The organism is Thiohalomonas denitrificans (genome assembly GCF_016841685.1).
Classification (GTDB): Bacteria; Pseudomonadota; Gammaproteobacteria; order Thiohalomonadales; family Thiohalomonadaceae; genus Thiohalomonas; species Thiohalomonas denitrificans_A.
In genome coordinates this window covers 1-90,374 of sequence record NZ_JAENYR010000003.1, presented here as the reverse complement: position 1 = coordinate 90,374, position 90,374 = coordinate 1, and the positions used below count along the sequence as shown (strand labels likewise).

At 59.3% G+C, this 90,374-nt stretch carries 82 protein-coding genes and 1 pseudogene; 39 read left to right on the top strand and 44 right to left on the bottom strand.

The genetic code is table 11. From position 1 onward, the window contains the following. Positions 1–532 precede the first annotated feature (532 nt). From Q7L05_RS01185 to Q7L05_RS01155, 7 genes are all read right to left on the bottom strand, one after another. The gene (locus tag Q7L05_RS01185) at positions 533–1,102 is read right to left on the bottom strand and encodes a tetratricopeptide repeat protein (protein WP_303900983.1); all 570 of its coding nucleotides are present in this window, start codon (positions 1,100–1,102) and stop codon (positions 533–535) included. Between the two features lie 12 nt (positions 1,103–1,114). After that, complete coding sequence (locus Q7L05_RS01180) at positions 1,115–2,017, bottom strand: RHS repeat domain-containing protein (RefSeq protein WP_303900982.1); 903 nt, start codon at positions 2,015–2,017, stop codon at positions 1,115–1,117. Continuing rightward, positions 2,018–2,383, bottom strand: coding sequence for a hypothetical protein (locus tag Q7L05_RS01175; protein WP_303900981.1), 366 nt, complete (start codon positions 2,381–2,383; stop codon positions 2,018–2,020). Between the two features lie 146 nt (positions 2,384–2,529). After that, on the bottom strand, positions 2,530–3,204 hold the full coding sequence (locus Q7L05_RS01170; protein WP_303900980.1) for an RHS repeat domain-containing protein: 675 nt from the start codon (positions 3,202–3,204) through the stop codon (positions 2,530–2,532). Positions 3,205–3,240: 36 nt separating this feature from the next. Further along, positions 3,241–3,957 carry a hypothetical protein gene (locus Q7L05_RS01165; RefSeq protein WP_303900979.1) on the bottom strand — a complete coding sequence of 239 codons (717 nt, stop codon included), beginning with the start codon at positions 3,955–3,957 and terminating at the stop codon, positions 3,241–3,243. Positions 3,958–4,332: 375 nt separating this feature from the next. Further along, positions 4,333–4,809, bottom strand: coding sequence for a hypothetical protein (locus Q7L05_RS01160; RefSeq protein ID WP_303900978.1), 477 nt, complete (start codon positions 4,807–4,809; stop codon positions 4,333–4,335). 23 nt (positions 4,810–4,832) lie between these two features. Continuing rightward, positions 4,833–12,416: an NHL domain-containing protein gene (locus Q7L05_RS01155; RefSeq protein WP_303900977.1), complete on the bottom strand. Its 7,584-nt coding sequence runs from the start codon at positions 12,414–12,416 to the stop codon at positions 4,833–4,835. Between the two features lie 357 nt (positions 12,417–12,773). On the opposite strand from Q7L05_RS01155, the gene Q7L05_RS01150 reads away from it, so the two are divergent. The 9 genes from Q7L05_RS01150 (at position 12,774) to Q7L05_RS01110 (ending at position 21,796) form a co-directional block, all read left to right on the top strand. Then, the gene (locus Q7L05_RS01150) at positions 12,774–14,492 is read left to right on the top strand and encodes a proline--tRNA ligase (RefSeq protein WP_303900976.1); all 1,719 of its coding nucleotides are present in this window, start codon (positions 12,774–12,776) and stop codon (positions 14,490–14,492) included. A 434-nt stretch (positions 14,493–14,926) separates the two neighbouring features. Next, positions 14,927–15,595, top strand: a complete 669-nt coding sequence (locus tag Q7L05_RS01145) for a thermostable hemolysin (RefSeq protein ID WP_303900975.1) — start codon at positions 14,927–14,929, stop codon at positions 15,593–15,595. Next, positions 15,592–17,049, top strand: a complete 1,458-nt coding sequence (locus tag Q7L05_RS01140) for an AMP-binding protein (RefSeq protein ID WP_303900974.1) — start codon at positions 15,592–15,594, stop codon at positions 17,047–17,049. Before Q7L05_RS01145 ends, Q7L05_RS01140 begins: the two co-directional genes overlap by 4 nt. Then, complete coding sequence (locus tag Q7L05_RS01135; protein ID WP_303900973.1) at positions 17,046–17,714, top strand: TenA family transcriptional regulator; 669 nt, start codon at positions 17,046–17,048, stop codon at positions 17,712–17,714. The genes Q7L05_RS01140 and Q7L05_RS01135 overlap by 4 nt, the downstream gene beginning before the upstream one ends. Then, entirely contained in the window at positions 17,711–18,511 is an 801-nt protein-coding gene (locus Q7L05_RS01130; RefSeq protein ID WP_303900972.1) for an SDR family oxidoreductase, read from the top strand. The genes Q7L05_RS01135 and Q7L05_RS01130 overlap by 4 nt, the downstream gene beginning before the upstream one ends. A gap of 4 nt (positions 18,512–18,515) precedes the next feature. Continuing rightward, positions 18,516–19,154: a tetratricopeptide repeat protein gene (locus Q7L05_RS01125; RefSeq protein WP_303900971.1), complete on the top strand. Its 639-nt coding sequence runs from the start codon at positions 18,516–18,518 to the stop codon at positions 19,152–19,154. A 107-nt stretch (positions 19,155–19,261) separates the two neighbouring features. Continuing rightward, positions 19,262–19,927 carry a response regulator gene (locus Q7L05_RS01120; protein ID WP_303900970.1) on the top strand — a complete coding sequence of 222 codons (666 nt, stop codon included), beginning with the start codon at positions 19,262–19,264 and terminating at the stop codon, positions 19,925–19,927. A gap of 26 nt (positions 19,928–19,953) precedes the next feature. Then, on the top strand, positions 19,954–21,300 hold the full coding sequence (locus Q7L05_RS01115; protein ID WP_303900969.1) for an ATP-binding protein: 1,347 nt from the start codon (positions 19,954–19,956) through the stop codon (positions 21,298–21,300). A gap of 217 nt (positions 21,301–21,517) precedes the next feature. Beyond that, positions 21,518–21,796, top strand: coding sequence for a hypothetical protein (locus Q7L05_RS01110; RefSeq protein ID WP_303900968.1), 279 nt, complete (start codon positions 21,518–21,520; stop codon positions 21,794–21,796). Positions 21,797–21,844: 48 nt separating this feature from the next. On the opposite strand, the gene Q7L05_RS01105 is transcribed toward Q7L05_RS01110, so the two are convergent. Then, positions 21,845–22,771, bottom strand: coding sequence for a DMT family transporter (locus Q7L05_RS01105; RefSeq protein ID WP_303900967.1), 927 nt, complete (start codon positions 22,769–22,771; stop codon positions 21,845–21,847). Between the two features lie 449 nt (positions 22,772–23,220). Here Q7L05_RS01105 and Q7L05_RS01100 point away from each other — a divergent pair, with 449 nt between their 5' ends. The 5 genes from Q7L05_RS01100 to Q7L05_RS01080 all read left to right on the top strand — a co-directional run bounded on the left by Q7L05_RS01100 (position 23,221) and on the right by Q7L05_RS01080 (position 28,932). Next, positions 23,221–24,012, top strand: a complete 792-nt coding sequence (locus Q7L05_RS01100; RefSeq protein ID WP_303900966.1) for an adenylyl-sulfate reductase — start codon at positions 23,221–23,223, stop codon at positions 24,010–24,012. A 109-nt stretch (positions 24,013–24,121) separates the two neighbouring features. Then, positions 24,122–24,592 carry an adenylyl-sulfate reductase subunit beta gene (gene aprB / locus Q7L05_RS01095; protein ID WP_303900965.1) on the top strand — a complete coding sequence of 157 codons (471 nt, stop codon included), beginning with the start codon at positions 24,122–24,124 and terminating at the stop codon, positions 24,590–24,592. Beyond that, positions 24,592–26,424 (top strand): adenylyl-sulfate reductase subunit alpha, encoded by a 1,833-nt coding sequence (aprA, locus tag Q7L05_RS01090; RefSeq protein WP_303900964.1) that lies wholly within the window; start codon positions 24,592–24,594, stop codon positions 26,422–26,424. The genes aprB and aprA overlap by 1 nt, the downstream gene beginning before the upstream one ends. Before the next feature lie 149 nt (positions 26,425–26,573). Continuing rightward, positions 26,574–28,145, top strand: coding sequence for a tetratricopeptide repeat protein (locus Q7L05_RS01085; RefSeq protein WP_303900963.1), 1,572 nt, complete (start codon positions 26,574–26,576; stop codon positions 28,143–28,145). A 199-nt stretch (positions 28,146–28,344) separates the two neighbouring features. Beyond that, positions 28,345–28,932, top strand: a complete 588-nt coding sequence (locus Q7L05_RS01080; protein WP_303900962.1) for a lytic transglycosylase domain-containing protein — start codon at positions 28,345–28,347, stop codon at positions 28,930–28,932. A gap of 199 nt (positions 28,933–29,131) precedes the next feature. Here the strand turns inward: Q7L05_RS01080 and Q7L05_RS01075 are convergent, their stop codons facing one another. The 7 genes from Q7L05_RS01075 to Q7L05_RS01045 form a co-directional block, all read right to left on the bottom strand. Next, positions 29,132–29,401, bottom strand: coding sequence for an acylphosphatase (locus Q7L05_RS01075; protein ID WP_303900961.1), 270 nt, complete (start codon positions 29,399–29,401; stop codon positions 29,132–29,134). Beyond that, on the bottom strand, positions 29,398–30,165 hold the full coding sequence (locus tag Q7L05_RS01070; protein WP_303900960.1) for an efflux RND transporter periplasmic adaptor subunit: 768 nt from the start codon (positions 30,163–30,165) through the stop codon (positions 29,398–29,400). The genes Q7L05_RS01075 and Q7L05_RS01070 overlap by 4 nt, the downstream gene beginning before the upstream one ends. Positions 30,166–30,178: 13 nt before the next feature. Continuing rightward, complete coding sequence (locus tag Q7L05_RS01065) at positions 30,179–31,486, bottom strand: TolC family protein (RefSeq protein ID WP_303900959.1); 1,308 nt, start codon at positions 31,484–31,486, stop codon at positions 30,179–30,181. Between the two features lie 5 nt (positions 31,487–31,491). Continuing rightward, complete coding sequence (locus Q7L05_RS01060; RefSeq protein ID WP_411293303.1) at positions 31,492–32,013, bottom strand: thioredoxin family protein; 522 nt, start codon at positions 32,011–32,013, stop codon at positions 31,492–31,494. An 88-nt stretch (positions 32,014–32,101) separates the two neighbouring features. Beyond that, complete coding sequence (locus Q7L05_RS01055; protein ID WP_303900958.1) at positions 32,102–32,575, bottom strand: TlpA family protein disulfide reductase; 474 nt, start codon at positions 32,573–32,575, stop codon at positions 32,102–32,104. Positions 32,576–32,752: 177 nt separating this feature from the next. Further along, positions 32,753–33,385 carry a LysM peptidoglycan-binding domain-containing protein gene (locus Q7L05_RS01050; RefSeq protein WP_303900957.1) on the bottom strand — a complete coding sequence of 211 codons (633 nt, stop codon included), beginning with the start codon at positions 33,383–33,385 and terminating at the stop codon, positions 32,753–32,755. Positions 33,386–33,539: 154 nt separating this feature from the next. Continuing rightward, positions 33,540–33,830, bottom strand: a complete 291-nt coding sequence (locus tag Q7L05_RS01045) for a DUF4398 domain-containing protein (protein WP_303900956.1) — start codon at positions 33,828–33,830, stop codon at positions 33,540–33,542. A 435-nt stretch (positions 33,831–34,265) separates the two neighbouring features. Between Q7L05_RS01045 and wrbA the strand changes: the two genes are divergently transcribed. Together wrbA and Q7L05_RS01035 are read left to right on the top strand one after the other, a co-directional pair. Then, on the top strand, positions 34,266–34,868 hold the full coding sequence (gene wrbA / locus Q7L05_RS01040) for an NAD(P)H:quinone oxidoreductase (RefSeq protein ID WP_303900955.1): 603 nt from the start codon (positions 34,266–34,268) through the stop codon (positions 34,866–34,868). After that, on the top strand, positions 34,865–35,224 hold the full coding sequence (locus Q7L05_RS01035; protein WP_303900954.1) for a DUF2069 domain-containing protein: 360 nt from the start codon (positions 34,865–34,867) through the stop codon (positions 35,222–35,224). The genes wrbA and Q7L05_RS01035 overlap by 4 nt, the downstream gene beginning before the upstream one ends. Here the strand turns inward: Q7L05_RS01035 and hda are convergent. From hda to Q7L05_RS01015, 4 genes are read right to left on the bottom strand one after another with little or no spacing between them, the layout of a single operon-like run. Continuing rightward, positions 35,211–35,903, bottom strand: a complete 693-nt coding sequence (hda, locus tag Q7L05_RS01030; protein WP_317623074.1) for a DnaA regulatory inactivator Hda — start codon at positions 35,901–35,903, stop codon at positions 35,211–35,213. The two genes, Q7L05_RS01035 and hda, sit on opposite strands and share 14 nt — an antisense overlap. Further along, entirely contained in the window at positions 35,897–36,964 is a 1,068-nt protein-coding gene (locus Q7L05_RS01025) for an AI-2E family transporter (protein ID WP_303900952.1), read from the bottom strand. Before Q7L05_RS01025 ends, hda begins: the two co-directional genes overlap by 7 nt. Beyond that, positions 36,961–37,530: a CDP-alcohol phosphatidyltransferase family protein gene (locus tag Q7L05_RS01020; RefSeq protein ID WP_303900951.1), complete on the bottom strand. Its 570-nt coding sequence runs from the start codon at positions 37,528–37,530 to the stop codon at positions 36,961–36,963. The genes Q7L05_RS01025 and Q7L05_RS01020 overlap by 4 nt, the downstream gene beginning before the upstream one ends. Further along, positions 37,527–38,684, bottom strand: coding sequence for a DUF2066 domain-containing protein (locus tag Q7L05_RS01015; RefSeq protein ID WP_303900950.1), 1,158 nt, complete (start codon positions 38,682–38,684; stop codon positions 37,527–37,529). The genes Q7L05_RS01020 and Q7L05_RS01015 overlap by 4 nt, the downstream gene beginning before the upstream one ends. A 121-nt stretch (positions 38,685–38,805) precedes the next feature. Here Q7L05_RS01015 and purM point away from each other — a divergent pair, with 121 nt between their 5' ends. The 3 genes from purM (at position 38,806) to Q7L05_RS01000 (ending at position 41,604) form a co-directional block, all read left to right on the top strand. Continuing rightward, positions 38,806–39,861 carry a phosphoribosylformylglycinamidine cyclo-ligase gene (gene purM, locus Q7L05_RS01010; protein WP_303900949.1) on the top strand — a complete coding sequence of 352 codons (1,056 nt, stop codon included), beginning with the start codon at positions 38,806–38,808 and terminating at the stop codon, positions 39,859–39,861. Further along, on the top strand, positions 39,858–40,490 hold the full coding sequence (gene purN, locus Q7L05_RS01005; protein ID WP_303900948.1) for a phosphoribosylglycinamide formyltransferase: 633 nt from the start codon (positions 39,858–39,860) through the stop codon (positions 40,488–40,490). Before purM ends, purN begins: the two co-directional genes overlap by 4 nt. 208 nt (positions 40,491–40,698) lie before the next feature. After that, complete coding sequence (locus tag Q7L05_RS01000; RefSeq protein WP_303900947.1) at positions 40,699–41,604, top strand: DUF3108 domain-containing protein; 906 nt, start codon at positions 40,699–40,701, stop codon at positions 41,602–41,604. A gap of 144 nt (positions 41,605–41,748) precedes the next feature. Here Q7L05_RS01000 and dcd read toward each other — a convergent pair whose 3' ends face one another. Together dcd and apbC are read right to left on the bottom strand one after the other, a co-directional pair. Then, positions 41,749–42,315, bottom strand: a complete 567-nt coding sequence (gene dcd, locus Q7L05_RS00995) for a dCTP deaminase (RefSeq protein ID WP_092997248.1) — start codon at positions 42,313–42,315, stop codon at positions 41,749–41,751. 218 nt (positions 42,316–42,533) lie between these two features. Then, a complete protein-coding gene (gene apbC / locus Q7L05_RS00990) occupies positions 42,534–43,628 on the bottom strand; it encodes an iron-sulfur cluster carrier protein ApbC (RefSeq protein ID WP_411293304.1) in 1,095 nt (364 codons plus the stop codon). A 623-nt stretch (positions 43,629–44,251) separates the two neighbouring features. Between apbC and metG the strand changes: the two genes are divergently transcribed. From metG to Q7L05_RS00950, 8 genes are all read left to right on the top strand, one after another. Continuing rightward, positions 44,252–46,297 carry a methionine--tRNA ligase gene (gene metG, locus Q7L05_RS00985; protein ID WP_303900945.1) on the top strand — a complete coding sequence of 682 codons (2,046 nt, stop codon included), beginning with the start codon at positions 44,252–44,254 and terminating at the stop codon, positions 46,295–46,297. A gap of 54 nt (positions 46,298–46,351) precedes the next feature. Continuing rightward, positions 46,352–46,933, top strand: coding sequence for an electron transport complex subunit RsxA (gene rsxA, locus Q7L05_RS00980; protein WP_092997239.1), 582 nt, complete (start codon positions 46,352–46,354; stop codon positions 46,931–46,933). A 173-nt stretch (positions 46,934–47,106) separates the two neighbouring features. After that, positions 47,107–47,655, top strand: coding sequence for an electron transport complex subunit RsxB (gene rsxB / locus Q7L05_RS00975; protein ID WP_317623073.1), 549 nt, complete (start codon positions 47,107–47,109; stop codon positions 47,653–47,655). After that, positions 47,652–49,313, top strand: a complete 1,662-nt coding sequence (rsxC, locus tag Q7L05_RS00970) for an electron transport complex subunit RsxC (RefSeq protein ID WP_303900944.1) — start codon at positions 47,652–47,654, stop codon at positions 49,311–49,313. Before rsxB ends, rsxC begins: the two co-directional genes overlap by 4 nt. 5 nt (positions 49,314–49,318) lie before the next feature. Then, the gene (gene rsxD / locus Q7L05_RS00965; RefSeq protein ID WP_303900943.1) at positions 49,319–50,359 is read left to right on the top strand and encodes an electron transport complex subunit RsxD; all 1,041 of its coding nucleotides are present in this window, start codon (positions 49,319–49,321) and stop codon (positions 50,357–50,359) included. A gap of 3 nt (positions 50,360–50,362) precedes the next feature. Then, positions 50,363–51,022, top strand: a complete 660-nt coding sequence (gene rsxG, locus Q7L05_RS00960) for an electron transport complex subunit RsxG (protein ID WP_303900942.1) — start codon at positions 50,363–50,365, stop codon at positions 51,020–51,022. Then, entirely contained in the window at positions 51,015–51,710 is a 696-nt protein-coding gene (locus Q7L05_RS00955; protein WP_303900941.1) for an electron transport complex subunit E, read from the top strand. The genes rsxG and Q7L05_RS00955 overlap by 8 nt, the downstream gene beginning before the upstream one ends. 52 nt (positions 51,711–51,762) lie before the next feature. Continuing rightward, positions 51,763–51,993: a hypothetical protein gene (locus Q7L05_RS00950; protein ID WP_303900940.1), complete on the top strand. Its 231-nt coding sequence runs from the start codon at positions 51,763–51,765 to the stop codon at positions 51,991–51,993. A 96-nt stretch (positions 51,994–52,089) separates the two neighbouring features. Here Q7L05_RS00950 and mgtE read toward each other — a convergent pair whose 3' ends face one another. Beyond that, a complete protein-coding gene (gene mgtE, locus Q7L05_RS00945; protein ID WP_303900939.1) occupies positions 52,090–53,370 on the bottom strand; it encodes a magnesium transporter in 1,281 nt (426 codons plus the stop codon). A 172-nt stretch (positions 53,371–53,542) separates the two neighbouring features. Here mgtE and Q7L05_RS00940 point away from each other — a divergent pair, with 172 nt between their 5' ends. The 4 genes and pseudogenes from Q7L05_RS00940 (at position 53,543) to Q7L05_RS00925 (ending at position 56,276) form a co-directional block, all read left to right on the top strand. Beyond that, the gene (locus Q7L05_RS00940; RefSeq protein ID WP_303900938.1) at positions 53,543–53,956 is read left to right on the top strand and encodes a hypothetical protein; all 414 of its coding nucleotides are present in this window, start codon (positions 53,543–53,545) and stop codon (positions 53,954–53,956) included. A gap of 18 nt (positions 53,957–53,974) precedes the next feature. Then, a pseudogene (locus Q7L05_RS00935) lies at positions 53,975–54,664 on the top strand (AI-2E family transporter); the annotation flags it as partial. A 95-nt stretch (positions 54,665–54,759) separates the two neighbouring features. Further along, positions 54,760–55,395, top strand: a complete 636-nt coding sequence (gene nth / locus Q7L05_RS00930) for an endonuclease III (protein WP_303900937.1) — start codon at positions 54,760–54,762, stop codon at positions 55,393–55,395. 446 nt (positions 55,396–55,841) lie between these two features. After that, positions 55,842–56,276 (top strand): DUF1841 family protein, encoded by a 435-nt coding sequence (locus tag Q7L05_RS00925; RefSeq protein ID WP_303900936.1) that lies wholly within the window; start codon positions 55,842–55,844, stop codon positions 56,274–56,276. 170 nt (positions 56,277–56,446) lie between these two features. Here Q7L05_RS00925 and gloA read toward each other — a convergent pair whose 3' ends face one another. Then, positions 56,447–56,830, bottom strand: a complete 384-nt coding sequence (gloA, locus tag Q7L05_RS00920; RefSeq protein ID WP_303900935.1) for a lactoylglutathione lyase — start codon at positions 56,828–56,830, stop codon at positions 56,447–56,449. A 205-nt stretch (positions 56,831–57,035) separates the two neighbouring features. Next, positions 57,036–58,247, bottom strand: a complete 1,212-nt coding sequence (locus tag Q7L05_RS00915; protein WP_303900934.1) for an argininosuccinate synthase — start codon at positions 58,245–58,247, stop codon at positions 57,036–57,038. Between the two features lie 196 nt (positions 58,248–58,443). On the opposite strand from Q7L05_RS00915, the gene Q7L05_RS00910 reads away from it, so the two are divergent. From Q7L05_RS00910 to Q7L05_RS00900, 3 genes are all read left to right on the top strand, one after another. Beyond that, positions 58,444–59,172: a cyclic nucleotide-binding domain-containing protein gene (locus Q7L05_RS00910; RefSeq protein ID WP_303900933.1), complete on the top strand. Its 729-nt coding sequence runs from the start codon at positions 58,444–58,446 to the stop codon at positions 59,170–59,172. 59 nt (positions 59,173–59,231) lie between these two features. Continuing rightward, positions 59,232–59,672 (top strand): cyanase, encoded by a 441-nt coding sequence (gene cynS, locus Q7L05_RS00905; protein ID WP_303900932.1) that lies wholly within the window; start codon positions 59,232–59,234, stop codon positions 59,670–59,672. 98 nt (positions 59,673–59,770) lie between these two features. Continuing rightward, complete coding sequence (locus tag Q7L05_RS00900; RefSeq protein WP_303900931.1) at positions 59,771–60,454, top strand: hypothetical protein; 684 nt, start codon at positions 59,771–59,773, stop codon at positions 60,452–60,454. Between the two features lie 22 nt (positions 60,455–60,476). Here the strand turns inward: Q7L05_RS00900 and Q7L05_RS00895 are convergent, their stop codons facing one another. The 8 genes from Q7L05_RS00895 to Q7L05_RS00860 all read right to left on the bottom strand — a co-directional run bounded on the left by Q7L05_RS00895 (position 60,477) and on the right by Q7L05_RS00860 (position 70,080). Further along, positions 60,477–60,878: a YbaN family protein gene (locus Q7L05_RS00895; protein WP_303900930.1), complete on the bottom strand. Its 402-nt coding sequence runs from the start codon at positions 60,876–60,878 to the stop codon at positions 60,477–60,479. A 120-nt stretch (positions 60,879–60,998) separates the two neighbouring features. After that, the gene (locus tag Q7L05_RS00890; RefSeq protein WP_303900929.1) at positions 60,999–64,070 is read right to left on the bottom strand and encodes a molybdopterin dinucleotide binding domain-containing protein; all 3,072 of its coding nucleotides are present in this window, start codon (positions 64,068–64,070) and stop codon (positions 60,999–61,001) included. A gap of 10 nt (positions 64,071–64,080) precedes the next feature. Continuing rightward, the gene (gene nrfD / locus Q7L05_RS00885; protein ID WP_303900928.1) at positions 64,081–65,136 is read right to left on the bottom strand and encodes an NrfD/PsrC family molybdoenzyme membrane anchor subunit; all 1,056 of its coding nucleotides are present in this window, start codon (positions 65,134–65,136) and stop codon (positions 64,081–64,083) included. Next, positions 65,133–65,852 (bottom strand): sulfate reduction electron transfer complex DsrMKJOP subunit DsrO, encoded by a 720-nt coding sequence (dsrO, locus tag Q7L05_RS00880; protein WP_303900927.1) that lies wholly within the window; start codon positions 65,850–65,852, stop codon positions 65,133–65,135. The genes nrfD and dsrO overlap by 4 nt, the downstream gene beginning before the upstream one ends. Positions 65,853–65,952: 100 nt before the next feature. Beyond that, positions 65,953–66,570: a response regulator transcription factor gene (locus Q7L05_RS00875; RefSeq protein WP_303900926.1), complete on the bottom strand. Its 618-nt coding sequence runs from the start codon at positions 66,568–66,570 to the stop codon at positions 65,953–65,955. Beyond that, entirely contained in the window at positions 66,557–68,371 is a 1,815-nt protein-coding gene (locus Q7L05_RS00870; RefSeq protein ID WP_303900925.1) for a sensor histidine kinase, read from the bottom strand. Before Q7L05_RS00870 ends, Q7L05_RS00875 begins: the two co-directional genes overlap by 14 nt. Positions 68,372–68,476: 105 nt before the next feature. Further along, positions 68,477–69,148 (bottom strand): DUF6064 family protein, encoded by a 672-nt coding sequence (locus Q7L05_RS00865; RefSeq protein WP_303900924.1) that lies wholly within the window; start codon positions 69,146–69,148, stop codon positions 68,477–68,479. Beyond that, on the bottom strand, positions 69,148–70,080 hold the full coding sequence (locus tag Q7L05_RS00860; RefSeq protein WP_303900923.1) for an aldo/keto reductase: 933 nt from the start codon (positions 70,078–70,080) through the stop codon (positions 69,148–69,150). Before Q7L05_RS00860 ends, Q7L05_RS00865 begins: the two co-directional genes overlap by 1 nt. A gap of 173 nt (positions 70,081–70,253) precedes the next feature. Here Q7L05_RS00860 and Q7L05_RS00855 point away from each other — a divergent pair, with 173 nt between their 5' ends. Then, positions 70,254–71,462 carry a TraB/GumN family protein gene (locus Q7L05_RS00855; RefSeq protein WP_303900922.1) on the top strand — a complete coding sequence of 403 codons (1,209 nt, stop codon included), beginning with the start codon at positions 70,254–70,256 and terminating at the stop codon, positions 71,460–71,462. 224 nt (positions 71,463–71,686) lie between these two features. Here Q7L05_RS00855 and Q7L05_RS00850 read toward each other — a convergent pair whose 3' ends face one another. Beyond that, the gene (locus Q7L05_RS00850; protein WP_303900921.1) at positions 71,687–72,901 is read right to left on the bottom strand and encodes a GGDEF domain-containing protein; all 1,215 of its coding nucleotides are present in this window, start codon (positions 72,899–72,901) and stop codon (positions 71,687–71,689) included. A 606-nt stretch (positions 72,902–73,507) separates the two neighbouring features. Here Q7L05_RS00850 and Q7L05_RS00845 point away from each other — a divergent pair. After that, a complete protein-coding gene (locus Q7L05_RS00845; protein WP_303900920.1) occupies positions 73,508–74,032 on the top strand; it encodes a phosphate-starvation-inducible PsiE family protein in 525 nt (174 codons plus the stop codon). 47 nt (positions 74,033–74,079) lie between these two features. On the opposite strand, the gene Q7L05_RS00840 is transcribed toward Q7L05_RS00845, so the two are convergent. Together Q7L05_RS00840 and Q7L05_RS00835 are read right to left on the bottom strand one after the other, a co-directional pair. Next, positions 74,080–74,370 (bottom strand): hypothetical protein, encoded by a 291-nt coding sequence (locus Q7L05_RS00840; RefSeq protein ID WP_303900919.1) that lies wholly within the window; start codon positions 74,368–74,370, stop codon positions 74,080–74,082. 37 nt (positions 74,371–74,407) lie between these two features. Then, entirely contained in the window at positions 74,408–74,851 is a 444-nt protein-coding gene (locus Q7L05_RS00835) for a hypothetical protein (protein ID WP_303900918.1), read from the bottom strand. A 130-nt stretch (positions 74,852–74,981) separates the two neighbouring features. On the opposite strand from Q7L05_RS00835, the gene Q7L05_RS00830 reads away from it, so the two are divergent. Both Q7L05_RS00830 and Q7L05_RS00825 read left to right on the top strand, forming a co-directional pair. Continuing rightward, positions 74,982–76,217 carry a hypothetical protein gene (locus Q7L05_RS00830; protein WP_303900917.1) on the top strand — a complete coding sequence of 412 codons (1,236 nt, stop codon included), beginning with the start codon at positions 74,982–74,984 and terminating at the stop codon, positions 76,215–76,217. Positions 76,218–76,330: 113 nt separating this feature from the next. After that, positions 76,331–76,702, top strand: coding sequence for a nuclear transport factor 2 family protein (locus Q7L05_RS00825; protein ID WP_303900916.1), 372 nt, complete (start codon positions 76,331–76,333; stop codon positions 76,700–76,702). 419 nt (positions 76,703–77,121) lie between these two features. On the opposite strand, the gene Q7L05_RS00815 is transcribed toward Q7L05_RS00825, so the two are convergent. The 9 genes from Q7L05_RS00815 to nosR all read right to left on the bottom strand — a co-directional run bounded on the left by Q7L05_RS00815 (position 77,122) and on the right by nosR (position 88,865). Next, positions 77,122–77,388: a hypothetical protein gene (locus Q7L05_RS00815; protein ID WP_303900915.1), complete on the bottom strand. Its 267-nt coding sequence runs from the start codon at positions 77,386–77,388 to the stop codon at positions 77,122–77,124. Positions 77,389–77,934: 546 nt separating this feature from the next. After that, a complete protein-coding gene (gene nosZ, locus Q7L05_RS00810; RefSeq protein WP_303900914.1) occupies positions 77,935–79,818 on the bottom strand; it encodes a TAT-dependent nitrous-oxide reductase in 1,884 nt (627 codons plus the stop codon). Positions 79,819–79,912: 94 nt separating this feature from the next. Next, positions 79,913–80,299 (bottom strand): hypothetical protein, encoded by a 387-nt coding sequence (locus Q7L05_RS00805; protein WP_303900913.1) that lies wholly within the window; start codon positions 80,297–80,299, stop codon positions 79,913–79,915. Between the two features lie 813 nt (positions 80,300–81,112). Then, the gene (locus tag Q7L05_RS00800) at positions 81,113–81,625 is read right to left on the bottom strand and encodes a nitrous oxide reductase accessory protein NosL (RefSeq protein ID WP_303900912.1); all 513 of its coding nucleotides are present in this window, start codon (positions 81,623–81,625) and stop codon (positions 81,113–81,115) included. 9 nt (positions 81,626–81,634) lie between these two features. Then, positions 81,635–82,465: an ABC transporter permease gene (locus Q7L05_RS00795; RefSeq protein WP_303900911.1), complete on the bottom strand. Its 831-nt coding sequence runs from the start codon at positions 82,463–82,465 to the stop codon at positions 81,635–81,637. Next, entirely contained in the window at positions 82,462–83,391 is a 930-nt protein-coding gene (locus Q7L05_RS00790) for an ABC transporter ATP-binding protein (protein WP_303900910.1), read from the bottom strand. Before Q7L05_RS00790 ends, Q7L05_RS00795 begins: the two co-directional genes overlap by 4 nt. Further along, positions 83,388–84,689, bottom strand: a complete 1,302-nt coding sequence (locus Q7L05_RS00785) for a nitrous oxide reductase family maturation protein NosD (protein ID WP_303900909.1) — start codon at positions 84,687–84,689, stop codon at positions 83,388–83,390. The genes Q7L05_RS00790 and Q7L05_RS00785 overlap by 4 nt, the downstream gene beginning before the upstream one ends. A gap of 70 nt (positions 84,690–84,759) precedes the next feature. Continuing rightward, positions 84,760–86,637 carry a TAT-dependent nitrous-oxide reductase gene (gene nosZ, locus Q7L05_RS00780; RefSeq protein WP_303900908.1) on the bottom strand — a complete coding sequence of 626 codons (1,878 nt, stop codon included), beginning with the start codon at positions 86,635–86,637 and terminating at the stop codon, positions 84,760–84,762. Between the two features lie 29 nt (positions 86,638–86,666). Further along, the gene (gene nosR, locus Q7L05_RS00775) at positions 86,667–88,865 is read right to left on the bottom strand and encodes a transcriptional regulator NosR (RefSeq protein WP_303900907.1); all 2,199 of its coding nucleotides are present in this window, start codon (positions 88,863–88,865) and stop codon (positions 86,667–86,669) included. Between the two features lie 626 nt (positions 88,866–89,491). Between nosR and Q7L05_RS00770 the strand changes: the two genes are divergently transcribed. After that, a complete protein-coding gene (locus Q7L05_RS00770; protein WP_303900906.1) occupies positions 89,492–89,881 on the top strand; it encodes a DUF6746 family protein in 390 nt (129 codons plus the stop codon). Positions 89,882–90,374: the final 493 nt, after the last annotated feature.

Genomic DNA, 90,374 nt, shown 5'->3' with positions numbered 1-90,374 from the left:
TTAGCCGTCATTGCGAGCCGTACCCCCTGCTGCGCAGCCCGAATCGGTGACGAACCTTTAGCCGTCATTGCGAGCCGTACCCCCTGCTGCGCAGCCCGAATCGGTGACGAACGTTCAGCCGTCATTGCGAGGAGCCCCAGCGACGCGGCAATCTGGTACTTTACACTTCGAGATTGCTTTGTCGCTGGGGCTCCTCCTCAAGAAGTTAACGATTCCCCCCTTGAATTTCGAACCACGGGGAACACGGGGACCACGATGCGGGCCTGCGCAGCAGGGGAAAGAAAACAGCCTCGACCTTCCGTTACTCCTCCGCAAGTGCGTTGGCATACTTCAGCCGTGCCGGTTACCATTATGGCTGCTGGTTTGCTCTGCCATGCGGGTTCCGCACCCGCTGGGTCGCTAAAGAAGGTTTCCGCTTATGAGGTCGTTTCATTCGCTTCCTCCTTCTACAGGCTTGCTTGGCGCAACCCCCATTTGTTCTTGATCTTTTTATCCGACCATGGAGGCCACTTTATCTCAAACCAACGAATAGTCAGGCTAGCAAGCGCTCCGAGAAGCGGTCTCTGAGTGCCACAATTAAACCCAACAGGATGGAAAACAAAAACAAAAAAGGCCCACCCACTCGACCCAACAATCCACGCCCCCCCTTAAGGTCCTGTAAAGAAATTTCTCTCAACGCGAACACGTGGCCCTTCTTCGCAGCGGAATTCAAGTACTCGTAACCTTTTTCAAGGTTAACCGCTGTTCCCTTACCCCTGGTGAGAGAATAACCTACGCGAAATAAGCTAGGTATATCCTGTTGAGTTGCCGCGACCCTGTACCACGCCAAAGCGTCCTCGTGCATACCTTTGCTTGTGAGATATCGTCCATAGAAAAAAGCTCCACGGGCGGAGCCGAGCGATGCCCCCCGGCGGAACCAATACGATGCACGGTCAGGAGCTTTTGCTGTGCCTATGCCGTTCAAAAGCATCCATCCGATAAACACCTGACTTTCTGCATGATCCGCTTCGGCTAGAGATAAATAACGTTGGTACGCATTTCGATACTCGCCACGGGAGTAGCAGCTTTCGGCTTCCTTAAGCTCTTTCTCCAAGTTATTCACTGTATCCAACCATCAAGGTGCACGAGGAGCCGGCATCGCTGCGTCATCTAAGCCTTTTATGAGTGCGCCCACAACAGGATCGATCACCTTTTTAGTTGTGCACTTTAACAGGAAAGCGCCACCCCGGTAGATTGAGGCACCACCAACCACGGTAGCAGCACCCGCAGTAACTGCCGCCTTTGTTCCCATCAAGCCTGCTTGTGCAGCTTGGCGGGTAGTCATACCTCGGGACAATCCGTGCAGACCGGTAAAAAGCAACCCTTCTGGATCAATGAAATTTATGGGCTCGTTTACCACATAGGTGTAGATGTTCGGGTCACCCCCAGCAAACCGAATCGGATCCTTATCCGTCCACCGCCCCGATACGGCATCATAATCTCTAGCCCCAAACCGCACGAGTCCGGTGTGTTGGTCGTAGAGGCCGCCTGCAAACCCAAACGGCTGGAATCCGGGATTGGTGTTTTCAATAGCATTCCCGAACTCATCGTACGCCATCCGCTGCGCGACATCGCCCGTGGCGATGTCGATGACAAGCCGTAGGCTACCCAGGTGGTCGGAGATGATGCGGTAGGTGTTGCCGCCCTTCTCCATGTAGTCCGGAACGTTCGCCTTGCTGCCGTAGACGAACCGAGTCTTGATGTTCCCGTCGCCATCCAGCTCGGCTATCGGGTTGAGCTGGTCCTGGTAGAGGAAGCCCTGGACGAGTTGGCCGTTCACCTTCTTGCCGATGCGCCGGTTCTTGCCATCGATGACGTACTCGATAGTCATATCGCCCGGCAGGTTTACCTGAAGCAGGTTGCCGAGAGCATCGTAATGCAGCCGGTCGTAGCGCCGTTTCCTTTTTTGGCAATTTCCGCCTATGAAGTCATTTCGTCGGCTTCCTCCTTCTACAGGCTTGCTTGGCGCAAGTCCCATTTATTTATTCAGGCGCCACCCATGTCTTAGCTTCAGCAATAAAGACGCATAAAGACCAAAATTTAATACCCAAAAAGCCATCAGAAAAAGAGCATCCATTTTCACATTTTCGTTCTGCTCAGTAAGTATATCGTGCGTAATCGATTCCCTCTCATAAAACCCACTGATAATATCACTGATCACATCCCTTTGCTCAACATCTCCAAGAAGAATTGGAATCTTGTCCAATGTCGGGTCCCTTTCCGGACTCAAATTTTCAAAAATATCTCGCTCCCATTTCGCAAAAAAGTAAATTTGCCCAGTGTACAATACGCCGACAATACTTATTAATAATCCAAAAAACAGAACTGTAGATACTCTATTCATATTGGCTCAATAGGGTGGTATCGCCCACAATATTCCACAAACTCCACCAGCAGCCATCCCTTGGCCAATTGCTTTAAGAGATTCAGAACCTTTTATGCTTTGATTTTCCAGCATTGCTTCAGCCAAGTAAATCGATGTCTGGTCTCTCAGCTCAAGCAATTCACCAATCTTTTGGTATCACCATTCGGGCAATTCGATATCTCATCATCGATTCTATTCAATTGATCTCTTATCAAATCAGTTGATTCGGTTAAGCTCTTCATCGTTTCTCTGAACGAATAGGTCTGATAAGCCGCGTCTCCTGCCATACAGGCTCCACCGAGTACAGGACCAAAACCGTCGCTGTCGATGCGATTTAGAGGATCGCCATTCAGGTAGCCATATAGCACAGTATCTCCACCCTCAAAACGAATCAGGTCTTTAACTGTCCATCGGCCTGCCTTCAGATCGTAATCCCTAGCCCCAAACCGCACGAGCCCGGTGTGCTGATCGTAAATCCCCCCAGCAAACCCAAACGGCTGAAACCCAGGATTGGTGTCCTCGAGTACATTCCCAAACTCACCGTACGCCATCCGCTGCACAACTTCTCCGGTGGCGGTGTCGATGACAAGCCGTGGGCTGCCGAGGTGGTCAGAGACGATGCGGTAGGTGGTGCCGCCCTTCTCCATGTAGTCGGGCACATTGGCCTTACTGCCGTAGACGAAGCGGGCCTCGATGTTCCCGTCGCCGTCCAGCTCGGCTATCGGGTTGAGCTGGTCCTGGTAGAGGACCTTGGACGAGTTGGCCGTTGACCTTTTTGCCGATCCGGCGGTTTTTGCCATCGATGAGGTACTCGATAGTCATATCGCCCGGCAGGTTTACCTGGAGCAGGTTGCCGAGGGCGTCGTACGTGTAGCCGGTCGTAGCACCGTTTTCTGTTTTGGTTTTAAGTTCACCGTTTTCAGTGTATTCATAGCTGGCTCCGGCATACGAGACCATCCGGTCCTGGGCGTCATAGGTTCCTCCTCCATGCGGTTAGGGGTGGTCTTCCTGAGGCGGTTTCCGTTTTCGTCGTAGGTGTAGGTGGCGGTCGTGAGGCCGTTGGTTTTTACGGTTTCCAGACGGCCGGTGGTGTCGTAGCCGTAGGCGTAGGTCTTGGTCGTGCCGCCTGTGGTCTCCCGCTTTTCGGTGATGCGGCCGAGTTTGTCGCGGGTGTAGGTGGTTGTCAGGACTGGTTCACCGCCGACGATGACGGTCTCGGTTTCGAGTTCGCCGAAGGCATTGTGGGTCTGTTCGGTCTCCACCGGCCCGAGGGCGGTGCCGGGCAGCAGGCCGTTTGCGGCGTCGCGGCTCAGGCTGAGGCTACCGGCGCGGGTGAGCAGGCCGTCGTTGTCGTAACCGAACGTTACCGATGTGCCGTTAACGGACAGGCTGTTGAGCCAGAAGTTGTTGTCGTAGGGCCGGGCGATAGTCCCACTCACTTCGCCGGTCGCGGTTTCGATCAGCGGCGGGAAGCCGTCCCAGATGTAATTGAGGCGGCTGCGGTGATATTTTACTGCGACCCCTTTTTTAAACCCTCTTGCCTGTTTGGGCATGTTCCAGCGACTCCGGCAGACTTGTCCGTGGCTCACCGATACGTCACGCCAACGCGGCCCCCACCTGGGGTAAAGCAAAGGCGCTTGCGATGTGAATTTCGAAGTTCAATAGCACGTCTTTCAGGCTCGCTGTCTACGCTTCGCCGTGTGGGTTGCCCCGACCCGACGCAAGACTCGCTTATGGCTGCTGGTTAGGCTCTGCCATGCGGGATTCGCACCCGCTGGGCTAAAGAAGGTTTCCGCCTATGAAGTCATTTCGTCGACTTCCTCCTTCTACAGGCTTGCTTGGCGCAAACCCCATTTATTCTGGGTCCGGTCGGTCTCAACCGATTCAAGCAGGGTGCCGGTCAGCAGGTGTAGTTTTGGGCGTCACAGTCAAGGCCGTGAGTACCGGCCTTCAAGCTGACCGTGCAGTTTGTTTATTCTAGTCACAAATGAATGCTCGTCAATTTCTACTAAGCGAACAAAAACTGTATTAAAAAGTTCAAATCCACTGTTTTTTTTCTCGAACATGTACAATGCACCAGTTAGCAATCCTGGTTTAGTTTCGTGCTTAGGCCTGAAACCCGACAGCATCAGTATTGCTCTCATATCTCCTTGGTCAAATTTAATTTTGAAAATACCGTTTTCCTTACTTACTTGGCCTTTATTAAACTTATCTATATTCGGCTCACCGTTCCCTCTGACAGTCGCAAAAACTCCGCTTGAATCAGCATCCAGACGAAAGTATGTATATTTATTTTCCCACCCAGCTTCAAACTGCTCCCACTCACCGATCAAGTTAACGGATTCTTCAGCATGAACTGAAATAGCCACGATAGAGAGTAATAAAGGCCAAAAATATCTAAACATTTACAAAACCCTCAAGTCACGTCTCAATTCCCACACTTATCAACTTTTTCCTCTTCCAACTCAGGCGGCCAGATTGGCTGACTCGAGTCCCCGTCACACCTACGGGAATTCATTGTTGCGCAAATCATGTCCTTGGTTATTTCGTCCCGTAAATTCTTTAGCTTATCGAGCACTTTACCCTTGGCCTTTTTGTCTGACGACTCATCTTTTTTCGGTCTTTGATTGATAGGTTCATTGATTTTTTCAATGTATTTATCAAGCCTTTCACGACAGTCGCCCACTATTGCACAGTTAGAGGTTGGGGGTAGAGCTGCATTCTCACCCCGCGTTGGTTGGTAGAAATCAATCAAACCAAATGGATCAATTGAGTTAATTGCATCGTTTAGAACATATCCATACAGGTTACTACGGGATCCCCAAAAACCTAAAAGATCCTTGCTGGTCCACCTTCCAGCCTTCGAATCATAATCCCTCGCCCCAAATCGCACGAGCCCGGTATGCTGGTCGTAGATCCCCCCGGCAAACCCAAACGGCTGAAATCCGGGATTGGTGTCCTCGACAACATTCCCGAATTCATCGTACGCCATCCGCTGCGCAACGTCTCCAGAGGCGGTGTCGATGACAAGACGTGGGCTGCCGAGGTGGTCAGAAACGATGCGGTAGGTGGCGCCGTCCTTTTCCATATAGTCCGGGACATTCGACTTGCTGCCGTAGACGAAGCGGGCGTCGATGTTGCCGTCGCCATCCAGCTCGGCTATCGGGTTGAGCTGGTCCTGGTAGAGGAAGCCCTGGACGAGTTGGCCGTTGACCTTCTTGCCAATACGGCGGTTCTTGCCGTCGATGACGTAGCCTATTTGCTCGATCCCCTCACCCTGACCCTCTCCCGGGGGGAGAGGGGAATCGAAGGTGACGTTCAGCAGGTTGCCGAGAGCATCGTACGTGTAGCCGGTCGTAGCACCATTTTCGGTTTTGGCCTTGAGATCGCCATTTTCAGTGTACTCGTAGCTGGCCCCGGCATACGAGACCATCCTGTCCTGGGCGTCATAGGCGCCCTCTTCGGTGCCGTTCAGCGTGGCCTTGCTCAGGCGGTTGCCATTTTGGTCATAGGTGTAGGTGGCGGTGAGGATGCCGTTTTCCCTGACCGTCTCCAGGCGGCCGGCGGTGTCGTAGCTGTAGGCGTAAGTGGTGGTCGAGCCGTCTGTGGTCTCCCGCTTTTCGCTGATGCGGCCGAGCTTGTCGCGGGTGTACTCGACAGTCATGACCGGCTGGCCGTCGAGGGTGACGGTCTCGGTTTGGAGTTCGCTGAAGGTGTTCCAGGTCCGGCTGGTCTCGATCGAATCTATTGCGGTGGCGCTCAGCAGGCCGTTTTGGGCATTGCGGTTCAGGCTGAGCGTGCCGGCCCTGGTGAGCAGGCCGTCGTCGTCGTAGCCGTAGGTGACCTGGTTGCCGTCGACGGACAGGCCGGTGAGCCAGAAGTTGTTGTCCCAAGTGCGCCTGACGGTACCACTCACCTCGCCGGTGCTGGTCTCGGCCAGGGGCAGGAAGCCGTCCCAGGTGTAATCGAGCCTGCCGCCGTCGGCGCGGGTGATGGCGGAGAGCTGGCCGGTGCCCGGGTGATAGGTATAGTCGAGCCGCCCTTCCGGGTAGGTGAGGGAGGTTAATTTGCCGCCTGCGTTGTAGCCGAGCTGAACGGCGCTGCCATCGGGGCGGTCGATGCGGGTGAGGTCCTTGTCCTTGTTATATGCGTACCGGGTGACCGTTTCGACACCTTCAAGATCCGGCGGGGTGTACTGCTCCTCCAGGTCCACGGGCGTGTAGGCAAACACGTGGGCCTCGCGTCCGGGCGGCGTGAGGGCGGTGAGATTGCCGTTGGCGTCGTACTGGTAGCCAATCTCCCGGCCGTCCGGCAGGGTCTGTTTGGTTACACGCCCTGCGAGGTCGTACTCGAAACGGGAGGTCCGCTCAAGGGCGTCAGTGACTGTTTCAAGATTGCCGAGCGGGTCGTAGGTTAGGGCCACTGTGCGGGGGCCGTCGCCCCCGTCTTCAGTCAAGGTCCTCAGGCGACCGCGGCTATCGTATTCGTAGCTCACGGCGGCCAGGCCTTCCGTTTGGGCAAGCACCGGGCGGCCCTGCACGTTTACCTCCACAAGGCTCGTCCGGCCCTGTGCGCTGGTCTTGGTCCACACGCGATTTTCGGCATCGAATACAGTGGTTGCGTTGCGGCCGTTGACGGTGCTGCTCTCGGACCATTCGGTAAGGCTCAGGAGATTTTCAGGATCCGAGAGCGTCACCTCGCGGGTGGCCGAGATGGTCTGTTTCAGACCAGCCGGAGTGCTCACGGTCGCGGCGTCCAAGTAGGGGGCTCTCATTCCGACGCGCGGGTCCGGGGCCTTGCGCAGGGTGCTCACCGTGCCATCGGCCGATGTCGCCACTTCCGTGATTTCAGAAGCCGATGTGGTAATACTACGAGTGGATTTTGCCCCGTCCGTCCCCTGGGAAGCCCTCAGCAATTTCGTTTCGTTCAGGCGCTCTACACTGTATCTTGAAGTATGTCCCTCACCGCTGGTCATGCTCACTTCCAGGCTTTTTCCAGACTCTGTACGGACGAGCGACCAGCCGCCGTCGACCGGGTCCTCATCTCTTATTAGGCGTCCAACCTGATCGTAGTCATAGATGGATTGAGCTCCAGAGGGCTTTGTCATCGAGGTCAGCAAACCACCCGCAGTGTAGCTCATGCTATGCGATTCACCTGCCGGATCACTTACTGCGGCAAGGTAACCATGTTCATCGAGAGTCAGCTCGGTACGCTGACCGTTAGGGGCAACTATCGCCACCGGTTCACTGGAGCTGTCGTATTCTATTTCCGTGGTGTTCTCATTACTGTCTTTGATACCGATCAACCGACTTTTTTTGTTATAACTGAAAGTCTGAAGTACAGCACCGGTAATGCTATCTATTGTTTCATAGTGGCGGCCAAGGATATCGAGCAAGTAATATTCACTGCCAGCCTGGGAGGGCACAAGATAACGCCCACCCTCAATGGCTGTCGCCTCTGAACTGATTTTCAGGATACGGCCGTTACCTGACGCCGCGATATAGATCCCGCCGTCGGGACCAATCGCGACCCCCTTTGGTGAATCTAAAGAGACATCCACCGCAGTCTTGCCGTCGTCCTCAAAAGGCGTGTTTCTGCTTAGATTGAGATTGGTCAACGATATACCGTTACCGGCAATCGTATTGATTATGCCATCCGGTCCGACGCGCCGCACGCGGTTGCCGTAAACGCTCGCCTGCGCCCATAGATAGTCGTCGGTATATTCCGTGAAATAAACACTGCCGTCGGCATCGATGGTCAGGCCGCGCGGCACAAACAAAGGTGCCTCTGTCGCAGCTATGCCGTCGCCACTATAGCCTGTGTAACCTTCCTGACCATTACCGGCAACGGTGCTGATAGTGCCATCCACGCCCACCCGCCGGATACGATAATTTCCACTATCCGAAAAATAAATACTGCCACCGGGACCAACGGCAACATCAGTCGGCATGCTTAGCCACGCCTCCTTGGCGGCACCGCCATCGCCATTGTAGGTGGGCGCACCGTTATACGGGATGCTATAGCTGGTACCCGCCACGGTGGTGATAATGCCGTTAGGGGTTACCTTGCGGATACGGCGGTTGCCGGTATCGGCAATGTAGAGTGTGCCGTCAGCGCCAACAGCGACACCACGAGGGGAATGGAGACTGGACGATACAGCCGGTCCGCCATCACCACTGTAACCGCCAAAATTACCGCCTGCCACGGTGCTGATTCTCCCATCCTGCCCCACACGACGAATCCGGTGGTTTCTTAGGTCAGCGATATAGAGGCTACCGTCGGGGCCTAGCGCTACACCGGTGGGTGCGGCCAGGGGACCGGTAGTTACTGTGTGAATACGCCGATCAGGTGTTACGCGTCGGACAATATTGCTGGAAGTCTCGGAAAAGTAGATACTTCCGTCCGGCGCTACCGCGACGCCCCATGGAGCCTGTAGCCAGGCATCGGTAGCAGGGGCGGAAGAAGCAGGTGATTTGGGATCGCCACCACCCGCCACGGCTGCAATCCTAAGCTGCAAGCTCGGTGCGCCGGCACGTGTGCCGTCGCCGCGATAGAGCGTCCCGTCAGTAACTGAATGGGTATGGTGCGGACTCAACGACCAGAAACCCAGACCGTTCACACCGGCAATGCTGGAGGCTGCTGGAACGCTGAAATCTTGCGAGTAGACGAGTTCAATCTCACGGCTCTTTGGGTTAAGGACGCCTCCGCCCCCAGGCTCTCCAAAGACAAAAGTGCCGCCACCTCCAGCCAAGGCTGCTGCATACGAGGTTTTGTAGATATAACTCACCCGTATATTCATCTCTGCACCGCCCAAAACCTTACGCCCATAACCGTCCCTGCCATTCCATACTACGGTTGTTTGTTGATACGGCAACGGTTTGAAAACCTGATTAATCCGCTGTCCGGCAACCGTAATGAATACAGCAATGCGATCGAGAGAGTTGGGTACCGTTTCTCCGCTAAGCGGGATTTTGACGGTGCGCATGGCACGGTAGCCGGGTGTACGATCCGAACGGTAAGTCAGGGTATAAGGTGTGCCGTTAATCGGCAGTGATTCGCCCAACACCTGATTTTCAGCCTCGATAATACAACCGCAGCTGATGTTCGGATCGTCCAGTTTATTATCATCCTTCGTCTTAGGCGGTTCATTATCAGGGGGCACCGCATCATCGGGTACCCAGTAACCCCAGTTACAATCGTAGGGAGTGAAGTGTCTTATCGGTGAACGCCACAGGCTATGGCCCGGTGAATAGAGTTCAGCCAGGCGGGTTCGCTCTGCATTTGTGATGCCCAGCGCTGCCAAGCTGGCTGTGGTAGCAGGATCACCACTGCCCTCAATATCAATCTCGGCGAGACCGTTGTTAATGGAGAGGATTTTTATGACACGACCATTTTGTGAAGGGATCCAGGCGGCCTTGTCATAGTCATACCAACCCACCGGGACAATCTCTCCGGTGGGAAAATCAAGAAAGTTATCGACGTAGAATGGCACCACACGATCGAAGCGCACTTCCTTGGCGCCAGCCGCAACCGCCTCATCCACGCTCAGTTCCACAGCATAGGTGTAACCCGAGGTTGGAGGTAAGGCGCCGGGCATGGTTTTGGGCCCTTCAGTACCGACGGTGTACTCGGTGGCGCGCACATTCATGGTGGTGAGGGATTGGGTGGTGCCGTCTGGCAGCACCATCTGCGCCTGCACCCCCTGCGGAAACAGCAGGGTTGCCTGGCGGCTGCCGTCCTTGTCGGTGATCACATTGCCCTGGGCGATCTGGATCGGTGCGGGCGAGGTGAGATCGATGGTGGTGACCTTGGTGTCGAGCGGGATCATCACCACGTCCGGCAGCCAGGTGTAGTCCTCCCACGGGGTATCGATTTTGCGCTGGACCGGGAGGTAGCCCTCTTTTTTGTAATTGACGGTGAGGAGCCCGCCGCCGTTGACGACCAAGTCGAAGAGGCCATCGGCGCGGGTGCCGGTCCAGCCGAATTCGGGGTGGTCGTGCACCGTGATGGTGACGCCGGACAGGGGCTCGCCATTGCGGTCGGTCACCCGGCCGCGCAGCACGGCGGCGCGATAGTCCTGGATGGTGCCGGACTCGACGTCAAACTGAATGCGGTTATTGCCGGTGTAGAGGAATTCGGTGGCGGCGGCGAGGGACGTTGGGCCTGTGGGACTGAGGGGTGGCGCAGTCGTTGCTGGATCGGGAGGGACGAATCCTGGCCCGGGTTCCGGCTGGTCATTTCCGGTGTCCAGTCGCGTCTCGTCGCTGCTGTTTCCGGCCCGGTCCACCACACGGATCTCGAGAACATCTCCCGGCTCGGCAGCGATGGCCATGGTGAAGCTGCCGTCTTCTCCAACCGTGACGGTGACGCTTTCGCCGGTTCGGGTATTCGTTACGGTAACCGTTGTGCCAGGCTCCGCACTTCCTGCCAAGCCCGTTACGATAGCCTCATCCCCTTCGAACTCCACAGTGACGCTATTAACGGCCACTACTTGCGGGGGTTGGGTATCGAGAATCACATCCAGGCGCACTTCGCCCCGGTTACCTGCATAATCGATGGCAAGGATATCGAATGTGTTGGCGCCCTCCTCCAGCTCGGTGGTGAAGGAGAAACTGTGGTCGCTTTGCAGTGAAACAGGGTCGCCGTTTACGGTCAACTTCGCGGCTTCGCTCAACAGGCCCGACAGGCCAAGCTGCGGATCGTTGGTGTAGCTTCCGTTTTTGGGGGCGGATACCGTGATTTCCGGAGGGATGGTGTCGATGGTGATCGCCACCGGTTCGGAAATACCGGTATTTCCGGAGCGGTCATCCATCTTTGCGGCAAACGAAATCGGGCCCTCGCGAAGGGGCTCGACAATTTTGCAGGCCGCCGTCTCCAATTGAGCGTCACATTCAACCGCCACGGCAGAATCATCGACCTCGATTTGGAGTGTCTGCGGGTCGACCCCCACACCGACATCGCTGTACTCGATCGCAAGTGCCGGCGTGTTTTCGTTGAGGTAGGCTCCGGAGACGGGTGCGGTGATGGTCACTTCGGGGGCGATGGTATCGGCGTAGACTGCAAGGGCACGCATCTGCCGACCGCTGCTGATCGCATCCAGGGGGAGTTCACGCACGACGGCGCCATCGGGGGAGAGCTGGGCGATTCGGCTTTGTGAAGCGATCCACACCGTCTGGTCGGAACGGTCGGCATCCAGGGCGATCAGGGTGCCGGTGCGCCCCTGGAATGGTGCGGAGTCGGAGCGGATTAAGCCGGAGCGGTCCATGCGGTAAACGCGTTTTCGGTCCGCGACCCAAACGCCGTCTTCGCCATCCGCGGCGATATGGATGATGCCGTTCAGCTTCAGTTCGAAGGTCTTTCGCCCCTGGTCATCGAAACGATACAGCCGTCGTTGATCCGCGGCCCAGAGCTCGCCTTGCGAGGGAGCGAAGGCCAGGGCCTGGAGGGGCTGCTTACCTTTGTATATGCCGCTGCTTAGATTCGAGCTGATAGTCTCGTAAATAGAGAGTTCCGCGCGTGTGGCCACCCAAAGGCGGCCATCATTCTCGTCAAGCGCCAAGGCTGTAACTGGTTGACGAAAACTTTGAACCTGCTCCAATGCGCCAGAAGCGTCGATCCAATAGAGAACATCGTGCCTCGCCACCCAAAGCGCCTTTTGTCGGGAGTCGGGCGCCAGCAGCAGTTCCGATCTCTCACGTTTGCCCTGAGGGAGTAGGGTGGAATACAGCTTTTCGCCGTAGGGGGACCAGGCCGTTACACGTCCATGGGAGGCGGCCCAGAGCCTTCCGCTTTCACCATCGACTGCGACCGAATCGATACCGTCGGGGTTGGGAATTTCGAAGAGGAGTTCGCCATCGGCGCTGGCTATCTTGAGCGTTCCGCCGGTGTGCCCGATCCAGACAGCATCAACATGACTATCCGATGAAAACGAGCCCGAAATCGCACTGCTCAGGATCCCGAACGAGAGTAAAGCAAGCGTGGTAATCCACGGAAGAGTCCTTTTGCTGCCCATCAGGGCCTCCAATTCATCCTGCGGAGGCGCGGCAACGGTGGGATTCCATGCCTCCTGAAAGCGTGTGCCTACCGTTTCGTACGGCAGATTCCCTTATCCTTTTCGGTGTTTTTACATTTAAACCATGTTAGATGTCAACACCTTCGCAGCGAAGCAACTACAGGTTTTCTCTTCGCCTTTGCGAGCAGACCCGGCAGTTTTCGCGGCAAAAATCAGGATCAGCAGGCGTTCACCTTTTTTGCGCATATCGATTCGCGACTTCCCCTGCTCCTACGCAATTGCGACTGGCACACTTCTGCCGGGCCGGTTACCATTTTCCGTCTTACTCGTTCGAACGACTAAACCACCAGGATTTTCATGCGCGCCTCGAAATATCTGATTGCCACTCTCAAGGAGACCCCCGCCGACGCGGAGGTCGTCAGCCATCAGCTCATGCTGCGAGCGGGGCTAATCCGCAAACTGGCCTCCGGTCTGTATACCTGGCTGCCGATGGGCCTGCGGGTCCTGCAAAAGGTGGAAACCATTGTCCGCGAGGAGATGAACCGCTCCGGGGCGCAGGAGGTGCTGATGCCGGCGGTGCAGCCTGCGGAGCTGTGGCGGGAGTCGGGGCGCTGGGAGAACATGGGCGCCGAGATGCTGCGCATGAAGGATCGGCATGACCGGGAGTTCTGTTTCGGCCCCACCCATGAGGAGGTAATCACCGACCTCTGCCGCAACGAGCTGCGCTCCTACAAACAGCTGCCGGCCAATTTCTACCAGATCCAGACCAAGTTCCGCGATGAACGCCGGCCCCGCTTCGGAGTGATGCGTGCGCGCGAATTCCTGATGAAGGACGCCTACTCCTTCCATGTGGACCAGGCCTCTCTCGAAGAGACCTACCAGGTGATGCACGACACCTACTGCCGCATCTTCGATCGGCTGCAACTGGAGTACCGTCCGGTGCTGGCCGATCCCGGCGCCATCGGCGGCACCGGCTCCCAGGAATTCCACGTGCTGGCCGAATCCGGCGAAGATGCCATCGCCTTCTCCGATTCCAGCGACTACGCCGCCAACGTGGAGATGGCCGAGGCGCTGGCCCTGGGGGGCGAACGTCCGGCCCCCTCCCGGGAGATGGAGCTGGTCGACACCCCCAAAGCCAGGACCATCGCCGAACTGGTGGAGCAGTTCGACCAGCCCATGGAAAGGACGGTGAAGACGCTGGTGGTGCAGGCCTCCGATGAGGTGGACGCCGATCTGGTGGCCCTGCTGGTGCGTGGCGATCATGAGCTAAACGCCATCAAGGCGGAAAAGCGGGCGGAAGTCGCGGCACCCTTGCGCATGGCCGAAGAGGCGGAGATCCGTGCGGCCATCGGCGCCGGTCCCGGCTCACTGGGTCCGGTGGGGCTTTCCATACCGGTTATTGCGGACTGTACCGTGGCCAGGATGGCCGATTTCTCGGCCGGCGCCAACCAGGACGGCAAGCACTACTTCGGCATCAACTGGGGCCGTGATGCGGAGGAGCCTGAGGTGGCGGACCTGCGCAACGTGGAAGATGGCGACCCCAGCCCCGATGGCAAAGGCCATCTGCAGATCAAGCGCGGCATCGAGGTGGGCCACATCTTCCAGCTTGGAAAGAAATACTCGCAGGCGATGAATGCCACCGTGCTGGATGAAGCCGGCAAGGCCGTCACCATGACCATGGGCTGCTACGGTATCGGTGTCTCGCGCGTTGTCGCCGCCGCCATCGAGCAAAACCATGACGATGCCGGCATCATCTGGCCGGAACCCATCGCCCCCTACCAGCTTGCCCTCCTCCCGATGAACGCCAATAAATCCGAGCGGGTGCGAGAGACCGCGGAGAAGCTCTACCAGGAGCTGAGCGAACTGGGCATCGAGGTACTGTACGACGACCGCGGCGAACGCCCCGGCGTCATGTTCGCCAACATGGAACTCATCGGCATCCCGCACCGGCTGGTAATAGGCGACCGGGGCCTCGACAAAGGCAACCTCGAATACAAAGGCCGCCGCGACGAAAAGAGCGTGGACGCGCCGGTGGAGGGCGTCATCGAATTCCTCCGCGACAAGCTGGGGGTTTGATCGCCTCTATCCGAGAGTACACGGGTCGTATCTTTCCTCTTGCATAATATACGTACGAACGGGGCAATCTCACCCGAACCCTCGCCCGTTACAACGGAAGTATCGACAAGGGAATGACGATTTTGCCACCCTTGAGGGCCCCTGCGAACCGGAGCCCTCGCCCGTTACAATCGAAGTATCGGCAAGGTCTGGTATCCACAGCGAGTGTTCGCAAAGCTTCGGGGCCGCTGGTACCTCGAACCCTCGAACCCTCGAACCCTCGAACCCTCGAACCCGCGAACCCGCGAACCCGCGAACCCGCGAACCCGCGAACCCGCGAACCCGCGAACGGGTCACATTACTCGTCCCCGCGCAAGAAAGATCGTCAGCCATTCAGGAATCCTTAAGGTGACAGCCGCTACGGTATAGCCCAACGTGACCCAACGGGGGCTATCATGCAACGTACGCATTTTTCAAAGCCAGCCAGACCGCATTTCGTCGAACGAGGCGATCCATTGCGGGAGCGCATGGAACGCCATATCCACACCAGCTTTGCCCGCGTCTACGGGGCGGACGTCAACCATTTCCTGCCGACGCTAATCGGGTTGGAAGGAACGGAAGGTGAAATTCTCGGAGCCCTGGGACTAGCCCCGGGCACGAACCTTCATCCCTTTTTTCTGGAGCAATATCTCGACGCCGCGGTCGAGCAGCTACTCGAAAATTATCTTGACCACCCGGTGGCACGTCAGGACATCGTCGAAGTCGGGAATTTGGCAGCCGGCTCTCCTGGAGCGGCACGGCTCATGATCATCTGCCTGACGGCCTATCTTCGTGGCGCCGGCTTCGGATGGGTGGTTTTTACTGCCGTGCCTGCGCTGCGAAATGCCTTTCTGCGTCTCGGCATTCACCTGGAGGAGCTTGCCCCGGCCGATGGCAAGCGTCTGGGCCCCGACCTGAAGCGCTGGGGCAGCTATTACGAGCAGCAGCCAATGGTGGTCGCCACCGAAGTAGGACAGGCCTTCGACCAGCTGCGACGCTACCTGGAAATGGAACATGCACTGGCCATCCACGAACTCTGGCATCAGGCTTTTGCTCACGGCATGAAGGCGGGGGGTATGAAATGAGTATGGTGTTGCACGCCCTCAAATGCCACGCACTGGAACGTCCCGACAAGGAGGCTATCGTCGGGGACGGCATCCAACTGACCTACCGCGAACTCATTTCCGAAGTCAGGCAGGCGACCAACGTAATCACAGAGCGGCGCTGCAAGGTCTTAAGCTTGGCGCTGGACAACGGCCCCGCCTGGGCCATCTGGGATCTGGCCGCCCAACAGGCCGGGGTGACGTTGGTGCCGCTACCAGGCTTTTTTACGCCGGAACAGGCCCTTCATACGCTATCCGACGCCGGGGTGGAGGCGGTCATTCACCAAGACGGCGGCCCCGAAGATCCACACGTCGCCGGCCAAGCCTGCCAGTGGCGGACACTTGAGCCCAGGAGCAGCGGTCGAATTCCGCCCGGGACCGCGAAGATCACCTACACCTCCGGCACCACCGGCCGCCCCAAAGGCGTCTGCCTTTCTCAGCCCGCTATCGACCGGGTGGTGCGTTCCCTGGCCGAAGCCGTTCAGTCGTGCCCCGACGACCGTCACTTGGCCCTACTGCCGCTTTCGATACTGCTGGAGAACATCGGCGGTCTCTATATTCCGCTGTTCGCAGGCGCCACAGCGATACTGGAGCCGATGAGCCGGATGGGCGTCAGTGGCTCGTCACAGCTGGCTGCCGAAACAATGTTAGAAGCACTTAGGGATTACCGCGCCACCACTGCCATCATGGTTCCCGCCCAACTCGACGGGCTGGTAACCGCACTGGAATCCGGGCTGATATCACCTCCGGATTTACGATTCCTGGCAGTAGGTGGCGGTGCAGTTGCACCCCGGCTGCTGAAGCGGGCAGATGCCATCGGTCTGCCGGTATTTCAGGGCTATGGATTATCCGAATGCGCCTCTGTAGTTGCCGTCAATCGTCCCGGAGAAGAGGCCTTTACTGGCGTGGGGCGCCCACTATGCCATGCCGATGTAAAAATTGCGGAGGATGGCGAAGTTCAGGTTCATGCCCCCGGATTTCTCGGTTATCTCAATGGTGAACTCCCGACCGGCGAGTGGTGGCCCACCGGCGACCTGGGCTACCTTGATGCCCGAGGGGCCCTGCACCTTACGGGTCGCAAGAAGAGCATCTTCATAACGGCTTTCGGACGTAACGTTGCTCCCGAATGGGTGGAGGCAGAACTGACTGCTGAACCCGAAATTGTGCAGGCCGCCGTATTTGGCGAGGCACGCCCCTGGAACAGCGCCGTGGTGGTCAGCCCCGCCTCCGCTTCCTCTATCGCACAAGCGGTCTCTCGTGCCAATCAACGTCTTCCCGATTATGCAAGCATCCACCGCTGGCTAAGGGCGGATGCTCCCTTTTCCACCAACAACGGCATGGCGACAGCCAACGGCCATCCGCGGCGTGAAGCAATCTTCGCAGCCTATCGTTCACCTCTCGATTCACTCTACGAAAACCAGGAGGTTACCCCATGAGCTTCTATCAACGATTGCTGGTGGAAACCGAAGCGGAACGCAAAGCACTTCTATCGACGCCCCTCATTCAGTCCGGTGTAAAGGGCGATTTGAGCCATGCGGTCTACCTCGCGTTTTTGACTGAAGCCTACCACCATGTAAAACACACGGTTCCCCTGCTGATGGCTTGTGGTGCCCGTATCCCCGAGCGCCTGGAGTGGCTGCGGGAGGCTGTGGCCCACTATATCGAAGAGGAGACCGGCCATCAGGAATGGATTCTCAATGATATCCGCAACACCGGGGGTGATGCCGAGGCGGTTCGGGCCGGCAGGCCGGCCATGACCACCGATATCATGATCGCCTACGCTTACGATACCGTGTTGCGTCGCAATCCGGCGGGGCTGTTCGGCATGGTTCTGGTTCTAGAGGGGACCAGTGTGAACGTTGCCACCCGTGCCGCCGAAGCAATCCAGAAAAGCCTCGGGCTGAAAGATGACTGCTTCAGCTATCTCACCTCCCACGGCGCCCTGGATGTCAGCCACATGGCATTCTTCGAGGAACTGATGAATCAGCTGACCGATAGCGATGATCAGGAGGCCGTGATCTCCTGTGCCAAAGTCATCTATCGGCTTTATGGCGACATCTTCCGCGGTCTGGTGGCAAGGGTAGAGGGAGAGGCGGCATGAAGATCCACGGAGCACGTATTCTTCTAGTCGGGGCCAGCGGCGGAATTGGCGCGGCGACGGCCAGGGTGCTGGCAGAGCGAGGCGGCCGAATTGCACTGGGCGGCCGCCGTCCCGAGGCGCTGTCGGAACTCGCCCGGACACTTGACGGATCCGCCTTCCCTGTCGTGGGTGATATCACGACCGATGAGGGGCGGGGCGCATTGGTCACGGAGGCGTTGAGTGGCCTTGGCGGGCTCGATCTGTTGGTCAATGCAGCCGGGTTACTCGACTTTATACCGTTCGGCCACCACGACCCGAGTGCGGTAGAACGCATCTTCCGAGCCAACACCATCGGCCCGATGCTCCTGGCGCAGTCGCTGCTGCCCAGCCTGCAGGAAAGCGGTGGCCGGATTGTAAACGTCGGTTCAATATTTGGCTCGATCGCCTTTCCCTACTTCGCTGCCTATTCCGCAAGCAAGTTCGCCCTGCGGGGTTTCTCCGAGGCCCTGCGGCGCGAGTTGGCCGGGAGCGGCATAGGCGTGACCTACTTCGCGCCCCGCGCTGTCCGAACCACCATCAATTCCGATACCGTCGTACGTATGGGGGAGGCCACCGGCATGAAAATGGATGACCCGAAGGTGGTGGCCCACGCCCTCGTTCGTGCCGTGGAAAAAGATCGGGACGAGGCCTACTTTGGTTGGCCCGAATCGATTTTCGTTCGCATCAACGCGATTTTGCCGCGGCTGGTCGATCGTGCACTTCGCGGCCAGTCGCAAACGATGGCACGCTTCGCACGCCCCGCTCCCATCCGGAGATAACTCAATGAAACTGCTCTTCAGCATCCCCCTGTTATTCGCCGCCAGCTTGGCACAGGCAGCCAGTCTGGATGCCGAAGTCAAGCATCTTGCACAAGCCTGGGACGAGGTCAACTTCACGTTTAAAGGCAAAGAAAAGGAGAAGGCCCTGTCTGTCCTGGCTGAAGAGGCGAACGCACTGTCCTCCGATTGGCCAAATCGGGCCGAACCGCTGATATGGGAAGGCATCGTGCTTTCCAGCTGGGCCGGTGCCAAAGGCGGCTTGGGAGCGCTGAGTCTGGTCGACAAGGCCCGCGAACGCCTGCTGGAGGCCGAACGAATCGATCCTAAAGCTCTGAAAGGCTCCCTCTATACGTCACTCGGAAGTCTCTATTACCAGGTTCCGGGCTGGCCGCTCGGCTTCGGTGATGACGACAAGGCGCGCCGTTACCTGGAACAGGCCCTGGAACTCAACCCGGATGGGATCGACCCGAATTACTTCTATGGCGATTTCTTACGCGAGGAGGGCGAGTACCGCGATGCCGTAGAAGTATTGGAACGTGCACTCCGGGCTCCGCTTCGCCCGGGTCGCGAAATGGCAGACGAGGGGCGCCGTACCGAAATCCGCGACACCTTGAGAAAAGTGCGGGAGAACTTGGGGCGTTAACCCTGGTAAATTGCACGCTGCGGCCTCTTGGTTGCAGCAATTCCAGCCGCACCGCGGCAAGTCATTTTATAACTCCATGCTCGTGCTGTTCGGAGGGAAGAGTACCGATGCGTCTACTTCTCGTAGAAGATGACATGCTGTTAGGCGACGGGGTTCGTGCCGGTTTGAAACAGGAGGGCTACGCTGTCGATTGGCTGACGGATGGTGAGGCCGCCTGGGCGGCGTTTACCACCGATCAGTTCGACCTCATGGTGCTTGACCTCGGACTACCGGGCCTCCCCGGCTTGGAACTGCTCGAGCGATTACGGAAAAACGGCCATGATCTGCCGGTGCTCATACTCACTGCGCGGGATGCGATCGAGGACCGGGTCAAGGGCCTTGATGGCGGTGCTGATGACTACTTGACCAAACCCTTTGACCTGGAAGAGCTCTCCGCCCGATTGAGGGCTCTGAGCCGGCGCCGTGCTGGTCGTTCGGCACCGCTAATTCGAAATGGCGAACTGGAGCTGGACCCGGCGGCGCACACCGTCAGCTATGCGGTTCAACCCGTCGAACTCTCGAATCGGGAATTTGCCCTTTTGCATCTCCTTCTGGACCATGCTGGAGAGGTCATGACTCGCGCCCGATTGGAGGAAGCGCTCTATGGTTGGGATGTGGAGGTCGAGAGTAATACTTTGGAAGTCTACGTCCACCGGCTGCGCCGCAAGATCAAACCTTCCCTGATCCGAACCGTCCGGGGTGTAGGCTATTTGTTGGAGAAGGAGTCCGAATGAGCTCGATCCGCCTTCGGCTGCTACTGTTGTTTCTGGGACTGATCCTCTTCGCCTGGGCAATAACAGCCGGATCCACCTATTACCAGACTTCCTATGAAGTGGAAGAAATCTATGACGCGCACCTGGCCCAGGCCGCGAGTGAACTGATGGCGCTGGTTTACAACAGGTATGCAGATCATCCCCATGAGAGTTCACCTTCCTCTAAAAAACCCAGAAAGTTTACCCGTGATGTTCTCGAATTGAAAAGACACCTCAGGGGTACCGAATATGCGCCACAGCTTGCGTTTCGGATATGGGCGAACGGCAGATTACTTTTCTTCAGCCGGGATGCTCACTCAGACGACCCACCGGGCTCCGACGGCTTTGGCAACCGCAGTATCGAGGGGAACCACTGGCGAGTCTACACACTTCACGATAACAAGTATGGTTACACGGTCGAAGTCGCCGAGCAGTACGAGATTCGTCAAAAGATCGCCGGCGAAGTGGGCCTGGCATCAATCTATCCGGCCCTTATCTCTTTTCCGGTTATAGCGCTCCTGGCTTGGTTTGCCGTCGGTCACGGGTTACGCCCTCTTCATCTACTGGCAGGCCATGTACGCCGACGCTCTCCCGTTTCACTGCAACCCGTTGAAGTGGAAGTACCCCAAGAGGTCAAGTCGCTGGTTCAGGCGCTCAATGGATTACTCGAACGACTGGAACAGACGCTCGATAGAGAGAGACACTTTACCGCCGATGCATCACATGAACTCAGGACACCACTCGCCAGCCTTAGGGTTCAGGCCCAAGTTGCAGCACGAGCCGACAGCCCCGAACGCCGCAAGCGGGCTCTGGAGCAGATCATTGCCGGCGCCGACCGGGCAACCCATTTAATCGAACAACTCTTGACTGTCGCGCGTCTCGATCCCCAACTTGATGATGTGCGCAACGACAGGGTCATCCTGAATCGTGTCTGCGCCGACGCCATCGCGCAGGCTACACCATGGGCCTTCAAGAAGGACGTCGAACTCACCCTGACGGCTCCCCGCAGGGATATCGAAATCCCCGCGGACGCTTCGATGACAACCGTTCTTCTGCGCAATCTCATCGACAATGCGGTGCGCTATTCCCCACCGGGAGGACGCGTCGAGGTACGCGTGCGAGAAGCGGCGGGGGCGGTCTATCTCGAAGTTGCCGACTCCGGCCCCGGTATTGCACCAAACGAACGAAATCGGGTTCTCGATCGCTTTTACCGGGGCCTCGGGACCGGCGAACAGGGCTGCGGGTTAGGGCTTTCAATCGTGCAGCGAATTGCGGAACTGCACCGCGCGGTGTTGAATCTGGGGGAAAGCGATTTGGGCGGTCTGGCGGTGACGGTCGGCTTTAACCGCATTTAATGCATGGTAAGGCATACGCAACTAAAGGCTGGCATCAAGCGTCACCGGCAGCCGCGAATTTCACCGGACAGAAGCGAAAGCTGAATTGCGCAAGCTGCCGCTCCAAGCAGCGCAGATGGCTACTCTCACGATGTGCCTCACCCTTGTGCCTTCGTCGCAACGACCCCATTATCAATGGGTGCTCTCTTCCTGAGGGTCAACGAACGGAGTTCAACCGATGCGCAAACAACTTGCAACAACCCTTCTGGCAGTCGGCCTCTCCACCATGATCGGCGGCGCCGTTGCCGAAGAGACCAGCGCCTGGGACAAAACCAAGTCCGGCACCACCGAGGCGTGGGGCGGCGTCAAACAGGGCTCGAAAGAGGCATGGGAAGGCACCAAGGAGGGGTCGAAGGAGCTCGCCGGTGACGTGAAGGAGGGATCGAAGGAAGTCGCCGGAGGCGTGAAGGAGGGTTCAAAAAGCCTCTGGCAGTCGTTCAAGGGTCTGTTCAACTGATCGACACGCGGTCGGGCCACAATGCAAGAATGCAACAAGCCGACTGTACTACCTGGGAGGCAACATTCGGATAACGGGTCGGCGAAAGCCCAGCCGGTAGACCAGCATCACGCCCAGGCCGGCTACGGCTAAACCGAGCACGTCGGTCAGAATCAGCCGGTCGCCAAAGGCGGCCCAGGCCATCAGCATGGTCACCGGTGGGCTGAGGTAGAACAGGCTGGCCACACGAGTGGCATCGTGGCGTACCAGCAGTCGCCACATGCTCCAGTAGGCGCCCAGCGATACGACCAGGATCAGCCAGCTCAGGGTGGCAATGAAAGGCAGGGCCCAGTCGGTGGCAAAGCCCTCGATCAACCAGGCCGGTAGCAGCAGTGCCAGTCCTGTGGCCGCGCTTTGATAAAACAGAGCGGTATCATCGGGCAAACGGATCGCCGGACTGTGTTTCTGGCGGTGCCGCTGTAACAGGCTCGCCGCGGTAATTCCCACCACCGACCCGAAGGGAATCAGATACGCCCAAATCACAACCGTGGTGTCCTGTGATATCCGTGCGACCACCGCGATCAACACGCCGCAAAATCCGATAATCAATCCCAGCCATTGCCAGGCATCGGTGCGTTCGCCGAGTATCGGGCCTGACAGGGCGCCGGTCAAAAGCGGCTGCAGTGCCGTGATCAAGGCCACGATACCCGCCGGCAGACCCAGATGGATGGCGAGCAGTACGCAGCCGAGCCAGACACCATGGGCAAGAACGCCCACCAGGGCCGTGTGACCCACCGTCCTGCTGCCCGGCCAGAGCAGACGCCCTTGCAGGCCGAGCCAGACACCCAGCAAGGCGGTCAGAATCAGGTAACGCCAGAACAACAAGGTCCAGGGCGAGGCGAACGGCAAACCGTATTCGGCCGCAATGAAGCCCGAATTCCACAGCAGTACGAACAGCAGTTCGAGCCCGAACAGGCGAAGCACCATCTGTTTCATAAAGTGATTAACGAGTAATCGGGGTCATGCAGCTTGGCGGGCGTCTTGCGCAGTGAAGTAAAGAAAACCGCTGTTGCCGGGCGCCGGCGCGTCCGCTGCGATTGAAGCGAGCCCAGCCCCACTTTGCTCCGCCTGGCCGACCGGCGCTCTGCTTTCCACTCCCAGACACTGTTGATTCTCTTTGTTCCGGCTTTCTTGTGCCAATTGTAGTCACCTCGGCTATCCCTTCCCGGTGCCACCTCACGAACCGTCCGGTTTTCCGCCAGCAACAGCTTGCTCGTCTTGCGCTCTTCCGAATGGAGGGTCGTCTATTCTTGCCTATACTCACATTGAATACTCGGAAAAATCATCTTTTCCACGCTGGTGGTTGGGTCATACGAGCACGCTTTCAGATGCGAACAAACCCTTGCCCACCCCATGATTAGGGAACAACGGAGGAAGTGCAAAACATGCTGACCACCAACCCCTTCTCTGAGCTGTACACGCTGGTTCCACCGCCGGCCATGCAGAGCTATGTGATTGTCATGCTCCTGCTCGTCGTGGCTGGCACGGTGGTTGACGTCATGCACAAGAAAAGCGCCAAGTACTTCTTTCAGGCCGGCGTCAAGTCCCGGGAGGCGAGGACCCGTGAGGTCGGCGGTGGCGAAAAGGCGTCCATCGCGCTCAAAACCGCTGCGTATGATGTCCTGGCTTCCGGTGAATTCTGCAATCAGAGGCGAAGGATTGCCCACCTGCTGACCATGTACGGCTTTGTGCTGTTTCTCATCAGCACGTTCGTCATGGTCTTTACGGCTGCCGACGCGGCGACCTCTGCCATCTGGCCGCTACTCTGGTATCTCGGCGCCCTGATGGTTGCCGGCGGCGGGTACTGGTTCTGGTTCAATATCCGTGTGGATGTGGCTGCCGAGGGCAATCCCTGGTACCGCGTCTCCAGAGCGGACCTGTTCGTCCTCTCCCTGCTGGGGTCGACGACCTTCGCCATCCTCTGGGGTGCCGTGCAGGCGGGAGCCGGTGTCGGGTTCTGGTCCATGCTGTTCTTCGCGCTCTTCATCGTTGCCAGCACCGTACTGTTCGGCGGTGTGCCTTTCTCAAAATTTGCACACATGTTCTTCAAGCCGGCCGCAGCCTATCAGCGCCACGTCAGTGAAGCCGACGGCTCCCGGCAAAACCTGCCGCCACCCGCGGACAAACCGGAACAGTTCGGTCTTGGCATCAAGCGCGAAGCGCCTCGTCACTACTGAAAGGTTATTGACCGCAGAGACGCAGAGATAACAAAGAGAAATCCTCCGTGTTCTCTCTGTGCCTCTGCGGTGAACATTCAGTTTTAGGAAGAACTTATAGGAGTTGGACATGCCGACATTTGTTTACATGACCCAGTGCGACGGCTGCGGACACTGTGTGGATATCTGTCCCTCGGACATCATGCACATCGACAAGACCTACCGGCGGGCCTACAACATCGAGCCCAATTTCTGCTGGGAATGCTATTCCTGCGTGAAGGCATGCCCGATGAACGCCATCGATGTCAGGGGCTACGCCGATTTTGCGCCACTGGGGCACAGCGTTCGGGTCCTGCGCGAGGAGGAAAAGGGCACCATCTCCTGGCGTATCAAGTTCCGGGATGGCCGCATCAAAGACTTCGTCTCACCCATCACCACCCAACCCTGGGGCGAGAAGATCCCGAAGCTCGCGGAGTACGAGGTTCCCGATGAGAAGGAACTCGACTCTCCGCTGCTCTGCCACGAGCCCGATGGGCTCAAGGTCGACGGAGGCTTACCCACGATTGATAAATCCAAATTCAAACAGGGGGTATATTACTGATGGGCTTCAATACGGTTTTCGAAGAGTGCGACATTCTGGTGGTCGGTGGCGGCATGGGGGGTACCGGTGCCGCCTACGAGGCCCGCTACTGGGGACGCGACCTGAAAATCGTGGTGGCCGAGAAGGCCAACATCGATCGCAGTGGCGCCGTGGCCCAGGGGCTGTACGCCATCAACTGCTACATGGGCATGCGCTGGGGAGAGAATCAGCCCGAGGACCACGTACGCTATGCACGGAATGACCTGATGGGCATGGTGCGCGAGGACCTTGCCTATGACATGGCCCGGCACGTGGATTCCGCGGTTCACCAGTTCGAAGAGTGGGGGCTGCCCATCATGCGCGACCCGGAAACGGGCCGTTACCAGCGTGAGGGCAAGTGGCAGATCATGATCCACGGCGAAAGCTACAAGCCGATTGTCGCCGAGGCAGCGCGCAAGTCTGCCGACAAGATCGACAACCGCATCATGGTGACGCACCTGTTGATGGACGAGAGCAGACCGAACACGGTCGGCGGTGCCATCGGCTTTAATGTGCGCACGGGCGCTCTGCATGTGTACAAGGCGAAGACAGTCATCATCGGCGCCGGTGGTGCCTCGCACATCTTCAAGCCGCGCTCGGTGGGCGAGGGGATGGGACGGACCTGGTATGCGCCCTGGAGCAGTGCCTCGGCCTATGCGCTGCCGATTCAGGTCGGCGCCAAGATGACCCAGATGGAGAACCGCATCGTCCTGGCCCGTTTCAAGGACGGGTACGGTCCGGTTGGTGCCTACTTCCTGCATCTCAAGACCTATACACAGAACGCCTACGGCGAAGAGTATGAGTCCAAGTGGTATGACGAACTGAAGTCGATGGTGGGTCCCTATGTCGACCATCACCCGACTCCCACATGCCTGCGTAATCACGCCTTCGTACGGGAGGTGGCGGCCGGTCGTGGCCCCATCCACATGGTGACGAAGGAAGCGTTCCAGGATCCGCACAAGGAGACCGTGGGCTGGGAAAACTTTCTCGGCATGACTGTGGGCCAGGCGGTCGTGTGGGCATCCCAGGACATCGATCCGAAATACGTCAATCCCGAGCTGACCACCTCGGAGCCCTACGTGATGGGTTCCCACGCCACCTGTTCCGGGGCCTGGGCCAGCGGACCGGAGGATCTCTCTCCCGACGAGTATTTCTGGGGTTACAACCGGATGATGACCGTGGAAGGGCTGTTCGGTGCCGGCGACGCCCTGGGCGGCACGGCGCATGCGTTCTCCTCGGGTTCATTCACCGAGGGTCGGCTCGCTGCCAAGGCGGCAGTCAAATATATCAGGGACCACGCGAACGACAGGGTCGACGTTTCCGACAAGCAGATCGAGGAGTTGCGCGAGCAGATCTACAAGCCGCTCGAGAACTACGAGATCGGACGTAACGAGATCGTCGCGGGTACGGTTTCGCCCAGCTATATCCTGCCGATCCACGGTCTGCAGCGCCTCGAGAAGATCATGGACGAGTATGCCGGCGGCATCACGGTCAACTACATGACCAACGAGCCCCTGCTCAAGCGCGGGCTGGAGCATCTGCGGATCCTGCAAGAAGACCTGGAACACATCGGGGCCGAGGACCTGCATCAGTTGCAGCGTGCCTGGGAGCTCAAGCACCGGGCACTCGCTTCGGAGTGTGTCGTTCATCATACGCTGTTCCGCCAGGAGACGCGTTGGCCCGGTTACTACTACCGTGGCGACCACCCGCAACTGGACGACGACAACTGGCATGTCCTTACCGTCTCGCGGCGTGACCCGGAATCCGGCGAGTGGACCATGGAGAAGGCCCCGGTCTACCACATCGTGGACTAGCCCCTATTTCTCACCGCAAAGGCGCAAAGTACGCAAAGACTGACTTACAAGTCATTGGTTTCTTGGCGCTCTTGGCGGCTTTGCGGTTGGGCCGTGAGAAGTCCGGCTAATGCCCCGCCTAACCCCAAAACAGATCAACGTTGGTACCGATGACCATTGATACTGCTTCCCTATCGACGACCGAATCCAGCGAACCCGGTCGTGCAAACACCGGCTCGACAGAGCAACACGCGGATATCGAAGCCCTTGGGAAAGAGCAGGGGCTCGAGCCCCCCGAGCTGGCTTCTCTTGTTGCCTGTGCTCGCGCCAGTGGTGCAACCCGTCAGCAACTGCCCGGCGTGCTGCGACAGGCGTGTTCCCGACTCGACAACCTCCGTTCCCACGCCTTTCGCGATCTGGCAGGCGAACTCCCGGCCGGTGAAACCGCCGCTGCGGTAGCACGTGCCCGGCAGGCACTGCAGGCCGGTCCGTCCTTCTCGCTGGAAGCGGCCGAGCAGGCATTCGGCGAAGCCCTTGCGTACAGTCTGCAGGACAGTGCCGCAACGCCCGACAGGGTGGCGTCCATCGCCGCCGGGCAGGCAGAAGTGGCCGCGGCGGCGCAGCTCCACCGCAAGGCCGCTGAACTGTATGCCAAAGTGGCGGAGGTGCCGGGCCTCGACGCGGCGACACAGTGGCAGTTCGAATATGGGCGGGCCGCGGTGCTGGATGAGTTGGGCCGGGAATACGGCCAAGACGAGGCCCTGCGAGAAGCGGTCGAACTCTACGAGAGCCGCGTGCTGCCGCTGGCTCCCCGAACCGAACGACCGGCCGACTGGTCGGCGACGCAACATGCGCTCGGCAATGCGTTCGGCATCCTTGGCCAGCGCGGGCGAGGCACCCGTCTGTTGGAGCGGTCCGTGGAGGCGTTCGAGAATGCTTTGGGTGAACGCAGTCTGGAGCAGACACCGATGGGGTGGGCCGCAAGCCGGCACGGTCTCGCCAATGCACTCGGCCTCCTTGCCCAGCGCCAACAGGACCTCCACATGCTGGAGCGCGCGGTCTCGGAATTCGAGCGTGCGCTCGAGGCGCGCGACCGGGAACAAACCCCTCGGGACTGGGCAATGACCCAGTACCATCTGGGCACGGCCCTGTTGACCCTGGGCCAGCTCAAGCACGACAGCGCCTTCGTGGCGCGCTCTGTCGCCGCCTATCAGCAGGCGCTGGAGGAGTGGACCCGGGAACGGGCGCCGCTCGATTGGGCCCGGACCCAGAACAGCCTGGCGTCCGCGTTACGGGTGCGCGGCGAGCAGAACGCTGACCCGCAGGAACTGGAGCAAGCAGTCTCCGCCTACCGGAGCGCGCTGACGCTGTTGACCCGCGAACAGTGGCCTGCAGAGTGGACCCTGATCCAGAACAACCTGGGCGCCGCACTCCACAAGCTCGGCGAACACGAGAATGGCACCGGTTCCCTGGACGAGGCGGTCACCGCCTACGAAAACGCACTGCAGGAGTTGTCCCGCGAGGACAATCCCCTCGCCTGGGCCATGACCTGCGCAAACCTGGGCAGTGCGCGGCGGGGCTTGGCCGAGCGGACACGGGACGTCGAGATATCTCTCCAAGCGGTTGCCGATTTTGAGGCCGTTGCGGAGGTTTTCCATGAAGCCAGCCATCCCCGGTACTATCACCTTGCCAAGGAACAGCTATCCCATGCCCGCAAGCTGGCCGCGGAACTGGCGGAGTAGTCGCTCACAGTTCCAAGTCGTTGCTGACTCGACGCTCAGCCAATGCTTTTAGCGGGATAATCAGGGTCAGGGAATAATCAGGATCAGAGTTGGTCAGAACCAACTGCTTTACGAGTTTTCGTGCGACTTGTGGCTCCTTTCTTTAGCGGCTTTTTTCGGTGAAAACAGCCACCGTGCACAGAGAGAACTAACCGGTATAATGGGGTTTGATGCTCCACCCCTTGCTACCGGTATGCGCCCTTTCATCCTCCTACTCCTGCTGCTACTTCTTTCCGGGACCGGTTGGGGGGATACCGTCGACCCGCGACTCAGAAATCGGCTGGTGGACGCACTGGCGGAAGGATTTGATTACGGCGATCGGTGGGATGTAGAGGTCTGGGTCACCGATATGGCTACGCGACTGTCCAACCGCGTAACCGACAGGGAGGAGCGGCTCACCATTCTCAAGCACACTTACATCGAAGCCCACCAGGCGGGCCTCGACCCGGAACTGGTGCTGGCCGTCATCGACACCGAAAGCAACTTCGACCGCTTTGCCATCTCCGAGGCCGGGGCCCGCGGGCTGATGCAGGTCATGCCCTTCTGGCTGAAGGAGCTCGGCAGGCCGGATGACAACCTGTTCGATATCGCCACCAACCTGCGCTTCGGCTGCACCATCCTGAAGTACTACCTGGATCACGAGGACGGTGATCTCACCCCGGCTCTGGCCCGCTATAACGGGAGTCTCGGCAAGGTCTGGTACCCGCAGCGGGTTTATACCAAGCTTCGGGCGAGTTGGTATCGCTGACCGGACTCTTGGTGACGGCCTGAAGGGCGACCTGCGGGGCTGAACGGAGCTTTGACGACCCGAAGGCCGACCTTGTATCTCTCCACGGGGGCTCTGGCCAGATTCCTGTGGCGGGCTGACGGGCGATCTGCGGGGAGGGGCCGAGTTGGCCGGAGTCTGTGACGGCCCTGAAGGCGTACCTACTCGGGGAGGCGATGCTTTAGCGCGTTGAGAAATCCTGGGGTGGCGTCTCTTCTGCCGCTTGGCATTCCACGGACCTCACATCAGCGGCATCGGGTCCTTCCCACAGCCACGCCTTCAATTGCTCAAGGTCACTCGTTTCACCACAAGCCAGTACTTCCACCTGGCCGTCAGAGAGATTACGGGCGTAGCCCGTCACGCCCAAGGCCTGCGCCTGACGACGGGTGCCAGCCCGATACCAGACCCCTTGGACCCGGCCGCTCACGCGGCATCGCAGACACTGGCTCATGGAAAATCCATGTCCACCGGCTGACCGACTCTGAGAGGTCGCTCCGAGTCGGGTGAAAACACCACATCCACGGGGTAACGGTCGCTGCCGGCAGCAACCGGCTCCACGCCGATATGGTAAAGCTCCCCACGATACTGCCGGTCCCCCACCCGCACTCGGATCTCCTCCGCCGTCTCAATGCCGGCCAGCTGCTCCGCACGTGCCTCCATCCGGGCTAGCAGCTCTCCGGTCCCGGCCATCGTCACCAGCGGAACGCTCTGAAGCCGGGTAACGACGGTTTGTCCCGGCTCGGCATTACGGTTCAACACCACACCATCAAAGGGAGCCCGCACTGCGCTGTAACGCAGCCGCTCGCGAGCATCGACCAATTGTGCTTGTGCCCGCTGGTAAGCCGCTGTAGTTCGGGAAGAGTTGATCCTGGCCAGTTCCAGGTCGTGATCCGAAAGCAGTGTACGGTCGTAGAGTTCCTCGGTGCGCTCCAGCTCACGTCTAGCTTCTTGCAGGGCTGCAAGCTGAAATGCCCGCTCTGCCTCGGCCTGCTGGACCCCCGCGCGCAAGGCCCCCTGGTCCAGTTGCACGAGCAGATCGCCTTTCGTCACACGGTCCCCCGGTGCTACCGCAACCTGCTCCACCACACCGGAAACCAGCGTGCTCAGTTCCACACGCTGAAGCCAACGCACCTGGCCTTCGAACGACTCAGCGGCCGCCTGAGCAGCGGCCATTACCAGGCCGGCACCCAGGAACGTTACGGAAACCCTATTCATGCTCATTTCTCCCCTAACCTCCATCGCCGGATATGGGCGCGTTCGGCAATCCACCCGCCAGCGCTTTCAAGCGCTCCCAAGCCAAAGCACGGTTAAAGCGGTTCTTCGCGGCATCAAGTTGAGCCTCCGAAAGTCGCACCATGGCATCGCCGAGATCGGTCTTTACTTCCAATTCGTAAATCGCACGACTACGGTCGAGGTAGAGGTCACGGTAGTCCTGCAGCGCCAGTATCCGGTCCGCATCCACTCGCAGTGTCTCCAGGTCGAGATAATTATCCAGCAATGCCTGCCGAACCGCATCCTCTACCGCGGCAAGTGAGGCCCGGGTCCGGTTCAAATCCGCTTTCGCCCTGGCAATTTGGGCACCAACGGCGCCACCGCTGTACAAAGGCACGCTCAGTACCACACCGGCGCGCCAATCATCATACGAACCGGCTTCCCGGGCATAAGTAGACGCCTCGATCTCGCCGTCCAGATAGGGCCGACGGCCGGCACGCGCCCCTGCCACTCGACTTTCGGCTGCTTTCACTTCCGCCCGCAGCGCCCGGATAGCGACATTCTCCGCCAGTGTCTTCTTCAACAAGACCCCATATTCGGGTAACTCCTCTTCCAACTGCGGGAGATCGGGACGAACGAGTTCGGATGAGAGCTCTCCCGGGCGGCCCAAGGCAATAGCCAGATGGGAACGCGTCGACCGCTGTCGCGCCTGACTGGTAGCACGCCGCTTGCGTACCGCCTGGTACTCAGCCTCCATTTCCAACAGGTCGATGTCGGAAACCTGGCCCAGTTCGTGGCGGTCCTGCAATCGGTCGAAGTTGACATAGACGACGGCCATCTCCTCGTTGTCCCGCGCAAACTCCAGGTCTGCCAGCAGAACATCGAAATAGGCTTCCATGATGGCGATGCGCCGCTGCCGTACGATATCGGCATATTTCAGCCGGCTGGCCTTGCTAGTACCCTTGGCCGCCGCTTCCTCGGCGGCACTACGACCAAAATCGTAGAGGTTTTTGCGGACGAACAGACTGCCTCGGTGATCGTCATTGGACTGGTCGGCGGCAACTGCGGATGGTTCGATCCAGCGCAGGCGTCCCTCCAACCCAACGTTCACGCCGGTGCGCGATTGCGCCAATCTCTCTTCCGCCTGACTATAGGCCAAGTCGGCGCGGGCCTGCGCCACATCCGTCGGAACGCTCTCTGCCAGAGACAGGGCATGTTCGAGCGTGAGTGGCCGGGGAAGCGAACCAGTATCAGCCGTCGAGGCCCCGACCATCAACAACAGGGCCACCGCTGCGACGCAACGGTCCGGAACTCTCTTCTTCATAACCCTTACCGATGCTGGCGTTTGAACCGGGTGAAGGAGGTTTCCCGGTAATGGCCCTCTGCAACATAACGGCCCAGCAGCATGAACTCTTCGGCGTCACGCGTACGACCGGTGAACCGATGGATTCTCTCTCCGTCCAGATCAAAAAATGCAAAGACCGGAGTGGCACGTACGCGGTGCTTCTTGAAGGCGAAATCCTTCTGGGTCATGAGTTCGCCCGAGAATGCAGTTACCTCGATTTCACCTTCGATATCGACGGGAAAGCTGAGAAAGTGTTCCCGATAGAACGCCTGCACATCCGGCTGATTGAGAACGTGCTCTTTCATCCAGTGGCAAAACGGGCACTCATCCATCTCGAAAAAGAGAAGAATCCCCCGTTTGCCCTCATCGCGGGCAAGCTGTAACTCTTCAGTAAAGTCCCCGAAGGTCTCATTGAAAAAATATTCATAGGGATCACGCTCACCCACCGCGTAAGTTGGTCCGACCAATCCAAACAGCAATACGAATACGGGCATTAGGCGACGCATACTGACCTCCATCCTCGTTTAATTATTATAGGGTTCTCGGGATAAACAGCACTTTTTCCTGTCGCGAGTGCACTCCGAAAAATGCCGTTTAGCGACGGGCCTGCCGATCGAAGCCGTCAATAAATTCCTCGAGTCCTTCGCTGGTAATAGCCCCGACTTCCCGTGCAACCACTGTCCCGTTCGGGGAAACCAGATAGGTCGTCGGCAAGCCGGGAATCGGACCGAGCATCTGGGCATCGGAACTACGAACGCCAACCGGGTAGGTAATCAGATTCTCTTCGAGGAAGCGCCCCAGACGATCCACCTCCAAATCTTCCATGTTGATGCCGACCACGACGGCATCAACATCCTTGTGTTCGTCGTGAAAGTGGACCAGTTCGGGTAATTCTTCGAGACACGGCGGACACCAGGTGGCCCAGTAGTTCACCACTACCCATTTACCCCGGTAATCAGACAGATTGTGGGCCTGACCGCTACTGACATCCTCGAACGTAAGTTGGACGTCAGCCAGTGCGGTCAGACTGGAAGAAACGGCAAAAAGCAGGAAAAAAAGCTTGCGCAAGGAACTCGCCTCCGACGGATGTAGGGATACATTGCCAGCACTCGCACCGATGCGCAACGGACTTTTTAAGCGAAATACTCTACGTTTACAGCCAATCTCGCAGTTTCTGTGCGGCTAAGCCGGAAACGAAAAAAGCCCCGCCGAAGCGGGGCTTTTTTCCCAGGAAGTGCCGAGGTCTTAACGTGCCAGGTAGGCTCTGTCAGACTCTTCAACAACTCCCACCGACCAGGCACCGCGGGTGCGGGCATGGTTGACAGCGGCATCGATGTCACCATCGGACCAGTCATTCCGGATCGTGAAGTTCTGTCCCGGATGAATCAGGTCCGCATCATTGATCTTGTCACGGTTAGCTTTATAGATCAGCGGCCATTTGTAGGGGTTGTTGTAAACGCTGCTCTTGCCGGAGATGCTCCACAGGCTATCACCACGTTCAACCGTATATTCATCGGCGGCCTGCTGCCGCTCCTGCTCTGCCTGCTGCTGGGCCAGGCGTTCATCTTCGAGCTGCTTCTGCGCGAGGGCATTTTCGGCCTGACGGCGAGCACGATTGGCCAACTCCACGGCATTAGTGGTGTCACCATCTGCGAGAGCCGCTTCGGCTTCCTTAACCATATCGGCGCTATCCCGCCAGACTGCGCCCGCGGCTTGGGCTTCTTCAACCGCAGCGTGGGCCGCATCGATCGCAGCCTGTGCTTCGGCGACTGTAGGCGCCTCAGGCTCTTCCTGCTGTGGTGCGGTGGCGCAGCCCACCATAAATCCAAGGATGAGCGCCAATAGCGCCGAGTGCTTCATTACCGTCAAGATTTTCATCGTTCTTGTGCTCCGGGACGATTGATTTTTGTCGAAAAAAAATTCTAATTTTTGGACCGTTTGCTTCGAGGCCAAACTAGCACCGGCTACTGCCCACGTCAATGCGACCCAGTTCTCAAATTCCCTAACAAGAATCAGAGGTTAGGGACAACGGCTATTGTGCCGTGGCCAATGCATGGTCTCGCGCAACGACAGCAGCCGCCTTGGCAGCGGTAGCATTGCGGCGAGCTCGCTCGTATTCGCCATGCTCCAGATCACGGGCAGCCTGCTCCAGGAAGGTTTCCGCCTGGTCCAGGTATTCGGAGGCATGGCGTTCGGCATGGGCTTCCCGAGCTGCATGGATGGCTTGGCGAGCATCGCTCATTTCCTGTGCCGGAGGCATGCTGGCACAAGCCACCAGGACCATCACAAACAGAAGCGGCATCAATCGGATTGTCGTTTCCATCCACAAACGGGTGCCGTTCCGAGAGCCTTCCAAATTCCGCAGGTTCGGGTCGCAGTATCTTATACGCATAGTCATTCTGTTTCCCTAACATCTCGCGCGAAGATATCGTATTCGGGCACTGGATGATAGCTGCCCGATTGGGAACGGGAACGAACAGCAGGCTGAGGCCGGACGCTCCTTGCTCGAGAGCTCAAAATCACCGTACACTCTTGTTTCTGCTAGGATAAGTCCAAACTAACACCGAATTGAAAAAACTGTCAAGGTGAAAAGTATCACCCCGACTCCGGCTGAAACGCTACAATCGACCATCTCGACACGTAAAACAAGTCCGCTATTATAATCGGAGAAGGTATAGAAGTTGCTGGTGCCGGAGAAAGGCTTCGAACCTCAGAATGCCGAATACCCGCCGGAATACATCCTGGAGGTACTGTAGACGTGATGGAAGTGCTTGTCCTCTATTACAGTCGCCATGGCGCCACCGCCGCAATGGCCCGGCTGGTCGCACGGGGAGTGGAAGAAGTGCCTGGGATGCAGGCCCGCCTACGAACGATATCCGAGGTTTCGACCGTCACGGAGGCGGTGGCGGACGCGATTCCCGGGGAGGGTCCGCCCTACGCCTCCATCGAAGACCTGCGGGAATGCGTCGGACTCGCCCTCGGCAGTCCGACGCGATTCGGCAACATGGCGGCACCGCTAAAATATTTTATCGACACCACGAGCCCGTTATGGCTCTCCGGAGCGCTGATCGATAAGCCGGCGACGGTTTTCACCTCCACCTCGAGCATTCATGGAGGGCAGGAGACGACGCTGGTTTCGATGATGCTGCCGCTTTTGCACCATGGAATGGTGCTGCTGGGACTCCCCTACAGCGAGGCGGAGCTGTTCACGACAACCGGTGGGGGAACGCCCTATGGGTCCAGTCATGTTGCCGGTATGGACAACCGTAACCCGATCAGCGACTCCGAACGGAAGCTATGTATCGCCCAGGGGCGACGTTTGGCCGAGTTGGCATGGCGAATGAATCAGGAGAGAAAGTGAGTCAAACCCGCCTTGCCTACCGCATTGCCCTCACCGGCTATTTCGGACTGCTGATCCTGTTGACGGCATGGACAGCCTGGCTTTCACCCCCGGAAAGCTTGCCCATCTCACTGGTCCTGCTGATCGGAGTTGGTCCACTATTATTGCCTCTGAGAGGATTACTGCAGGGGCGTTCCTATACCTTCGCCTGGACCAGTTTTCTGACCCTGCTCTACCTGGTGCACGCAATACTGGAGATCTACAGCAGTCCGGCCGACCGGCTGCTCGCCACGGCGGAATTGCTGTTCGCTCTGATGCTCTATGGAGGAGCGGTAGCCTACGCCCGCTGGCGCGGACAGGAACTCAAGACCGGATAACCGCCAGCTGTTCGCGGACGAAAGGGATGGTGAGCCGCCGCTGGGCAGCGAGCGAGGCGCGGTCCAGGTGTTCAAGCATCGAAAACAGCGAATGCAGGTCCCGTGGGCTGCGTTGCAGAATATAGTTGGCCACCTCGTCCGAAAGCGCCATCCCCCTGCGGCGGGCGCGCAACTGCAGGGCGGTGCGCTTGTCGCCGTCGGCGAGCGGCAGCAGTTGATAGACCGGTCCCCAACCGAGGCGCGAACGCAGGTCGGGCAGCAAAATACCTAAGGCCCCCGGCGGGGCATCGGCCGCCACGATAATCCGGCAGCCACTCTCCCGGGCCCGGTTATAGAGGTGGAACAGGCCAAGCTCCCACTCGGTATCTCCCGCCACCTGCTGAAGGTCATCGACAGCCACCAGGGCCATGGTTTCCAGCCCCTCCAGCATCTCCGGCGCAAGTTCTACGTTGTCGGAAAGTGGCAGATAGACGGCACCGCCACCCCCGCCACTCATCCCTTGACAGGCTGCCTGCAGCAGATGGCTGCGGCCGCTGCTGCTGCTGCCCCAGAGAAACAGGAAAGGCTCATCCCCCCTCTCGAGCTGAACAACGACCTCCGTATTGGGGCCGGCAAAGAAATTATCGAAGGTCGCTCCGTCGCGCAATCCGATCCCGAGCGGCAGTTGAGCGCTCACGATCGATCCGTTGATTGATTGAACAGCTCGCTGTCCATGTAATGTTCATGGGCATAACGCAGGAGGACCATCACAATGGCGGCCACCGGCAATGCCAGCAGCACGCCGATAAATCCAAACAGCTGGGCTCCGGCCATGACCGCGAAGATCACCGCCACCGGATGCAGGCCGATGCGTTCACCGAGCAACAGCGGCTGCAGTACCATGCCCTCGATAGCCTGACCCACTCCGAATACGGCCACCACGTACAACAGGTGCACGGCATCCTGAAACTGCATTATGGCCGCGATGCCGGCCGCCATGATGCCGACGATAAAGCCCAGGTAGGGCACAAAACTGACGAGCCCGGCCAGCACACCGATCAGCAGGGCCAGCTCCAACCCCACCAGCGAAAGCCCCAGTGAATAGATAAATCCCAGCGCGAGCATCACGATCAGTTGCCCGCGGAAGAAGGCCCCCAGCACCTCGTCGGAGGCGCGGGCCAGGCGGACGACATCCGGCTCGAAACGGCGCGGCAGCAGCTCCCGTATTCGACCCACCATCACGTCCCAGTCACGTAACAGGTAAAAGGTCACCACCGGAATGAGGATGAGATTGGCCAGCCAGCCAAGCAGCGTAGCCCCGGAACGGGAGAGCGCGCTAACCACCCCGCGAGCCGAACTGGCGGCCTGTTGCCAGTAGTCACTGACCGCCGTTTTCAGTGCACCCAATTCGAGCCCGCCCAAGTCGATACCCAGCAGGGCTCCAAGCGCCGGCAGACCCTCCCTTTGCACCCAGTCGATGTAGGTGGGCAGCTTCGATATAAAGAGCACGATCTGCCGTTCGAGCAGTGGAATAAGCACCAGCATCAGCGCAAAAATAGCGGCCAGCAGCACTACGAATACCAGGACCACCGAGAGTAAACGTGACAGACCACGGCTCTCCAGACGATCGACGACCGGATCACCAATATAAGCCAATACCGCCCCTGCCACGAATGGCGTCAGGACCGGGGACAGCAGGTAAAGTAAATACCCACCCGCCGCCAGCGCAGCGAGCCGGTACCACTTTTGCGATTCCGTCATCGAACTCCCTTGCGTTCACTCGAGTAGAGGTAATGTGCACGCCTTCCCCAAATTCCGACGTATTTAAGCCCACTCCAGACGGTCGTAACGGCCACGGCCAGAACCATCCCGTCGATCATCGCTTCGGGCAGCGCCTGCATTGCGAGGGAAAAAAGTACCAATAATACCAGCAGCACCTGAAGCGCCGTATTGGCCTTGCTAATAAGGGTGGGTTCCATTTCCACCCGCCCTATCAAGAACTGGTAGGCCGTCGCCCCACTGACGATGACGATATCGCGGAGAATAACCAGGATCACCAGCCAGGCCGGAAGCATGCCGAGCAGGCCCATCGTGATATAAGAAGAGACCATCAAGAGTTTGTCGGCCAGCGGATCGAGTAGCGCTCCCAGCCGGCTCGACCACCCGAAGCGCCTTGCCAGAAAGCCGTCCAGCGCATCGGAAGCCCCGGCGACTGCGAACAGCCCCAGGACCATGCCGTATTGCCGATTAATGAGTAACCCGATCAGCGGAATGACGAGCAGTATTCGAAAAAGCGTGATGAGATTGGGTATAGCCTTCGGACTCACGGCACCAGACGGTAGAGCAAGGCCCTACGGCTTCCTTGTTCTGCGTCTGTTTCGAATCCTACCTGTTCCCGTTCGGGCTTCATTCTTGACTGCGGCGCTATTCCAGGCTGTGGCGCTATTCCAGGCTGTGGCGCTATTCTTACTTGTGGCGCTGTTCGTGCTTGTGGCGCTGCGACTGACGTCAACACGTCACCGAGAGAAAGCGTGTTCACCAGCCTCTCTGTGCCGCCATCCACTTGCAGACTAAAGCCCACCGTATCGGCCTCCACCCGGACCACATCGATATCGGCAATGATGTTGAGACCGGTCAGGTAACCCAGGGCCCGCTGTAATCCCTCCAAGTCGACTATCCCGGCCACATCCAGTTCCAGTCGGTCGCCCGGCATCCCTTCGTGTAAGCTGGAAAAGGCTGCAGACAACCGATCCGCTGCCCCTTCGATCCCCAGGGCCACCAATGACCGTTGATCTTCGCTCTCTCCGCTCCAGCGGAAAGTCGTGTCTCCCTGATACAGCGACCAGCGCACCGCCCAGCGGGAACCTCGCAGTGGATAGAGCCTGCCGACCAGCACTGCCTGGGGGTCGTAGCGTTCGGAGATTTCCACAATGGGCTGATGGAAGTCACCCCAGATATCCGCCGGTCTGACCCGTGACTGCTCGGCCAGATCCAGCAGCGGCAGGCGCACCGGCAACCCGCGGCGCTCTCCAGTAGTGGTCAGCATGTCGCGGGCGACGCCTTCGTCATTGGTGCCCACCAGTTCACGATTCCCACCGTGCTCTACCGCGAGCCAGACCAGCGTGACAGGACGGGCGGCGCCCCATACGGAAATGTCCTGATCCCGCAACAGGTCGTCGACTGCCCGAGCGTCAAAGCGGACCCACAGGACGAGTTCATCGGTCGAGGGTGATTGCCGATAACGATACTGCTGAACGTACTTGGCGACTTTGGCCGGAGTCCTGTTTTCGGCCTGACCGGAGCCACTCACCTTCACCAGGACCTGGGCCAGGGCACGGGCAGTGGCATCCTGTCGCGCAGCGCGGCTTTGATTAGCCACGGGCACCTCGGCCTCGTAGAAACCGAGGTGCTCCCCCGCCAGGACATCGATCCCGGGCAGAAAAAGTGATAGAGAAAAAAGAAATACACGTAACCGCATCATCCGGCGCAAACTATGCGAGTAACTGCAGCAAGTCAAGCAAATAGAGCCGATTCCAAGCCCACGGCGGGACTGGTAAAATAGACTCGCAGGCCCTCTTTCTCAACCGACTCAGGATTCCCCAGTGAGCAGCGACCCAAAAACCGGCCCACAAGGCCTCAGCTATCGTGATGCCGGCGTCGACATCGACGCTGGCAATACCCTGGTCGAACGCATCAAGCCGTTCGCCAAAAGTACCTTACGACCCGGCGTTCTGAGCGGCCTGGGCGGTTTCGGTGCCCTGTTCGAGGTTCCGCTCGATCGCTACCGCAATCCGGTGCTGGTGGCCGGTACCGATGGCGTGGGCACCAAGCTCAAGCTGGCAATGGAGTTGAACAAGCACGACACCATCGGCATCGATCTGGTGGCCATGTGCGTCAACGACCTTATCGTCCAGGGTGCCGAGCCGCTGTTTTTCCTGGATTACTACGCGACCGGCCGCCTCAACGTGGATGCCGCGGCTGACGTGGTGAAAGGGATCGCCGCCGGCTGCGCACAGGCCGGTGCCGCCCTGACCGGCGGCGAAACGGCGGAAATGCCCGGTATGTACCAGGGCGAAGACTACGATTTGGCCGGGTTCTGCGTCGGCGTGGTCGAAAAGAGCGAAATCATTGATGGCAGCAGGGTTGCAGAAGGAGATGCGATTATCGGACTTGCCTCCTCCGGTCCCCACTCCAACGGCTACTCGCTGATTCGCAAGGTGCTCGAGGTGAGCGGTACCGGGCTCGACGCCGATTTTGGTGGCCGACTCATCGGTGAGGTCCTGCTGGAGCCGACGCGGATTTACATCAAGCCGCTACTGAAGTTGTTTCAGGATGCGGATATTGAAGTCCACGCCCTGGCCCACATCACCGGAGGCGGCCTCACGGAGAACCTGCCCCGGGTGCTACCGGAAGAGACGCAGGCCATCATCGACGCCGCCAGCTGGACTCGCCCCGCCATATTCGATTGGCTCCAGAGTACGGGCAGTATCGGCGACGAAGAGATGTATCGCACCTTCAACTGCGGCATAGGCATGGCAATCTGCGTGCCCGGTGGACAGGCACAACTCGCTGCCGAACGGCTTCGCGAGGTGGGAGAAGAAGCCATGATCATCGGTCATATCGAGGCGGGCAGCGGAGAGCGGGTCGTGATTCGATGAGTGCAAAGCTGCCCATTGTGGTACTACTCTCTGGAGGTGGCACCAATCTGCAGTCCATCATCGACGCCGCCCGGGCCGATCTGCCCGTGGAAATCCGGGCCGTCATCAGCAATAGGGCCGATGCGTTCGGCCTGGAGCGGGCCCGCCGTGCGGATATTCCGACCGAAGTGGTCGAGCATCGGCAGTTTACCGATCGCGACAGTTACGATGCCGCACTGATGAAGTGCATCGACGGTTTTAATCCGGAACTGGTAGTGCTGGCCGGGTTTATGCGCATTCTCGGCGATGATTTCGTTCGCCACTACCAGGGCCGAATGCTCAATATCCACCCCTCACTGCTCCCCAGACACCGGGGACTCAATACCCATAGCCGTTGCCTCGAAGCGGGTGATGCCGAACATGGCGCCTCGGTACACTTCGTCACCCCGGAGCTGGACGCCGGGCCCATTATCCTTCAAGCCCGAGTCCCGGTATCGCCTGACGACAGCCCGGAGGACCTCGCATCGCGGGTCCTGGAACAGGAGCACCGGATCTATCCCCGGGCCATTCGCTGGTTCGCGGAGGGACGACTCAAGCTCGAGAACGGACATGCCCTGCTGGATGGACAGCCCGCACTTCAGCGTGATTAGCAGCGACCGGCAGGATAATCTACGGCCGAATCGGAACCATTCATGAACCCGTAGCCTAAATACCGGACGGGTTGTCGGAGATGTGATACAACCCAGGGCAACCTCATACTTTGAAGCGAGCGGTGTAAGTCCTTGATAGCAGGTCGTCGGCAGCACGCCGCCGGGAATGGGAATGGGAATGGCGGTGTTCGACAATGCAGGAGCACACTTGTCGAGGGATATTGCCGTCGAGCGTACACGGATGAAAGATGATCGCTCCTGCAAAATCTTCACTTCCTACATCCCTGTAGGTCGTATTCAGAGCGTACCGGCTATCAAGGACTTGGTTCGCTCGCCGGCATCAAAAGTGGGAGTATGCGGTTACCCTGTGATACAACCCGAGTTGGACCTCAAATGGGAGTTGACCCTGAACGTGGCATATTTTGCTTTGACGACGGCTCTGTTGGTGGCACTGCTGGCGAGTCCCGCCGGGGCCAAGCCCACTTATGCGCCCGAGCCCTACGAGGCCCTGTACACGGTTCATGCCAACGGACTCAAGGTTGGCGAAATGACCCGCAAACTCGAGAAGCGCCCCGACGATACCTGGTTGATGGAGTCATCGCTCTACACCACAGGGCTGGTTGCCCTTTTCAAGGATCACCGACTTACCGAAAGGAGCCTTTGGCGCTCTCAGAATAGCACCCTCATCCCCCTGGACTTTCAGGCGAAACACACGGGCGGCAATGACGACTCTGTCGAGCGCATGCGCTTCGACTGGAAGGAAGAGGTCGTCACCTATCTCCGCGAAGGTAAAGAGACGAAGGTGGCCGTGCGACCGGGGATTCTCGACAAGCTGCTATACCAGGTCGCACTTGAGCGCGACCTCTCGGAGGGGGAGAAGCACCTCGAGTACACCTTCGCCGATCGGGGAGAGATCAAGACCTATCGGTTCGATGTGATCGGGCAGGAGCAGTTGGAGACCCCTCTCGGTACCTATCAGACACTGAAGGTCCAAAGGGAGGATGTCACCCTCTGGGTTGCTCCGGCGCTCGACTACACGCTGGTACAGCTCGTCCAGGAAAAGAAGGATTACACGGCCACCAGTTATATCACCAAACTGGAACGCCAGGAATAATCCGCTCCCGCAGTCTACCGGGAACCTCTAAAAATTCATTTTTTGTCACTCCCGCGAAAGCGGGAGCCCAGTAAATCAATGGCTGGATTCCCGCTTTCGCGGGAATGACGAATTTATAGAAGTGCCCTAGCGTCGAAAGCCGCTTCAGGTGACGGGCAGCGTTACACCGCGCTGTCCCTGGTATTTGCCGCCTCGATCCAGGTAGGAGGTCTCGCATACTTCATCCGATTCGAGAAACAGCATCTGCGCAATGCCCTCGTTGGCGTAGATCTTGGCCGGCAGCGGCGTGGTATTGGAGAATTCCAGGGTCACATGCCCCTGCCACTCGGGTTCCAATGGCGTTACGTTGACGATGATGCCGCAGCGCGCATAGGTCGACTTACCGAGGCAAATGGTCAGTACGCTGCGTGGAATGCGGAAATACTCCACCGTGCGGGCCAGTGCGAAGGAGTTGGGCGGGATAATGCAGACGTCCGACTTCACGTCGACGAAGCTGGACTCGTCGAATCCTTTCGGATCGACAATCGCCGAGTTGATATTCGTGAAGATCTTGAATTCATCGGCACAGCGCACGTCATAGCCGTAACTGGAAGTTCCGTAGGAAACGATCCGGTTACCGTTCACCTCCCGGACCTGACCGGCCTCGAACGGCTCGATCATGCCCTGCTCTGCCGCCATGCGGCGGATCCACTTGTCGCACTTGATGCTCATGGGAAAATTTGAAACGCCCAAGGGAAAGGCATCAAAGATACAGGGAAAAGGGGAGCCCGGACAAGCCTGAGTTTTGACCCCGGGGAGCGAGCGAGGAGATGGTTCCCAAAAGGGATGAGCCACAGAGAACACAGAGTTCACGGAGGCCTTCACGCAACCAGGCCGTTCTCCGTGTCTCTGTGCCCTCTGTGGTTAAGGCCGTTAGCTTCAGATCGGTGTCAGTCGTTCTGGATGACGATCTTCGGGAAACGGGCGCTGTAATCCTTCGCCTGGCCGGCAAGCTTGGCACCCACCTTGCGAGCGATATCCCGGTAGATCTGGGAAATCCGGCCGTCGGGATGGGCCACTACGGTCGGCGTGCCGCTGTCGGTCTCCTCACGGATGGAGATGTCCAGCGGCAGGGCACCGAGGAAGTTCACGTTATACTCCTTCGCCATGGACTGGCCGCCGCCCTCGCCGAAGATGTGTTCCTCGTGGCCGCAATTGGAGCAGATGTGGATGGACATGTTCTCCACCACGCCCAGCACCGGCACCTCTACCTTCTCGAACATCTTGTAGGCCTTGCGGGCATCCAGCAGAGCGATATCCTGCGGGGTGGTGACGATCACCGAGCCCGAGACCGGGACCTTCTGCGCCAGGGTCAGCTGCGTATCACCGGTACCCGGTGGCAGATCAATTACCAGGTAATCGACTTCACGCCAATTGGTGTCGTTCAGCAGCTGCTCCAGGGCCTGCGTCACCATCGGGCCACGCCAGATCATCGGCGTATCTTCGTCGATCAGATAGCCGATGGACATGGACTGGATGTCGTGATTCACGATGGGTTCCAGGGTATGGCCGTCCGGCGAATCCGGCTTTTTGTCGTGAACGCCGAGCATGCGCGGCTGGCTGGGGCCGTAGATATCCGCATCCAGCAGACCCACGGTAGCGCCTTCGGCGGCGAGCGCCAGCGCCAGATTCACCGAAGTGGTGGACTTGCCGACGCCGCCCTTGCCGGAAGCGACGGCGATGATGTTCTTTACGCCCTTGATGTGCTTGACACCCTTCTGGGCAGCATGGGAGACGATGCGGGTATCGATCTCGATTTCGGCGCTATCAACGCCCTCCACCTGTTCGACAAGCCCCTTCAGCTTGCCGGAAACCTCGTCACGGTAGCCGTTCATCGGGAAACCGTACTCGACGACGATTTTCACCTTGCCGCCGTCGATCTGGATGTCTTTCACGGCCCTGGCGGAGACCACGTCCTTTTCAAGGTACGGATCGGAGTAGCCTTTGAGCGCCTCTTCAACCTGCGACTGCGACACCTGTGCCATCATTCTCTCCTGGGTTTTTTGCCGGCGCCATGCGCCCGGACATAATAACTGAGTAATTCAATCGGAAATTATCGCAGAGATTCATTAGTGTCGCAAACCACCGGCCGGTACGGAAGCCTTTGCCGCGATTATCGACAATAACGATATTCCTCAGGGCCGCGTAGTAGCGGCCTGAGGGGCGATTATCCCCAAGTCTGAGCCGTGATCGGTTCGCGGCTTCTGCCTCTTCCACGTCCTACGATCGAAGGCTAGAGGTTCACTCACCTTGCCTCATCAGGGCAACCGCATCCTTAAAAACGAGCGGTGTAAGTCCTTGATAGCAGGTCGTCGGCAGCACGCCGCCACGGACGGCGGTGTCAGACAATGCAGGAGCCCACTTGTCGAGGGATGCTGCCGTCGAGTGTACACGGATGAAAGATGATTGCTCCTGCATAATCTTCGCTTCCTGCATCCCTGTAGGTCGTATTCACAGCGTACCTGCTACAAGGACTCAGTTCGCTCGCCGGCATCAAAAAATGTGAGTATGCGTTTACCCTGCTTGTCTCACCCGCTCGCTGGCGGTCGTAACCCATAATTTGGTACTGTATCCCTCTTTTTCAAGCAACGGAAATCTCCCCACCCCGATGGCCGACAAACATCGCAAAATCCTGGTGACCAGCGCCCTTCCCTACGCCAATGGTCCGATCCACCTTGGCCACCTGGTGGAATACATCCAGACCGACATCTGGGCGAGATTTCAGCGCCAGCGGGGGCACCAGTGCCTCTACGTGTGTGCCGACGACGCCCACGGCACACCGATCATGCTGCGAGCCCAGAGGGAGGGAATTTCTCCGGAAGAGCTCGTGGCACGCATGAGCCGGGAGCATCAAGAGGATTTCGCCGGCTTCAATATCGGCTTTGACAACTATCACAGCACCCATTCCGACGAGAATCGGGAATGTGCCGAAATCATCTACACACGACTGCGTGACGCCGGGCATATCGAAACCCGCACCATCACCCAGGCATTCGATCCGGTAAAGGAGATGTTCCTGCCGGATCGCTTCATCACGGGGACCTGCCCGCGCTGCGCTGCGAAAGAGCAATACGGCGACTCCTGCGAGGTCTGCGGCGCCACCTATACGCCGACGGAGCTCAAAGATGCCGTTTCGGCCATCTCCGGCGCCAAGCCGATTGAAAAGAAATCGGAACACTTCTTTTTCAAGCTGGCGGATTTCGAAGGCATGCTCCGCTACTGGATCGGCAGCGGACACCTCCAGGAGGCTATCGCCCACAAGCTCGAGGAGTGGTTTGATGCCGGGCTGCAGGACTGGGATATCTCTCGGGACGCCCCCTATTTCGGCTTCGAGATCCCCGACGCGCCGGGCAAATTCTTCTATGTCTGGCTGGATGCGCCGATTGGCTACATGGGATCCTTCAAAAACCTCTGTAGCAAACGTGAGGACCTGGAGTTCGACGACTGGTGGGGTCCCCATGCCAACTGCGAGCTGTACCACTTCATCGGCAAGGATATCGCCTACTTTCACACGCTATTCTGGCCGGCGATGCTGCATGGCGCCGGATTCCGGTTACCAAACGCCGTCTGGTGTCACGGCTTTCTTACTGTAGACGGACAGAAGATGTCCAAATCGCGCGGCACCTTCATCATGGCTCGCAGCTATCTCGACCATCTGAATCCGGAATACCTGCGCTACTACTTCGCGGCCAAACTCAGTGACGGCATCGAGGACCTGGACCTCAGCCTCGAAGATTTCCAGCAGCGGGTCAACTCGGACCTGGTGGGCAAAGTGGTGAATATCGCCAGCCGGTGCGCCGGGTTCATTGCCAAGAGGTTCGATGGGAGACTCTCCGCACATCTGAGCGAGCCGGAACTCTACCGGGATTTCGTCACCGCCGGCGAGTCGATCGCCGCCCACTACGAAGCCCGCGAGTTCAGTCACGCCATGCGTACCATCATGCAGCTAGCGGACCGCGCCAATGAGTACATCGACGACAAAAAGCCGTGGGTGGTGGCCAAGGAGGCGGGACGCGAGCAGGAACTACACGATATCTGCTCTGTCGGCATCAACCTGTTCCGGGTACTGATGAACTACCTCAAGCCGGTGCTACCGGAAACGGCCGGGAAGGCGGAAGCCTTCCTGCACATCAGCCCGCTGACCTGGAACAACTTCGAGACACCACTAGTGAACCACGCCATCGGGAAATTCAAGCCATTGATGACACGGGTGGAAAAGGACAAGGTGGACGCCCTCATCGCGGCTTCGAGAGAGGATCTGGCTGCTGCCCAGCCGACCGAAAAGCCCCGGCCGGCGTCGGGACCTTTGGCCAAGGACCCCATCGCGGAGACGATCACTTTCGACGAATTCGCCAAGGTGGACCTGCGTATCGCGCGGATCGCCAAGGCTGAACCTGTGGAGGGCGCGGACAAACTGCTCCGCCTTACGCTTGACCTGGGAGGCGAGACCCGCAACGTCTTCGCGGGCATCAAGTCCGCCTATCAGCCGGAGGAGCTGGTGGGTTGCCTGACCGTGATGGTGGCCAATCTGGCCCCGCGCAAGATGCGTTTTGGCGTCTCCGAAGGGATGGTGCTGGCCGCGGGGCCGGGCGGTAAAGATCTATTCATCCTGCAACCGGACGACGGCGCCGAACCGGGTATGCGGGTAAAATAGGGAACTCTTGCCCATGCTTGCTTTACTAAACTAGTCAGGTATTGTCATTCCCATATGACTGAATACGCTCTCATCCTGGTCAGCACGGTGCTGGTCAACAACTTCGTCCTGGTGAAATTCCTGGGGCTGTGCCCTTTCATGGGCGTATCCCGGAAGCTCGAAACGGCCACGGGCATGGGGCTCGCCACCACCTTTGTGCTGACCCTCTCCTCCGTGTGCAGCTATTTGGTGAACGAATATTTGCTGGCACCGCTGGGATTGGAGTACCTGCGCACCATCAGCTTCATTCTGGTGATTGCGGTGGTTGTGCAGTTTACCGAGATGGTAGTGCACAAGACCTCACCGCTTCTCTACCAGGTGCTGGGTATTTTTCTGCCGCTTATTACCACCAACTGTGCAGTATTGGGCGTGGCACTGCTGAACACCCAGGCGCAGCACGGTTTCCTGCAATCGGCTGTCTACGGCTTTGGTGCCGCTGCGGGGTTCTCGATGGTGCTGGTACTGTTTGCCGCCATGCGCGAACGCATTGCGGTGGCGGATGTTCCGGTCGCCTTTCGCGGGCCGGCCATTGCCCTGGTTACCGCCGGCCTGATGTCGATGGCATTCATGGGCTTCTCGGGTCTGGTCAAAGGTTGAACTTCGATGAACCACAGGGAATACGGAGAAAAAAAGATGCACCGCCGAGGCGCGGAGGGCGCTGAGAGACGCAGAGAAAAATCAACATATCAGGGAAGCGAAACCTTGGCTTCCTTTCAGCAAACCTCTACGAATCTCCGCGTACTCTGCGTCTCTGCGGTGCAATGCTGGACATGCTGACTGCCATTCTCGCCATCGCCGGTCTCGCCATCGTCTTCGGGCTGCTGCTCGGCTATGCGGCCGTGCGCTTCAAGGTCGAGGAAGACCCGGTGGTGGATCAGATCGATTCCATCCTGCCGCAAACCCAGTGCGGGCAGTGCGGCTATGCCGGCTGTCGCCCCTATGCCGAGGCCATTGCGGCGGGTGAAGCGGAGATCAACCTGTGTCCGCCGGGGGGCGAGAACACCATGCTGGCCCTGGCGGATCTGCTCGGGCGCGACCCGATCGCGCTGGACGAAGAAGGCAAGCCGCAGCCCAAGATGGTTGCGGTCATCGACGAGGATACCTGTATCGGTTGTACCCTGTGCGTGCAGGCGTGCCCGGTGGACGCCATCCTCGGGGCCGCCAAGCAAATGCACACCGTCATCGAAAGCGAGTGTACCGGGTGTGAACTCTGCGTCGATCCGTGCCCGGTCGACTGTATCGAGATGAAGCCGTTGGAGGAGACCATCCAAACCTGGAAGTGGCCCTATCCGGTGGTCGTGGAGCAGCGGAAGCGATGAGCCGCCAGCTGTCGAATTTCCCCGGAGGTCTTCACCTGCCGGGGCATAAAGAGCTGTCGGTCGGTGAGGCCGTTGCTGCGGCCGAAATCCCCAATCGGCTGATCATCCCCCTGCATCAACACATTGGCGCGGCCGCCGAGCCTCTGGTCGAAGCGGGACAGAAGGTACTGAAGGGCGAAATGCTGGCCAAGGCCAAGGGGTTTGTCAGCGCTGCCGTGCACGCCTCCAGCTCCGGGACCATCCTTGCGATCGAAGATCGCCCGGTCGCCCACCCTTCCGGACTGCCGGCCTTGTGCATTGTGCTCGAAACCGACGGTGAGGATGTCTGGTGCGAACGCCATCCGGTCGAGGATTATCACTCTCTCGATCCGAGCGCCCTGCGGAACATCATCCGTGATGCCGGCATCGTCGGTCTGGGTGGAGCGGGATTCCCGGCCTATATCAAACTCAACCCCGGCGCCCGTACCGCCGTTGATACACTGATCCTTAACGGCGCCGAGTGCGAGCCCTACATCACCTGCGACGACCGGTTAATGCGCGAGCGTGCCGACGAAATCATCGCCGGCGCACGCATCATGCGCCACGCCCTGCAGGCGAGCAAAAGCCTGATCGCCATTGAGGATAATAAACCGGAGGCAATCGCCTCCGTACGTGAGGCCCTTGAGCGGCTGGACATCGATGACATCGAGGTCGTTGAAGTCCCCACCCGTTATCCGATGGGCGGAGAGAAGCAGCTCATCAAGGTAGTCACGGGCAAGGAGGTCCCTTCCCAGGGACTGCCTCTGGATATCGGCGTCGTCTGTCACAATGTGGCCACAGCAGCCGCCGTGCACCGATCGGTGGAGTTGGGCGAGCCGCTCATTTCGCGCATTGTCACCCTGACCGGCGGCGTAGAACGCCCGCGCAACCTTGAAGTCCGCATAGGCACCCCGATAGAAGAACTCCTTCCGCAAGCGGGCGGCCTCTCCGCCAATGTCGAGCGCCTCATTGTCGGGGGCCCGATGATGGGCTTTACCCTCCAACATCGCGAGGCGCCGGTCGTCAAGACGGTCAATTGCATTCTCGCCGCCACGCGGGAGATGGACGCCTCCCGCGGCCCGGTCCGCCCCTGCATCCGCTGCGGTGCCTGCGCCGAGGCCTGCCCGGTGAGCTTGCTGCCACAGCAACTCTACTGGTATGCCCGCGCCAAGGATTTCGACAAGGTTCAGGATTACAACCTGTTCGACTGTATCGAATGCGGCTGCTGCGCTTATGTCTGCCCCTCCAATCTGCCGCTGGTGCAATTCTATCGCTTCGCCAAAACCGAGATCTGGTCCCAGGAGCGGGAGAAGAAGGCGTCCGACCTGGCACGCGAGCGCCATGAATTCCGCACCGCCCGCATCGAGCGCGAGAAGGCCGAACGGGCCGCACGTATGGCCAGAAAAAAGGCCGCCGTGAAAGGAGACCAGGGCACGGGCGACAATGCGAAAAAAGATGCCATCAAGGCCGCCATGGAGCGCGCAAAGGCCAAAAAAGAGGGTGCCGGAACCCAACCCAAAAACACCGAGGATCTGACGAAAGAGCAACGACGCAAGCTGGCCGAAGCCAAGGCCCGTCGCGAAAAAGCACTCAAGGACCAGGCACCGAACGGCGCATCCGGCGGAAAAGAGGAAAAATAGCCCCAATGGCCGAGATTAATTCCAGTTCACCCTACGCCCACAATCCTCAAAACGTCACGGGCGTAATGTTGGCGGTAGTCTATGCACTGATTCCGGCGACCCTCGCCTATGTCTGGCTATTCGGGCCGGGCGTGCTGCTCAACATCGGCATCGCCGCGGTGTTCGCCCTGAGCGCTGAGGCCACCATACTCGCCTGGCGAGGCGCACCGGTGCGGCCGGCCCTCAGCGACGGCAGCGCGCTGGTGACCGCCTTGCTCCTGGGGCTCGCTCTGCCACCACTCTCCCCCTGGTGGCTGACAACGGTCGGCATTCTGTTCGCCATCATTATCGCCAAGCAACTTTACGGCGGCCTCGGCTTTAATCCTTTCAACCCTGCCATGGTGGGTTACGTGGCGCTGCTCATCTCCTTTCCGGTCGAGATGACCACCTGGCTGGCGCCGGAGTCGCTGCGTAGCGGCGAGCTCGGCTTCGGCGCCATGCTCAGTTACGTATTCACCGGCAATCTTCCCGTCGGACTCACTCTCGACAGCATTACTGCCGCCACGCCGCTGGACGAGATGAAAACCCAGTTGAGCCTGGGTCAAACGGTCAATGAAATCCGCTCCGCAAGCCCCCTATTTGCCCAATTCGGTGGTACCGGCTGGCAGGTCATCAATGGTCTCTTCCTGCTCGGCGGGCTGTGGCTGCTCGCACGGCGCGTCATCACCTGGCATGCGCCGGTCGGCCTGCTCGGCATGCTGTTTCTGCTGGCGGGCTTCTTCCACTTTTTCGATGCCGGTCAATATCCGGGACCGGTGTTCCATATCGCCAGCGGCGGTGTGTTGCTAGGCGCCTTTTTTATCGCCACCGATCCAACATCCGGCGCCACCAGCAACAAAGGGCGCCTGGTGTTCGGGGCCGGGGCCGGCGCACTGATCTATCTCATCCGCACTTTTGGCGGCTTCCCCGATGCTGTCGCGTTTTCAGTACTGTTGATGAATATGGCCGCACCGACCATCGACTATTACACCCAGCCCCGCGTTTACGGCCATATTCGAAAGGACTGAGCGATGCCGCTAAAGAACATGCTGCTCGGTGCCTTCCTGCTGGGGGTTTTCGCCATTGCGGGAACCGGCCTGGTTGCGCTCACCCATAGCGTGACAGTGGAGCGTATTGCTCAAAACGAGCGGGAAGCACTGCTGAGTTTGCTTCACCAACTGGTTCCTCCCAAACGCCATGACAATGATCTGTTTGAGGATGTCACCTATGTCACGGACCCGCGTCTGGGCACTTCGCGGCCGGTGCCTGTGTATCGGGCACGCCGTGACGGTGAACCGGTGGCTGCGGTTCTTGCTCCCGTTGCCCCGGAAGGCTATGGGGGCAATATTCGGCTTCTCGTGGCTATCAATATCGATGGCACCCTCGCGGGGGTACGGGTTTTGGGCCACCAGGAAACCCCGGGGCTGGGTGACAAAATCGAAGCCGAACGCTCCGACTGGATCCTGCAGTTCGACAGATGCTCCCTGGAGCAACCGCGACCCTCCAACTGGGCGGTAAAGAAAGACGGCGGGGTATTCGATCAGTTCACGGGAGCCACGATTACCCCTCGGGCAGTAGTGAATGCGGTTCACGACACCCTGATCTATTTCCAAAACAACCGCGAGATGCTATTCGAACGGAACAGCGCAGCGGAGGCAGACGAGCAGGAGGAGGACGAGGAGCATGGCTGATAGCGCCTACGGTCAGATCGCCGCCGATGGTTTCTGGAAAAATAACGTCGCGTTCGTACAGATTCTGGGACTCTGCCCGTTGCTGGCGGTTACCTCGACCTTCGTCAACGGTCTCGGACTGGGGCTGGCGACCACACTGGTACTGGTCTCCTCGAACGTCACGGTTTCGCTGATTCGGCATCTGGTTCGACCCGAGGTGCGGATTCCCGTATTCGTTCTGGTCATCGCCTCCTTTGTCACCGCGGTGGAGTTGACCATGAACGCCTGGTTCCACGACCTCTACAAGATTCTCGGCATCTTTATCCCGCTCATCGTCACCAATTGCGCAATCCTCGGCCGCGCCGAGGCGTTCGCCTCCAAAAACGCCGCCGGCCCGGCCCTGGTCGACGGCCTCACCATGGGTTTCGGCTTTACCATGGCCCTGGTCCTGCTCGGTGGCATGCGGGAGATCGTCGGTTCCGGCACCCTCTTTGCCCAAGCCCACCTGATGTTCGGTGAAGGCGCCCGCGACCTGGCCATCACAGTCATTACCGACTACCGGGGTTTTCTGCTCGCCATCCTGCCGCCCGGAGCCTTTATTGGCCTGGGCCTGCTGATCGCCTTGAAAAATGTGGTTGATAAAAAGATTACCGAACGCAGCAAAACAGCTCCCGCACCTGTAGAACCCGCGGCAGAACCCACCGCCTGAGCCGTGGGTCGGCTTCAGCCCAACACCCCTATAAGGCCAAAGGAGAAACACCATGTGGAAAAAGGTCCAAAATTATAACCTCACCTGGCATCACCAGGAGCGCCGGGGCGCCATCCATCTCAAACTGGAAGACGGGAGTGAAGGCATTCTAAATCACCTCTCCAGCCAGGATTTGGGGGCATTCACCGCTCTGCTCCGTGACGAACCGCTGATCTGGTATCACACCATTCGCGGCGACATCACTACCCACTCCGCACCCCAAGACGAAGAGGAGCGGGACTGATTGGAAACAGCAACCGCAAAGACGCAACGAGCACCAAGCCAGGCTACTTAGCTCTCTTTACGTCTCGCGGTAAATTCGTCAAACATTCGGGTCACATCAAAGCCCCATGATCACCCGGGCGATGAGAAAATAGAGCAGCAGGCCGCCGGCATCGACGATCGTGGTAACCACCGGAGCACTCACCACGGCCGGATCAATACCGAGTCGACTGGCGAGCAGGGGCATGCCGGCACCGACGAAGGTGGCTCCGGTACAAATGACAGTAAGAGCCAGGGCGACGGTTGCCGCCAGCGGAAAGCTGAAGACAAAGGCCACGGGGAAGTAGGCCAGCAGCGCAACGGCGGTACCGAGCAATAAACCAACGCGGGTTTCGCGGAAAATCACCTGCATTCCATGCCCTCTGTTCATCTCGCCAGTAGCCATAGCGCGAATCACCGTAGTCGCCGACTGGGCACCACTATTACCACCCACACCAATCAGCAGCGGAATGAACAGGGAGAGCGTGACCACCTGCTCCAGCAGTGGTTCGAACACGTTCAGCACCTGGACCGTGACGGCACCGGCCAGCGCCAGCAGCACCAGCCACAGGAGTCGGGCACGGGTAAGGCCCATGAGCGTGGTGGCGAAATAGGGTCGGTCGAGCGGCTCCCGGGCACCGGCGCGGGCAATATCCTCCTCCTGCTCCCACTGCAGCACATCCATGGCGTCATCGACGGTAATCAGCCCGAGCAGGCGCCCGCTGGCGCTGACCACTGGAAGTGCCAGCAGGTCCGCAACCTGGATCAACCGCGCCACCTGCTCCTGATCAGTGTCCGGTCCCACCGTGGGAACCGAGGCATCCAGCAGTTCGCTGACCGTCCGATCTGCTTCCGCCATGACCAGATCACTTAACATCACCAGTCCGACAAATTGCTCGCCCGGCCCCAGCACCGGCAGTGCGTTGACGGTTTCCACCCCGGCCCCCTCCCTTCGGACCCTGTCCAGAGCCGCCGCCGCGGTCAACGCGGGGTCAAGCGAGAGGTATTCCGGCGTCATGATCCGTCCCGCGGTCTCTTGCGGGAATGAGAGGAGCTTATGGGTGAAGCGCCGCTCCCGGGGGCTCAGTCGGGCGATGAGTGCCCTGCTCACCGGCTCTGGTAGCTGATCCAGCAGCCGGACCCGGTCATCAGGATCAAGATCCTCCATGAACCGGTACACCTGAGCATCCCGCAGGTGCGCAAGGAGCTCTTCCTGCAAGGGCGCCTCAAGCTGCTCGAAGGCAGCTCGTGCCTGCTCCGGCGGCATGCGGGAGATTCGGTCCGCCCGCTCGGGTGGCTCCATGCGCCGTAACGCCTCGGCCTGATCAAATCGATCTACGGGTTCCGTTTTGCTAACCATGCTTTGAACGATGTCCACTTTGATGCCTATAGCCTATCAGCTTGCAGACTCCGCCGATCGGGGATCGCGGAAAACGCGGCTACCATCTTGAAGAGAGCGTCGCCTGTCCTCCTTTACAGTCGCAAGGATTTGCGGTCGCAGGTGCCACACGAAGCGAAAGGACCGCCACCAGATGCAACCCTTTGCACTCCGCGTCCTGATCGGCGCAAGCGTTGTCATCGGGCTCTTGCTGCTCTTGCTGCTGCTGTGGTGGGCAATGGAAGCGCTACTGTTGACCTTTGCCGCCATACTGGCGGCCATCGTCCTGCGCACGTCATCGGATTGGGTGGCCACTCACACCGGAATGGGCGACAAATGGGCCCTCATGCTGGTGCTGGGCGGGGGCCTGTTCATGCTAGCGGGGGTGATGGTTCTGGCGGCGCCTCAAGTTACCGAACAGGCCGCACAATTACAGCAGCGCCTGCCAGAGGCGATTGGGGCCATCCATGAAGCGCTGCGTGAACGCGCCTGGGGAGAATGGCTGCTGGATCTCCTGCCGACGCAAGAGGAGCTGGAAGAGCAGAACGGAATGGGAAAGGTGCTGTGACGAGCCACCGGGCTTGCCTATACAGCCGTTCAGGTCTTCGCCGGCATCGTTATTCTGATCTTCGTTACCATCTACCTGTCGTTCGACCCCCGGCTGTATATCAACGGGATACTGCACCTGGTCCCACTGTCCCGTCGTCCCCGTGCCGCCGAGGTGCTGGCGGCCACCGGGGCGACCCTGCGCTGGTGGCTATTCGGGACCCTCCTCAAGATGATCGCCGTCGGCTTGCTGACTTTCGTTGGCCTGTGGGCCCTGGACGTGCCGTTGGCGATGCTGCTCGCCATTATTGCCGGCCTGCTCGATTTCGTGCCCTACATCGGTCCGATTGTCGCTGCATTGCCGGCTATCCTGATCGGGTTTACCGGGGGCCTTGAGCTGGCATTTTGGGTCGCTGTGGTCTACCTGATCGTGCAGCAGCTGGAGAGCCTCGTGATCTCGCCGGTGATCTACCATCGCACTGTCTATATGCCGCCGGCACTGACCATCCTGGCAGAGGTCATTCTTCTGGCGATGGCCGGAGCGATCGGGCTGATCCTGGCCACGCCACTGATGGCACTGACGATCGTGCTGGTAAAGATGCTTTATGTGGAACAGGTCCTCGGAGATCGAGGAATCCCCCGCTCCCAGGTACCCCTCGCTGACAGCGAAGCACTGTATCCGGGTGGCGAAAAAGATGGAGAGGATTCGACGCAGCATGGCAAGGAGTGAACAGGGGGCGTTGGGCACGTCCTGCATGAAACCGGGGCAGTCGCACGATTTTACATTTATGATGACACCTCGCTTTCTGACCGACCCGATCCCCGATGAACCGCGAAAAACGTACCGAGATATTCCGTCGCCTGCGGGACAACGACCCCAGCCCCACGACCGAACTGAACTACTCCACCCCCTTCGAGCTGCTGATTGCCGTCATTCTGTCGGCCCAGGCCACCGACCGCGGCGTCAACAGGGCCACGGCCAAACTGTTTGCCGTGGCCAACACACCCGGCGCCATCCTCGAGCTGGGGGAAGAGGGGCTGAAGGAGTACATCAAGACCATTGGCCTGTTCAATTCCAAGGCTGCCAACATCATTAAGACCTGCCGGGCTTTGGTGGAGAAACACGGCGGCGAGGTGCCGGACAACCGCGACGCCCTCGAAGCGCTCCGCGGCGTCGGCCGCAAGACCGCCAATGTGGTGCTCAATACCGCTTTTGGTGAACCCACCATTGCGGTGGATACACACATCTTTCGCGTATCCAACCGCACCGGCATCGCCACCGGAAAGAACGTTCTGGAAGTGGAAAAGCGCCTGCTGCGCCTGGTCCCCAAAGAGTTCCTGCACGACGCCCACCACTGGCTCATCCTTCACGGCCGTTACGTCTGCGTTGCCCGCAAACCTCGCTGCGGAGCCTGCCTCATCGAAGACCTCTGCGAATACAAACACAAGACCGAGGACTGAAAATTCGAACCGCAAAGGCGCAAAGAACACTAAACCTGCACCGCAGAGGCGCAGAGTACGCGGAGTTTCGCAGGGAAAAATCGAAGGGCTGCTTCGATAGGAGCGGCGCTCACCGCGATTGCATATCGCCGACGGTGAAAGCAACTGACCATTATTTCAAGGAACTCTGCGCCCCTCTGCGCTCTCCGCGTCTCTGCGGTGCAGATTCTTTTCTTTAGACCGAGGACTAGACACCCCCGATTGCACCGCAGAGGCGCAGAGTACGCGGAGATTCGCATGGAGAATCGAAAGGCTGCTTGGTAGGAGCGGCGCTCGCCGCGATTGCATATCGCCGACGGTGAAAGCAGCTGAACATAATTCAAAGATCTCTGCGCCCCTTTGCGCTCTTTGCGCCTTTGCGGTGAAATTTCTTTTTTCTTTACGGCTTTGCGGTTAACTTCCGCACCATGATTTTCGGAAACGACAGAAACACGATGCGGGCCGCCTACCGGGAGGCGTGGCAAAAACGGCGTGAGGGAGCTCCCCTGGAGCCGCTGGAGGCGCAGATCGTAGCGGTGGTGGAAATGCACCCGGAGTATCAGAAAGCGCTGGAGAGCGCCGGTGTGCTGGAGCGCGATTACACGCCCGAAAGCGGCGAGTCCAACCCCTTCCTGCACATGGGCATGCACCTGGCCATCCATGAGCAGATCAGTACCGACCGGCCCGAGGGTATCGCCCGGCTGTACAAAAAGGCGCTAAAGAAAGTGGGAGACATCCATGAGGCGGAACATCGCCTGATGGAGTGCCTGGGGCAAATGCTCTGGTCCGCCCACCGCCACGGCAGTGAACCCGACGAACGTGCCTACCTCGACTGCATCCGGCGGGTGGCCAAGGGTAAGTAAACGTCAACAGCTGTTGCACCGCAGAGGCGCGTAGGATGGGGTGAGTACAACGAACCCCATCAAGCCACAAGAATCGAATTCAGAGGGAAGCCAGACGGCGCTCGCGCTCACCCTTTCAAAAACCCTGCGTTCCTCTGCGCTCTCCGCGTCTCTGCGGTGAGATATCGCCGTTACTTCTTGCCGATCAACTCGATGGCATAGCCGTCGGGGTCTTCCACGAAGGCGATAATGGTGGTGCCGGCATGCATGGGGCCGGGTTCGCGCAGGATCTTGCCGCCACGCTCCCGGATCGCCTCGGCCGCCTGATAGACATCCTCCACCTCCAGGGCGATGTGGCCGTACCCGTCGCCGAGGTCGTAATGATCGACGCCCCAGTTGTAGGTGAATTCGATAACCGCCTGCTCCGACTCCTCCCCGTAGCCAACGAACGCAAGGGTGAACTCCCCCTCCGGATACTCCTTTTGCCGGAGGAGCTTCATCCCGAGCACGTTGGTGTAGAAATCGATGGAGCGAGTGAGATCGCCTACCCGTAGCATGGTGTGCAAAATCCGCATCAGAACCTCCAAAAGCGATTTACCGCAAAGGACGCCAAGAGCGCAAAGAACAACTGACAGATTCACCGCAGAGGCACAGAGTACGCGGAGGACCGCAGAGGAAATAAACCGGGCTACGGTTCCGTTAACTGTAATCCTCTGCGAATCTCAGCGCACTCCGCGTCTCCGCGGTCCAAATCATTTCTTTGGCGGTTAGAAATGCAGTTTAGCCGCGTTTACGGGCTGCGATGCGCAGGCGCAGGGCGTTCAGCTTGATGAAGCCTTCGGCGTCTTTCTGATCGTAGGCGCCGGCATCATCCTCGAAGGTGGCGATGCTCTCGTCGAACAGTGAGTCGCTGTCGGACTGGCGGCCGGCAATGATGACGTTGCCCTTGTAAAGCTTGACGCGAACCTTGCCGTTGACGTTTTCCTGCGAGGCATCGATCATCTTCTGCATCATCTGCCGCTCCGGACTCCACCAATAACCGTTGTAGATGATCTCGGCATACTTGGGCATGAGTTCATCTTTCAGGTGCGCCACTTCACGGTCGAGGGTCAGGGACTCCATGGCCCGATGGGCACGCAACATGATTGCTCCGGCGGGGGTTTCGTAGCAGCCGCGGGACTTCATGCCGACGTAGCGGTTCTCGACCAGATCATCCCGCCCGATGCCGTTCTCGCCGCCCACCTTATTGAGGGACTCCATTACCTGGGCGGGTGTCATCGGCTTGCCATCGATGGCGACGATATCACCCTTCTCGTAGGTCAACTCCAGCAAGGTTGGCTTGTCCGGTGCTGCCTCCGGTGCGACTGTCCAGCGCCACATTTCCTCTTCCGGTTCGGCCCACGGGTCCTCCAGGATGCCGCCCTCGTAGGAGATGTGCATCAGGTTGGCGTCCATGGAATAGGGGGACTTCCTGCCCTTTTTGAAGTCTACCGGAATGCCGTGCTCCTCGGCGTAGGCCATCAGCTTTTCACGCGAGAGCAGGTCCCATTCCCGCCAGGGTGCAATCACCTTCACATCCGGCTTCAGCGCATAGGCGCCCAGTTCGAAACGCACCTGGTCGTTACCCTTGCCCGTCGCGCCGTGAGAGATCGCATCGGCCCCGGTCTCGTTGGCAATCTCCACCAGGCGTTTGGCGATCAACGGCCGCGCGATGGAGGTACCAAGCCGATACTCACCCTCGTAGATAGCATTGGCCCGGAACATCGGGAAGACGTAATCGCGCGCAAACTCCTCACGCAGGTCCTCGATGTAGATCTCCTTGACGCCCATGGCCTGGGCCTTGGCGCGTGCCGGTTCGACCTCCTCGCCCTGACCGATATCGGCGGTAAAGGTCACCACCTCGCAATGGTAGGTATCCTCGAGCCATTTGAGGATAATGGAGGTATCGAGGCCGCCGGAATAGGCAAGCACGACTTTCTTGATCTCGGACATGGGGACTCCCGATGGCTAAAGATGCAAAAAGCCCGCAACGCGGGCGTTTTCATTGGCTACAAGTATACCGCAGGGCTGAGAGACGGCGAAACGGGGGCACCAATGGATCCTGTCACAGTCAAAGACTGTCCTTGTTCTTTGTTGAGATTACTGCATCATAACGCCACACTATAACCGCCTTATAAGGGCTCATGGTATGCAAAACCCGAGTGATATCGAACTGGCGCTACGTCGCGTACCGCTTTTCTGCGACCTCTCCGCCGGGGTGCTAAAAGCACTTAGCCAGGAGGCGGTTCCTGCCTCCTACGGTCCCAAGAACTTCCTGTTCAAGGCCAGCGACAAGCCCGATCACCTGCATGTGCTGTTCGACGGAACCGTTAAAATGACAACCAGCTCTCTCGATGGCCGGGAGACGATCATCGAGCTGCTGCAACCTGTCGACTGCTTCCTGATGGCGGCCGTACTGACCTCCAAGCCGTACCTCATGTCGGCCCAGGCCATCACCGATGTCGAAGTCCTGCTGGTCCCGAGTGCACTGTTGCGCCAGCTGGTATCGGACGAATCGCAACTGGCGCTGACCATGGTCGCCTCGCTGGCAAACCAGTATCGGCAAATGGTCCGGCACGTAAAGGACCTGCGCCTGAGGACGGCGGCACAGCGGCTGGGGATCTACCTGCTGGGCCTGGTGGAAAAAGGCGACAGCAACACGCTGGCACTTCCCTTTGTCAAGAAGCTGATTGCCGCCCGCCTGCACATGACACCGGAGAGCATGTCCCGGGCCATTGTCACCCTGCGCAATGAAGGTGTCGATGTGACGGAAGATGAAGTTCACATCCACGATATCGATGCGCTTCGCCGCTTCTGCAAGGTCGACAATATCCTCGATGAGCTGGAGGAGGAATTTTTCGTCCTTACCGATCGCTGATGAATGGCGCCGGAAATCTGCGAAGGTGCTCCCATCAGGTTGCAACCAGGAGATAAACCATGAAAAAACTGGAAATGACCGAAGTGATCATGGCCGCCAAAGCCCGGTCCGGCCTGGGGTGGGAGGCCATTGCCGCAGAGGCCGGTCTGGCCCCGGTATTCCTCACCTCGGCCTGTCTGGGCATGAACAGCCTCAAGCCGGAATTTGCCGACAAGCTTTGTGAGGTACTGAATCTGCCCGCCGAGGTATCCACTGCGCTGCAGGCGTTCCCGCACAAGCGGTGGGACCAGGCTATCCCGACCGATCCGGTGATCTATCGCTGGTACGAGATCGTCGGTGTCTATGGAGAGACCATCAAGGAACTGATCCACGAGAAGTTCGGTGACGGGATCATGAGCGCCATCGATTTTTCAATGGACATCGACAAGGAGGAGAACCCGGCCGGTGACCGCGTGGTGGTCACCATGAACGGAAAATTCCTGCCTTACAAAAGCTGGTAAGAGCCCACTGTGGACGTCCATCCCCAAATGCGCCACTCCACCGGAACTGCCGGTCCGCAAGGATCGAGCAGCCTCTGCTGTATCGACCGGACTTCCTCGTGACCCCCTGGGAACTGCTGGATACCGCGCCCGTTACCGGCGAACGGGGTGAACTTCGGCTTTACCGGCGTCGCGAAGAGTACTCGATTCTGGTATCCGGCGGCGGTGGTGAGCTGATGAACAGTCGGCTCCATGGTTCCGAGGACGCCTTGGCCGAACGGGCCTGCTCGCAGGTGGCCGATCGGGCCAGACCGCGGGTGCTGGTCGGTGGATTGGGCATGGGCTTCACCCTCGCGGCGGCACTGAAGCAGCTCCCGCCCGGTGCCGAAGTGACGGTGGCCGAACTGGTGCCGGCGGTGGTGCAATGGAACCGGGAACTGTTGGGCGCTCTGGCCGGACACCCGCTCGAGGATCCGCGCACTGTCGTGCATGGCGGCGATGTCGGGGTGGTTCTGAAACGCGAGAAGAGTGCATTCGATGCCATCCTGCTCGACGTGGACAACGGCCCGGAGGGCCTGACCCGTCGTAAAAACGACTGGCTCTACTCCTTCAAGGGACTGGAAGCCGCCTTCGACGCGCTGCGGTCTGCGGGGGTACTGGCTATCTGGTCGGCAGGTCCCGACGGGGCTTTCGCCGATCGCCTGCGACAGGTCGGGTTCGATGTCGAGGAGACGATAGCGCGGGCCCACGGCCCGAAAAAGGGCGCCCGGCACACCATCTGGTTGGCCACTCGGCCGTCGTAAAACGACCAGCCGCTGCGGAGGGCTATTCTCCTGCAGACAAGCGGACGGGTTGAGTCGGATTGGGCCGCGTCACCACGTACACTGCCACCGTCATAAACAGAACCGCCATGGCGACCGGCACGGCCGTCCCACTACTGACCCAGGCGATCCAGAACCAACTCGGGAAAAGTAGCAGTACCGTCATCTGCTTGGCACGCCGCGGTATCGCGCGCTCCTGCTCCCAGCAGTACAACAGAGGCCCCAGATGGCGGTGCGCTTCCAGCCAACACCGCAGTCTTTTGGAGCCACGGCTGGCGGCCCATGCAGCCACCAGCAGAAACGGCACGGTCGGCAGTCCGGGCAAGGCGATACCGGCCAGGGCCAATCCCGTGAAGAGATAGGCCAGGAGAGCAAAGGGCCAGCATATGTTTCGCGTAGACTTCATTCAGGCAAATCAGCCGAATTCCCAGTTGGTAAGTAAAGTATACGATGGGTCAGTGGGTGTCGCAATCGACCTGTCGGAACGCCAGGGAGGGTTCCACCCTCCTGGCGCCCCCGCTCAGTCTCAAATGAACTCGATACGTGCCGGCAACCCTTGCCTGGCGACGTTGCCCACTACCCAGTCGGTCAGGAAGGTGACTCCGGGGCGGTGCGGTTCCGGACAGCCGAGTTCGTTGTGGTTGACGCCGGCTCCGGCGGCGACTGCCTTCGGCAACGGGTTTTCACCCAGCCGATGCATCCGTGCTCCGAGCTCCCGGTGACCGAAACCGTGCTCGATCCCGATCACGCCGCGCTGTATCCCGCCACGGACCAGGACAACCCCCTCCACACTGCCTTCGGGGCTGACTACCCGGATGTGGTCGCCGGTTTTTACGCCGAGCTTCGCGGCATCGTCGTAGTGCAACCCGATAGGATTGGCCGGCTGGATTTGCTGCAGCCGTGCGGTCCCGATGGTGTGCGATGACTGCAACTGCGATTTGGTACTGACAACCCGCAACGGCCATACCTCAGCCGGGTAGACCTCTTCCAGTGGCGTTCCATCGGCAAGCACGGGTGGCTGCCAATACGGGGTGCCCCGATAGCGCTTGCCGGTAAGGCTATTGCGCGCCAGAGCCAATTGCTCATTGTATAGCTGCATCGCCCGCGGGTAGCGCTTGCGGAGAAATTTATCATCATAGGCCGCTTCCGGGTCCTCGAAGCGCCCACCGCGGGCATAGAGGTAAGCCACCTTGCGCCACTCCTCGCGCTTGAGCACCCGTTTCAGTTCCGGCAAGAGGCGGGTAACACCGGTGGCGGCGATCTCGTCATCGTCGGCATCGGGTACCGGCGTGCCGTCGAATGCAATGTTGGCCGCTGCCCGCAGATACCAGTCCTCAGCCCGCTCGATCGGATACTCGTTACCGTCACTATCGGTAATCGCACCGGCACTATAGCCCGGCAGCCCCATACGCTTGCCGACCGCAATAAGGAAGCTTTCCATCTCCATTACCTGCCCGTTAGCCGCACGCGCCTGACGCGGTTCGACCACAGGCCAGCGGGCAGAGTTGACCTTGGCCAGATGGCCACCCCAGGCGCTCGCCCAGCCCCAGCTCTCGTAGAGTACCGAATCGGGAACGATATAGTCGGCGTACTGGTTCGTCTCATTGATAAACGGATCGATGGAAACGATGAGTGGCACGACCTTTGGATTGGCGAGCCGCTCCCTTACCTGTTCCGTCATGCCGGACACCCCATAGACCGGGTTGGTACTCCAGAGGATCAGTGCCTTGGCGCTGTAGGGATAACCATTGAGCATGGCCGGCAGGAACTCCGAACTCATGTTCGGGCTGAGAGGGAGCCAGGGTGCCTCCGACGGGTAGGGCTTGCCAACCGCCTGCTTGCGTTTGAACTCGGTGGTTTTCTCGTACGGAAAACCGTTGCGGCCGAGACCGACACCCTTGGGCTTCTGCATGCCCTTGAAAGTGGCCAGGTTGTAGCGTGGCCCCGGCGCCACATCCTTGAAGCGACCACCACCGGCACTGGTACCACCCTGATGATTGAGGTTGCCGATCAGGGCATTGAGCATGACGATGGCATAGGCGGCATAGAAGCCGTTGCTGCCCATGGTACCGCCATGGGTATCCACCGCGGCGCGCTTTCCGTGACTGGTGAACTCACGGGCGAGTTCGGCAATCTCGGCCTCGGCAATATCACAGGCATCGGCGTATTCCGCCAGTGTGTGCTCGAAGGCGGCCTCACGCAGCAGCGCCAGACTGGTGGCAACCGCCACCTCACCGCCTTCGGCCAACGGAGCTTGCCCCTGGTAGAACAGCTCGCCGCGATCACCTGCCGTGTGGGAGTGCAGTTTCCCCATCTCGTCCGCCACCACAAACGGATCGTCATCACCTCCTTTCGGCTCGAGGCCGAGGTCTGAGCCACGCAGCATGCGCCCGAAATCAGCGCCCGGCTCGACGATCACCAGGTGAGTGGCGTTGGACCAGCTTGCTTCGCCCACCCTGGTCGCGGCCGCGGGATTGGGGCTGGCCAGGAATCTGGCGTCGTAGGCGTCCTGTTCCATGATCCAGCGGATCATGCCCATGGTCAGGGCGCCGTCGGTGTTGGGCCGAATCGGCAACCAGCGGCCGTTGTCCTCGGCTGCAATATTGTCGGCATTGGTCAGCACCGGATCGACCACCACGTACTTGAGGCCACGGCTGCGTCCTTTCGCGATCAGGTGACCCTGGCGTTTGAACGGGTTACCGGCATTGCCCGGTGAGGTGCCGATGAACAGCAGAAATTCGGAGTTGGCGAAATCCGGCTTCAGGTGCGGCTGCGCCTTCCAGTTGTCGAGCAGCGCGGCATAGCCCGAGCGCATCGACAGCCCGCAGTAGGAGCGGTGGCCGGCGAAATTACGAGTGCCGAAGCTCTTGATGGCAAAGCGCTTGGCGAAGGCCAGACGACCATCGTTGAAGGCCGACATGAACACCATCTGGTTCGACTTCGGCCCCAATTCGGGCTGCTCCGGGTCGAGCGGGGTCTCCACATCACGAATCGCCCGCAGCCCCCCGACGTCGCCTTCCCGGAACAGGTCACCGCCCTCGACTACCTCTTCGACCAGCTGTTCGAAGGAGATCGGTGCCCATAGCCCGGCGCCGCGTTTGCCAATCCGCTTCAGCGGTACGCGCACCCGCTGTGGACTGTCGAGCTTGGCCAACACCGCATTGCCGCGGGCACAGGCAGTGGCGCGGCCTTCCAGCCCCCGTTCCTTGTGCCGGCTCACCCCGGCGAAGCTCTCCAGCACCGAGGTCTCGTACGGCAGGTGCGGATCAGCGGACAGGGTGTGGTAGGGATTGCCGCTAACCCGCAAAACCTGGTCGTTGGCCTTGTCGATACGAACCCGAACACCGCACAGGGTGGTGCACCCCATGCATACCGTGTACGACACCTGCTGCGCCGGATTGAGCCGGACCTGACCGGTCACCGGGTCAACCTGGTATTCGGGTTGGGGGGCATTACCCGCGAAGGGATCATTGGCGCGGGTGCGATCCAGGAAGCCCTTCAGAAATTGATCGGCAGTGTGGCTGTAACCGATACCGAAAGCAGCCAGGGCACCCACTGCACCCATACCCTTGATGAACTGACGACGATTCTTGCTCATGGGAGACTCCTCAACCTTGTACATTAGCGGTGGGACGCAGCAGCGCGGTCAACGCCAGCGCGATCAGCACCCATAGTCCAAGCGTACCGACGATACCCAACAGGCCTTCGGGCCCGAGCGACAGGTGAACGCCATAAAATCCGACGTCGTTTTTCGGAATACCTTGTCCGGCCATGAAGATCTCCCAGCGCCACATCCAGGCGCCGGAAATTGCCAGCAAGCCGGCTGCTATCGGCGCACGATGGAACCAGGCCAGCACCAGCGGCAGTAGCAAGCCGAACAGCAGCCAGAGTCCGAAGGACACCGGGCGGTATTCGGTAGCGAGTCGCAACAGCGCGTGAGCCGTGCCGCTACCGCTGACCCCCAGCATCCAGGCGAGCACCGTGAGCCCGGTAAGCGCCAGAGCAGCCCATAGCCAGCGAAAAAGTGTCCGTCTCGGTGTCTCGAAGCGGCCGACAAACAGCAGTGCCAACCCGGCACCGCCGGCGATCCCGGTGGTGAGATAGACCACCGGCAGCAGCGCCGAATGCCAAAGGGGTCGGGCTGCAACCACCGCCACTTCCGCGCCGGTATAGAGGGCAACCAGGGCTGCAGCGACTGCAGTCACCCAGCCCACACTACGCCGTGCGCGTGGCAATTCGACCCCGGAGCCTGCCAGCAATCCGGCAACGCGACCAACCGGACCAGGGTCCCGGGCCCGCTGAGCCAACTCCGGCCGCAGTGCCAGCCAGCCGTAGAGAGTCAGCAGTCCTACATAGGCCGGCAGGAAGAACGATCCCCACGCCATCCAGGAACCGGCCTGTCCAAAGGCGTAGAAATGCCAGAACCGATCCGGCTGATGCAGGTCGGCGAGGAGCGCAACCGGCGCCGCCAGACCAGTAGTCAGGGCAACCAGCAGCGCAGCTCGGGCTGCCCGCTGATCAGGTGACCATCGCAGCACGTAGGCCGGCAGCGTAATCAGAAAGGCACCGACACTGAGGCCGATGATGAAGAAGTACTGTACGGCCCAGGGCAACCAGGCGGGTTGCTGACTGAAGCCAGTCAACTGAAGCACTTCGGGATTCATGACATCACCTCCTCAAGGGATGCACGCAGCGGGGCCGGCACTCCCTCCACCTTGCTTTGCAGCCTCCCGTCGAGGCCGATGTAACGAACCTGCGGTTCGGTGCCGGCCTGTTCGTTGAGACGGCTGACGCGATGTTCTGCGATCAACTGCGAGACCGCAGTCTTGGGGTCATTGAGGTCACCGAACACGCGGGCCCCGCCGACGCAGGTCTCGACACAGGCCGGCAGCAGTCCCGCATCGACACGGTGCGCACAGAAGGTGCACTTGTCGGCCGTACCGGTCTCTGCATTGATGAAGCGCGCATCGTAGGGACAGGCCTGAACGCAGTAGCCGCAACCGACGCAGCGGGTGTTATCCACCAGCACGATGCCGTCGGCACGTTGAAAGGTGGCATCCACCGGGCAGACCGGGATGCAGGGCGGGTCCTCGCAATGATTGCAAAGACGCGGCAGTACGGCGCGGCGTGGCCGGCCGCCCTCGCTGAGCTCATACTGGGAGACCACGGTGCGATAGCTGCCAAGCGGAGTGCGATTTTCGGTACCACAGGCAACGGTACAGGCCTGACAGCCGATGCAGCGACGCAGGTCGATGACCATACCCCAGCGCTGGCGGGAGTCGCCCGTGGGACGTTCGGTGGCGGCGTGGCTCGGAGCAACGGCTGTCGCCGCTGCTCCGACGGCGATACCTTTGAAGAAGTTACGGCGGGATGTATCCATGGGGCCAACCTCGTCTCGTATGCTTGATGCACATCAAGGCTAACCCCCGTCACGATCACGAGGGTATTGTGGTTAACCGCAGGCGTATTGTGGTTTTTACTTAAGGGATCCCCTTCGTGGCGGAGAGATAGAGTCGAATCACGTTCCCAACGGTATGGGCATCCAGCTTTTCCATTAGATTGTGACGGTGAACCTCAACGGTCCGGAGGCTGATACCGAGCTCCCGGGCAATACGCTTGTTGGGTTCGCCAGCCGCAACCAGCTCCAGTACCTCGCACTCCCGCGGTGTCAGCGACTCCAGCCGGGCAGCGGCCGAATCGCGTTCACCCTGCCGCTGGTGCCGATGCCGAGCCTCTCCTGTCGCGGCCTGTACCCGCTCGAGAAGTGCCTGACCATTGTAGGGCTTCTGTACGAAATCGAAGGCACCGGCACGCATGGCCCGTACCGCCATCGGCACATCGCCGTGGGCTGTTAGCAGGATTGCGGGCAGGGAGGGATGACTTTCAGCCAACCGCTCCAGCAATTCCAGCCCACTCATTCCCGGCATGCGTACATCCAGGATCAGAACTCCAGGTTCACCCCGGTAACCCTCCAGAAAAGCCTCCGCAGAGTCGAACGTCTGCAGCGGGAGCCGCAGCGTCTCCAGCAACCATTTCAACGAACGGCGCATGGCCTCGTCGTCATCCACTACGAATAGCGTCGGCTCAAAGTTCATCATCGTCTTCCGCTACGGGCAGCGTAAATTCCAGGGCGGCACCACCGTTCGGAGCATCGGCCACCGCCAGCCCACCACCATGCGCCTCGATAATACTGCGACTGATGGAAAGCCCCAGACCCATGCCTTGCGGCTTGGTGGTAAAAAACGGCTCGAACAGATGCTGCCGCGCTTCTTCGCTCAGGCCGGGACCGGAGTCCATCACCGTAACCCGAACGCCATCGGCTACGCGGGCGGAGATGACCTCGATCTCTCTCCGCTCGCACTCGGCCTCCTCCAGCACCTCCACCGCATTGCGCATCAAATTCAAAACGACCTGCTCGAGCTGAATCGATTCGCCGCATACCCGCGGCAGCGACGGCGCCAGAACAGTCTGCAAAGCCACTCCATGCCGATGCGCCTCCGGCGCAAATAGTGAAACCGCCTCGATTACCGCATCGTTCAAATCGATCGGCACGGGCCTCGGCTCCTCCTTGCGAAGGAAGCTACGCAAACGGTGAACAATGGCTCCGGCGCGGGCCGCTTGAGTGTCGATCTCCCGCAGTGCATCGATCAGCTCCGGCGCGGCTTCCTTTTGCCGCAGCCGTACCAGACACCCTTCGGCGTAGTTACCGATGGCCGCCAGCGGCTGGTTGACTTCATGGGCCATTCCGGCCGCCAGTTCACCCACGGTATTCACCCGCGCTGCGTGGGCCAATTCCGCCTCCCGCTGGCGGATAACCCTCTCCGCCGCTGCCTGTTCCTGCATCGCCTGTTTCAATTGTTCATTGGCCGCAGAAAGCTGCGCCGTGCGAACCCGCACCTGCTGCTCCACCCGAGCAGTATGCCACACCACCCATAGCGCCGACAGAAGCAGGCCCAGCAGCCACGGCCAATAGCGTCGAACCATTTCCACCGGCGTCATCTGTGAATCACGACTGTAGGGCGGCAGTTCCAGACGGTGAAACAGGTCGTGGACCGGCTGATAGTCCACGGGGATGGTCCAACCCGTAAATGCGGCCGGAGCTTCATCGGATTCGAGGGCAAACAGTGCCTGTGTCACCCGTTTCGCCAACTCGCGCGACGTGTGCCGGGCCTTCGCGAATGGCCAGTCCGGATAGAGGGGAGTCGAAGCGGCGCAGCGGAAGCCGTAGTGGTTTTGCGGCGCCAGCACCCGCAATTCTCCTGGGGGCAGCTGTCCCTCAGCCACCATCCTTTCGAGCAGACAGGCCCGCAGGATACCGGCGTCTGCCTCCCCGGCAGCGACCGCATGGGCCACACGGTCCATGGGGAAACCGATGAAACGAAGCCGAAGGTCCTCGGGTTCAACCCCGGCTGCCCGCAGCGATGCCTCCGCCACCTGATAGCCGCCGAACGCGCCGCGGTCCACGGCCAGCAGAGAACGGTCCTTCAGATCATCCAGTTCTTGCAGAGCCTGATTGTCCCGGCGTACGACCACAGCCGAGCCAATGCTGTAATTCGGGTCATCGGTGATGCGCGACTCTACAGTGGCGATGCGCGAGATCCCGTATGCGGCCTCCAGCTGCACATAATTGCCGGGATTGGTGAGTACGAAGTCCAGCTCTCCGGCGGACAGCGCCGCATCCAGTGCAATAAACTCGAGAGGTAGCAACCGGAACTCATGGCCGGGAAGGGTCCGCCGCAGATATTCGACAGTCCCGCCCCAGGTCTCGACCGCCTGCTCGACACCGCGGTAGGCGAGTACGCCGATACGAACCTCGGCGGCAACCACCGAGGAGGCGAACAGAAGTGTCAGAAGTCCGATCAGCAGCGGGACACGTAAAAAGCTCGCTCGAGTTATCATCGTACCGCCATTCTAATCGAGTCGGCCTTATGGCTCACGTGGAATCGATGCGGTTGAGCCCAGGTCTGGAATTGCCCATCGACAACATGAGCCGCTGAACAGGAATCAACGGCACGGCCCCAAGCTCCGGCAGGCCATTGACGCCAGGGCGACCACCGCTGCAAGGGGAATACCCAAGCCCGAGTACGCCCCCATGACCCAAGAGGTCGCACCGCTGATCAGGCACCATAGTAGCGGCACCACGGCCAGCACCCAATGGTTCCGGCCGGAACTCATCAACAAAAGGCCGAGAGTTCCTATAGCGGTTGGATCAGGGGCTAACAGGAATAGTTCGACGCCATTCCAGTCACGCCCGGCGAAAATTCCGACCAGCGGGTGACCGAGGGCGGAATAAAGCAGCAGGGTAATTCCCACGCCTGCGACCGCATCCACCCGCCAGGCAAAACGCAGTCGCCCCGAGCCGCCGGCCACAACCAACAGCAAACCCTGCAATGCGAACCCCGCAGCGAACCAGGGCGCGGCCAGGAAGACCTCGGCGTAGTAACGTAAAAAGAAGGCCCAGGCGATGAACAGCCAGACGGCACCGAGTACGCCGGCAATCCAGCGGCTTTGCCGCGGCCCGCTATCGCGGGTGCCGACGAACATCCAGATCGCGACCGAAAAAGCCACTAAATGGCCGGGCCACACCATTCCGTTGTAACGCTCGAACAACCGGAAGTAGACCTCCGGCGTAAACATCAGCAGGTCTTCCAGCCGGTAGCCCTGCCACTCGCCCATCACAGATCCCGGACGTAGGCCGATATGCGCTCACGCATCGCTGCACCGGGCAAAGAACCGGTGGCGGCACCCATGTTTTCGCGCATATGCTCAACCTGGGTGGTCGCCGGTATGGCACAGGTGATGGCCGGATGGGAGACGATGTACTTGAGCAGAAATTCCGGCCAATTGCGGCAGCCGCAATCCTCTGCCCAAGGCGGCAGTGGGTGGCGCTGTACCTTGTCGATGAGCGACCCGCCCCGATAGGGACGATTGGCAATCACAGCGATATTGCGTTCTGCTGCCAACGGCAGAATGCGCGATTCCACTTCACGATCGACGGCGTTATAGGTCACCTGAACGAAATCGACAGGGTGGCTGCGCATGATCGCCTCCAGATCCTTGTGCCGGCGTCCATGGGACGTGGTGATGCCAACGTAACGAACCCTGCCCTCCTCCTTCATGGCAAACAGCGTCTGCAGATGCTCTCGCCAGGCCACCAGGTTATGCACCTGCAGCAAATCGAAACGTTCGACACCCCACAAGCGCCGCGACTCGGCAACCTGGGAGCGCCCTTCGGCCCCCGACGAGGTCCACACCTTGGTAGCCGCAAACAGGTCCGGCGGATAACCGAGCTTCTCCAGGCCATAGCCGAGCACCGCCTCCGCCGATCCATACATGGGCGAGGAGTCGATCACCTCACCGCCGAGCTCGAAGAAGGTGCGCAGTACTTCGGTGCGCTCATCACGCAGGAGCGGGTCGGTTCCGACGTTGAAGGTAATCCAGGTCCCCATGCCGATGACAGCGAGGGGTTCGCCCGTACCGGGGACAGGTTTGGTGTTTACCGGCCGTTCCCGATTGGCACCAAAACCGCTGGAGATTCCGCCGAGAGCGATGGCCCAACCCAGTGCGCCGAGAAAGCGTCGTCGTGACAAGGGGGCGATTATGCGCATCGGTGCTCCTCTTTGAAGCCGGCGGGCAAGGGAGACAAAAATCTTGCCATGCAGAAAGGATACATCCCTATACGGCTTTCACGCCTCCATTCACCGGCAATCGAACGTGGCGGTTGTTTCCCACTGCACGGGTGGTCGATAATTCCCCCTAGCCACCACAACGCCCGGAACCCATGCCTACATCCCTCAGCCAGGAACCCATCCGCGTCGTCCGGCGCGGTAATGTCGAATTCACCCTGCTCGGCACCGCCCATGTCTCGCGGGCCAGCGCCGAAGAGGTCACCAGACAGCTCGATGGCGGGCAATATGATGCGGTGGCCGTGGAGCTCTGTCCCTCCCGCCACGCGGCATTGACCACGCCGGATGTCTGGGGGCAGACCAATCTCTTTCGGCTCATCCGCGACGGCAAGGCGGGGATGCTGGCCGCCTCCCTGGCTCTCGGCGCCTATCAGCAGCGCCTCGCGGACCAGTTCGGTGTGGAGCCCGGTGCAGAGATGCGGGCGGCGGTGGAACGGGCGCTGGCCCACAGCATCCCCGTTCTGCTGGTGGATCGCGACATTGGTATCACGCTGAAGCGCACCTACCGCAGCACACCCCGCTCGCAGAGGTTTACCCTGTTGGGCGGACTACTGGCCAGTGTTCTTTCCCGGGAAAAGGTGAGTGAGGAGGAAATAGAGCGGCTGAAAGAGGGCGATATCCTTGAAACCACCTTCGCGGAATTCACCGAGCGCTCCGCCACTCTCCAGGGACCGCTCATCGACGAGCGCGATCGCTACATGGCGGCCCGCCTGTGCGAAGAGGCCGACGCGGAGAACTACCGCCGGGTCCTGGTAGTAATCGGAGCCGGTCACCTGAAGGGGCTCGCCGACTATCTCTCCCGGGGCGAAGGATGTATCGATCCACAGGCGACGATTGCAGAACTGGAAGCGCTGCCGCCACCTGCGCGCTGGCCGCGCGTACTGCCCTGGATTATCGTTGCGGTCATACTGACCGGCTTCGCCATCGGTTTTTCCCGCAGTCCCGAACTGGGCGGACTACTGGTGTGGGAGTGGATTCTCATCAATGGCACACTTTCAGCCGTCGGCACCCTGATTGCCGGCGCCCACCCATTGACCATCCTCGCAGCCTTTATCGCCGCACCCTGGACCTCGCTCAACCCGATGATTGGCGCGAGCATGGTGGCCGGGGCGGTCGAGGTGTGGCTGCGCAAACCGCGTGTGGCCGACTTCGGCACCCTGCGCTCCGATGTCACCTCGCTCCGTGGCTGGTGGCGCAACCGCGTCTCACGCACCCTGCTGGTGTTCTTTTTGGCCGGCCTGGGCTCCTCTCTGGGAACCTATCTGGCCGGATTCCGTATTTATGATCACCTGCTTGGCGGCTGAATACATCGCCGCCCTTCTCCCGGGAAATACATGCAGCGAAATCCATATCGGTGATCGGAATGCAACGTTTCAGTCGGAGTCGATAATGTAGTCGTCGCGCCCGGAGAGGATCCTTTGAGGCGGTGCCAAGCCGACGATGCCGGATGCAGATCGGCAATACCAGGGTCCCCGATACCGGGAAAAAGAAAGCTGTCCAGCGGACACCATACCTAAGTCGACGTCTGCTAGCTGGCCACGCGATTCCGGCCACCTGTTTTGGCGCGGTAGAGCGCTTTATCCGCCGCCTTAATAACAGCTTGGGGATTTCGGCCACTCCCCTCGCGCTCGGCGACTCCGGCGCTTACGGTGATGTTCACGGTCCGGTTGCTGCCTTTCCCTGGCTTTGCACCCTTTTTGCGGCGGCGCCCCTTACCACGCACGGTGAACGGCGATGAGGCGATCGTCTCGCGCAGCTGCTCCAGGTGGTGGAGGGTAGCTTCCATCGACTTGCCCGGATAGAGGACGGTGAACTCCTCGCCACCATAGCGATAGGCTTTTCCGCCACCGGTAACCCTGGACAAGCGCGCGGCCACCATCTTCAGTACCTCATCCCCGACATCATGACCATAGCTGTCGTTGAATTTCTTGAAGTGATCCACATCGAGCATGGCGATGGTGTAGCGGCCGCCCAACTTCAGCAGCGCCTGATTGAGGGCGCGACGGCCCGGTAGCCCCGTCAGCTCATCGTGGAAGGCCATGCTGTAAGAGACCTCCAGCACCGCCAGAATCAGGATCAGCAGGGTGCTGGTAAACAGGTTGGTGATTGTTTGCGGCGCTGCTGGCACGAGTAGCGCGTAGAGCATCAGTGCCAGCGCCCAGAACAGGCCATTGTCCATTGCGCTGTGGTGGCGCAGTCCGCGATACCCGGTGACAGTCAAGCCAATGGCAAAGGCCAGCAGCGCCGGCTGTCCCAAGCTGAAATCAGGGACTTGCTTCAAACTGATGATGCGGGTATCAAGCAGGTCCAGCCATTGGTACTGCTGGTAATGGAACAACCCCCACACCGCCAGGAGCTGAGCGAGGACGAACGCCCAGCGAACGGAGCCGTGCCAGGTGAAGATGCCGCGCTCCTTGAGCAATGCCAGTAGCGCGATATTGATGGGCAGCAGGATCGCCACCGCCTCCGTTACCTGCTCCAGGAGATGGCCGTACGGAATACCGAAGTGTCCATGCACCCACCCGGCGATGGCAACAATCACTGCGGCGAATACCAGGCGGCTGCGGTCAAAGCGCCAGCCGAGAAGCAGCGCACTCACAAGCGCGGCGGCAGCAAAAAGGCCGGCGAGAGGTTCGCTCCAGTGAAGAAACGCGGGATAGCGTACCGCGATAAGTGTACCCAGGAACAGTAACCCTCCGGGCAGCAAAAAAGATATGACTCTGCGGCCGGTGGAAAATCCCAAAAAAGGCTCCTCAGTAGGGGTTAGCAGGGGTCGGGAGGTGCACGTAGTTATCTCCGACGGCCCCTTCAAATTGCAGTATTGCTCAACGGACCATGTCCGATCTTGTTTCGTTTGCCGGTCCTGTCATACCGACCCATAGCGATAGCCATCCTCATAGAGGCCATTGCTGATCTGTGCGGATGACATAATACACGTCAAGCTGGTAATCGCCAGCCCATGGGCGGGGGCAGGCAGGCCAACCGCATACTTTGAGACGAGTGATGCAAGTGCTCGATATCGGGTCGTCGGCAGCACGACTGCATGGATGCAGGAGGTAGAACAATGCACACCGCCATGCAAGGCGGTGGTAGACAGTGCATGGAGCGTATTGTCAAGTGAGCAGTCTTCGAGGGATGCTGCCGTCCAGCCTACAGGGATGAAAGACGATGCTCCTGCATCATCTTTTATCCCTGTAGTGGTCCCTGATTCCGGGTTCGTCACCAAATGTATGCGGTTGCTATCTTTACAGGCCTAATCCTTGACCGGAGCAAACGCTTCCAGACAGACTTTCAGCTCTTGCACGCTGCGACGAACACGCGCTTCTCTTCTTAGCCAGGAAAAAAACCCATGCAGCCGAACCGTCACCGGGAAGACGTCGAGGAAAACGACCACGCTGGACTTACCACTACCCAGCAAGATCCCCTGATCAAGGTGCTGCACCGGATCATCAGTTATGCGGTGCGGGCCCTCTCGGTGCTGATGGCGCTGGTGATCCTGTGGGGGGTTGCCGACGTGGTGTATGTGCTTTACCAGCGGCTGGTCCAGCCACCCTTGCTCATGCTGGAAATCCAGGACCTTTTGGCTACCTTCGGCGCCTTTTTGGCCGTGCTCATCGCCATCGAGATCTTCATTAATATCACGCTCTACCTGCGCGATGATGTCATCCACGTCAAGCTGGTGATCGCCACCGCACTGATGGCGGTGGCGCGGAAAGTGATCGTTTTCGACTACCAGACGCTCGACCCGGGATATATCTGGGCAACCGGCGCATTACTGATTGCACTGGGCATCACCTACTGGCTGGTTGCCTGGAAACACCCGCGGAAAGTGCTGCTGCGGCAAGAGTACACGGACGAGCCGCGGGGCCGATGATCCGGTGACCATCGATCCCGAAGATGTACATCCCCGGTGAATCGGTTTCAGGAATCGGAGTCGACGACGTAGTCGTCGCGACCGGAGAGAATCCCTTTCAGGCGTGCCGAGCCAACAATGTGCAGCACAAAACCGGCCCCCACGAAAAAGATCACACAGGCCACAAGGCTGGCATGAATCGGGTCAATGGAGGATTGGGGTGTATAAACGAAGAACGACACCAGACAGCCCGCAGCCAACAAATAAAACAGCAGCGCAAAGCCAAAGGCTATCTGCTGGCCGAGAGTGCGCCCCACGCCGCGCCCGGCGCGTAATGGAAGACCAAGGAGTGTAGGCATGAAGGCTCGAGTGCTTGTGGAATGGAGTCCGATTGTCTCACAACCAGCCCGAACCAACATTGAGCTGAATCAATTCGTCCGGCGCAACACCTGCACCGGCAGGCATTCCACGGGCTGCCACGGTCAAGGCACCAGCTCCAGCTGGGCGAAGGCGTAAGTCAGCAGAATCCAGACGGCCATCAAAAGCGGCAGATAACGCCCAATCAGATAGATACGCCACTCCCACCAGCGGTTTTCGGTACCCAGTACGGTACGGATCCGATGCGGCCGAATAAATCAGCAAAACAGCGCCGCACCGACTACACGAGAAGATGATGGCATTGCCGCCGGACAGTCGATCCAGTACCCCAAGCACCGGTTCACCGGCAATGGTCCACTCCATGGGGCTAAAGCTGAACGCGGAGGCGCTGCCCAGGAACAGCATAACGGCTATCACGATGGAGACGGCGGCCCAGTTGCTCAGCCGGAACTCTTCGGCCACCGCCGCTACCACGACCTTCAGACCATGGCAAAAAGCGTCTGCTGTGCTTTTCTCTCAGCACGGCCTCCACCCGGGTGCCCGGCATGGTCAAAGCGAACTGGCCCCATTCTTCATGAGTCACGGAGGACCCATGAAACGATTGTTCAGCCTTGCTACCGTCATTTTTTTGGCTTCCCCGACTCTTCCCGCCGATGCCCTTCCCGAGGATTTCGACTTCCAGCTGGCCCCGGCGGACGAACCGGGCGGCGCCGCCTACACGTGGCATGAAGCCCTGGAGGCGTGCAAAGACAAGGGCATGACCCTGCCCTCGATGGAGGAGATGGCGAAGATATTCTGCCATGCCGAACTTGAACTCAGGGAGATAGTCCCCGAGTTCCCGCAGGTCGACGGGGGGTGTGCGAAAAACGGAACGAACGACACGTTTTCCAACTTCAAGGAAAAAGGACGCTACTGGACTTCAGCCCGCTATAACGACGGGGTATTCCGCTACATCGACTTTTTCGATGGCCAGATCGGGTATTACGGCAGCGACGAAAAGCTTCATACACGCTGCATACTGCCCAGCAACCGCAAACGGGACAGCCAAACCACTTATCCCTACGACATCAATGATGTCGACGAAGAGAGCTTCAGCTACATCATTGACACCATCTCCGGCCTCTATGCCAGAGCCTTTGCAGACCATGAAAAGCAACTCGTCGTGAAGAGACAGTGGAGAGAACAGAGAGAGGGGGCGGTATCGTGGCTGATGGAGGAGTATGACCGGGAAGAAGAGCAAATCAACCAGATCCGCGAGATTGAACTGGACGGCGGGCTGGCTCGTCACCCGATGTTGAATCGGGATGCCTACGCCATGGTCATCTGTCATGAGATAGGACATCACCTGGGCGGCGCCCCCCGCGCGCTCGGGTACAGTTCCGAGGGACAGGCGGACTACTTTGCCGCAACGAAGTGCATGAAACTTTACCTGAAGGTAACCAGGTATCCTCAACACCAGACCGAAGCGGTGCCCGAAGATCTTGAAGCGAGCTGTGTGGCCAATTACCGTAACGCCGACGAACGTTCGGTTTGCCGGCGAAACATCCTCGCCGGACTCACGCTTTCCCGATGGTTTGCGTACGCCAGGGAGATGGAGCCGACGGAGCTTACCGCGCGCGATACCCGGCAGCGGCCCACCACCCTGATACATGGCTACCCCGGTCCTCAGTGTCGCCTCGATACCTTTATCGCCGGAGCACTGTGCCCTGTCGACGAGAACGCCCCGTTCTCCGACAACAGCTCCCGTACAGGCGCCTGCACCCGAGGGGCCGGATACGACGAGGAGGCGCGTCCCCGCTGCTGGTTTCGCATGGAGAATACCTCATAGAAGTCCGGCAGGCTGCCGCGTAGCCGATCCAAAACGCTGTGCTTTTGACCCCTTGCACTCGATACATTCTGGCTTAGACTCAAGGGCATCCAATTCATGGAAAGGAGGTTGTCATGAAAGGGGCAAGTGAGATGGTTTGCAGCACGCTGCATAGCGCAATCGAAGGACACGATCTGGACCGGTTGCTCAGCATGTACGACGAAAATGCCGAGCTACGGGTTATCGATCACAGTCACCCGCCAAGCAGCCCTTTGGAACTCAAAGGTAAAGATGCCATTGGGAACTACTATCGGGACATCTTCAGCCGGCAGCTGAATCACCACGTGACCCGGGAACTGACGAGCGACGGAAGTCTGGCCTTTTCCGAGGAGTGCGAGTACCCGGATGGCACGCATGTGTTCATGAACAGTCTGGCCGAGCTAAAGGACGACAAGATCATCCGTGAAATTGATGTGCAGGCGTGGGACGAATCACCCAAGCGCTAAATGAAAAATAGCGAGCGGGCTTTCACAGCCGCTCGCTTACAATCTGCGAGACCCCGTCGAGACGCGATACTCCCGAACCTGGCTGGACTTGCCAGTTGGGGTAACCGCCCCCATCTCTGTCTTCAGGGCAACTGCCTACTTTTCTGGAGCGGTAAGTCTTTACGACGAAATACCCTACGAAAGCAGCCCGTTCTCGTAGACACATTCCAGAACTCGGCTGTGCCAGCGGCGGCAATCTCATCCCCATCGCGTTCCGGCTTCCGGATGCACACTTCGTCGGCATCGAGCCTTCCGCTACCCAGGTGTCAGACGGGCAGTGGCTGATCGCACAGGCCGAACTCCCCAATATCGAATTGCACCAGGACGATCTCCTGCAGAAGGATACCGAGGGCGTGGGCTTCGACTGCACTCCGCGGCTGTTACTGCAGAGTGAGCATAATCGGCGTGATCAGGCCGCCCGATGCGATCAACAGGCCGTTCTTCAATGCACGCGACGCAGGGTAGCGGGATATATCACGCGCCCCCTTTGCGAGTCCGACTGCGGTTGTTGCCGCCAAGCCGATCATCGCAGCCGTCTCCTGGGGGTAACCGACAAAGCTCAAGGCAAGGCCGGTCATACCGCCCATAAAGGCACCGGCGGCGAAATGCATGGCATTGGGGTCTGCCTTGAAAGGATTGTTGCTCATGGCCTCGAGCATACCACGCGCACGGGTGCCCGGGAGCGTCTACAGAGCGGTACGACTTTCGCGGTAATCGCTGAGACCGGAGTCGCGCATGCCCGAAGACCCATCACGCGGACCGCCATCACCTGGAAATGCGGATCCCGCTTCTGCCCAACGCCGATCGCGCCCTTGGCCATGTAGAGGGCCCCATGCCCAGTCCGGTTCATAGACGCGGTGGTGGCACTCCAATATCCCTCTCCCGGGTCGTCGAAGTTCGCCGGCCGGCAGTGCCGGGTTGCTGTGGTCACAGTCCACCAGCAGTTCGAGCTCGTTTACGTTGGGAAGCCGCCAGGGCTTGCCCTCTTTTACCCGCAACCGCTGCACAACCTCCAGTGTACTGTTGCATGCTTGGCAGTGCTTTCAGCGCGCCTTGCCTATGGGCTTTATGGAACGGCTGAGAGTTACATTATTTTCCGCATGGCCGACTAGTAAGTCCGGTTTCATGGATTGCCGATGCGGAAGGATAAAAAGCCTTCCGGCCCAAACGGGCCGGACGGCATTACGGGGCGTCTACTCAGGCAGCTCGACCAACATGCGTCCGCGCATCTCCATGTGCATCGCATGACAGAAAAAGGAGCAGTAGTACCAATGCACCCCCGGCTGGTCGGCCACAAACGTGACAGAGGCCGTCTGCTGCGGACTGATATTAAAAGAAACGCCATGATTGGTCATCACGAAACCGTGGGCCAGATCCTCGATGCGGTCCAGGTTGGTGACCACCACGGTCACTTCATCACCCTGCTTCACCGTGAATTTGTCGATACCAAACACAGGCGCCACTGCGGTCATGTAGACGCGCACCTTGTTACCGTCGCGAATCACCTTGTTGTCCGCCTCCAGCGTAACGCCATCTTCCTTGGCCATCGCCACGGTTTCGGCAAAGAAGGGATCATCACGCGTCCACAAGCTCTGCACGTTTCTCATCTTGCTGCGGTGGACCAGGGTGCAGTCGTGGGGCTCGGCAAAAGCGGGGCCATCGTGCACAAGCTTCATCTCATCGCCGGAGATGTCGATCAGCTGATCGTTCTCTGGCTTGAGTACGCCGGTGGAGAGGAAACGGTCCTTGGAGAACTTGCAGAGTGCAACCAGCCACTTGCCGTCCGCTTCCTTGGTCTCGCCCATAGTGGTGTGATTGTGGCCAGGCTGATAGTGCACATCCAGCTTCTGGCGGACGTAGTTGACCTCCTCACCGTTGTAGGCGCGGATGGCGTCTTCGACGTTCCATTTGACTATCTGGCTATCGATGAAGAGCGTGGTGTAGGCGTTGCCGCGGCCATCATAGGCGGTGTGCAACGGCCCGAGGCCGAGCTCCGGTTCCGCTACGACCACATCGCGCTCGGTTTTCAGCTTGCCGGCAAACAGGTCATCCAGCCTGTCGATGGCAATCACGGTCACGGTCGGCGACAGCTTGCCGTTGGCCACAAAGTACTTACCGTCCGGTGAGGTGTTCAGGCCATGCGGACTCTTGGGTACGGGGATATAGCGGGTGAACGGCGTATTATCGCCGCGGCCGTCCACCACCGGCACCTTGGAGCCATCGATGGTAATGTAGTCACCGGCCTCCACGGCCTTTTCGATCGCCTCGATGTTGAAGATCACCGCATGGTCACGCTCATTGCGCATGGTCTCCGCCAAGGTGACGCCTTCGCCACGACCTTGATAGCAGGTGGATGCTGCGTACTTGCCGGTGTAATCGGCGTCGGTATTGTCCAGATTGCCGTCGACGATAACCTGCCAGTCCACTTCCATGGTCTCGGCATTCAGGCCGCTGAATACGGTGAAGTACTTCGAGGGGTCATCCAGATCACGGCCGTCGTTGGGGTGCGGGATCACGAACTCGCCGTTGCAGAAAACGTATTTGGTGTAGGGCGCCTTCTGCGGCCGCAGGCCGTGCACGGAGGTAATATTGGGGATACGGGTGATCCTGTCCGTCACCATTACGTCGCAGCGAATGCGACCGACACGGCTGTTGGCCTTGTCGTTGATCCACACATACTTGCCGTCGTAGGTACCATCCTGGAAACTCATATGGGGATGATGGGTATCCCCGTTCTGGAAGTGGGCAGTATCCCCGAGCACACGTTTACTCTCGTTCGTGACTCCCCAGCCGGAGGCCCCGTCGACGTTAAACACCGGGATGCGCATCAGCTCACGCATGGAGGGGACACCGAGAATACGCACCTCGCCCGACTGACCGCCGCTCCAGAAGCCGTAGTACTCATCCAGCTCGCCGGGATGGACGGCTACACCGTTTTCGTTGTTGGCGGCAAAGGTTGCTCTCGGCAGCAGGCCCGTTGCCAGACCTGCACCGGCGACGCCGGAAAAAGCCGTGGCACCCAGAAACGCGCGCCGGGAGACCTTCCCGCTTTCGTTGTTTTCGCTGTCCTGGCTCATTGTTATTGATCCTCTTCGTTCGATAGAAACTAGGCCCCGATGTCCGCCTTGTGCTTCTTCGGCGGTTCCACCGCAACCTCCCGCTTTGCCATTCTCATCTCTTTACGTTTACGCCGCTCCACCAGGGGAGCGGGGCCTGCTCCACCTGGATGCGATCGAAAATACCGCCACGCACGTAGCCGGAGCCCTTGAACGAATCTGCACCGTTGGCCATCAGCGCAATGGCATGCTCGCCCTCGTCCAGCTTGCCCATCCACCACTCATACCGGGAATCACCGCGCAGACTCTTCCCGATTGTCGGCGGATTGAGCTGGGTGTAATAAAGGTTGATAAAGGTTGATAAAGGTGTGGCAGGGTAGTCCTGCGGCAGTTCGTCACAACCGGCCTGCACCGGACCAAAGCTCAACAGCAGCAATAAAAACGGAAACGCCACGAAGCGCAGCCATCTTCCGAACACCAACGGACTGTCTGAGGCTTTCATCGAAAAAATTTTTATGTCCTGATGCGGTTGTCTGCGGTGGATGTACTCCGTTGGCTGCTATTGCGTGGCTGCGAAGCGGCGCGTTCTGCGACTGTGTGAAATGCCGCTTATAGAATTTACATTAGGTCATTTGCCTCACCTGTCAATGTCGACCCGCACTATCAACGGGATATGTCAGAAAGGGTTGGACCGGTTTTTTCGGCGCGGAGCAATGGCTTACGAGCGACAAACTGCCGCTATCGCCCTCATTCGCGCAAACCGTTTGGCATCAGGAAAGGCGTTGCATTCAACCCATTATTTCGAAGGAATCATGTGTCGATAGACCGACTGGAGGTCCACAGATGCTCATCCATATGAAATCATCAAAGCCGGCGATCCTGACTTTCGTAAAAGATAGCGCGAACGCTTGAGTGGGCTTCGATACACGGAGTCGATGGCCTACGGCATGGTCAGGGACGCAGCGGGACACGAAGACATGTGCATGGCAAACCTGCTCCGCGATCCGCCGGATCCGAACAAGATCTGCAACAGGTGGACAAGGAAGCGAAGGGCATGTGGCGGCCACGGAGGGCTATGCCTCGGGCACAGATCCGCTCAAGTTTGCGGCGGGTCGGGCTTGAGCTGTCAAAACCGACGGCCTGAAGGCCGACCCGACGAAGTGACGGATAAACCACTGGGACACGGGGATGCAAAAAATGGGCTGCCGTAGTCGGCCCCTGCCTTTGCATCGCCGCGACCCGGCAACCCGGTCGTATGCCCCGTGCACCGTAGCTAAGCCGCCATTCTCTGTGGTCTCACAATCGACAGGAAGATCTAAAGCTCGCCCATCACATCGAGGGTAATCTCGTCGAACTGCAACCGCTCGCCGCCGTGTTCCGCAATAAACGCCTCGGCATCCGCCCGCTCGGCGAAAGGAGCAAGCGTCGGTCCCATGGCGCCGCTTAACGGATGGCCCACTACGTACCAGGCGCTACGCGCATCGATAAGGGCAGTATCTTCGGGATGCTCCCAATCGGTCTGGGCCATGTCGTGGACGTAGATCTCGCGCACGATCGTGGCGTTTTCCGGTTGTAGCAAAAAGGCGAACAGATCGCGGGTAGAGCAAAACTTCCGTGCCCGGTCGCTACCGCGCAAAAAGGTCTCCCCCTTGGGGCCGGGAAAGTTGGTGATGATCATGCCACACACGTGACACTCGTCACCGTGTTCGATGGGCACAGGTTCACGCGTCTGCGCGCGCTGCTCGGCTTCATCGCCGCAGCCGGCCAGAAGGAGAGGGACCAGAGCCACCATCAGCAGCCGTGCGGGGTAAGTGCGTACTGCGTTCATGTGATCTCCCTATTGGTTGCGGCCCCGGAAGAACCAGATAGCGGCGCCGAGCGGTACGATCACCCAGGCGAGCAGGACAACAGTCAGCAACCGGGGTGAAAAGAGATCGGCGCCGGCGATGGCGGTGAGGCCGGAATAGGCCTTGGCCGACTCGAAACCGGTCAGGTTAATCAAACGGAAAACGTCGGTGGGATTCAGCAGCAGCAGCCACGGCAGCCAGTCCGCGGCAGCGCCACTGCCTGCCGCCACCAGTGCACCAAGCATGGCCAGATCGAAGACGAGGACAAAGAAGAACCAGACCAGCAGTGCCACACCGGCCGCCCGCGCCTTCTCCGTGGCCACCACGCTTATCAGGTAGGCGATCGTGAGAAAGACCCACCCGAGCAGGATGGCGGAGAAAATGAAATAGGCGAAAGCTCGCCACAGCTCCACACCGGCTACCTGGTCGCTGAACAGCGTGATCACCACCGCCGCCGCACCGAAGCCGATGACGGTGGCGACTGCCAGGATCCCCCCTTGACCGAACAGCTTGCCAAGCAGGAGCTGCGGCCGGGTCAGCGGATAGCTGAGGAGCAGTAACAGAGTCCCCTGTTCATCCTCGCCGACGATACTGTCATAACCCAGCAGCAGGGCGATCAGCGGGATCAGAAAGACGGCCAGGCTGGAGAGGCTGACGATGGTCGTGGAGAGTGAGGTAAAGCCCACCATCCCCGAGGCGGCGGCACCAAAGTAGGCGATGCCGAGCGCAAACAGGGCGAATACGGCAGTAATGGCCACTACCCAGCGGTTGCGCCAGCCGTCGCGGAATTCCTTCCGGGCTACGTTGAGGATGGCGTTCATGTCGGCACGTTCCCTTCATTGCTGAATTGAGTGCTGAAATAGGCATAGAGCGCTTCCAAAGAAGGGGGCATCACTTCAATATCCTCCACCCCTTGCTGCGCAGTGACGCGCCGCAACAACTCCATCTTGGATGCCATTGCGCCGCTGATAGTCACGTGGCCAGGGGCCGTCTCGCTCACTGCGTATTGCGATGTCAGATCATCCCAGACCCCGTCGGGCCAGCGGCCGCTCACCTTGATAGTGAGTGGTAACTCCGCCTGTCGGCGCAGTTCGGCAACACTTCCTGCCGCCCGCAACCTTCCCTCGGCAAGGATCACGGCCCGATCGATGTGCTCTTCGATCCCCGGCAGAACATGGGAGCAGAGAATGACGGTGGTGCCCTGTCGGCGCAATTCATCGACACGCTGGTAAAACTCCCGGGTTGCCAGTGGATCGAGGCCCACCGTCGGCTCATCGAGCAGCAACAGCTTGGGTTGTCCCAACAGTGCCTGAGCCAGGCCCAGGCGCTGCCGCATCCCCTTGGAGTAGGTTTTGACCCGCCGGTCTGCGGCATGGGCCAGTCCCACCTGTTCGAACAGTCTTCCACCCTGTTTCCGATCCACTCCCTTCAGGCGGGCAAAGTAATCCAGCACCTCACGGCCGGAGAGCTGTTCGTAGAAACGGACGCTTTCGGGCAGGTAACCCAGCATCATGCGCAGCTTCTGGTTGTCCTGTCCGCAGGGAGAGCGCCCCAGCACCTGCACGTCACCGCCGGTCGCCTCGATAAGCCCGAGGATCAACTTGATCGTGGTGCTTTTGCCGGCGCCGTTATGGCCAAGCAGACCCAGCACCTCACCGGCGCCCACCTCCAGGCTGAGGCCATCGAGTGCCCTCAGTGAACCGTAGTGCTTGTGAACATCTTGAAGCCGGACTGCGGGTGTACTCATCGTATTTCCACAAATTCGGGGGGCACCATCAGCGGATAGCTGTCGCGAACCCCCTGGGGTTTCAGAACCGGGAACTGCTGCTGAACCCAACGCAGTATCTCCACCGCCGGGCTGTTCATCAGCATGCGCGCCAGCGGAAAACGCCAGAACAGCGCGTCTACCGCGTCATTGGGTTCATAGGGCCGGTCGCCGACACCGTCGGCATCCCGGTCCCAACCCAGATAGTCGCTCCAGTAATTGCCGCGTCCGTCACGTGACCACTCTTGCTCGCGATTAACGACATACTTGACCTGGGTGCGGTTACCAACGAAGGCGTTCTCCCAAAACTGATTGCCTTCGGAGCCGGCGGTCAGATGTATGCCAATATCGCTGCGGGCAAGAAGGTTGCCCTGGATCTCGTTGTAGGGAGCGTTGTAGACGAACAGCGCCTTGCCATCCGCCCCCTCGATATCTCCACCGGCCAGATTGGTCCCGATGCGCGCATCACTCACCCGGTTTCGGGAGATGGTGCTATCCGTAATGAAATTCAGCAGCATGCCGTAGTTCTGGTCCCGCTCGGAGCGGTTGCCCGTGACCGTGAGCCGACGCGACTGCATCAGGGCATAGCCGGTGCGGGTGTCGTGGGTATAATTATCGGTCACGGCGTTGTCGTGGGCGTACATATAATGGATGCCGTAGCGCAAGTCGTACATTTCATTGGCGTGCAGAGTGCTGTTATCGGAGGTTTCGATATAGATGCCGTCCCGCACCTGCCAGATCTCGTTATCGGCGACGTAGCCGCCGTGGGTGTTGGAGAGATGGATACCATTGCCCCGATCCTGGGAGCGCAGGTCGATACGGCCACTAATGCGATTACCTACCACTCGCCAATTGTCACAGCTGTCGAGCCAGATACCGCTCGCACTCTCTTCGATGCGGTTGCCGATGATGTGGACCCCCTCTCCCTCGGGAGTGATGAAGATAGCCGAGTCAAGATCGGTGAGATTGACACCGGAGCCCCTTATGGTCAGCCCCTCGACACGCACCCCGGGGGCGTCCACATAAAGCACATTGTCGATACCGCCACCATCGAGTACTGCCCCCGGCTCGCCGACCAACTCCAGGGGCTTTTCGATGCGAAAGTTACCTTGGTATTTCCCGGCTGCAAGTACGATGCGATCCCCCGCCCGGGCGTTATCCAGTACTTCTTGTAAAGGTTGATCGGGCTCCAGCCGGATCTCGGCCGCGGAGAGCGGAGCGGATATAAGCATGATGACCAGCGCAACGAGGGCGCGGCCCTTGAGTGAGTCCAGGTTCATGGATTGCCGAATGCGGAAGGGTAAAAAGCCATCCGGGCCGGATGGGCCGAATGGCATCAGGAGCATCTACTCAGGCTTCGACCAACATACGTCCGCGCATTTCCATGTGCATCGCATGACAGAAGAAGGAGCAGTAGTACCAATGCACCCCCGGCTTGTCAGCGATGAACGTTGCAGAGACCGTCTGCTGCGGTCCAATGCCGAAGCCGATGCCATGGTTAGTCATCACGAAACCGTGGGCCAGATCCTCGATGCGGTCCAGGTTGGTGATCACCACGGTCACTTCGTCACCCTGCTTCACCGTGAATTTCTCGATACCAAACACAGGCGCCACTGCGATCATGTAGACGCGCACCTTGTTACCGTCACGAATGACCTTGTTATCCGCCTCCAGCGTAACGCCATCTTTTTTGGCCATCGCGACGGTTTCGGCAAAGAAGGGATCATCACGCGTCCACAGGCTCTGTACGTTTCTCATCTTGCTGCGGTGAACGATGACGCAGTCGTGGGGTTCGGCAAAGGCCGGGCCGTCATGCACCAGCTTCATCTCATCGCCGGAGATGTCGATCAGCTGATCATTCTCGGGCTTGAGCACACCGGTGGAGAGGAAACGGTCCTTGGAGAACTTGCAAAGCGCAACCAGCCATTTGCCGTCCGCTTCCTTGGTCTCGCCCATGCTGGTGTGACAATGGCCGGGCTGATAGTGCACATCCAGCTTCTGGCGAACGTAGTTGACCTTCTCACCGTTGTAGGCGCGAATGGCGTCCTCAATGTTCCATTTGACCATCTGGCTGTCAATAAACAGCGTGGTGTAGGCGTTGCCGCGTCCGTCATAGGCAGTGTGCAGCGGCCCCAGGCCGAGCTCCGGCTCCGCCACCACCACATCGCGTTCATTTTCCAGCTTGCCGGCAAACAGGTCGTCCAGCCTGTCGATGGCGATCACGGTCACGGTCGGCGACAGCTTGCCGTTGGCCACAAAGTACTTACCGTCCGGTGAGGTGTTCAGGCCATGCGGACTCTTGGGTACGGGGATATAGCGGGTGAACGGCGTATTATCGCCGCGGCCGTCCACCACCGGCACCTTGGAGCCATCGATGGTAATGTAGTCACCGGCCTCCACGGCCTTTTCGATCGCCTCGATGTTGAAAATCACCGCATGGTCACGCTCATTGCGCATGGTCTCCGCCAGGGAGATCCCTTCGCCACGGCCCTGATAGCAAGTGGAAGCCGCATATTTGCCACTGAAGTCGGCGTCGGTGTTATCCAGGTTGCCGTCGACGATGACCTGCCAATCCACTTCCATGGTCTCGGCGTTCAGGCCGCTGAACACCGTGAAGTACTTGGACGGGTCATCCAGGTCACGGCCGTCGTTGGGGTGCGGGATCACGAACTCGCCGTTGCAGAAGATGTATTTGGTGTAGGGCGCTTTCTGCGGCCGCAGGCCATGCACGGAGGTGATATTGGGGATGCGGGTAATCCTGTCCGTCACCATTACGTCGCAGCGAATACGTCCGACGCGGCTGTTGGCCTTGTCGTTGATGAACACGTACTTGCCGTCGTAGGTACCATCCTTGAAACTCATATGGGGATGATGGGTATCCCCGTTCTGGAAGTGGGCAGTATCCCCGAGCACACGTTTACTCTCGTTCGTGACTCCCCAGCCGGAGGCCCCGTCGACGTTAAACACCGGGATGCGCATCAGCTCACGCATGGAGGGGACACCGAGAATACGCACCTCGCCCGACTGACCGCCGCTCCAGAAGCCGTAGTACTCATCCAGCTCGCCGGGATGGACGGCTACACCGTTTTCGTTGTTGGCGGCAAAGGTTGCTCTCGGCAGCAGGCCCGTTGCCAGACCTGCACCGGCAACGCCGGAAAAAGCGGTGGCACCCAGAAATGCGCGCCGGGAGACCTTTCCGTTTTCGTTATTTTCGTTATTGTGGCTCATTATTATTGGTCCTCGTCGATCGATAGAAACTAGGTCCCGATGTCCGCCTTGTGCTTTTTCGGCAGTTCCACCGCGACCTCTCGCTTTGCCATTCTCATCTCTTTACGTTTACGCCGCTCCACCAGGGGTGGGCACTTGTGGTCATTCCAGTAAGTGGCCTGGCAGTCCAGGCAGAAGTGACACTCATTGGGATTGATCTCGCCAGTGGGATGAATGGCCTGCACCTCACACTCTTTGGCGCAGACCTGACACGGTTTGCCGCACTCCTTGCGCCGGCGCAGCCACCAGTCGAACAGGCGCAGCCGTGCCGGCACCGCCAATGCCGCGCCCAGCGGACAGAGATACTTGCAGTAGAATTTCCGGTTGAAGACCGATATGGCAAGCAGAATCACGGCATAAAAGACATAACTCCATTCCCGCTGGAACTTGAGCATAATGGTGGTCTTGAACGGTTCCACCTCTGCCATGCGCTCGGCAGCGCCAATGGACTGCAGGGAGACCCCGAACAGCACCACCAGAATGATGTACTTCACCGCCCACAGGCGCTCATGCACCAGCTGCGGGAAGTCGAACTGCCTGATCCCGACATAGCGCGCGATCTTGTTCAGCAGCTCCTGCAATGCCCCGAAGGGACACAGCCAGCCGCAATATACGCCGCGCCCCCACAGCAGCAGCGTCAAGGCAACATATGACCAGAGGATGAACATCAGCGGATCCAGAAGGAACGTGTCCCAACTGAAGCCATGGAACACCGCATCGGTAAAGGTCAATACATTGACGATAGAAAGCTGGGCCAGGGTGTACCAGCCGATGAAAAAGACCGTAAAGACCAGGAATCCGTTACGCACCCACCAGAACAGGCGTGCGCGGCGCACCAGCCAATCCTGGAAGAAGAGAATGGTGGTGAGCAGCAGAAGGGCAACAGCCAGGACCCCGATCTGGAACGGTTTGTCCTGCCAGATGGAGACCCAAATCGCCTCCTCTTCATCGCCCATACCGGCCGCCACCGGTTCCGGCCGTTCAACATACTCGTCGGGAAGCCGGTACTCGGCGCCGAAGGTGCTGAATATTCGGTCCAGGGGACCGACTTCACGCATGACGAGCAGTTCCAGTTGCCAATCGCGGCCCGGGTCGAAGTCACTCTCCTCGCGGATGATGAAGATCCCCATCTCGCGGAAGTCCGGGATCCCCTCCGCATCCACATCACTCAGGCGGTGATAGTCGGTATCGCGAAAACTGATCGTCTTCCGGTCCTGCTCTACCTGTATGCGATCAAAAATGCCGCCGCGCACGTAGCCGGATCCCTTGAACGAGTATGCACCGTTGGCCATCAACGCGATGGCATGCTCGCCCTCCTCCAACTTGCCCATCAGCCATTCGTACTGGGAATCACCCAGCAGATTCTTTCCGATGGTCGGCGGATTGAGGTGGGTGTAATACAGACTGATAAAGGCGTGACAGGGGTGGTCCTGCGGCAGTTCGGCACAACCGGGCTCCGGCTTGGGTCCTCTGCCCTCGGCCTCGGTCCCCGCAAAGGCCGCCTCGGCGGATTCGAAATCAAGATAGAGGCGACGGATACTGCCGTCACCGGTCAGGGTGGCCCAGTCGGCATCCCGATAGACATCCTCGAGCACCCGGCCCGGCTCCGCGGTGACCTGTTGGGTCGGTTCGATGATACCCCGCGAGATGGCAAGCTTGCGCGCACTGCGCATGATGCTCTGGCCGACCACTACGACGGTTACCGTAGCACCACTGACCGCATCCACATTGATGTCCGTTTCCTTGCCGCCGCCACCGACACGAACACGATCACTGACGCTCAGGCCAACGTATTGGTCGGCGAAATCAAATAGCTTCTGTTCCGGGATACCGACCAGCAGGATCGGTTCGTGGTGTTCCAGCACTTCCGCGCCGGTGATTACCCCGGAGGTGTCCATACCCACCAATAGATTGACCGGTTTTCCGGAATAGGCGGGTATGCGCACTACATCATCGGTTACCAGGAGATAGCCGAGCAGTTCATCATCGCGATAAACCTCTGCAGCGGGGGGTTCTCCGGAGAATTCCGAAAATCGATCGGCTTGGGGAAAGAATTCATGCGCCCGGGGATAGAGTTCGTCAGCCGTCTGAGCCTGCGCCGAGCCAAAGGCCATCAGCAGTATCAGGACTGATAGCGCCACGAAACGGAGCCAGTGACCCATCACTGGCGGATAGTCAGAAGCTTTCATCGAAAATACGGAATGTCTTGATGCGACTGCATGCGGCGGATGTACTCGGTGCTCTGCTGTTTCCTGCTTGCGAACCGGCGGGTTCTGAACGTGCGTGAAATACCACGAGCGCGGATCTAAGTATGTCATTTGCCACACCTGTGTCAATGTTGACCCGCCATGTCAGCGGGAAGATGGCTGCGGGGCTGGGCCGTTTTCTCTTGGAGGGGAGCAACGATTTATCGAGCAACGACAAGCCGCTATCGGATTTGATATCAGAAAGCGCGTTACGTTCAATCACTAAATGATGCGCCGACGGTCCGGACGGGAGGTCCACAGATGCTCATTTTTGTGGAATCACCAAACCGTTACCCCTGAGGCTTAAAACGCGTGATGACGGGCATCCCGAGAGAACATTGAATCGCTAATTCAATAGGACCAAGGACGCTGTCTTACGTTTGACTGCACCTTGGAGTTCAGAGGAGTACCGCGGCTTTTCCAGTGATATGGCTAGCCAGGGACCAGTGATTATATCCCGAACCGGACGCCGATGCTCAAGCCCCTTGTAGACAAAATGCGAATACCAGCGAGCTTGACGACGTAACTGATACGCATTATCATTTAGATTCTTAACAAAGGAGACGAATATGAACCAGCGCAACTCCCATCTGACATCCATGATACTCGGGGGCATTCTCGGGCTGGGCATGACCGGCATCACTCATGCTGAACCGATCGATCACTTCAAAGGAAAACCGGCCAAAACCATTGAGCAGGCGCTGGAGAACTTTGCCGAATACAACCAAAGATTGGACGCGATGTTATCGGGAGGTGAGCTGAATGCCACTTCACTGGCAACCATCCACGAATACACCTACACGCTCGAAAACGCCCTGGAGAAAATCCAGGCCGAACTGGAACTAGTGGCCGACACACTCGAAGAAGTGCATAGGGCATCGGAGACCAACGAAACCCAAACCGTCCTGACTAAAAGCCGTGAGTACCTCTCAGCTTCACGACAGGCGATTCGTCATTAAGTGCCCTACCTGCCACTCCGCGGTCCCGAATCAGTGACGCCTCATTGCGGGCCGCAGCCCCTGCTGCAGGTCCGAATCAGTGACGAACCTTTAGTCGTCATTGCGAGCCGTACCCCCTGCTGCGAGGTCCGAATCAGTGACGAAGATTTAGCCGTCATTGCGAGCCGTACCCGCCGGCGCGCGGCCCCGAATCGGTGACGAACGTTCAGCCGTCATTGCGAGGAGCCCCAGCGACGCGGCAATCTGGGGCTTTGGGAGCAGAAGATTACTTCGTCGCTCAGGCTCCTCGTAATGACAGCGGGGGCAAGTTCTTCAGGATGAGCCCAAGCGACGAAGGCGGAATGAAAGAGGTAATCACCCGTAGGGTGGATAAGCGAAGCGCATCCACCAAGCGACCCGAGAGAACGGGGATGGCATTGCGAGCACTACCCGCCGCTCCGCAGACCCGAATCAGTGACGAACCTTTAGCCGTCATTGCGAGGAGCCACAGCGA

Coding starts and splice junctions, on each gene's coding strand:
- Q7L05_RS01180 (WP_303900982.1), bottom strand. CDS start 2,017: ATGGGACTTGCGCCAAGCAAGCCTGTAGAAGGAGGAAGCCGACGAAAT.
- Q7L05_RS01175 (WP_303900981.1), bottom strand. CDS start 2,383: ATGAATAGAGTATCTACAGTTCTGTTTTTTGGATTATTAATAAGTATT.
- Q7L05_RS01170 (WP_303900980.1), bottom strand. CDS start 3,204: ATGGCAAAAACCGCCGGATCGGCAAAAAGGTCAACGGCCAACTCGTCC.
- Q7L05_RS01165 (WP_303900979.1), bottom strand. CDS start 3,957: ATGCCCAAACAGGCAAGAGGGTTTAAAAAAGGGGTCGCAGTAAAATAT.
- Q7L05_RS01160 (WP_303900978.1), bottom strand. CDS start 4,809: ATGTTTAGATATTTTTGGCCTTTATTACTCTCTATCGTGGCTATTTCA.
- Q7L05_RS01155 (WP_303900977.1), bottom strand. CDS start 12,416: ATGGGCAGCAAAAGGACTCTTCCGTGGATTACCACGCTTGCTTTACTC.
- Q7L05_RS01150 (WP_303900976.1), top strand. CDS start 12,774: ATGCGCGCCTCGAAATATCTGATTGCCACTCTCAAGGAGACCCCCGCC.
- Q7L05_RS01145 (WP_303900975.1), top strand. CDS start 14,927: ATGCAACGTACGCATTTTTCAAAGCCAGCCAGACCGCATTTCGTCGAA.
- Q7L05_RS01140 (WP_303900974.1), top strand. CDS start 15,592: ATGAGTATGGTGTTGCACGCCCTCAAATGCCACGCACTGGAACGTCCC.
- Q7L05_RS01135 (WP_303900973.1), top strand. CDS start 17,046: ATGAGCTTCTATCAACGATTGCTGGTGGAAACCGAAGCGGAACGCAAA.
- Q7L05_RS01130 (WP_303900972.1), top strand. CDS start 17,711: ATGAAGATCCACGGAGCACGTATTCTTCTAGTCGGGGCCAGCGGCGGA.
- Q7L05_RS01125 (WP_303900971.1), top strand. CDS start 18,516: ATGAAACTGCTCTTCAGCATCCCCCTGTTATTCGCCGCCAGCTTGGCA.
- Q7L05_RS01120 (WP_303900970.1), top strand. CDS start 19,262: ATGCGTCTACTTCTCGTAGAAGATGACATGCTGTTAGGCGACGGGGTT.
- Q7L05_RS01110 (WP_303900968.1), top strand. CDS start 21,518: ATGCGCAAACAACTTGCAACAACCCTTCTGGCAGTCGGCCTCTCCACC.
- Q7L05_RS01105 (WP_303900967.1), bottom strand. CDS start 22,771: ATGAAACAGATGGTGCTTCGCCTGTTCGGGCTCGAACTGCTGTTCGTA.
- Q7L05_RS01100 (WP_303900966.1), top strand. CDS start 23,221: ATGCTGACCACCAACCCCTTCTCTGAGCTGTACACGCTGGTTCCACCG.
- aprB (WP_303900965.1), top strand. CDS start 24,122: ATGCCGACATTTGTTTACATGACCCAGTGCGACGGCTGCGGACACTGT.
- aprA (WP_303900964.1), top strand. CDS start 24,592: ATGGGCTTCAATACGGTTTTCGAAGAGTGCGACATTCTGGTGGTCGGT.
- Q7L05_RS01085 (WP_303900963.1), top strand. CDS start 26,574: ATGACCATTGATACTGCTTCCCTATCGACGACCGAATCCAGCGAACCC.
- Q7L05_RS01080 (WP_303900962.1), top strand. CDS start 28,345: ATGGGGTTTGATGCTCCACCCCTTGCTACCGGTATGCGCCCTTTCATC.
- Q7L05_RS01075 (WP_303900961.1), bottom strand. CDS start 29,401: ATGAGCCAGTGTCTGCGATGCCGCGTGAGCGGCCGGGTCCAAGGGGTC.
- Q7L05_RS01070 (WP_303900960.1), bottom strand. CDS start 30,165: ATGAATAGGGTTTCCGTAACGTTCCTGGGTGCCGGCCTGGTAATGGCC.
- Q7L05_RS01065 (WP_303900959.1), bottom strand. CDS start 31,486: ATGAAGAAGAGAGTTCCGGACCGTTGCGTCGCAGCGGTGGCCCTGTTG.
- Q7L05_RS01060 (WP_411293303.1), bottom strand. CDS start 32,013: ATGCGTCGCCTAATGCCCGTATTCGTATTGCTGTTTGGATTGGTCGGA.
- Q7L05_RS01050 (WP_303900957.1), bottom strand. CDS start 33,385: ATGAAAATCTTGACGGTAATGAAGCACTCGGCGCTATTGGCGCTCATC.
- Q7L05_RS01045 (WP_303900956.1), bottom strand. CDS start 33,830: ATGGAAACGACAATCCGATTGATGCCGCTTCTGTTTGTGATGGTCCTG.
- Q7L05_RS01025 (WP_303900952.1), bottom strand. CDS start 36,964: ATGACGGAATCGCAAAAGTGGTACCGGCTCGCTGCGCTGGCGGCGGGT.
- Q7L05_RS01015 (WP_303900950.1), bottom strand. CDS start 38,684: ATGATGCGGTTACGTGTATTTCTTTTTTCTCTATCACTTTTTCTGCCC.
- purN (WP_303900948.1), top strand. CDS start 39,858: ATGAGTGCAAAGCTGCCCATTGTGGTACTACTCTCTGGAGGTGGCACC.
- dcd (WP_092997248.1), bottom strand. CDS start 42,315: ATGAGCATCAAGTGCGACAAGTGGATCCGCCGCATGGCGGCAGAGCAG.
- apbC (WP_411293304.1), bottom strand. CDS start 43,628: ATGGCACAGGTGTCGCAGTCGCAGGTTGAAGAGGCGCTCAAAGGCTAC.
- metG (WP_303900945.1), top strand. CDS start 44,252: ATGGCCGACAAACATCGCAAAATCCTGGTGACCAGCGCCCTTCCCTAC.
- rsxA (WP_092997239.1), top strand. CDS start 46,352: ATGACTGAATACGCTCTCATCCTGGTCAGCACGGTGCTGGTCAACAAC.
- rsxB (WP_317623073.1), top strand. CDS start 47,107: ATGCTGACTGCCATTCTCGCCATCGCCGGTCTCGCCATCGTCTTCGGG.
- rsxC (WP_303900944.1), top strand. CDS start 47,652: ATGAGCCGCCAGCTGTCGAATTTCCCCGGAGGTCTTCACCTGCCGGGG.
- rsxD (WP_303900943.1), top strand. CDS start 49,319: ATGGCCGAGATTAATTCCAGTTCACCCTACGCCCACAATCCTCAAAAC.
- rsxG (WP_303900942.1), top strand. CDS start 50,363: ATGCCGCTAAAGAACATGCTGCTCGGTGCCTTCCTGCTGGGGGTTTTC.
- Q7L05_RS00955 (WP_303900941.1), top strand. CDS start 51,015: ATGGCTGATAGCGCCTACGGTCAGATCGCCGCCGATGGTTTCTGGAAA.
- Q7L05_RS00950 (WP_303900940.1), top strand. CDS start 51,763: ATGTGGAAAAAGGTCCAAAATTATAACCTCACCTGGCATCACCAGGAG.
- mgtE (WP_303900939.1), bottom strand. CDS start 53,370: ATGGTTAGCAAAACGGAACCCGTAGATCGATTTGATCAGGCCGAGGCG.
- Q7L05_RS00940 (WP_303900938.1), top strand. CDS start 53,543: ATGCAACCCTTTGCACTCCGCGTCCTGATCGGCGCAAGCGTTGTCATC.
- nth (WP_303900937.1), top strand. CDS start 54,760: ATGAACCGCGAAAAACGTACCGAGATATTCCGTCGCCTGCGGGACAAC.
- Q7L05_RS00925 (WP_303900936.1), top strand. CDS start 55,842: ATGATTTTCGGAAACGACAGAAACACGATGCGGGCCGCCTACCGGGAG.
- gloA (WP_303900935.1), bottom strand. CDS start 56,830: ATGCGGATTTTGCACACCATGCTACGGGTAGGCGATCTCACTCGCTCC.
- Q7L05_RS00915 (WP_303900934.1), bottom strand. CDS start 58,247: ATGTCCGAGATCAAGAAAGTCGTGCTTGCCTATTCCGGCGGCCTCGAT.
- Q7L05_RS00910 (WP_303900933.1), top strand. CDS start 58,444: ATGCAAAACCCGAGTGATATCGAACTGGCGCTACGTCGCGTACCGCTT.
- cynS (WP_303900932.1), top strand. CDS start 59,232: ATGAAAAAACTGGAAATGACCGAAGTGATCATGGCCGCCAAAGCCCGG.
- Q7L05_RS00895 (WP_303900930.1), bottom strand. CDS start 60,878: ATGAAGTCTACGCGAAACATATGCTGGCCCTTTGCTCTCCTGGCCTAT.
- Q7L05_RS00890 (WP_303900929.1), bottom strand. CDS start 64,070: ATGAGCAAGAATCGTCGTCAGTTCATCAAGGGTATGGGTGCAGTGGGT.
- nrfD (WP_303900928.1), bottom strand. CDS start 65,136: ATGAATCCCGAAGTGCTTCAGTTGACTGGCTTCAGTCAGCAACCCGCC.
- dsrO (WP_303900927.1), bottom strand. CDS start 65,852: ATGGATACATCCCGCCGTAACTTCTTCAAAGGTATCGCCGTCGGAGCA.
- Q7L05_RS00875 (WP_303900926.1), bottom strand. CDS start 66,570: ATGATGAACTTTGAGCCGACGCTATTCGTAGTGGATGACGACGAGGCC.
- Q7L05_RS00870 (WP_303900925.1), bottom strand. CDS start 68,371: ATGATAACTCGAGCGAGCTTTTTACGTGTCCCGCTGCTGATCGGACTT.
- Q7L05_RS00865 (WP_303900924.1), bottom strand. CDS start 69,148: ATGGGCGAGTGGCAGGGCTACCGGCTGGAAGACCTGCTGATGTTTACG.
- Q7L05_RS00860 (WP_303900923.1), bottom strand. CDS start 70,080: ATGCGCATAATCGCCCCCTTGTCACGACGACGCTTTCTCGGCGCACTG.
- Q7L05_RS00855 (WP_303900922.1), top strand. CDS start 70,254: ATGCCTACATCCCTCAGCCAGGAACCCATCCGCGTCGTCCGGCGCGGT.
- Q7L05_RS00845 (WP_303900920.1), top strand. CDS start 73,508: ATGCAGCCGAACCGTCACCGGGAAGACGTCGAGGAAAACGACCACGCT.
- Q7L05_RS00840 (WP_303900919.1), bottom strand. CDS start 74,370: ATGCCTACACTCCTTGGTCTTCCATTACGCGCCGGGCGCGGCGTGGGG.
- Q7L05_RS00830 (WP_303900917.1), top strand. CDS start 74,982: ATGAAACGATTGTTCAGCCTTGCTACCGTCATTTTTTTGGCTTCCCCG.
- Q7L05_RS00825 (WP_303900916.1), top strand. CDS start 76,331: ATGAAAGGGGCAAGTGAGATGGTTTGCAGCACGCTGCATAGCGCAATC.
- Q7L05_RS00815 (WP_303900915.1), bottom strand. CDS start 77,388: ATGAGCAACAATCCTTTCAAGGCAGACCCCAATGCCATGCATTTCGCC.
- nosZ (WP_303900914.1), bottom strand. CDS start 79,818: ATGAGCCAGGACAGCGAAAACAACGAAAGCGGGAAGGTCTCCCGGCGC.
- Q7L05_RS00805 (WP_303900913.1), bottom strand. CDS start 80,299: ATGAAAGCCTCAGACAGTCCGTTGGTGTTCGGAAGATGGCTGCGCTTC.
- Q7L05_RS00800 (WP_303900912.1), bottom strand. CDS start 81,625: ATGAACGCAGTACGCACTTACCCCGCACGGCTGCTGATGGTGGCTCTG.
- Q7L05_RS00795 (WP_303900911.1), bottom strand. CDS start 82,465: ATGAACGCCATCCTCAACGTAGCCCGGAAGGAATTCCGCGACGGCTGG.
- Q7L05_RS00790 (WP_303900910.1), bottom strand. CDS start 83,391: ATGAGTACACCCGCAGTCCGGCTTCAAGATGTTCACAAGCACTACGGT.
- Q7L05_RS00785 (WP_303900909.1), bottom strand. CDS start 84,689: ATGAACCTGGACTCACTCAAGGGCCGCGCCCTCGTTGCGCTGGTCATC.
- nosZ (WP_303900908.1), bottom strand. CDS start 86,637: ATGAGCCACAATAACGAAAATAACGAAAACGGAAAGGTCTCCCGGCGC.
- nosR (WP_303900907.1), bottom strand. CDS start 88,865: ATGAAAGCTTCTGACTATCCGCCAGTGATGGGTCACTGGCTCCGTTTC.
- Q7L05_RS00770 (WP_303900906.1), top strand. CDS start 89,492: ATGAACCAGCGCAACTCCCATCTGACATCCATGATACTCGGGGGCATT.